This is a genomic window from Candidimonas nitroreducens (genome assembly GCF_002209565.1).
GTDB classification, from domain to species: Bacteria; Pseudomonadota; Gammaproteobacteria; order Burkholderiales; family Burkholderiaceae_B; genus Candidimonas; species Candidimonas nitroreducens.
Window position 1 is genome coordinate 169,904 of sequence record NZ_NJIH01000002.1, and the last position, 112,223, is coordinate 282,126.

General features: G+C 64.2%; 111 protein-coding genes (2 of these 111 running past the window's edge). 58 read left to right on the forward strand and 53 right to left on the reverse strand.

The genetic code is table 11. The features are described 5' to 3' along the window. Positions 1-904: the 3' portion of a protein-methionine-sulfoxide reductase catalytic subunit MsrP gene (msrP, locus tag CEY11_RS02225; RefSeq protein WP_088601732.1), read on the forward strand. The gene continues 59 nt to the left of window position 1, outside the view; the window shows 904 of its 963 coding nt (coding positions 60-963); its start codon lies beyond the left edge, outside the window; its stop codon occupies positions 902-904. Positions 905-917: 13 nt separating this feature from the next. Next, positions 918-1,592 (forward strand): protein-methionine-sulfoxide reductase heme-binding subunit MsrQ, encoded by a 675-nt coding sequence (locus CEY11_RS02230; RefSeq protein ID WP_158215164.1) that lies wholly within the window; start codon positions 918-920, stop codon positions 1,590-1,592. 68 nt (positions 1,593-1,660) lie between these two features. On the opposite strand, the gene CEY11_RS02235 is transcribed toward CEY11_RS02230, so the two are convergent. The 3 genes from CEY11_RS02235 to CEY11_RS25625 are packed head-to-tail and all read right to left on the reverse strand — an operon-like array spanning position 1,661 to position 2,541. Then, the gene (locus CEY11_RS02235) at positions 1,661-2,080 is read right to left on the reverse strand and encodes a hypothetical protein (RefSeq protein ID WP_088601734.1); all 420 of its coding nucleotides are present in this window, start codon (positions 2,078-2,080) and stop codon (positions 1,661-1,663) included. 39 nt (positions 2,081-2,119) lie between these two features. Next, complete coding sequence (locus CEY11_RS02240) at positions 2,120-2,431, reverse strand: hypothetical protein (protein WP_158215165.1); 312 nt, start codon at positions 2,429-2,431, stop codon at positions 2,120-2,122. Further along, a complete protein-coding gene (locus CEY11_RS25625) occupies positions 2,329-2,541 on the reverse strand; it encodes a GDCCVxC domain-containing (seleno)protein (protein ID WP_088601736.1) in 213 nt (70 codons plus the stop codon). Before CEY11_RS25625 ends, CEY11_RS02240 begins: the two co-directional genes overlap by 103 nt. Positions 2,542-2,565: 24 nt before the next feature. Between CEY11_RS25625 and CEY11_RS24985 the strand changes: the two genes are divergently transcribed. The 8 genes from CEY11_RS24985 to CEY11_RS02280 all read left to right on the forward strand — a co-directional run bounded on the left by CEY11_RS24985 (position 2,566) and on the right by CEY11_RS02280 (position 8,927). Beyond that, positions 2,566-2,814 (forward strand): hypothetical protein, encoded by a 249-nt coding sequence (locus CEY11_RS24985; RefSeq protein ID WP_143322661.1) that lies wholly within the window; start codon positions 2,566-2,568, stop codon positions 2,812-2,814. 28 nt (positions 2,815-2,842) lie between these two features. After that, a complete protein-coding gene (locus tag CEY11_RS02250; RefSeq protein WP_088601737.1) occupies positions 2,843-3,526 on the forward strand; it encodes a heavy metal response regulator transcription factor in 684 nt (227 codons plus the stop codon). 3 nt (positions 3,527-3,529) lie between these two features. After that, positions 3,530-4,945, forward strand: coding sequence for a Cu(+)/Ag(+) sensor histidine kinase (locus CEY11_RS02255; protein WP_088601738.1), 1,416 nt, complete (start codon positions 3,530-3,532; stop codon positions 4,943-4,945). A gap of 123 nt (positions 4,946-5,068) precedes the next feature. Further along, positions 5,069-5,398 (forward strand): ArsR/SmtB family transcription factor, encoded by a 330-nt coding sequence (locus CEY11_RS02260; protein ID WP_088601739.1) that lies wholly within the window; start codon positions 5,069-5,071, stop codon positions 5,396-5,398. Positions 5,399-5,412: 14 nt separating this feature from the next. Further along, a complete protein-coding gene (locus tag CEY11_RS02265; protein WP_088601740.1) occupies positions 5,413-5,829 on the forward strand; it encodes an ArsI/CadI family heavy metal resistance metalloenzyme in 417 nt (138 codons plus the stop codon). Between the two features lie 16 nt (positions 5,830-5,845). Beyond that, positions 5,846-6,895: an ACR3 family arsenite efflux transporter gene (gene arsB / locus CEY11_RS02270; protein WP_088601741.1), complete on the forward strand. Its 1,050-nt coding sequence runs from the start codon at positions 5,846-5,848 to the stop codon at positions 6,893-6,895. Continuing rightward, positions 6,856-7,719, forward strand: coding sequence for an arsenic resistance N-acetyltransferase ArsN2 (gene arsN2, locus CEY11_RS02275; RefSeq protein ID WP_332888353.1), 864 nt, complete (start codon positions 6,856-6,858; stop codon positions 7,717-7,719). Before arsB ends, arsN2 begins: the two co-directional genes overlap by 40 nt. Positions 7,720-7,727: 8 nt before the next feature. Then, a complete protein-coding gene (locus CEY11_RS02280) occupies positions 7,728-8,927 on the forward strand; it encodes an MFS transporter (protein ID WP_088601743.1) in 1,200 nt (399 codons plus the stop codon). A gap of 230 nt (positions 8,928-9,157) precedes the next feature. Here CEY11_RS02280 and CEY11_RS02285 read toward each other — a convergent pair whose 3' ends face one another. Continuing rightward, positions 9,158-9,421, reverse strand: a complete 264-nt coding sequence (locus CEY11_RS02285; protein WP_332888354.1) for a transcriptional regulator — start codon at positions 9,419-9,421, stop codon at positions 9,158-9,160. An 865-nt stretch (positions 9,422-10,286) separates the two neighbouring features. On the opposite strand from CEY11_RS02285, the gene CEY11_RS02290 reads away from it, so the two are divergent. From CEY11_RS02290 to CEY11_RS02320, 7 genes are all read left to right on the forward strand, one after another. Then, on the forward strand, positions 10,287-10,514 hold the full coding sequence (locus tag CEY11_RS02290; protein ID WP_088601745.1) for a helix-turn-helix transcriptional regulator: 228 nt from the start codon (positions 10,287-10,289) through the stop codon (positions 10,512-10,514). Between the two features lie 138 nt (positions 10,515-10,652). Then, positions 10,653-11,435 (forward strand): exodeoxyribonuclease III, encoded by a 783-nt coding sequence (gene xth, locus CEY11_RS02295; RefSeq protein WP_088601746.1) that lies wholly within the window; start codon positions 10,653-10,655, stop codon positions 11,433-11,435. A 176-nt stretch (positions 11,436-11,611) separates the two neighbouring features. Beyond that, on the forward strand, positions 11,612-12,235 hold the full coding sequence (locus CEY11_RS02300) for a class I SAM-dependent methyltransferase (protein WP_088601747.1): 624 nt from the start codon (positions 11,612-11,614) through the stop codon (positions 12,233-12,235). Then, positions 12,232-12,588 (forward strand): hypothetical protein, encoded by a 357-nt coding sequence (locus CEY11_RS02305; protein ID WP_233154679.1) that lies wholly within the window; start codon positions 12,232-12,234, stop codon positions 12,586-12,588. Before CEY11_RS02300 ends, CEY11_RS02305 begins: the two co-directional genes overlap by 4 nt. 56 nt (positions 12,589-12,644) lie before the next feature. Further along, positions 12,645-13,280, forward strand: a complete 636-nt coding sequence (gene gmk, locus CEY11_RS02310; protein WP_088601748.1) for a guanylate kinase — start codon at positions 12,645-12,647, stop codon at positions 13,278-13,280. Between the two features lie 39 nt (positions 13,281-13,319). After that, entirely contained in the window at positions 13,320-13,523 is a 204-nt protein-coding gene (gene rpoZ, locus CEY11_RS02315; RefSeq protein WP_088601749.1) for a DNA-directed RNA polymerase subunit omega, read from the forward strand. 21 nt (positions 13,524-13,544) lie between these two features. Then, positions 13,545-15,824 carry a RelA/SpoT family protein gene (locus tag CEY11_RS02320; protein WP_088601750.1) on the forward strand — a complete coding sequence of 760 codons (2,280 nt, stop codon included), beginning with the start codon at positions 13,545-13,547 and terminating at the stop codon, positions 15,822-15,824. Positions 15,825-15,942: 118 nt separating this feature from the next. Here CEY11_RS02320 and CEY11_RS02325 read toward each other — a convergent pair whose 3' ends face one another. After that, positions 15,943-17,913: a SurA N-terminal domain-containing protein gene (locus tag CEY11_RS02325; RefSeq protein WP_088601751.1), complete on the reverse strand. Its 1,971-nt coding sequence runs from the start codon at positions 17,911-17,913 to the stop codon at positions 15,943-15,945. A gap of 27 nt (positions 17,914-17,940) precedes the next feature. Next, the gene (locus CEY11_RS25505) at positions 17,941-18,261 is read right to left on the reverse strand and encodes a hypothetical protein (RefSeq protein ID WP_198958826.1); all 321 of its coding nucleotides are present in this window, start codon (positions 18,259-18,261) and stop codon (positions 17,941-17,943) included. Here CEY11_RS25505 and CEY11_RS02330 point away from each other — a divergent pair. Then, complete coding sequence (locus CEY11_RS02330; RefSeq protein WP_088601752.1) at positions 18,190-19,080, forward strand: 23S rRNA (adenine(2030)-N(6))-methyltransferase RlmJ; 891 nt, start codon at positions 18,190-18,192, stop codon at positions 19,078-19,080. The two genes, CEY11_RS25505 and CEY11_RS02330, sit on opposite strands and share 72 nt — an antisense overlap. A 134-nt stretch (positions 19,081-19,214) precedes the next feature. On the opposite strand, the gene CEY11_RS02335 is transcribed toward CEY11_RS02330, so the two are convergent. Then, on the reverse strand, positions 19,215-19,949 hold the full coding sequence (locus CEY11_RS02335; protein WP_088601753.1) for a pseudouridine synthase: 735 nt from the start codon (positions 19,947-19,949) through the stop codon (positions 19,215-19,217). A 36-nt stretch (positions 19,950-19,985) separates the two neighbouring features. Here CEY11_RS02335 and CEY11_RS02340 point away from each other — a divergent pair, with 36 nt between their 5' ends. Then, positions 19,986-20,609 (forward strand): chorismate--pyruvate lyase family protein, encoded by a 624-nt coding sequence (locus CEY11_RS02340; protein ID WP_088602013.1) that lies wholly within the window; start codon positions 19,986-19,988, stop codon positions 20,607-20,609. 58 nt (positions 20,610-20,667) lie between these two features. Then, positions 20,668-21,897: an MFS transporter gene (locus CEY11_RS02345; RefSeq protein ID WP_088601754.1), complete on the forward strand. Its 1,230-nt coding sequence runs from the start codon at positions 20,668-20,670 to the stop codon at positions 21,895-21,897. A gap of 55 nt (positions 21,898-21,952) precedes the next feature. On the opposite strand, the gene CEY11_RS02350 is transcribed toward CEY11_RS02345, so the two are convergent. From CEY11_RS02350 to CEY11_RS02375, 6 genes are all read right to left on the reverse strand, one after another. Then, complete coding sequence (locus CEY11_RS02350; RefSeq protein WP_088602014.1) at positions 21,953-22,687, reverse strand: amino acid ABC transporter ATP-binding protein; 735 nt, start codon at positions 22,685-22,687, stop codon at positions 21,953-21,955. Positions 22,688-22,703: 16 nt separating this feature from the next. Further along, positions 22,704-23,390, reverse strand: a complete 687-nt coding sequence (locus CEY11_RS02355; RefSeq protein WP_088601755.1) for an amino acid ABC transporter permease — start codon at positions 23,388-23,390, stop codon at positions 22,704-22,706. A gap of 9 nt (positions 23,391-23,399) precedes the next feature. Beyond that, on the reverse strand, positions 23,400-24,140 hold the full coding sequence (locus CEY11_RS02360; RefSeq protein ID WP_088601756.1) for an amino acid ABC transporter permease: 741 nt from the start codon (positions 24,138-24,140) through the stop codon (positions 23,400-23,402). Between the two features lie 111 nt (positions 24,141-24,251). Next, positions 24,252-25,148, reverse strand: a complete 897-nt coding sequence (locus CEY11_RS02365; protein WP_088601757.1) for an amino acid ABC transporter substrate-binding protein — start codon at positions 25,146-25,148, stop codon at positions 24,252-24,254. A 456-nt stretch (positions 25,149-25,604) separates the two neighbouring features. Further along, positions 25,605-25,943, reverse strand: coding sequence for a P-II family nitrogen regulator (locus CEY11_RS02370; RefSeq protein WP_088601758.1), 339 nt, complete (start codon positions 25,941-25,943; stop codon positions 25,605-25,607). Positions 25,944-26,051: 108 nt separating this feature from the next. Beyond that, positions 26,052-27,671, reverse strand: a complete 1,620-nt coding sequence (locus CEY11_RS02375; RefSeq protein ID WP_088601759.1) for an NAD+ synthase — start codon at positions 27,669-27,671, stop codon at positions 26,052-26,054. Between the two features lie 208 nt (positions 27,672-27,879). On the opposite strand from CEY11_RS02375, the gene argH reads away from it, so the two are divergent. After that, positions 27,880-29,304: an argininosuccinate lyase gene (gene argH / locus CEY11_RS02380; RefSeq protein ID WP_088601760.1), complete on the forward strand. Its 1,425-nt coding sequence runs from the start codon at positions 27,880-27,882 to the stop codon at positions 29,302-29,304. Between the two features lie 204 nt (positions 29,305-29,508). Here argH and rlmD read toward each other — a convergent pair whose 3' ends face one another. From rlmD to surE, 6 genes are all read right to left on the reverse strand, one after another. Beyond that, entirely contained in the window at positions 29,509-30,816 is a 1,308-nt protein-coding gene (gene rlmD / locus CEY11_RS02385; protein WP_088601761.1) for a 23S rRNA (uracil(1939)-C(5))-methyltransferase RlmD, read from the reverse strand. Positions 30,817-30,926: 110 nt separating this feature from the next. Beyond that, the gene (locus tag CEY11_RS02390; protein ID WP_088601762.1) at positions 30,927-31,592 is read right to left on the reverse strand and encodes a Spy/CpxP family protein refolding chaperone; all 666 of its coding nucleotides are present in this window, start codon (positions 31,590-31,592) and stop codon (positions 30,927-30,929) included. Between the two features lie 206 nt (positions 31,593-31,798). After that, a complete protein-coding gene (locus tag CEY11_RS02395; RefSeq protein ID WP_088601763.1) occupies positions 31,799-32,581 on the reverse strand; it encodes a 3'-5' exonuclease in 783 nt (260 codons plus the stop codon). Then, complete coding sequence (locus CEY11_RS02400; RefSeq protein ID WP_088601764.1) at positions 32,578-33,366, reverse strand: peptidoglycan DD-metalloendopeptidase family protein; 789 nt, start codon at positions 33,364-33,366, stop codon at positions 32,578-32,580. Before CEY11_RS02400 ends, CEY11_RS02395 begins: the two co-directional genes overlap by 4 nt. Positions 33,367-33,441: 75 nt before the next feature. Further along, positions 33,442-34,245, reverse strand: a complete 804-nt coding sequence (locus CEY11_RS02405; RefSeq protein WP_088601765.1) for a protein-L-isoaspartate(D-aspartate) O-methyltransferase — start codon at positions 34,243-34,245, stop codon at positions 33,442-33,444. Further along, complete coding sequence (surE, locus tag CEY11_RS02410; protein ID WP_088601766.1) at positions 34,230-34,988, reverse strand: 5'/3'-nucleotidase SurE; 759 nt, start codon at positions 34,986-34,988, stop codon at positions 34,230-34,232. The genes CEY11_RS02405 and surE overlap by 16 nt, the downstream gene beginning before the upstream one ends. 270 nt (positions 34,989-35,258) lie before the next feature. On the opposite strand from surE, the gene plsY reads away from it, so the two are divergent. Next, a complete protein-coding gene (gene plsY, locus CEY11_RS02415) occupies positions 35,259-35,897 on the forward strand; it encodes a glycerol-3-phosphate 1-O-acyltransferase PlsY (RefSeq protein ID WP_088601767.1) in 639 nt (212 codons plus the stop codon). A 39-nt stretch (positions 35,898-35,936) separates the two neighbouring features. On the opposite strand, the gene tsaD is transcribed toward plsY, so the two are convergent. Continuing rightward, positions 35,937-36,983: a tRNA (adenosine(37)-N6)-threonylcarbamoyltransferase complex transferase subunit TsaD gene (gene tsaD, locus CEY11_RS02420; RefSeq protein WP_088601768.1), complete on the reverse strand. Its 1,047-nt coding sequence runs from the start codon at positions 36,981-36,983 to the stop codon at positions 35,937-35,939. A 255-nt stretch (positions 36,984-37,238) separates the two neighbouring features. On the opposite strand from tsaD, the gene CEY11_RS02425 reads away from it, so the two are divergent. After that, on the forward strand, positions 37,239-38,531 hold the full coding sequence (locus tag CEY11_RS02425; protein WP_088601769.1) for an NCS2 family permease: 1,293 nt from the start codon (positions 37,239-37,241) through the stop codon (positions 38,529-38,531). Between the two features lie 220 nt (positions 38,532-38,751). Further along, positions 38,752-39,126, forward strand: coding sequence for a thioredoxin (trxA, locus tag CEY11_RS02430; RefSeq protein WP_088601770.1), 375 nt, complete (start codon positions 38,752-38,754; stop codon positions 39,124-39,126). Positions 39,127-39,232: 106 nt separating this feature from the next. Here trxA and CEY11_RS02435 read toward each other — a convergent pair whose 3' ends face one another. The 8 genes from CEY11_RS02435 to CEY11_RS02470 form a co-directional block, all read right to left on the reverse strand. Then, entirely contained in the window at positions 39,233-39,829 is a 597-nt protein-coding gene (locus tag CEY11_RS02435) for an IMPACT family protein (RefSeq protein ID WP_088601771.1), read from the reverse strand. Positions 39,830-39,956: 127 nt separating this feature from the next. After that, a complete protein-coding gene (locus tag CEY11_RS02440; protein WP_088601772.1) occupies positions 39,957-41,558 on the reverse strand; it encodes an ABC-F family ATPase in 1,602 nt (533 codons plus the stop codon). Between the two features lie 212 nt (positions 41,559-41,770). Then, the gene (locus CEY11_RS02445; protein ID WP_088601773.1) at positions 41,771-42,166 is read right to left on the reverse strand and encodes a type II toxin-antitoxin system VapC family toxin; all 396 of its coding nucleotides are present in this window, start codon (positions 42,164-42,166) and stop codon (positions 41,771-41,773) included. After that, positions 42,160-42,402 carry a type II toxin-antitoxin system Phd/YefM family antitoxin gene (locus CEY11_RS02450; protein WP_088601774.1) on the reverse strand — a complete coding sequence of 81 codons (243 nt, stop codon included), beginning with the start codon at positions 42,400-42,402 and terminating at the stop codon, positions 42,160-42,162. Before CEY11_RS02450 ends, CEY11_RS02445 begins: the two co-directional genes overlap by 7 nt. 118 nt (positions 42,403-42,520) lie before the next feature. Beyond that, positions 42,521-43,450: an LD-carboxypeptidase gene (locus tag CEY11_RS02455; protein ID WP_088601775.1), complete on the reverse strand. Its 930-nt coding sequence runs from the start codon at positions 43,448-43,450 to the stop codon at positions 42,521-42,523. A 215-nt stretch (positions 43,451-43,665) separates the two neighbouring features. Next, positions 43,666-44,217, reverse strand: coding sequence for a tRNA adenosine(34) deaminase TadA (tadA, locus tag CEY11_RS02460; RefSeq protein WP_408608097.1), 552 nt, complete (start codon positions 44,215-44,217; stop codon positions 43,666-43,668). 68 nt (positions 44,218-44,285) lie between these two features. Then, complete coding sequence (locus CEY11_RS02465; protein WP_088601776.1) at positions 44,286-45,134, reverse strand: HAD family hydrolase; 849 nt, start codon at positions 45,132-45,134, stop codon at positions 44,286-44,288. A 174-nt stretch (positions 45,135-45,308) separates the two neighbouring features. Then, entirely contained in the window at positions 45,309-46,802 is a 1,494-nt protein-coding gene (locus tag CEY11_RS02470; RefSeq protein ID WP_088601777.1) for an NAD(P)H-hydrate dehydratase, read from the reverse strand. Between the two features lie 276 nt (positions 46,803-47,078). On the opposite strand from CEY11_RS02470, the gene CEY11_RS02475 reads away from it, so the two are divergent. The 3 genes from CEY11_RS02475 to CEY11_RS02485 all read left to right on the forward strand — a co-directional run bounded on the left by CEY11_RS02475 (position 47,079) and on the right by CEY11_RS02485 (position 50,235). Further along, the gene (locus tag CEY11_RS02475) at positions 47,079-48,440 is read left to right on the forward strand and encodes an MFS transporter (RefSeq protein ID WP_088601778.1); all 1,362 of its coding nucleotides are present in this window, start codon (positions 47,079-47,081) and stop codon (positions 48,438-48,440) included. Positions 48,441-48,550: 110 nt separating this feature from the next. Next, positions 48,551-49,477 (forward strand): ABC transporter ATP-binding protein, encoded by a 927-nt coding sequence (locus CEY11_RS02480; protein ID WP_088601779.1) that lies wholly within the window; start codon positions 48,551-48,553, stop codon positions 49,475-49,477. Further along, positions 49,474-50,235 (forward strand): ABC transporter permease, encoded by a 762-nt coding sequence (locus CEY11_RS02485; protein ID WP_088601780.1) that lies wholly within the window; start codon positions 49,474-49,476, stop codon positions 50,233-50,235. Before CEY11_RS02480 ends, CEY11_RS02485 begins: the two co-directional genes overlap by 4 nt. Before the next feature lie 108 nt (positions 50,236-50,343). Here CEY11_RS02485 and CEY11_RS02490 read toward each other — a convergent pair whose 3' ends face one another. Further along, complete coding sequence (locus tag CEY11_RS02490) at positions 50,344-50,826, reverse strand: YajQ family cyclic di-GMP-binding protein (RefSeq protein ID WP_088601781.1); 483 nt, start codon at positions 50,824-50,826, stop codon at positions 50,344-50,346. Positions 50,827-50,927: 101 nt separating this feature from the next. Further along, complete coding sequence (locus CEY11_RS02495; protein ID WP_088601782.1) at positions 50,928-51,758, reverse strand: oxidoreductase; 831 nt, start codon at positions 51,756-51,758, stop codon at positions 50,928-50,930. A 77-nt stretch (positions 51,759-51,835) separates the two neighbouring features. Here CEY11_RS02495 and CEY11_RS02500 point away from each other — a divergent pair, with 77 nt between their 5' ends. The 4 genes from CEY11_RS02500 to CEY11_RS02515 all read left to right on the forward strand — a co-directional run bounded on the left by CEY11_RS02500 (position 51,836) and on the right by CEY11_RS02515 (position 55,019). Further along, positions 51,836-52,519 (forward strand): FadR/GntR family transcriptional regulator, encoded by a 684-nt coding sequence (locus CEY11_RS02500; RefSeq protein ID WP_088601783.1) that lies wholly within the window; start codon positions 51,836-51,838, stop codon positions 52,517-52,519. Between the two features lie 80 nt (positions 52,520-52,599). Next, positions 52,600-53,853, forward strand: a complete 1,254-nt coding sequence (locus CEY11_RS02505) for a CynX/NimT family MFS transporter (protein WP_088601784.1) — start codon at positions 52,600-52,602, stop codon at positions 53,851-53,853. Between the two features lie 24 nt (positions 53,854-53,877). Then, complete coding sequence (locus CEY11_RS02510) at positions 53,878-54,339, forward strand: VOC family protein (protein WP_088601785.1); 462 nt, start codon at positions 53,878-53,880, stop codon at positions 54,337-54,339. Continuing rightward, positions 54,336-55,019, forward strand: a complete 684-nt coding sequence (locus CEY11_RS02515) for a cytochrome b/b6 domain-containing protein (protein ID WP_088601786.1) — start codon at positions 54,336-54,338, stop codon at positions 55,017-55,019. The genes CEY11_RS02510 and CEY11_RS02515 overlap by 4 nt, the downstream gene beginning before the upstream one ends. A 35-nt stretch (positions 55,020-55,054) precedes the next feature. Here the strand turns inward: CEY11_RS02515 and CEY11_RS02520 are convergent, their stop codons facing one another. The 3 genes from CEY11_RS02520 to fabG all read right to left on the reverse strand — a co-directional run bounded on the left by CEY11_RS02520 (position 55,055) and on the right by fabG (position 57,366). After that, on the reverse strand, positions 55,055-55,516 hold the full coding sequence (locus CEY11_RS02520) for a CHRD domain-containing protein (RefSeq protein ID WP_088601787.1): 462 nt from the start codon (positions 55,514-55,516) through the stop codon (positions 55,055-55,057). A 307-nt stretch (positions 55,517-55,823) separates the two neighbouring features. Then, positions 55,824-56,603 carry an SDR family NAD(P)-dependent oxidoreductase gene (locus CEY11_RS02525; protein ID WP_088601788.1) on the reverse strand — a complete coding sequence of 260 codons (780 nt, stop codon included), beginning with the start codon at positions 56,601-56,603 and terminating at the stop codon, positions 55,824-55,826. A gap of 22 nt (positions 56,604-56,625) precedes the next feature. After that, positions 56,626-57,366, reverse strand: a complete 741-nt coding sequence (fabG, locus tag CEY11_RS02530) for a 3-oxoacyl-ACP reductase FabG (RefSeq protein ID WP_088602016.1) — start codon at positions 57,364-57,366, stop codon at positions 56,626-56,628. A 73-nt stretch (positions 57,367-57,439) separates the two neighbouring features. Here fabG and CEY11_RS02535 point away from each other — a divergent pair, with 73 nt between their 5' ends. After that, positions 57,440-57,679 carry a hypothetical protein gene (locus tag CEY11_RS02535; RefSeq protein WP_088601789.1) on the forward strand — a complete coding sequence of 80 codons (240 nt, stop codon included), beginning with the start codon at positions 57,440-57,442 and terminating at the stop codon, positions 57,677-57,679. A 37-nt stretch (positions 57,680-57,716) separates the two neighbouring features. Here CEY11_RS02535 and CEY11_RS02540 read toward each other — a convergent pair whose 3' ends face one another. The 4 genes from CEY11_RS02540 to CEY11_RS02555 all read right to left on the reverse strand — a co-directional run bounded on the left by CEY11_RS02540 (position 57,717) and on the right by CEY11_RS02555 (position 63,475). Further along, the gene (locus tag CEY11_RS02540; protein ID WP_088601790.1) at positions 57,717-59,081 is read right to left on the reverse strand and encodes an aspartate aminotransferase family protein; all 1,365 of its coding nucleotides are present in this window, start codon (positions 59,079-59,081) and stop codon (positions 57,717-57,719) included. Between the two features lie 48 nt (positions 59,082-59,129). Next, complete coding sequence (locus CEY11_RS02545) at positions 59,130-60,677, reverse strand: acetolactate synthase large subunit (RefSeq protein WP_088601791.1); 1,548 nt, start codon at positions 60,675-60,677, stop codon at positions 59,130-59,132. 141 nt (positions 60,678-60,818) lie between these two features. Further along, a complete protein-coding gene (locus CEY11_RS02550; RefSeq protein WP_088601792.1) occupies positions 60,819-62,429 on the reverse strand; it encodes a gamma-glutamyltransferase family protein in 1,611 nt (536 codons plus the stop codon). A gap of 77 nt (positions 62,430-62,506) precedes the next feature. Beyond that, positions 62,507-63,475: a Bug family tripartite tricarboxylate transporter substrate binding protein gene (locus tag CEY11_RS02555; protein WP_088601793.1), complete on the reverse strand. Its 969-nt coding sequence runs from the start codon at positions 63,473-63,475 to the stop codon at positions 62,507-62,509. Positions 63,476-63,580: 105 nt separating this feature from the next. Between CEY11_RS02555 and CEY11_RS02560 the strand changes: the two genes are divergently transcribed. After that, positions 63,581-64,420, forward strand: a complete 840-nt coding sequence (locus CEY11_RS02560; RefSeq protein ID WP_088601794.1) for an IclR family transcriptional regulator — start codon at positions 63,581-63,583, stop codon at positions 64,418-64,420. On the opposite strand, the gene CEY11_RS02565 is transcribed toward CEY11_RS02560, so the two are convergent. Both CEY11_RS02565 and CEY11_RS02570 read right to left on the reverse strand, forming a co-directional pair. Continuing rightward, positions 64,389-65,648 carry a diaminopropionate ammonia-lyase gene (locus CEY11_RS02565; protein ID WP_088602017.1) on the reverse strand — a complete coding sequence of 420 codons (1,260 nt, stop codon included), beginning with the start codon at positions 65,646-65,648 and terminating at the stop codon, positions 64,389-64,391. The two genes, CEY11_RS02560 and CEY11_RS02565, sit on opposite strands and share 32 nt — an antisense overlap. Continuing rightward, complete coding sequence (locus CEY11_RS02570) at positions 65,648-66,916, reverse strand: Zn-dependent hydrolase (RefSeq protein ID WP_088601795.1); 1,269 nt, start codon at positions 66,914-66,916, stop codon at positions 65,648-65,650. Before CEY11_RS02570 ends, CEY11_RS02565 begins: the two co-directional genes overlap by 1 nt. A gap of 289 nt (positions 66,917-67,205) precedes the next feature. Here CEY11_RS02570 and CEY11_RS02575 point away from each other — a divergent pair, with 289 nt between their 5' ends. Beyond that, positions 67,206-67,688 carry an Lrp/AsnC family transcriptional regulator gene (locus CEY11_RS02575; RefSeq protein ID WP_088601796.1) on the forward strand — a complete coding sequence of 161 codons (483 nt, stop codon included), beginning with the start codon at positions 67,206-67,208 and terminating at the stop codon, positions 67,686-67,688. Between the two features lie 13 nt (positions 67,689-67,701). Here the strand turns inward: CEY11_RS02575 and alkB are convergent, their stop codons facing one another. After that, complete coding sequence (gene alkB, locus CEY11_RS02580; protein WP_088601797.1) at positions 67,702-68,352, reverse strand: DNA oxidative demethylase AlkB; 651 nt, start codon at positions 68,350-68,352, stop codon at positions 67,702-67,704. Positions 68,353-68,472: 120 nt separating this feature from the next. Here alkB and CEY11_RS02585 point away from each other — a divergent pair, with 120 nt between their 5' ends. From CEY11_RS02585 to CEY11_RS02655, 15 genes are all read left to right on the forward strand, one after another. Continuing rightward, positions 68,473-69,534, forward strand: a complete 1,062-nt coding sequence (locus tag CEY11_RS02585; RefSeq protein ID WP_233154680.1) for a Bug family tripartite tricarboxylate transporter substrate binding protein — start codon at positions 68,473-68,475, stop codon at positions 69,532-69,534. A gap of 22 nt (positions 69,535-69,556) precedes the next feature. Further along, positions 69,557-70,705, forward strand: coding sequence for a mandelate racemase/muconate lactonizing enzyme family protein (locus CEY11_RS02590; protein WP_088601799.1), 1,149 nt, complete (start codon positions 69,557-69,559; stop codon positions 70,703-70,705). Further along, the gene (locus tag CEY11_RS02595; protein WP_088601800.1) at positions 70,705-71,715 is read left to right on the forward strand and encodes an NAD(P)-dependent oxidoreductase; all 1,011 of its coding nucleotides are present in this window, start codon (positions 70,705-70,707) and stop codon (positions 71,713-71,715) included. Before CEY11_RS02590 ends, CEY11_RS02595 begins: the two co-directional genes overlap by 1 nt. 111 nt (positions 71,716-71,826) lie before the next feature. Then, positions 71,827-72,519, forward strand: coding sequence for a FadR/GntR family transcriptional regulator (locus CEY11_RS02600; protein ID WP_088601801.1), 693 nt, complete (start codon positions 71,827-71,829; stop codon positions 72,517-72,519). 356 nt (positions 72,520-72,875) lie between these two features. Further along, positions 72,876-73,337, forward strand: a complete 462-nt coding sequence (locus tag CEY11_RS02605) for a curli production assembly/transport protein CsgE (protein WP_158215166.1) — start codon at positions 72,876-72,878, stop codon at positions 73,335-73,337. Then, positions 73,338-73,772, forward strand: coding sequence for a curli assembly protein CsgF (locus tag CEY11_RS02610; protein WP_233154681.1), 435 nt, complete (start codon positions 73,338-73,340; stop codon positions 73,770-73,772). Then, entirely contained in the window at positions 73,769-74,719 is a 951-nt protein-coding gene (locus tag CEY11_RS02615) for a CsgG/HfaB family protein (protein ID WP_233154682.1), read from the forward strand. Before CEY11_RS02610 ends, CEY11_RS02615 begins: the two co-directional genes overlap by 4 nt. Positions 74,720-74,758: 39 nt before the next feature. Next, positions 74,759-75,307 carry a hypothetical protein gene (locus tag CEY11_RS02620; RefSeq protein ID WP_088601804.1) on the forward strand — a complete coding sequence of 183 codons (549 nt, stop codon included), beginning with the start codon at positions 74,759-74,761 and terminating at the stop codon, positions 75,305-75,307. Between the two features lie 108 nt (positions 75,308-75,415). Next, entirely contained in the window at positions 75,416-76,027 is a 612-nt protein-coding gene (locus tag CEY11_RS02625; protein ID WP_088601805.1) for a hypothetical protein, read from the forward strand. Positions 76,028-76,112: 85 nt separating this feature from the next. Further along, positions 76,113-76,430 (forward strand): curli-like amyloid fiber formation chaperone CsgH, encoded by a 318-nt coding sequence (csgH, locus tag CEY11_RS02630; RefSeq protein ID WP_088601806.1) that lies wholly within the window; start codon positions 76,113-76,115, stop codon positions 76,428-76,430. A gap of 102 nt (positions 76,431-76,532) precedes the next feature. Next, on the forward strand, positions 76,533-78,932 hold the full coding sequence (gene pgaA / locus CEY11_RS02635) for a poly-beta-1,6 N-acetyl-D-glucosamine export porin PgaA (protein WP_088601807.1): 2,400 nt from the start codon (positions 76,533-76,535) through the stop codon (positions 78,930-78,932). Positions 78,933-78,943: 11 nt separating this feature from the next. Beyond that, positions 78,944-80,977 (forward strand): poly-beta-1,6-N-acetyl-D-glucosamine N-deacetylase PgaB, encoded by a 2,034-nt coding sequence (gene pgaB, locus CEY11_RS02640; protein ID WP_088601808.1) that lies wholly within the window; start codon positions 78,944-78,946, stop codon positions 80,975-80,977. An 11-nt stretch (positions 80,978-80,988) separates the two neighbouring features. Then, complete coding sequence (gene pgaC / locus CEY11_RS02645; RefSeq protein ID WP_088601809.1) at positions 80,989-82,329, forward strand: poly-beta-1,6-N-acetyl-D-glucosamine synthase; 1,341 nt, start codon at positions 80,989-80,991, stop codon at positions 82,327-82,329. Continuing rightward, positions 82,326-82,790 (forward strand): poly-beta-1,6-N-acetyl-D-glucosamine biosynthesis protein PgaD, encoded by a 465-nt coding sequence (gene pgaD / locus CEY11_RS02650; protein ID WP_158215167.1) that lies wholly within the window; start codon positions 82,326-82,328, stop codon positions 82,788-82,790. Before pgaC ends, pgaD begins: the two co-directional genes overlap by 4 nt. Before the next feature lie 147 nt (positions 82,791-82,937). Further along, the gene (locus CEY11_RS02655) at positions 82,938-83,822 is read left to right on the forward strand and encodes a response regulator transcription factor (RefSeq protein ID WP_233154684.1); all 885 of its coding nucleotides are present in this window, start codon (positions 82,938-82,940) and stop codon (positions 83,820-83,822) included. Positions 83,823-83,879: 57 nt separating this feature from the next. On the opposite strand, the gene CEY11_RS02660 is transcribed toward CEY11_RS02655, so the two are convergent. From CEY11_RS02660 to CEY11_RS02670, 3 genes are all read right to left on the reverse strand, one after another. Then, a complete protein-coding gene (locus CEY11_RS02660) occupies positions 83,880-85,052 on the reverse strand; it encodes an EAL domain-containing protein (RefSeq protein WP_158215168.1) in 1,173 nt (390 codons plus the stop codon). A gap of 58 nt (positions 85,053-85,110) precedes the next feature. Then, on the reverse strand, positions 85,111-86,517 hold the full coding sequence (locus CEY11_RS02665; RefSeq protein ID WP_158215169.1) for a GGDEF domain-containing protein: 1,407 nt from the start codon (positions 86,515-86,517) through the stop codon (positions 85,111-85,113). Positions 86,518-86,972: 455 nt separating this feature from the next. After that, the gene (locus CEY11_RS02670) at positions 86,973-88,847 is read right to left on the reverse strand and encodes an FUSC family protein (protein WP_088601813.1); all 1,875 of its coding nucleotides are present in this window, start codon (positions 88,845-88,847) and stop codon (positions 86,973-86,975) included. A 155-nt stretch (positions 88,848-89,002) separates the two neighbouring features. On the opposite strand from CEY11_RS02670, the gene CEY11_RS02675 reads away from it, so the two are divergent. After that, positions 89,003-89,914 (forward strand): ketopantoate reductase family protein, encoded by a 912-nt coding sequence (locus CEY11_RS02675; RefSeq protein ID WP_088601814.1) that lies wholly within the window; start codon positions 89,003-89,005, stop codon positions 89,912-89,914. 234 nt (positions 89,915-90,148) lie between these two features. Further along, a complete protein-coding gene (locus CEY11_RS02680; RefSeq protein WP_088601815.1) occupies positions 90,149-91,081 on the forward strand; it encodes a DMT family transporter in 933 nt (310 codons plus the stop codon). Positions 91,082-91,183: 102 nt separating this feature from the next. Here the strand turns inward: CEY11_RS02680 and CEY11_RS02685 are convergent, their stop codons facing one another. Then, positions 91,184-91,597 (reverse strand): OsmC family protein, encoded by a 414-nt coding sequence (locus tag CEY11_RS02685; protein WP_088601816.1) that lies wholly within the window; start codon positions 91,595-91,597, stop codon positions 91,184-91,186. A gap of 224 nt (positions 91,598-91,821) precedes the next feature. Further along, positions 91,822-92,538, reverse strand: a complete 717-nt coding sequence (locus CEY11_RS02690) for an SDR family oxidoreductase (RefSeq protein ID WP_088601817.1) — start codon at positions 92,536-92,538, stop codon at positions 91,822-91,824. A 129-nt stretch (positions 92,539-92,667) separates the two neighbouring features. Here CEY11_RS02690 and CEY11_RS02695 point away from each other — a divergent pair, with 129 nt between their 5' ends. Next, on the forward strand, positions 92,668-93,594 hold the full coding sequence (locus CEY11_RS02695; RefSeq protein WP_088601818.1) for a LysR family transcriptional regulator: 927 nt from the start codon (positions 92,668-92,670) through the stop codon (positions 93,592-93,594). 151 nt (positions 93,595-93,745) lie between these two features. Here CEY11_RS02695 and CEY11_RS02700 read toward each other — a convergent pair whose 3' ends face one another. After that, positions 93,746-94,768, reverse strand: a complete 1,023-nt coding sequence (locus CEY11_RS02700) for a LysR substrate-binding domain-containing protein (protein ID WP_088601819.1) — start codon at positions 94,766-94,768, stop codon at positions 93,746-93,748. 201 nt (positions 94,769-94,969) lie between these two features. On the opposite strand from CEY11_RS02700, the gene CEY11_RS02705 reads away from it, so the two are divergent. The 5 genes from CEY11_RS02705 (at position 94,970) to CEY11_RS02725 (ending at position 99,514) form a co-directional block, all read left to right on the forward strand. Next, positions 94,970-95,878, forward strand: coding sequence for an amino acid ABC transporter substrate-binding protein (locus tag CEY11_RS02705; RefSeq protein WP_088601820.1), 909 nt, complete (start codon positions 94,970-94,972; stop codon positions 95,876-95,878). A 134-nt stretch (positions 95,879-96,012) separates the two neighbouring features. Then, on the forward strand, positions 96,013-96,765 hold the full coding sequence (locus CEY11_RS02710) for an amino acid ABC transporter permease (protein WP_088601821.1): 753 nt from the start codon (positions 96,013-96,015) through the stop codon (positions 96,763-96,765). Between the two features lie 2 nt (positions 96,766-96,767). Further along, positions 96,768-97,457 carry an amino acid ABC transporter permease gene (locus CEY11_RS02715; RefSeq protein WP_088601822.1) on the forward strand — a complete coding sequence of 230 codons (690 nt, stop codon included), beginning with the start codon at positions 96,768-96,770 and terminating at the stop codon, positions 97,455-97,457. Between the two features lie 22 nt (positions 97,458-97,479). Next, positions 97,480-98,214 carry an amino acid ABC transporter ATP-binding protein gene (locus CEY11_RS02720; protein ID WP_088602020.1) on the forward strand — a complete coding sequence of 245 codons (735 nt, stop codon included), beginning with the start codon at positions 97,480-97,482 and terminating at the stop codon, positions 98,212-98,214. A 220-nt stretch (positions 98,215-98,434) separates the two neighbouring features. Beyond that, positions 98,435-99,514 (forward strand): threonine aldolase family protein, encoded by a 1,080-nt coding sequence (locus CEY11_RS02725; protein WP_233154685.1) that lies wholly within the window; start codon positions 98,435-98,437, stop codon positions 99,512-99,514. 445 nt (positions 99,515-99,959) lie between these two features. On the opposite strand, the gene guaA is transcribed toward CEY11_RS02725, so the two are convergent. Further along, entirely contained in the window at positions 99,960-101,546 is a 1,587-nt protein-coding gene (gene guaA / locus CEY11_RS02735; RefSeq protein WP_088601823.1) for a glutamine-hydrolyzing GMP synthase, read from the reverse strand. A 297-nt stretch (positions 101,547-101,843) separates the two neighbouring features. Between guaA and CEY11_RS02740 the strand changes: the two genes are divergently transcribed. Continuing rightward, positions 101,844-102,572 (forward strand): alpha/beta fold hydrolase, encoded by a 729-nt coding sequence (locus CEY11_RS02740; protein WP_088601824.1) that lies wholly within the window; start codon positions 101,844-101,846, stop codon positions 102,570-102,572. A 180-nt stretch (positions 102,573-102,752) separates the two neighbouring features. Here the strand turns inward: CEY11_RS02740 and guaB are convergent, their stop codons facing one another. The 6 genes from guaB to CEY11_RS02770 form a co-directional block, all read right to left on the reverse strand. Beyond that, complete coding sequence (gene guaB / locus CEY11_RS02745; protein WP_088601825.1) at positions 102,753-104,213, reverse strand: IMP dehydrogenase; 1,461 nt, start codon at positions 104,211-104,213, stop codon at positions 102,753-102,755. A 238-nt stretch (positions 104,214-104,451) separates the two neighbouring features. Further along, positions 104,452-108,516, reverse strand: a complete 4,065-nt coding sequence (gene purL, locus CEY11_RS02750) for a phosphoribosylformylglycinamidine synthase (protein ID WP_088602022.1) — start codon at positions 108,514-108,516, stop codon at positions 104,452-104,454. Positions 108,517-108,681: 165 nt separating this feature from the next. Further along, a complete protein-coding gene (gene greB, locus CEY11_RS02755) occupies positions 108,682-109,236 on the reverse strand; it encodes a transcription elongation factor GreB (protein WP_088601826.1) in 555 nt (184 codons plus the stop codon). Positions 109,237-109,390: 154 nt separating this feature from the next. Further along, positions 109,391-110,239, reverse strand: a complete 849-nt coding sequence (locus tag CEY11_RS02760) for a 3',5'-nucleoside bisphosphate phosphatase (RefSeq protein WP_088601827.1) — start codon at positions 110,237-110,239, stop codon at positions 109,391-109,393. A gap of 97 nt (positions 110,240-110,336) precedes the next feature. After that, positions 110,337-111,272, reverse strand: a complete 936-nt coding sequence (locus tag CEY11_RS02765; protein ID WP_233154686.1) for an alpha/beta fold hydrolase — start codon at positions 111,270-111,272, stop codon at positions 110,337-110,339. Between the two features lie 134 nt (positions 111,273-111,406). Next, on the reverse strand, positions 111,407-112,223 hold the 3' portion of the coding sequence (locus tag CEY11_RS02770) for a dihydrolipoamide acetyltransferase family protein (protein ID WP_088601828.1). 614 nt of this gene lie beyond the right edge of the window; the window shows 817 of its 1,431 coding nt (coding positions 615-1,431); its start codon lies off the right edge, out of view; it ends in the stop codon at positions 111,407-111,409.

Genomic DNA, 112,223 nt, shown 5'->3' on the forward strand with positions numbered 1-112,223 from the left:
GCGGGCTCGGCGACGATTCCTGCGCGGTGTCGCGCTCGCGCCGCTTGCCCTGGGCGCTTCTTCACCGGCGCGGGCGGCATCCGACGACCAGCCCTCGGGCCTGGCGCTTCCGGCTCCCAGGAATGCCCAGTGGTCCACGAATGAGCCAGTCAATAGCTGGCGTGACATCACCACCTACAACAACTTCTACGAATTCGGCACGGGCAAGGGCGACCCCGCCCGATACGCGGGCCAGATGCGCCTGGACCCTTGGACCGTGCGGATCGACGGGGCCGTGCGCCACCCCGTGACCCTGGACATCGACGACCTGCGCAAACTCGCACCGCTCGAAGAGCGCATCTATAGACTGCGCTGCGTCGAGGCCTGGTCCATGGTGATCCCCTGGACAGGCTATTCACTCTCGCATCTGCTCGCCCATGTTGAACCCACGGAAGACGCCAAATATGTGGTTTTCACGACAGCGGTCCAACCCAAGGCCATGCCGGGCGTGCAAGAAGGAATCCTGGACTGGCCCTATGTCGAGGGCCTGCGCATGGATGAGGCCATGCATCCGCTCACGCTCCTGACCTTCGGGCTCTATGGCCACGAGTTGCCTGCCCAGGACGGAGCCCCGATGCGCGTCATCGTCCCCTGGAAATACGGCTTCAAATCGGGAAAATCGCTGACCCGCATCCACTTGCAGGCCACACAACCCACCACCAGCTGGATGCGGGCGGCACCGCAGGAATATGGGTTTTACGCCAACGTGAACCCCGCCGTGCCGCACCCGCGCTGGAGCCAGGCGACCGAACGGCGCATAGGTTCCGGACTCTTTGCCGCACGCATCTCGACACAACTCTTCAACGGCTACGCCAAGTCTGTGGCCGGACTCTACCAGGGCATGGACCTGCGCCGTGATTTCTAGGAACTCATGCGTCGTGGAAAGCCGTGATCGAAAATCCGACAGTGGACGGCAAGGCCAGCCCCCGATCGGCGTGCCCCAGCGGCGAAGCAAGTCGGGTTATGCGCATTACGCCTTGAGTCTGTGTGTCCATCTGTTTGGATTGTTTCCTTTGGCGCGCTGGCTGGTGCTCGGATACCTGGGCGGCCTTACCGCCAATCCGCAGGAATTTCTCATCCGGTCCTCGGGCACCTGGGCACTGGCGCTGCTGTGGGCCACGCTGGCCGTGACGCCCATCCGCCGGCTGAGCGGCTGGGCCGGATTGGTGCGGCATCGTCGCAAACTGGGCCTGTATGCATTCTTCTACACGGTGCTGCATGTGATCGCCTGGGCGCTCTGGGACCGCGGCGGCGTGCCGGCATCCATGTGGGCCGACCTCTGGCTGCGTGACTTCATCGGCATCGGCGCGCTTGCCGTGCTCTGCCTGGTGCCCCTGGCCGTGACCTCCACCCATGGCTGGATGCGTCGGCTCGGCCGCTGGTGGACCTACCTGCACTGGCTGGTGTATCCGGCCGCCATTCTATCCGTGTGGCATTTCGACTGGATGCGTGCCGGGAAAAACGATTTTTTCGAGCCGCATCTTTATGCCTGGGCGCTGGCCGTGCTGCTGGGGGTGCGGATCGTGTGGTGGGCGCGCCAGCATCACAGATAAATCCGTCAAAAGCCCATTAGGCACATAGCAGTGGCCAGAGCCAAGGGGAAGTAATGGCGCCGCCCAGATCATTGCTTCGCTGCGGGCTCCATTTTGTCGGCATACTTGACAAGAATGTCTCCAATCGCTCGCATCATCTCGCCGTGCATCCGCATCGCGGTTTTGCGATCCAGGCCAGCGCCCATCATCATCGGACAGCCGCTCATCATCCCCATCATGCCGCCATCCATCATTCCCATCATGCCACCGCCCCGCATTCCATGATCATGTCCCATGCCACCACCGTGCATGCCCATCATTCCGCCCCCCATCATGTTTTCCAGTTCACCACTCCGTGTCATAGATCGGCCTTGGCCAGAGCCCTGGCTTTGTTGCATCATGCCGGCGCCATTGGACTGACCCTGAGAGGGTGTGGCCGCGACACTCGGCACGCCGGCACTCATGGCCAGCGCGGCAAAAGAAGCGATAAGGACTGTCCTGGTATTCATTGCTATCTCCTGAATGTCAAACAGAGTTTTGGCGGGTTGTCACTTCCTGAAGAGGTATTTAACGAGGGCGGCGATGGCGAGTACGAGCACCACGGCGATCAACAGCCAGAAGATGGCCATCAACCACATCATCCCTTCCATCATGCCGGCCCCGCCCATGGATGCGCCCATCATCCGCGCATAAACGTCGCCAGGCGTGAACGTCGAAGCGAAAGAAAGAAAAATCGCTGTGGCACTGATCCTGCTTTTCATCGGCAGCTCTTTTGCTGTTGCACGGGTGGACAGGGCATCGACCCATACGAGCAGAATACGCAGCAGTCCCCCGGTTTTGGACGAAGCAGCGTGTTGCACTTTGGGCACTCGTAGAAGAACTGGCAGGCGTCCGCAGGCATGATTTCCCGCTGCCTGTGTCCACAGTGGGGACAGGTGATGACGGATCCAAGAACAGTCGATTCGTTCATGGCAAAATGCGGACACGAGTGTCAATGACGCAAGCGGTGGCATCGAAACAGCAGTGGCGATGCACCTATGGTAAGCCTTACTATTGTTGGAATGTCAACCGGTATCTGGATCCGATCATGGCCAACCGTTCTTCCGCTCTGGCCGATATGGATGCCGCTGTTGTCTTCTCGGCCCAGCATTACAACTTTGTAATTATTCTGTCATGTCGACGTCAGCCCCATCCCATTAAAGTTCGAAGATGCCCGGGCGGATCGCCCTTCTTTTTGCAGTGACAATCCAAGAGTGTGAGGGAGCCACCTTATGAAATTGCTCTTGGTCGAAGACGAGGCCAAAACCGGTGATTATGTGCGCCAAGGGCTCATGGAGTCGGGCTTTGTCGTGGATCATGCGCGCACCGGCCTGGACGGCCATCATTTGGCGCTGACGGGTTCCTATGATCTGATCATCCTGGACGTCATGCTGCCCGACGTGGATGGCTGGCGCATCGTCCAGGCCTTGCGTGATGCGAAATCATCAACGCCGGTGCTCTTCCTGACCGCCCGGGATAGCGTGGAGGATCGGGTCAAGGGGCTGGAGCTGGGCGCCGACGATTACCTGGTAAAGCCGTTCGCGTTCTCGGAGCTTCTGGCCCGCGTGCGCACCTTGCTCAGGCGGGGCAACATTCCTGTCTCCCAGGATCAGCTACAGGTAGCCGACTTGGTACTCGATATTCCGCGGCGCCGGGCTCATCGGCAAAATACCCGCATCAACTTGACCAACAAAGAATTCGCCCTGCTGGAACTTTTGGTGCGTCGGCAAGGCGAAGTGTTGCCGCGTTCATTGATCGCTTCCCAGGTTTGGGACATGAATTTCGACAGCGACACCAATGTCATCGATGTGGCGATTCGCCGGCTGCGCGCCAAAATCGATGACGACTACGAGCCTAAGCTCATCCATACGGTGCGCGGCATGGGATACATGCTCGACGTGGCCAATCCGGAATGATTGATGAGAAGACGACCGGCGTCCTTGGCCATACGGCTTACCGTCTCCATCGGGGCGGCCATCGTCATCGTTCTGTTGACGTTCGGCTGGATCGTCGAACGGTCAATAAACAATCACTTTGTTCAGCAGGATGTGGACGAGCTCAACGCAGTCGTCCAGGCGCTGGAACAAACACTCGCGACTCTACCCCCCGAGACTGCGCCGACAGAATTGCGCCAGCGATTCGCCCATGCCGTGTCAGGGCACCACAACGCTCAGTTTCAAATTATCTCCAGCACTGGCAGCCTGATTTACGCTTCGCCGGGATCTAACTTGGGCAGGTTCTCTAGGCTGGCGCAGCCTGTCAAGAACATCACTGTCGACAACGTCGGCATATGGCAAGCCGATGGTGAGACTCTCCGAGGGGCGGTCGTGCGGACCGCCTCTGATATGACGCCAGGATCGGAGCCGCTGACCATCGCAGTGGCCACCGGCATCAATTTTCATTTGCACTACCTGGAAAGCTTCCGTACCTATCTTCAAATCGTCACGGCCACTGCCTGTTTGATTGCGATTCTGGCCACGTGGTTGGCGGTATATCAGGGACACGCGCCAATTCGACGTATCAGCCGAGAAATACGAAGGATCAGATCCGACCAGTTGCATATACGGTTGGAGCCCCATGCCGTGCCCGCCGAGCTGATGGAGCTTGCAGCCTCCTTTAACGGGATGATCGAGCGGCTCGAAGACGTCTTTCGCCGCTTGTCGGATTTTTCCGGCGATATCGCGCATGAACTACGCACCCCGATTACAAACCTGAAAACCCAAACAGAAGTGGTGCTTTCCCAGTCGCGCAGCGTTGAACAGTATCGCGAGATCTTGTATTCCAATCTCGAAGAGTACGAGCGCATGGCGAAAATGGTCGGTGACATGCTGTTTCTGGCCCAGGCGGACAACAACTTGCTCAAGCCCGAACAGGTCACAATTGACCTCGGTGCCGAAATTCGGATTCTCTTCGACTACTTCAGCGCCTGGGCCGAAGAACGAGAAGTGGGCTTGGAAGCCATCGGCGAACCAGTTTGCATACTCGGCGATAGATTGATGGTACGCCGGGCATTGAGCAACCTGTTGTCCAATGCCATCCGATATACGCCGGCCAAGCGCAGCGTCACGGTCAGCCTTTCAGCTATTGCCCGCAATGCATGTGTGCGGATACAAAATCCAGGTCCGATCATACCGGCCGAACATATCCCTTACATATTCGACCGGTTCTATCGACCGGACGCTTCACGGCGGCGCAGCGGAGAAGGCGCGGGTCTCGGACTGGCGATCGTAAAGTCGATTATTGAAGCCCATGGCGGCAGCATCAGCGCCAGCTCAACCGCTGAAGCAACAATATTTGAGATATCGGCGCCGTTGGCACAGTACAAGTCTCTTTAGTTGGTTGCAGGCTGGCCATGGAACAGCTCGGTAAATCGCATTTTCTCGATTCGCTTGAAGTATTGCGCCGGGTTCGATTCTCGGCTATGATTCAAACATCATTGAATAATTGAATTGATAGATATGACCGAAGATCAAACAGTCCTCGCATTGGCCGCCCTGGCCCACCCCCAGCGCCTGCGCGCCTTCCGCGCCTTGGTCGTCGCCGGCCCGGAAGGGCTCACGCCCAGCGTCCTGGCCGATCACCTGGGCGTGGCGCGCAACGCCCTGTCTTTTCATCTCAAGGAACTGGCCCATGCCGGCCTGGTGACGGTCGAGCAACAAGGCCGGAATTTGATCTACCGCGCTGATTTCCCACGCATGAATGGCCTCTTGGGCTACCTGACCGAACACTGCTGCCAGGGTGGCATTTGCGAGGTCAGCACCAACGAAGCCGGCTGTCAAACCTGTTGAACCGGGAGAACCTCATGAAACGCTTTCACGTGCATCTGTACGTCGACGACTTGAACCGTAATATTGCCTTCTATTCGAGTCTTTTTGCCGCACAACCCGCCCGGGTCGAAGCGGACTACGCCAAATGGATGTTGGATGACCCGCCCGTGAACTTCGCCATCTCCGCGCGCGACGGCGAGCCCGGGCTGGATCACTTCGGCATCCAGGTCGACAACGATGCGGATCTGGCTGTGCTCAAGGCGCAGGCCCGGGCGGCCGAGGCGCCGATTCTCGATGAAGGCCAGACCACCTGCTGCTACGCCCGCAGCGAAAAGCACTGGGCCACCGACCCCCAGGGCATCGCCTGGGAGCATTTCCACACTCTGGAGGGCATCCCGACCTTCAACGCGTCCGAGCAATCGGCCGCCACTGCCTGCTGTACGCCCAAGTAAGAGGCAAGAGGGAAACATGAGTGTGTTTGAACGCTACCTGACTGTCTGGGTTTTCCTGTGCATCGTCGCGGGTGTCCTGCTGGGGCAGGCGGCGCCCGCCGCTTTCCAGGCCATCGGGAGCCTGGAGATCGCCCAGGTCAACCTGCCGGTGGGCGTGCTCATCTGGCTGATGATCATCCCCATGCTGGTCAAGGTGGACTTCGGCGCGCTGAGCCAGGTGCGACGGCATTGGCGCGGCATCGGTGTCACGCTGTTCGTGAACTGGGCCGTCAAACCTTTTTCGATGGCCTTCCTGGGATGGTTGTTCATCCGGCAGGTGTTCGCGCCGTGGCTGCCCGCCGCCCAGCTCGACAGCTACATAGCGGGACTGATCCTGCTGGCCGCCGCACCATGCACGGCCATGGTGTTCGTATGGAGCCGGCTCAGCGGCGGCGATCCGCTTTTCACCTTGTCCCAGGTGGCGTTGAACGACACCATCATGGTGTTTGCCTTCGCACCTGTCGTGGGGCTGCTGCTGGGTTTGTCGTCCATTACCGTGCCGTGGGCGACGCTGCTGACCTCGGTGGTGCTCTACATTGTCATTCCAGTCATCCTCGCTCAACTCTGGCGCCGGATGTTGCTGCGCCGTGGCCAGGCCACCTTCGATGTTGCCCTGGCACGCGCTGGCTCGCTGTCCATTGCCGCGCTGTTGCTGACGCTGGTGCTGCTCTTTGCCTTTCAGGGCGAGGCCATCATCGGGCAGCCCCAGGTAATTGCCATGCTGGCAGTGCCCATCCTGGTCCAGGTGCTATTCAATTCCGGGCTGGCGTACTGGCTCAACCGGCGCCTGGGCGAACAACACAACGTTGCGTGCCCTTCGGCCCTGATTGGCGCCAGCAACTTCTTCGAGCTGGCCGTGGCCACCGCTATCAGCCTGTTCGGCTTCGAGTCCGGTGCGGCGCTGGCCACCGTGGTGGGGGTGTTGATCGAAGTACCCGTCATGTTGCTCGTGGTGCGGGTGGTTAACCGCACCCGCGGCTGGTACGCATGCAGCGCCAAGGCGTCCCCCCGGGAGCCGGCCCTATGAGCACCAGGATTTACCACAACCCGGATTGCGGCACGTCGCGCAACGTGCTGGCCCTTCTGCGCGCGGCCGGTTCTGAACCTGACATCATCGAGTATCTCGTCACGCCGCCGAGTCGCCAGACGCTTGAGTCGCTGATTGCCGACGCCGGCTTGACCGTCCGCGGCGCCCTGCGCATCAAGGGCACACCCTACAAGGAGCTGGGCCTGGGCGATATGGCGCTCACCGACGCGCAGCTCATCGAGCATATGCTGCGGCACCCCATCTTGATCAACCGGCCCTTTGTTGTCACCGAACGCGGCACAAGGCTGTGCCGCCCTTCGGACTTGGCGCTTGATCTCATGGCGCCTGATCTTGCCGTCAGCCTGGACAAGGAAGATGGCGCTCCTTTCCTGCGTGACGAACAGGCTACCGGCGATAATCCGGATTTCGTCGCCGCCTTGCTGGACGCCGGCCTGCCCACGGACGACTTGGCCGAAGCCGGTCGGGCCTTCTTCGCTTATCGCACGCTTTCCGGCCGCGTGATCGGCTATGGGGGCTTCGAACGTTATGGGCAAGACATATTGCTGAGATCCGTCGTCGTACCGTCTGCCGATAGGAACAAAGGCATGGGCCGCAATCTGTTGGCGCTGCTGCAGCGCCGCGCCTATGATCAGGGCGCGCGCCAAGCGTGGCTGTTGACGGAAACGGCTGTGCCGTTCTTCAAGCGGGCAGGCTTTAAAACTGTTGCCAAAGAGTCTGCGCCGCAAACTGTCCTGGCCACCCGGCAAGCCCGAAGCTTGTGCCCGGTCAGCGCCACGTTGATGACGCGGGCGATTGCGTTCTGAGGGGGAGCATGCGGCTGACACATCGCGGTGGAGTCGTCCTGGCGCTGGGCGCGACACAGACCGTGGCCTGGGCCTCTTCCTACTACTTGCCTGCCATCTTGGCGGCACCGATGGCCAAGGATCTGGGGGTTGCCATACCCACGATCTTCGCCGCCTTCTCGTTGGCCTTGCTGATCTCCGCGCTTTTGGGCCCTTACGCGGGGCGGGCGATAGACCGCCTGGGCGGGCGGCCCGTGCTCATTGTCACCAATGTCTTGTTCGCCTTGGGCCTGATCTGGCTGGGCTGCGTGCATGGCGTCGCGAGTCTCTTCGCCGCATGGGCACTGCTGGGCGTGGGGCTGGGCAGTGGCCTGTACGAAGCTGCCTTCGCCGCATTGGTCGCCCTCTACGGTAGGGACTCGCGCAACGCCATCTCGGGCATCACGCTGATTGCCGGGTTTGCCAGCACGGTCGGCTGGCCGCTGTCGAGCTACCTGGAACTGCATATTGGCTGGCGTGGCGCGTGCTTTGCGTGGGCCGGCCTGCACCTCTTTCTGGCTCTGCCCCTGAACAGCCTCCTGCCTTCGGCGGTGCCGATCAACGTCCGCTCGACACAACAACAGGAACCGCAAAGTGTCACGCCCCCCCGCGAAGCGATGCGCAACACGATTCTCCTGGCCGTCGTGTTCGCTATCGCCCAGTTCGTCAGCACGGCTTTGGCTGCCCACTTGCCGCGCCTGCTCATGGCTACCGGTGCCACGCTCGCCGCAGCCGTGGCGGCCGGCTCGCTGCTGGGACCGGCTCAGGTGGGAGCGCGTTTGCTGGAGCTCGGTTTTCAGCGCCGAATCCAACCGATGCTTTCGTCCCGTCTGGCGGCCCTGGCACACCCTGTGGGCGCTGTCATCCTCCTGACTCTGGGTGCGCCATTTGCCTCGGCGTTCGTGCTGTTGCACGGTGCCGGCAACGGCATCATGACCATCGCCAAGGGCACGCTGCCGTTGGTGTTCTTCGGGCCGCAGGGCTACGGGACGAAACAAGGTGTGCTGATGGTGCCTGCCCGCATCGCTCAGGCCTCGGCGCCGTGGCTCTTCGGACTATGCCTGGATCGCTGGCAGTCTGGGGCCCTGTGGGTGACCTCTGGACTATGGATGATCGGGTTCATGGCCTTGCTCGCGCTTCGGGTAGAAAAAGCTCAGCCTATTTCCGCGACGGCCTCCGCAACGCCATAATTTGGCGTCCGGCTCCGCAAAGTTCCAGCATAAATGGCGACAGCAGCGGGAACAATCGATCGGCTTGCTCTCCGGCGGATGCCTGAAAGCGACAGTTGGCGCAATCCACCGTAAGTCGGCGTCGCCCGGGCGCAGTCTGATCTCGAACTGCATAAGTTGCGTAGACGCATCACTTTGATTCCGTGGATAGTGACCACTGCAGGTGGTGATCTAGCTACTGAGCCGAACAGTCATTCCTCTCCCCTCAGTTCCGGCCAAATTTGCCACCAATCGTCTGGGCGCAACTGCTTTCGGGTGACTTCTCCGCCCGTCAGTTCCTCGATCTCCACACACCGGATAATCGGCACCGGACGCGCTCCAGCTGCCCAGCTACTTACCACTTGGACTGGCAAACCCAGCTTTTGAGCTAGCTTGGTCATACCGCCCATCACGGCACATGCATCACGAACAGGTTGAAAATCGGGCATATGTTTCCATAACCATGCTACCAACATGGATTTTATAAGGTAAAAACTGCTATATCGATACAACGAAAATCAGCTATTCGTGCCGATTCGTGGCCGTAAAGTTCAAGATCAGCCAATAAACTTGTAACGGTAAGTCAAATAACTGCACAGTGCACATGAAACAAGCTGAGCCAACCTGAACCAAGGCGCTTTGTTCAGCCTCTAGGGGATAGGCAGAATACAGGATCAGCGCGCTGCGCGGTGAGCGTCACAGGCACAAACAAATTGCCCATCTGCTGCATCCCCGCTCCGCCGAGGATCGGCTAACCTCATTTCTCCCCCAGTAAAGCCTTGAATCATTTATAAAAATAATCAGTTAATTGTCTATTGACATAACTAATCATATTGATGAGAATGCTTTAACTGCTTTATGCAAGCCAGCTCTTTAACAAACAACAAACGATGAACACTGCACCCCAGCCCGACTACGCGGCGCGCGATTGTGCAGCAACCTGTAAGGCATCGGGGTTGAAGTAAAACCGATGAAATCCGCCGCCAGCAGCCAGCCCCTCGCGTGGGGCATGAGTGGCTACGGGTGGCGGGGACTTCCCCAAACGGAAGCGCCCGGAGCATTCATCAGAATGCCCACTATCAGAAATGGCGACGTAATTCCATGACGGCAGCAGGAAAGACTGCAGCCCTCGGCACCTAGGTGACCCGCCCCGGCGGATCAGCACCTAGCGCTGCCGAAGGTGGTCAAAGCATCTGACCCTCATCGTGGCATCTTGGCGGGTCGGCCCCAGGGCTCCGGCGAGCCCGCTTTGGCAGGCGTCCATATGACCCTCTACCAAAGTACCCGTACACGCATTTTCAAATCTCTATTTTCACCAGCCATCCGCAAAAGGATCGACTTATGACAGTAGCAAGCACCTTCACCACTCATCCGCCTCACCGCCCTGCGACACGTGCCCTGCTCTACCGCATCAATGTGGCAGAAGCAAAGCTGGGGGTTTCACGCTCCACCATCTACCGACTGGTCCATGACGGCAAGCTAGAACTCGTCAAGATCGGCAAACGCTCCAGCGGAATCACCGCAGCCAGCCTTCATGCCATGATCGAGCGGAACAAGGCGCCGTGCTGATACCATAGTCGTATTCACGCAACACTAAGAAAAAACACCCACCAACCCAAAATTGGGTAGCTAGGTGGGTAGCTAGCCCGAAAAAACAGCCCGTGGTGGAGTTATAACCAATTGATTAATAACACAATTATTTCCACTATGAAACTCGCCACCTGGAACGTCAACTCCCTCAAGGTTCGCCTGCCGCAGGTTCTGGATTGGCTGCGCGCCAATCCCGTGGATGCGCTGTGCCTGCAAGAGCTGAAACTCGCCGATGATCAGTTCCCCCTGCAGGCTTTCGCCGATATGGGCTACCACGCGCAGTGGGCGGGGCAGAAGACGTACAACGGCGTGGCCGTGATCTCGCGCCAGCCCGGCACCGAGCCGCAGCGCAATCTGCCGGGCTTCGAAGACCCCCAGCAGCGCCTCATCGCCACCACGCTGCCCAGCCCCGCCGGGCCGCTGCGGGTGATCAGCGCCTACTGCCCCAACGGCCAGGCGGTGGGCAGCGACAAATACGCCTACAAGCTCGAATGGTTTGCGGCGCTGCGTACCTGGCTGGCCGACGAACTGCAGCGCCATCCGCGCCTGGCGATACTGGGCGACTACAACGTGGCGCCGGCCGACGCAGACGTGCACAATCCGGCCAAATGGGAGGGGCAGGTGCTGGTGTCGGAGCCCGAGCGCGCGGCGTTCCAGGCGCTGCTGGCGCTGGGGCTGAGCGACGCCTTCCGGCAGTTCGAGCAGCCGCCCAAGTCCTATACATGGTGGGACTACCGCCAGTTCGCATTCCGCCGCAACGCGGGCCTGCGTATCGATCACGTGCTGCTGTCGCAGGCCCTGGGCCCGCGCTGCACGGCCTGCGGCATCGACAAGCAAATGCGCGCCAACGAGCAGCCCTCGGATCACGCGCCGGTGGTCGCGACCCTGGCGCTGGAATAAGCCGGCAAGACCGATAAAAAGATCAGGCCGGCGGCCCGGCGCAAACGAATATATACTTGACTGACTGGGAGTGCCCCGAGCCGCCGCGGCTGCGTTGCGGTTTACAAATCGTTAAGGCAGGCGACAGCCGGGGCTGATAAGGTGGCAGGCCACAAAACCACAGGATGAGGCGGCAGATGCATCGAGTACTGCGTTTTCCACACGCACAGCGGATCACCGGATACATCAAAAACGTCGCCCCCGGACTCTTCATCCAGGAACTCCTTACCCAGCCAGGCGCGGTCGGCGCCATCTGCCCCAGCTCGCGCTACCTGGCGCGGCACATGGCGCGCCAGGTACCGACCGAATCGGACGGCCTGGTCATCGAACTGGGCGCCGGCACCGGCGCCATCACCCAGGCGCTACTGGATCACGGCGTAGCGCCTGCAGACCTGATGCTGGTGGAGTATTCCCGCCCGTTCGTGCAGCGCCTGCGCCTGCGCTTCGCCGGCCTGGACATCGTCCATGGCAACGCCGCCGAGCTCAGCCGCCTGGTGCCCGCCGGCCGCAAGATTCGCGCCATCGTATCGAGCCTGCCGCTGTGCTCGCTGCCCGAACACCAGACCCGCGCCATCTTGCAGCAGTGGCAGACGCTGCTGGGCCAGGACGGCGTGGCCATCCAGTTCAGCTATCACCTGCGCACGCCCAAGTGGCGCCAATACCTGGCGCCGCAGCAAACGCGTTCCAAGATCGTCTGGGCCAACCTGCCTCCGGCCAACATCACCACCTTCACCTTCGGCGCTACAATGCGCGCCGCATGAACACAAGCCGCATCAGCATGGACGCCATCAGCCGCATCGCCGGTACCCTGGACAACGGGGTGGTTCTCGAGGTCTCGATCGAAGACCTGCGCTTCACCGCCTACGCGGTCGTCAGCGAGCCCGACGTCAACGTCGTGGCCGATTTCGTTCCGCAGGAACAATTCGAGGCCGACGGCGACCTGCACGTCGCCGCAGTGGGCCGGGCCGAGGACGCCGACGAGCAGGTGGGCGATGTGGCCTTCAACATGAACCCCGGCGACGCCGCGGTGTTCCTGTGCGCCGACGCGGCGGCCTACCAGGCCACACTCGCGGCGCTGGGGCTGCGGCAAGACACGGACGACGCTGCGCACTGACAAGACCGACGGGGCGGCGCTTGCGTGCCCGGCCCGATTTTTACCGACGAAAGACAATGGCATCTTATAGCGGCAATATATTTATGGTGGTAGCCCCCAGCGGCGCGGGCAAATCCAGCCTGGTCAACGCCCTGCTCGCGCAAGAGCCCGACATGATGCTGTCGATTTCCTGCACCACGCGCGCTCCGCGCAGCGGCGAAAAAGAAAACCAGCACTACCGCTTCATCGAAAAAGAAGAATTCCTGCGCCTGCGCGAAGCCGGCGCCCTGCTGGAATGGGCCGAGGTGCACGGCAACTTCTACGGCACGCCGCGCGATCGCATCGACGAAGCCATACGCCAGGGGCGCGACGTGCTGCTCGAAATCGACTGGCAGGGCGCGCGCCAGATCGCCGCGCACTTTCCCGACGCGGTCGGCATATTCATCCTGCCGCCCTCGATCGAGGCCCTGGAGACGCGCCTGTACAAGCGCGGCCAGGACGCGCCGCACGTGATTTCACGCCGCCTGCTGGCCGCCGGCAGCGAAATGTCGCACGCGCACGAGTTTCAATATGTTATTATTAATCAAGAATTTAGCGTTGCACTAACGCAGCTTTCGCAAATCGTCGCGGCCACCCGCCTGCGCTATGCGACACAGGCCGCGCGCCATGCCGATCTGTTCTCGCAGCTCGGCATCAGCAATAGCGCCGCGTAACAAATCCCATTTTCGTCATTCACGTCATACAGGTTATCCATGGCTCGTATCACCGTCGAGGACTGTCTGGAACAGATCCCCAACCGCTTCAACCTCACTCTGGCCGCCACCTACCGCGCCCGCGAGCTGGCCCAGGGCCACGAACCGCGCATCGACAGCAAAGACAAACCCACGGTCACGGCGCTGCGCGAAATCGCCGCCGGTGTCACCGGCGTGGAAATGCTGCGCAAGGTTCCAACCTGATACACCTCTCCGGACTGGCTCATGGCGTTCTCAGGTCTCCGAGGTGCTTCGTCCGGGCTGCTGGCTGTACTGAAAAAGGGCTCGCGCCTGCGCCGGCGCAAGCCCTCGGCCAAGACGCAGACTGCGCCGGCCGCGCATGAGCAAGGGCCGGCGTCGGCGGCCATCGCCTCGCTTGCGCCCCTCACCCGCATCATCAGCCAGTACCTGGATTCGAAAGACGTCGAGCGCGTCAAAGAGGCTTATCGCTTTTCCGACCAGGCCCATCTGGGCCAGTTCCGCGCCAGCGGCGAGCCCTACATCTCGCACCCCATAGCGGTTACCGAAATTTGCGCCGGCTGGAAGCTGGACGCCGAATCGCTCATGGCCGCGCTGCTGCACGACGTCATGGAAGACCAGGGCGTCGCCAAACAGGAACTGGCCGAGCGCTTCGGCGCCGACGTGGCCGAGCTGGTCGACGGCCTGTCCAAGCTGGACAGGCTCGATTTCGCCACCAAGGCCGAGCAGCAGGCCGAAAGCTTTCGCAAGATGCTGCTGGCGATGGCGCGCGACGTGCGCGTCATACTCATCAAGCTGGCCGACCGCCTGCACAATATGCGCACGCTGGACGCGGTCGACCCGGAAAAACGCCGCCGCGTGGCCCGCGAAACCCTGGAAATCTACACGCCGATCGCCCACCGGCTGGGCCTGAACGCACTGTTCCGGGAAATGCAGGATCTATGCTTCCACGCCGTCTATCCCAACCGCTACGCCGTGCTGCACAAGGCCATGATGGCGGCGCGCGGCAACCGCCGCGAGGTGCTGGGCAAGATCACCGACGCGGTCAAGATGGCGCTGCCGGCCGCCGGCATCGAAGCCGAAGTCAGCGGCCGTGAAAAATCGCTCTACAGTATCTACACCAAGATGGTCGAGCAGAAGAAGTCCTTCTCGGACGTGCTCGACATCTACGGCTTCCGGGTCATCGTGCACACCCTGCCCGAATGCTATCTGGCCTTGGGCACGCTGCACCAGCTGTACCGGCCGGTGCCCGGCAAGTTCAAGGACTACATCGCCATCCCCAAGCTCAACGGCTACCAGTCGCTGCACACCACGCTGGTGGGGCCCTACGGCACGCCGGTGGAATTCCAGTTCCGCACGCGCGACATGGATCACGTGGCCGAAGAAGGCGTGGCTTCGCACTGGCTCTACAAAGAAGACGACGCGACGCTCAACGACCTGCAGAAGCGCACCCACCAGTGGCTGCAGTCGCTGCTCGACATCCAGAGCCAGACGGGCGACTCGGGCGAATTCCTCGAGCACGTCAAGGTCGACCTGTTTCCCGACGCGGTCTACGTGTTCACGCCGCAGGGCAAGATCATTTCGCTGCCGCGCGGCGCCACGCCGGTGGATTTCGCCTATACCATCCATACCGACATCGGCAACCAGGCGGTGGCCTCCAAGATCAACGGCGAATTCGCGCCGCTGCGCACCGAACTCAAAAGCGGCGACGCCGTCGAGATCGTCACCTCGCCGGCCTCGCGGCCCAGCGCGCAATGGCTCAACTATGTGCGCACCGGCCGGGCGCGCTCGGAAATCCGCCACTACCTGCGTACGGTCAAGTACGAGGAATCAGTAGCCTTCGGCCTGCGCCTGCTGAACCAGGCCTTCGACCAGCTGCACCTGCCCCACCCCGCCGACGACGACCCCGAATGGGAAAAGCTGGCCAAGAGTTCCGGCGCCAGCTCGCGCGAAGAGATCCTGGCCGACATCGGCCTGGGCAAGCGCCTGGCGGCCGTGGTGGCGCGCCGCTTCGCGCCCGAAAACGCCATGCTGGCCACTACCGCGGCGGCGGTCGACGAAATCACCTCTACCGCCAGCGCGCCCATACTCATCCAGGGCAACGAAGGCCAGGCGGTACAGCTGGCGCCGTGCTGCGGCCCGCTGCCGGGCGACGCCATCATAGGCGGCATACGGCTGGGCCACGGGCTGGTGGTGCACATGGCCGAATGCGCCGTGGCGCAGCGCCAGCGCGCCCGCGAACCGGAACGCTGGATACCGGTGGTGTGGGACACCACCACCGCGCGCCACCTCTCCACCCGGCTGGACGTCACTGTCATCAATGAACGCGGCGTGCTGGGCCGCATCGCGGCCGAGATCACCGAGGCCGACTCCAACATCATGCACCTGACCATGCAGGACGACGCGGCCGCCACCGCGCTGCTGCACCTGACGGTGCAGGTCGACAGCCGCAAGCACCTGGCGCAGGTCATCCGCGCCATACGGCACGTGCCGCAGGTGCAGAAGATCGTGCGCATCAAGGGCTGAGGCGCACGCCAAAAAGCGGGAATACGAACCGGCCGCGCAGGCGGGCCGGGCCACGCGCAGCGCGATTGCGCTCGGCGAGCCTGCCTCGCGCGGCCGCGAGGACGAGGCTGCCAGACGCTTAGCCGTTCTGGTCGTCGGCCTCGCCGGCCAGCACCTTCTGGGCTTGCGGCATGAGCTTGATCTTGGCCTGGGCCTTCAGAGCTTCGAGCACGGCGTGCTCTTCGGCCTGGCCCCAGGCCTGGGCCAGCTCTACGGGCAAGGACGCCTGCAGCGAGGGGTTGGGCTTGCCCGGCACGGCCTTCTGGATATACAGCACGGAATAGCCCTGGGGCGTCTTGACGCCCTTGAACTGAGGCAGGTCTTTGCCGGGCACGGCCAGGGCCGCGTCCAGCACCTGCTTGTCCAGGCCCTGGGCATCGATGCGGCTGACCGTCAGCGTGGCACCGAAGCCCGTGGGAGCCTGGGCCGGCGCCTGCTTGCCGTAGGAAGCCAGGGCCGCCTGGCCGGCCTGCTCGGCAGCGGCCTGTGCGCGCTCGGCGACGAGCCGGTGGCGGATGAGTTCCGACACCTTGCCCAGTTCCGGCACCTGGGCCGGAGTCAGCTTGGCAATCCGCACCACGACCATGGTGTCGGACGAGATTTCTATGACCCCGGAATTCTGCTTGTCGGTCAGCACCTGGCTGGAGAACAGCGCCCGCCGCACGCGCGCGTCATCCAGCAAGGAAGCGTCGGGGCTGGCCGAAGCCGCCGCTGGCCCCACTTCTACCGCGGGCAGCAGCCGGTCGCGGGCGATGCCGTCGGCCGTACGGATCTTCATGCCCAGCGCATCGGCGGCCGGCTGCAGGCTGGAGGCATTGTCGTAGACCAGGCTGGTGAGCTTGGTGGCCATGTCGGCGAAGCGATCCGCGCCGAGCTGGCGCCGCACTTCGCTCTCGACCTTGGCGCGCGCCTGTTCGAAGGTTTCGGTCTGCTGCGGCTGCACGTCTTCGGCCAGGAAGATGTGATAGCCGCCGGGGCCGTCGACCACGCCCGAGACCTCGCCCTTCTTGAGCGCGAATACGGCCTGCTCGAGCTTCGCCGGCCACGAGCCCTTGGTGATCCAGCCCAGGTCGCCGCCTTTGGAGGCGGTGCCGGCGTCTTGCGACTGCTTGCGGGCGATTTCCGCGAAGCGGCTCGTGTCGGCGTGCACTTCCTTGGAGATTTTCTCGGCCTGCCCGAGCGCGGTATGGCGCTGCGCTTCGGTGGCGCCTACCGGCACCTCGACCAGGATATGGCTGAGCCGAACCCGCGCCGGCGTGACGAAGCGCTTCTTGTTCTGCTCGTAGTATTTCTTCAAGTCGTCAGTGCTGACGGCCGGCAGCCCCTGCATGGCGGCGGCCTCGTTGAGCAGCAGGTACTGGGCGCTGACCTGTTCCGGCAGCTTCAGCTTCTGCTTGTTGTGCTCGTACCAGTCCTTGATGTCCTGGTCGCTGACTTTGACATCTTTGGCGTAGTCGGTGGCCGCGTAGGCATGCACGCTCAGCACGCGCTCGTCGGTCAGCGCCTGCTCGAGCGAGGTGGCCACGGGCTTGGGCACGCTGGCCGTCATGGCCACCGGGCCGAGCACGCGATCGATGGCCATCTCGGCGCGCCGGCCTTGTTCGAATTCCTTGCTGGTGGCGCCGATGGACTTCAGCACCTCGTTGTAGCGCTCGGCGGAAAACTGGCCGTTGACCTGCAACTGAGGGATGGAGGCGATGGCTTGCCTGAGCACGGCGTCGGAAACGCTGAAATGGTTCTGGCTGGCGGTTTCCACCAGCACACGGCGGTCGACCAGCGTATCGAGCAGCGCCTTGCGCGCGGCGGGATTGTCCAGCGAACTGGGATCGAAGCCCGACGGGTTGGCCTGCTGCAGCTGCTGCAGCTGATTGCGCCGCGCCTGGTCGAAGTCTTGCATGGTGACCGCCGAGCCATCGACCTTGACCAGGTCGTGGTTGCCCGATACATACGTGGTATAGCCGCTGATACCGATCAGGCCGAACGACGGCACAATCAGCACCAGCAGAATGAGCTGCATCAGGCGCTGATGCGTGCGGATGAATTCAAACATGAATGACTCGCTGTCTCGCCCCCCGGATCAGCCGGGGAGTGACGATTTATACCAAAAATACAGCGCCGGCGCGCAACGCCGGGCGCTGTATCTAAAATTTTCCTGAAGTTTACCATCCGTCCCCGCGCCGCCTGCCTGTATGCTATCGCTTTGCGCGTCCGCGCAGCGCAGCCCGCGCACGGACGTATTCCGCGCCCGGATCGAAGACGCACCGCCCTGCCCGCCATTGCGGCTGGCAGCGGCGCCGCGCCCGCCGGGCCGCTGCCGGAGCCCTTTTTGTTCAGCTATCGACACGCCTTTCACGCAGGCAATCACGCCGACGTGCTCAAGCACGCCGTCTTCGTCCATATCCTGCGCCACTTGAATCTCAAGCCCGCACCCTACTGGGTCGTGGACACTCACGCCGGCGCCGGAGTGTACGACCTGGCCAGCGACTGGGCGGTGAAGAACGGCGAATTCGCCGACGGCCTGGATCGCCTGCTCGACGGCGAGCCCGTGCCGCCCCTGATCGAAGACTATCTGGACGAAGTGCAGCGCTGCAATGCCGACGGCATCGCCAATTTCTACCCCGGCTCGCCGTGGCTGGCCCTGCACAGCCTGCGCGAGCGCGATCGCCTGCGGCTGTTCGAGCAGCATCCCTCGGAGGCGGACGTGCTCAGGCGCAACCTGCGCAGCCAGGGCCGCCCGGCGCAGCGCCAGGTCACGGTCTACGAGGCCGACGGGTTCGAGGGCCTGAAGGCCTTGCTGCCGCCGCCGACGCGGCGCGGCGTGGTGCTGATCGACCCCTCGTACGAAGACAAGACTGATTACCGCCGCACCCTGAACGCGCTGCGCGAGGGCCTGAAGCGCTTTGCCACGGGCTGTTATGCGGTCTGGTATCCGCTGGTGCCGCGCCGCGAGCCGCAGGAGCTGGCTCGCTCGCTGGAACACCTGGGCTGCGGCGACTGGCTGCATGCCACGCTCACGGTGCGCAAGCCGGCGGCCGACGGCCATGGCCTGCACGGCAGCGGCATGTTCGTGGTCAATCCGCCCTGGACGCTGCATGCGCAGCTGCAGCAGGCCCTGCCATGGCTGCGCGACAAGCTGGCGCTGGACGAACGCGCCGCCTGGACGCTGACCGGCAGCCAGGACGCCGCGGCGCAGGCCGGCATGACCGGCCGGCGTTAGCGCCCCGCCTGCGGTGAATCGCGGCGGCGCCATTCCATTTCTGAACCGACGCGGAACGCGAAAGCGAAGCGCAGGCAGCGCGACCCGTACGGCAAGCGAAGCTGCCTCAGTGCACGATTGATCCAGCAAGGGAATCAGGCGAAGCGTTCACCTTTCCTGAGATAGCGCCACTGCCCCTGCGGCAGGTCGCCCAGCGCCACTTTGCCCATCCGCACCCGCTTCAAGCCGACCACCTTCAAGCCCACCAGCTCGCACATGCGGCGGATCTGCCGCTTCTTGCCCTCATGCAGCACGAAGCGCAACTGGTCGCGATTGAGCCATTCCACCTGCGCCCGGCGCAGGGGCTTGCCGTCGAGCTCGAGACCGTGATTGAGCAGCGCCAGCCCGTCGGACGCGATGCGGCCCTGCACCCGCACCAGGTACTCTTTGTCGACCTCGGAATCGTCGCCGATCAACTGGCGCGCCACACGGCCGTCCTGGGTCAGCACCAGCAGGCCCTGGGAATCGATGTCGAGGCGGCCGGCCGGCGCCAGCCCGCGCAGATGCGACGGGTCGAAGCGCAGCGGCGCGCGGTCGCCGCGGTAGCGGCTGGCAGCCTGGATCAGCGACACTGCCGGCCGATAGCCTTTTTCCGCCTGGGCCGAGACATAGCCCACGGGCTTGTTCAGCAAAATGGTGACGCGCGCGGTCTGGCGCTGCAGGGCCGGGCGTTCGAGGGTGATCTGCTGGTCGGGGTAGGCCTTGCTGCCCAGCTCCGCAACCACCACGCCGTCGACCCGCACCCAGCCCCGTTCTATATAGCTGTCGGCCTCGCGCCGCGAACACAGGCCGCGCTCGGCCATCAGCTTCGAGATTCTGGTCTTTTCCATGAGCGCGATTGTAAGAGTTTGGCGATAATGGCGTTCATGAGCACTCCATCCGACCGCCGTGCGGGCTGGCTCGCCGGCACGGCCCCGGCGCTCGGCCGCGAGCACCAGTACTGGCTGACTCGCCCCGGCGCCCTCACCGCCGGCCTGCAGCGCCTCGGACGCGTGCGGCTACGCGTGCTGCGCGAGCGAGCCGAAGGCCTGTGCCGCAATGAAGCCTGGATGCTCGGCCTGGCGCCGCGTTCTCCGATCTGGGCGCGCGAAATCGTCATGAGCATAAACGGCGTGGACAGCGTACTGGCGCGCAGCGTGACGCCGCTGGCGGCCTCGCACGCGTGGTGGCAAGGCATGCGGCGCCTGCGCAGCCGGCCCTTGGCCGACATGCTGTATGCCGATCCCCGCATCAGCCGCTCGCCTTTCTATACCCGTCGCCTCGACCGCTGGCAGCCCCTGTACCGGGCGCTGCGCGCCGGGCTGCCCGAGGCCGCATGCGCAGCGCCGGCGCTGCTGGCGCGCTGCTCGGTGTTCCGGCGCGGCGGACAGCCCCTATCGGTCGCAGAATGCTTCCTGCCCGGTTTCTGGCGCCTGGCCGCGGCATACCAACCAGCCGGAGCAAACGAGCGCCGCCACGGCCCGCCATTCCCCGCAACGCACCAGGCATGAATCCCAGGCAAGACTGGCGCGCAGCTCATCGAGCTCCCTTACCCTTTCCCTACCAGACATGACCTCACCCGACAATGTCGCCTTCGCCGCCGCGCCCGCCCCCGCCTCGCGGCGCAACGCCATCACGCTGTCGTGCCTGCAGGCCCTGGGCGGCGCCAGCCCGGCCATCGTCATCGCCTTGGGCGGCCTGGCCGGGCAGCAGCTTGCCAGCCGTCCGGAACTGGCCACGGTGCCGATCACCGCCTACAGCCTGGGGCTGGCCTTCGGCACTATCCCGGCGGCCCTGGTCATGCGGCGGCTGGGCCGGCGCTACGGCTATGTCATCGGCGCGCTGCTGGGCATGGCCGCCGGGCTGATCTCGGCCGGCGGCATCTACCTGCAGGCCTTTGCACTGCTGTGCCTGGGCACCCTGTTCGCCGGGCTGTACTCGGCTTACGTCCAGAGCTACCGCTTCGCCGCGGCCGACGCCGCCGCGCCGCAATTCCGCACCCGCGCCATTGCCTGGGTGATGGTAGGCGGGCTGTTCGGCGCCATCATCGCCGCACAGACCATCATCCACACGCGCAACATTTGGCCCGCCGTGCCCTACGCTGCCGCATTCATCGCCCAGGCCTGTATCGCGCTACTGGCCCTGCCGCTGGTGCTGAGCCTGCGCATCGCGCCTCCCGCCGCGGCACAGCAGGCCCGCGGCGGCCGCAAGCTGGCGGAAATCGCGCGCACGCCGCGCTTCATCGTCGCAGTGCTTGCCGGCGTGATTTCCTACGCCCTTATGAACTTCCTCATGACGGCTACGCCGCTGGCCATGGTGGGCTGCGGCCACACGGTCAGCGACGCGACCCTGGGCATCCAGTGGCACATTCTGGCCATGTACGGGCCAAGTTTCTTCACCGGCCGGCTGATCGAGCGCTACGGTAAGATCGCCATCACCATCACCGGCGTGGCGCTGATAGGCGTGGCCTGCAGCGTGGCCTTGTCGGGGCTGGACATCGCGCACTTCTGGGGCACGCTGATCATATTGGGCCTGGGCTGGAATTTCGGCTTCATCGGCGCGACGTCCATGGTCACCGATTGCTATCGGCCCGAGGAAAAGAGCCGGGTGCAGGCGCTGAACGATTTCCTGGTGTTCGGCAGCGTGGCCATCGCCTCTTTTTCGTCCGGGCAGGTCATGGCGCGCGGCGGCTGGCAGACCGTGAACCTGATCGTCTACCCGTTCGTGGCCGTCGTGCTGCTGGCGCTGGCCTGGCTGTGGCTGCGCGAGCGACGCGGCGGCAGCGGCCTGCCGGCCTGAGCCAGGCCTGGGGAACAAGCCCCCCGACGCGCCGGCGCCACCCGGCGATACGGCTTCAGTGCGACAGGATCTTGGACAGGAACAGCTTGGCGCGGTCGGAGCGCGCCTCGGTGTTGCCGAAGAATTCTTCTTTGCTGCAGTCTTCGACAATGGCACCAGCATCCATGAAGATGACCCGGTCGGCCACCTTGCGCGCGAAACCCATTTCGTGGGTGACCACCATCATGGTCATGCCTTCCTTGGCCAGGTCGACCATGACGTCGAGCACTTCGTTGACCATTTCCGGATCCAGCGCCGAGGTCGGTTCGTCGAACAGCATGGCCACGGGATCCATGGCGAGCGCGCGGGCGATGGCCACGCGCTGCTGCTGGCCCCCCGAGAGCTGGCCGGGAAATTTCTCGGCGTGCGCCGAGAGGCCGACGCGCTCGAGCAGCTTGCGGCCGCGCTCGAGGGCGTCGGATTCTTTGCGGCCCAGCACCTTGATCTGCGCCAGCGACAGATTGCGCATGACCGACAGGTGCGGGAACAGCTCGAAATGCTGGAACACCATGCCGATGCGCGAGCGCAGCTTGGGCAGATTGGTGCCCGGAGCGCCGACCGATACGCCGTCTATCCAGATTTCCCCCTTCTGGAAGGGCTCGAGCGCATTGGCGGTCTTGATGAGCGTGGACTTGCCGGAGCCCGACGGGCCGCACACCACCACCACCTCGCCCTTAGACACCGAGGTGCTGCAATCCGTCAGCACCTGGAAGGAGCCGTACCATTTACTGACGTTCTTGAATTCGATCATGGGCATCCTGCTTTCCTCAACGTATGATCGTCATGCGGCGCTCCAGCGCCCTGACACTGAGCGATGCCACGTACGACATCACGAAATAAACCACGGCCGCGAAGATGAACATCTCGACCAGGCGGCCGTCGCGCTGGCCGACGTTGTTGGCCGCACCCAGGAAGTCGGTAAGCGACAGCACATAGACCAGCGAAGTGTCCTGGAACAGCACGATCATCTGCGTGAGCAGCACCGGCGTCATGTTGCGGAAGGCCTGCGGCAGCACCACATGGCCCATGACCTGCCAGTAGTTCAGGCCCAGGGCGTAGCCGGCGCCTATCTGGCCGATCGACACCGACTGGATGCCGGCGCGCATGATTTCGCAGAAATAAGCGGCCTCGAACAAGGTGAAGGTGATGAGCGCCGAGGTGAAGCCGCCCACCGCCACCGGCCCGCCGGCATCGGTGATCCAGCCGACGAAGTACGGCACCAGGAAATAGAACCAGAAGATGATCAGGATGAAGGGCAGCGAACGCAGGAAATTGACATAGCCCGCGGCCACCGTGGACAGCAGCCAGTTGGACGACAGCCGCATCATGGCCAGCAAGGTGCCCAGAGCCACGGCCAGGATAGTGGCCAGCACCGTCAGCTTGATGGTGAACACCATGCCTGTGCCTATGGTGTAGGGCAGCGTGCGCAGGACGATTTCGAAATTGAAATGCATGCTGTTCCCCTAGCGCTCGGCGCCGGCGAAGCCCGGCACGCTGAACCATTTCTCGATGGCCCGCATCAGGGTCACGACGACGGTATTGATGATGAAATACAGCAAGGTCGCCGCGGCGAAGGGTTCGAAGACCTGGAAGGAGAATTCCTGCATGGAGCGCGCCGCGCCGGTGATTTCCAGCAAGCCCACGGTGAAGGCCACCGAGGTGTTCTTGATGAGGTTGAGCGCTTCCGAGGTGAGCGGCGGCATGATGATGCGCGCGGTGATGGGCAGCAGTACGTAGCGGTACACCTGCGCGCGCCCCAGCCCCAGCGCCGTGGCGGCCATGGTCTGGCCGCGCGGGATCGAGCCTATGCCGGCGCGGATCTGCTCGGCCACGCGTATGGAAGTGAACAGGCCCAGGCAGATCACCGCCGTCCAGTAAGTGCTGATGGTGGGGTCGGCCGATTTGATCCAGTCGCCCATCGCCTTGGGCACGACCTCGGGAACGACGAAGTACCACAGGAACAGCTGCACCAGCAGCGGAATATTGCGGAAGAATTCGACATAGGCCGTGCCCAGTTTTCTGAGCCAGGCGATGTGCCCGGTGCGCAGCACGCCGATGATTACGCCCATGATCAGGGCGATGACCCACGCCACGGCGGAAACCGATAGCGTCCAGCCTACCCCGCGCACCATGGTGTGCAGGTAGGTGCCCGAGCCGTCGGGCGACATGTCCCAGAAGATGGACCAGTTCCAGTGGTAATTCATGCATCCGTCCTGAGAGGCGCCCTGCCTGCGCAACTTTGGCGGGCGAGCACCCGGGATTGGAATACGACACAGCCCCTGTGAGGGGCTGCACCGTACGTTGCGGGAAGACTGTTACTTATAGACGGCGGGGTCGGGCGAGTCGGTCGGATGGGCGATGACCTTCTTGACCTCGGGCGTCATGGCCCAGTTCAGGTTGACGTTCTTGGGCGGCACCGGCTTGGTGAACCACTTGGCATAAAGCGTGTCGATCGTGCCGTCCTTCATCATGGCCTTGACGGCGTTGTCCACCGCGGTCTTGAATTCAGGATCGTTCTTGGGCTCGATCATGCCGTAGGGCTCGATGGTGTAGCCGTCTTTGCTGATCATCCATTCGCTGGGCTGGTGCGAGGTGGCAACCAGGCCGGCCAGCAGGATGTCGTCCATGAAGAAGGCCGCCGCACGGCCGCTTTGCACCGTCAGGAAGGCCTCGGGGTGGTCTTTGGCGGTGATGATGCGCATGCCCAGCTTCTGGTCGGAGTTGGCCTGTACCAGCCAGCGCAAGTTGCTGGTGCCGGACACCGAAACCACCGTCTTGCCCTTGAAGTCGGACAGCTTGTTGACGTGCGAGGACTTGAGCGCGGTGAAGCGCGTGGCCGTGACGAAGGTGGTGGGAGCGAAGCTGACCTGCTTCTGGCGGTCGGCGTTGTTGGTGGCCGAGCCGCAGGAGATGTCGACCGTGCCGTTGGCCACCAGCGGAATGCGGGTGGACGAGGTGACGGGAACCAGCTTGATGGTAAGCGGCCGTTTCAGGTCTTTGGACAGCGCGTCGACGATGCCATGGCAGATGTCCATGGAATAGCCGATGGGCTTCTGGTGATCGTCCAGGTACGAAAAGGGAATGGATGCATCGCGATAGCCGAGGGTTACGACGCCGGTCGACTTGATTTTGTCCATGCGACTGGCCGCCTGGGCGGAGGCCATTCCGACAAAGCCGACTGCGGCAGCCAGTACTAGGGGCATCAACTTCATGAGATTTCTCCTTTTGGGGCGCTGAAAAGCATACATGCGGAGCGCCGGCCGCGTAATGGCCGATACCGGCCACGTATACACATTGTCTCCTGTTAAGCCGGCCGCGCAAAAGGGGAATTTACGCGGCTCGCCTGGTAATTCTAACTGTAACAGCACAGGAATTTTCTGCAACATCCACAATATGCACGATAACCCTGTCGTTTTCCTTAGTGAAATACCCTAATTGTCGATGGCGCCAATTTGCAATTCCCCCCTCTACCCGTAGGCGTGCACGGGCCGGGACGCCGGCCTCGGCCGGTGGCGGGATTGTCTTTGTGGGGCGCAAAAAAGTACGCCCCGTAAAAACGGGGCGCGGGGTGGCGGGCTGCGCGGGCGTCCAGGCGTCCTGAGCGAGCCTCGGACGCGTGCCGGCGCGCCGCCCCAATGGGGTGGCGCGGCCCGCAAAGGACACGGGCCTTACAGCGCGTCGGTGCCGCTTTCGCCGGTGCGGATGCGGATGGCCTGCTCGACCGGCATGACGAAGATCTTGCCGTCGCCGATCTTGCCGGTGTAGGCGGCCTTGACGATGGCGTCGATGGCGGCGTCGACCATCTCGTCGGGCAGCACGACCTCGACGCGGATCTTGGGCAGGAAGTCCACCACATATTCCGCGCCGCGATACAGCTCGGTGTGGCCCTTTTGCCGGCCGAAACCCTTGACCTCGGTGACGGTCAGCCCGCTGACCCCCATCTCGGCCAGAGCTTCACGCACTTCATCCAGCTTGAAAGGTTTGATGATCGCGGCTATCAGCTTCATTGCTTGCTCCATATTAGCCCTATTAGATGAGTGGCCCGCCCTGCGGCCCGGCGCCGGCCCGCGCCCCGCCCTGCGGCGTCGAGGCCCGCACATGCCGGGCCGAGCGATTCATTCGCGAAAACCATTGGTGATCGGGTAGCGCCAGTCGCGCCCGAAGGCGCGCGAAGTGATCTTGGGCCCGATGGCCCCCTGGCGGCGCTTGTATTCGCTGATGCGGATCAGGCGCACGACCTGGGCCACCGTGTCGGCGGCGAAGCCGGCCTTTTCTATGTCGGCGACGGCCTGATTGTCCTCCACATAGCGCTCGATGATGGCATCGAGCACATCGTACGGAGGCAGGCTGTCCTGATCCTTTTGGTCGGGCCGCAATTCGGCCGAGGGCGGGCGCTCGATGATGCGCCGGGGTATCACCTCGGCGGCGCGATTGCGCCAGCGCGCCAGCTCGTACACCAGAGTCTTGGGCACGTCCTTGATGACGGCGTAGCCGCCGGCCATGTCGCCATACAGGGTGCAGTAGCCGGTGGCCAGCTCCGACTTGTTGCCGGTGGTAAGCACCAGCGCCCCTGTTTTGTTGGACAGCGCCATCAGCAGGTTGCCGCGTATGCGCGCCTGGATGTTTTCTTCGGTCGTGTCGGCCGCCAGGCCGCAGAACTGTGGCGCCAGCGCCTGTTCGTAGGCCTGCGCCAGCGCGCCGATAGCGATCTCGTCGTAGTGCACGCCCAGGCCCTCGGCCATCTGGCGCGCATCGATCAGGGAGATGTCGGCGGTGTAGCGCGAGGGCATCATGACGGCGCGCACCTTGTCGGCCCCCAGGGCCTCGACGGCCAGCGCCAGCACCAGCGCCGAGTCTATTCCCCCGGACAGGCCCAGCAAGGCCTTGGAAAAACCGCTCTTGCCCAGATAGTCGCGCACCGCCAGCACCAGCGCTTTCCAGACCTGCTCGAGCGGCTGCGGCCATTCGGCCGGCGCAGCGGACGCGGCCACCGGGCGGCCGGCGGCATCCAGCTCCAGCACGGCGTGCGCCGGCTCGAACAGCGGCAGGCGCGCGGCCAGGGCGCCGTCCGGGCCGAGCACGAAAGAGCCGCCGTCGAACACCAGCTCGTCCTGGCCGCCGATCTTGTTCAGGTAGGCCAGCGTCATGCCGGCCGTATTGGGCGCGATGCGTTCGATGCGTTCGTGGTGCTTGCGGGTGCTGTAGGGCGAGGCGTTGGGCACCAGCAGAACCTGAGCGCCTTGCTGCCTGGCCAGCTGAGGCGCCGCGGCAAACCAGGCATCCTCGCAGATGTTCAGGCCGAACCTGACGCCCTTGACCTCGAACACCACCGGATCGCCGCCCGGGCGGAAGTAGCGCTTTTCGTCGAACACCCCGTAGTCGGGCAGCTCGCGCTTGAAATAAGTATGCAGGATGCGCCCCGCCGCGAGCACCGAAGCCGCGTTGTAGAGCAGCCTGCCCTGCCGGCAGGCATGGCCCACCACCACGTGCAGCCCGGCGAATTGCGCCAGCTCGGCACAGAGCCGCTGCAGCTCGCGGTCTTGCTGATCGACGAAGGCGGGCCGCAGCAGCAGGTCTTCGGCCGGGTAGCCGATCATCACCAGCTCGGGCGTGAGCAGCACGTCCACGCCCTGGCCATGCGCCCAGCGGGCAGCAGCGAGGATCTGCTCCGCATTGGCCTTCACATTGCCCACCGTGGTGTTGATCTGGGCTAGCCCCAGCTTGACCGCCGTCATTTCGCTTGACCTTGTCGTGCAGGAAAATCAAGGATGGAATTATCGCACGCCGCACCCGCCTGCCCACCGGCCCGGTTCCGGGGCCAAGGCACGCGCACCCCGAAACCCAAAAGGGTGCCGCATTGACGGGCCGGCGCCGGGCCCTGGCTGCGCCTGCCTCGCAGCGCCGGACGCTGCTTGCAGGGCGCTCCTTTATAATTTCGCCACTATGTCAAATCAAGCCCCCACCCCGCAGCAGGATCAGTTCGCCAACAAGGCCCAAGCCTGGTCCGCCCGGTTTTCCGAGCCGGTTTCCGATCTCGTCAAACGCTATACCGCCTCGGTAGGCTTCGACCAGCGCCTGGCGCACCAGGACATCCAGGGTTCGCTGGCCCACGCCGAGATGCTGGCCGCCGTCGGAGTCATCAGCAATGACGACTACGCCGCCATCCAGAAAGGCATGGCCAGCATCCAGGAAGAGATCGACGCCGGACGCTTCCAATGGTCGATCGACCTGGAAGACGTGCACCTGAACATCGAGAAGCGGCTGGTCGAATTGATCGGCGACGCCGGCAAGCGGCTGCATACCGGGCGTTCGCGCAACGACCAGGTCGCCACCGACATCCGCCTCTGGGTGCGCGCCGAGATCGATCACGCGCTCGAACTGCTGGGCCGGGTACGCCACGCCCTGGCCGGCCTGGCGCTGGAACATGCCGCCACCATCCTGCCGGGCTTCACGCATCTGCAGGTGGCCCAGCCTGTCACCTTCGGGCACCACCTGCTGGCCTATGCCGAAATGTTCGGCCGCGATGCCGAGCGGCTGGCCGACTGCCGCAAGCGCGTCAACCGCCTGCCGCTGGGCGCGGCCGCCCTGGCCGGCACCACCTTTCCCATAGACCGCGAACGCGTCGCCACCACCCTGGGCTTCGACGGGGTCTGCCGCAACTCGCTGGATGCGGTTTCCGATCGCGATTTCGCCATCGAATTCTGTGCCGCCGCCGCGCTGGTCATGATGCACATCTCGCGCTTGTCCGAAGAACTGGTGCTGTGGATGAGCCCGCGCGTGGGCTTCATCGACCTGGCCGACCGTTTCTGCACGGGCAGCTCGATCATGCCGCAAAAGAAGAACCCCGACGTGCCCGAGCTGGCGCGCGGCAAGACCGGCCGCGTCTATGGCAACCTGACGGCGCTGCTGACGCTCATGAAGGGCCAGCCGCTGGCCTACAACAAAGACAACCAGGAAGACAAGGAAGGCCTGTTCGACTCGGCCGATACGGTGCGCGACACCCTGACCATATTCGCCGACCTGATCGGTGGCATCAGGGTGCGCCCCGAGGCCATGCGCCAGGCGGCGTTGCAGGGCTACGCCACCGCCACCGACTTGGCCGACTATCTGGTCAGGAAGGGGGTGCCGTTCCGCGACGCCCACGAAACCGTGGCTCGCGCCGTGCGGGCCTGCGAGGAAAAGCGCTGCGACCTGGCCGACCTGGCGCTGGAGGAACTGCAGGGCTTCCACGGCGCCATCGAGCAGGACGTCTACGGTTTCCTCACCCTGGAAGGCTCGGTGGCGGCGCGCGACCACATAGGCGGCACCGCGCCCGCACGGGTGCGGGCCGAGGCCGAGCGCATACTGGCTCAGACTGCCGCCGCATAGGCGCCTGGCCGCGCACCGCCCCGGGCCCCGGAACCTTTTCCGGGGTTTTTTCCAGGTTTTTTTCGGGGCCTTTTCCGAGGCCCTTTTTCCGGGGCCCTTTTCTGGGCCGCACTTCGAGCCGTACCTCGAACCGCACTTGCAGGCAGCGAGCCCGCCCCGCCCGCGCCGGATTCAGGAACCGCGACCGGACTTATTCTTGCGGTCTTATTCGAAAACGGCGATCGACTCCACGTGGCCGGTGTGCGGAAACATATTGACCACTCCGGCGCTTTGCAGCGTATAGCCACCCTTGTGAACCAAAATGGCGGCATCGCGCGCCAGCGTGGCGGGGTTACAGGACACATACACGATGCGCCGCGGCCGCTCCTGCGGCTGCAGATCGGCCAAGGCCTGGGCCACCGCCTCGGCGCCCTCGCGCGGCGGATCGATCAGCATGCGGTCGAAATGCCCCTGGCCGCGCAGCCATGCGGCATCCACCTCGAACAGATTGCAGGTGGCGAATTCCGTGCGATCCGCCAGGCCGTGCTCGCGCGCCGCGGCGCGCGCCCTTTCGGTCAGGCTGGAGCTGCCTTCCACACCCACCACCGCCCGGGCCCGCGTGGCCAGGGGCAGCGTGAAATTGCCCAGCCCGCAGAACAGATCCAGCACACGATCCGCGGCCTGCACCTCCAGCAAACCCAAAGCGCGCGAAACCAGCACGCGGTTGACGGCGTCGTTGACCTGGGTGAAGTCGGCCGGCTGGTAGCCCATGCGCAAACCGAATTCCGGCAGCAGATAAGCCAGCCTGTGGAGGTCGGCGGCCTCCAGCGGATGGATGGTTTCGCGCCCCTTGGGCTGCAGCCACCAGCAAACGCCGTACTGGCGGGCGAATTCGCGCAGCTTTTCCAGATCGGTACTGGTCAGGGGCTCCAGATGGCGCAGCAGCAAGGCGGTGGCGTCGGCACCCACGGACACGTCGATCTGCGGAATACGATTCGGCGTGGACAGCGAGCCGATCAGCCGGCGCAGCGGCACCAGCATGTCGGACACATGGCGCGGCAGCACGTGGCATTCGGTCATGTCGGCCACGTAGCTGCTGTGGCGCTCGTGGAAGCCGACCAGGATGCCGCCCTTTTTCTCGACCAGCCGCACCGACAGCCGCGCCCGGTGGCGGTAGCCCCAGGTGGGCCCGTGCAGGGGCGGCAGGATGCGCGCCGGCCTGAGCTTGCCGATATGCCAGAAGGTGTCTTCCAGCACGCGCTGCTTGATGGCCACTTGGGCGGCGGGCTCGACGTGCTGCATGGCGCAGCCGCCGCAGACACCGAAATGCGGGCACCTTGGGGTCACCCGCAGCGGCGAGGACTTGAGCAGCCGTTCAATGCGCGCGGTTTCATAGGAAGGCTTGCGCTTGACGACAGCCACCTGAACCCGCTCGAAGGGCAGCGCGCCTTCCACAAAAACCACTTTACCGTCGCGGCGCGCGATACCGCGCGCCTCCAGATCCACCGACTCGATCGCGAGTGCTTCCGACATTTCCTGCGTTCCAAAACTTTCGAGCCTGGATTTTACAGGCCCCGGCCCCGGCGGGCCATGCTCGCCGGGGCCGGGGATGCTACGCTGGACGCAGGATCAGGAAGCCGGCATCAGGAAGCCGGTGGGGCCGGCGTTTGCGTAGCGGGCTCAGCCGCTGGGGCCGGCGGTGCCTTGGGCGCCTGGTTCCCGTGCCAGCCATGATGCGAAGCGTGCTCGAACTGCGGATGGCGATGCGCCTTGCGGCCATCGGCGCGGCCCTTCAGATAGGCAGCCACCTGCTTCTGCTGGGTGCCATCGAGCGAATCCCAGACCGCCAGCCATTTCTTGGTCACCTCCTGGCGCTCGGCCAGACTTTTTTGCATAGCCTCGTCCGCCTGCTGCGCGGCGGCGTGCGGATCGAGCTTGCCCGCCTTCATGCCATCGACATATTCTTTGCGCTGTTTTTTCATGAGCGCGAAGCGTTCTTTCATTGCCGACTTCTGCGCTGCCTGGGCATCGGTCACCAGCTTGCTTTGCGCATCGCTAAGCTTGAGCGATTTCAGCAGATCCCGCCCCACCGGGCCGTAGCCAGGCACCCACAAGGCGGCGGAAGGCCCGTGGTGGCGCATATGGCCGTGGTCGCCATGGTGGCCAGGGGCGCGGTGATGCTGGGCGGACATGGCCGGGCCTTGCGCCGGCGCCTCGGCCGCGGGAGCCGCCATGGCAGCCCCTTGCATGGCGAAGGCGGCCGCAACTGCGGCGATGGCGGCCTGCATGGGAGTCTTGAGATATTGCATGATGGTAGTCCCTGTGTTGAGGAGCTTCCATTGTGCGTTGGGGCAGGTTTCGGATCTGTTTCAGGCTGGGGCCAGCGGTTTCAAGCGGTTTCACTGCCTGGCGTTTTTCTTGCGGCCCCGCCGTCGGCGCGACGAGCCGGCGCGGCGCGCTGCGCCGCTATGCAGCCGCTACGCGAAACGGCGGGCGGCGCCCGCCGAACCCGGCGTCAAGCCGGGTCGTCCCAGGCCGCCATGTATTCCCGCCAGTGCGGCTTGTCGCTGGCCTGCAGCGTTTCGCGCACCAGTTTGATCTCTTTTTCGTAGGCTGTAGCGTCGAGCTCGCCCTTGAGGAAGCGGAAACGGCAATACACCAGCCAGGTATTGACCACGTCGGTTTCGCAATAGGCGCGCACTTCATCGGCGCGGCCTTCCGACCAGGCGCGCCACACCTGGCTGCCGTCCATGCCCAGCTTGCCGGGGAAGCCGCAAAGCTTGGCCAGTTCGTCCAGCGGCGCATTGGCGCGGCCGTTGTACTTGGCCAGCAGATCCATTAGATCGACATGGCGATTGTGATAGCGGCTGATGTAGTTGTTGTATTTGAAATCGCGGTCGTCTTCGCCGGTGTCCCAGTAGCGCGGCGCCTGCACGCCGTGGATCAGGCTGCGGTAGTGCAGCACCGGCAGGTCGAAGCCCGAGCCGTTCCAGCTGACGAGCCTGGGGGTGTAGCGTTCTATGGTCTTGAAAAAGCCGGCGATCAGCGTGGCCTCGGGGTCGTGGGCCTCACCCAGCGTCTTGACCCGGAAGCCGCTGTCGTCGCGGAACACGCAGCCCACCACCGCGACCCGCTGCAAGTGCAGCGGCAGGAAATCGTTGCCATGGGTTTCGCGGCGCTGTGCCAGCGCCGCTTCGATGACTTCGGCATCGCTCGTCTCGGGATCGTGGTGATTCAGGCGGCGCAGGCCGGCCGCATCGGGTATGGTTTCCAGATCGAAGACGAGGGTCGGGATCATCGCGGCGGCAGGTACGAGAGCGGATTGACGGGCGTGCCCTTGCGGCGGATTTCGAAGTGCAGGCGCGGCGAAGTGGTGTCGGTCTGGCCTATGGTGGCGATCTTGGCGCCGCGATGCACCTGCTGGCCGCTCTTGACCAGCAGCGTCTGGTTGTGCGCATACGCCGTGATGAAGCCGTTGCTGTGGCCCAGCAGTATCAGGTTGCCCAGGCCGCGCACGCCATTGCCGGCATACATGACCTTGCCGTCGGCCGCGGCATAGACGGGTTCGCCCGGCGCGCCCGAGATGTCTATGCCCTTGGTGTTGGCATTGAAGCCCTGGATGATGCGCCCCGAAGCGGGCCAGCCCCAGGTGATCAGGCCGGCATCGCTGGCCTTGGGCGGTGTCGGGGTTTCGGCCGAGGCCGTCGGAGTCACCGGCACGGGCGTGGCCACCGGTGCGCTGGAGGGCTCTGCCGCCGAGCCGCTGAGCCGGATGGTCTGCCCGACCCGCAGCTGCGAGGGGTCGCTGAGGTGGTTCAGGCGCACCAGCGTGGCCACGTCGGTATTGTTGGCCTGGGCGATCTTGTAGAGCGTATCGCCGGGCCGCACCACGTAAGTGCCGCTGCTGGAAGCCGCGGCCTCGCCGGGCCCGGTCAGGTCGCTGACCGGCGCATGGGTGCTACGGGACGCGCAGCCGGCCAGAATGGTCGATGCCAGGACGGCTGCGATCAGCAGGCAGCGCGAACCGCCTTTGCGATGTTCGACTGCCGGCGCGGCGTAAGGCTGGGACATCCCTGCATACATATGGCTCTCCTGATTGCTACGATCTGCTGCTACTGCTTCTGTTGCTGAATTGTGATTCATGGCTTGCACCGGCCGCTACGCCTGTATTCCCGCCCGCAGCGGCACGAAGCGTACCGCCTCGAGCTCTTCGCGCTGCCAGCTGGCCGGCCCGGTTCGCTCTACCAGCACCAGGCGCTGCGCCGCCGCCCCTTCGGGGGCGATCAGCCGGGCTCCGACGGCCAGCTGTTCGAGCAGGGCTTGCGGAATTTTAATGCCTGCCGCCGCAACGATGATGGCGTCGAAAGGCGCCACGCCAGGCAGGCCCAGTGTTCCGTCGCCGTACGACAGCCGCACCCGGGAAATCAGACGCAAGGCCCGCAGGTTCTGGCGCGCCAGCTCGTACAGCCCGCGTACGCGTTCGATGCAATGCACTTCCTTGATGAACTGGGCCAGCACCGCCGCCTGGTAGCCGCAGCCCGCCCCGACCTCCAGCACTTTGAGCGGCGCACGGTTCTCGGTTACCGCGGAGATCATGCGCGCCACCACCCAGGGCTGCGAAATGGTCTGGCCATGCCCGATGGGCAAGGCGGCGTCTTCGTAGGCACGGCTGGCCAAGCCCTGATCGACGAAACCATGGCGCGGCACCTGCAGCATCGCGCCGAGCACACGCTCGTCGCGGATGCCCTGCTCGCGCAGGCGCTGAATCATCATGCCACGCGAACGTTCCGAATTCAAACCCAGGTTTGCAATCGTTGACACCGCCGCCGCCTGCGGCGCGCGCGGCGCGGCCGCGCCCGAGGGTGAAATACGGGTATTGCTGTTGGCCGCGGAGAAGCCGCGCCGGCTGGTGCCGCGCCCGTAGCCGCCCGGAAGGGGCGCCGAGGTCAGAGGCTTGCGCATAGCGTACCTGCCCAGTCGCGCATGTCGTCGAGGCTGCCGTAGTCGGTCAGATCCAGGCGCAGCGGCGTGATCGAAACGATATTGTCGGCCACGGCGCCGAAATCCGTGCCCTCGGCCGAATCGGACACATGGCCCACCGGCCCGATCCAGTACACCGGATCGCCGTAGGGAGTGCTGGTCTTGACCACGGGTTCCGACGGGTGGCGCTTGCCCAGGCGCGTGACGCGCATGCCTTGCAGCGCCTGCAGCGGCACGGCGGGGATGTTGACATTCAGCAGCACCTTGCGCGCAAACGGCCGCCGGGCCTGCTGCCCAATGAGCTGGCGCGCCACTGCCACGGCGGTGTCGAGGTGCTCCCAGCCTTTTTCGGTAAGGGACAGGGCGATGGACGGCACGCCGAACAGAAAACCTTCGGTGGCCGCGGCGACGGTGCCCGAATAAAGCGTGTCTTCGCCCATATTGGCGCCGTTGTTGATGCCGGACACCACCAGGTCGGGACGGAAGTCGAGCAGGCCCGTCATGGCAATGTGCACGCAGTCGGAGGGGGTGCCGTTGACGTAGTAATAACCATTGGGCGCCTGGCGTACCGAGAGGGGCCGGTTCAGCGTCAGGGAATTCGAGGCGCCGCTGCAATTGGTTTCGGGCGCCACCACGGTGAGCTGCCCAAGACCGTCCAGCGCCCCGACCAGGGCCTCAAGCCCCGGGGCGTTGTAGCCGTCGTCGTTGGACACCAGAATACGCATCGCCTTCCCATTGAAAACCCTAGAATCCCAGCGATTGTACCCGGTCGTTTTGGCGTTTTGTGGACAGGCCAAGGTAGAATCTCGCACACGTTCCGCCCCGGAGTCTAAAATGAAACGACCCCCACGCTCACTACGTTCGCTGTCCACCTCGCGGCCTGCATGCCGCTCGGATTTGCCAGGCACGGCACAGTCCGCAGGGACTGTGCCGTGTCCGGGCTCATCCCCCATGGGGGCTTCAGCCTCCTTCGGGGCGGCCGTGCGGAGGCTGACATGCCACCCATAGGCATCTTCTTTTCGAGCTTGGCCCTGATCGTGCTTGCCTATCTGATCGGGTCGATATCCTTCGCCGTGCTGGTCAGCCGCTGCATGGGCCTGCAGGATCCGCGCAGCTTCGGCTCGCGCAACCCCGGCGCCACCAACGTGTTGCGCACCGGCAACAAAACGGCCGCGGCCCTGACGCTGCTGGGCGATGCCGCCAAGGGCTGGCTGGCAGTCTGGATCGCACTGCTGGCGGCACGCCACCTGCAGCTGCCGACGCTGGCCGTGGGCCTGTCGGCCATTGCCGCCTTTCTCGGGCACGTCTACCCGATATTCCTGCGCTTCAAGGGCGGCAAAGGGGTGGCCACCGCGCTGGGCGTGCTGCTGGCGCTGCAGCCCTGGCTGGCGCTGGCCACCGCCGCCACCTGGCTGATCGTCGCCTACGCCAGCCGCTATTCTTCCCTGGCCTCGATAGCCGCGGCCGTGTTCGCCCCGCTGTATTACCTGTTCGGCGGCAACGTCGCCTGGGACTTCGACACGGTGATCTGCCTGTGCATCGTGGTCATCAGCGTGCTGCTGATCTACCGGCACCACGCCAACATCGGCCGCCTGCTGGCGGGCAAGGAAAGCCGCATCGGCGGCAAGAAGTGAACGGGAAACAAAAACAAACGACGAACAGGCAGCGCAGGCTCAGGCGGCCCGCGCGCAAACGTCCTGCAGATCCCAGCGCGGATGCACCGTGAAGGCATGGCCGGTGCCGCTCAGGTCGGCCAGACCGGCCTGCACCCGCAGCGCGGCCGCAAAAGCAATCATGGCGCCGTTGTCGGTGCACAGTTCCAGCGGCGGGAAATACACTCGCCCGCCGCGTGCCTGCAGAGCCTGCTCGAGCCGGCGGCGCAGGTGGCGGTTGGCGCCCACGCCGCCGGCCACCACCAGGCGGTTCAGGCCGGTCTGTTTCAGCGCCGCCAGCGCCTTGCCGGCCAGCACATCCACGATGGCGGCTTCGGTGCCCGCCGCCAGGTCGGCCCGGGCCTGTTCGGACATGCCGCCCGGCTCGGCCTGCAGGCTCTTGCTGCGCGTCAACACCGCGGTCTTCAACCCGCTGAAGCTGAAATCCAGGTCGCCGCTGTGCAACATGGGGCGCGGCAGCTTGTAGCGCGCGGGGTCGCCCTGTTCGGCCAGGCGCGACAGGGCCGGGCCGCCCGGATAGCCCAGCCCCAGCAGCTTGGCGGTCTTGTCGAAGGCCTCGCCCGCGGCATCGTCCAGGGTCTCGCCCAGCAGCTCGTAGTCGCCCACGCCTCCCACGCGCATCAGCTGGGTATGGCCGCCCGACACCAGCAAGGCAATGAAGGGGAACTCGGGCCGCGGCTCGGACAGCAGCGGCGACAGCAGATGCCCTTCCAGGTGATGAATGGGAATGGCCGGCAGGCCGCGCGCCCAGGCAAAAGCCTGCGCCACGCTGGCCCCGACCAGCAGTGCCCCGGCCAGCCCGGGACCCGCCGTATAGGCCACCGCATCCAGATCCGCAAACGACAGCCCGGCCTTGCGCAGCACTTCCGCCGCCAGCGGCAGTACGCGCCGGATATGGTCGCGCGAGGCCAGCTCGGGCACCACCCCGCCGTACTCCTGGTGCATGGCGATCTGGCTGTGCAGCGCGTGGGCCAGCAGGCCCCGTTGCGTGGACACGGCCGCCACGCCGGTCTCATCGCAGGAACTTTCGAAACCGAGAATGATCATGGTGCGCAAGTTTACAACCGAACCCGCGTGGAGTTTCCAGCCCGAATAAACCCCTCCATACGAAACCAAACCGTCTTAGAATGGCGATCGGTCGTACCGGTTTGCGCCCAAAAGAATCAAAGAACCACGTATACGGGTATGCAAGCGTAGGGAAAGCAAGGAGCCCGGCCGCCCGCGACGAGTCCGCCACGGCCAGGCGCGGGCGCCGCTGCATTCCCCTGTTTGCATCGCATCAACCACTGTTTGGGGAAACACATGCTGCAAAGCTATTTCAAGCTCGACGCGCACGGGACTTCGGTACGCACCGAAATCCTTGCCGGCATCACAACGTTCCTGACCATGTCCTACATTATTTTCGTCAACCCGGAAATTCTGGGCGGCACCGGCATGGACAAGAGCGCGGTCTTCGTGGCCACCTGCCTGGCCGCCGCGCTGGGCACGCTGATTATGGCCTTCGTCGCCAACTGGCCGATAGGCATGGCGCCGGGCATGGGGCTGAACGCCTTCTTCGCCTTCACCGTGGTGGGCGCCATGGGCTACAGCTGGCAGCAGGCCCTGGGCGCAGTATTCATATCGGGCGCCATCTTCGTCATTCTTACCGTCACCGGCATACGAAAATGGCTGGTGGAGGGCATACCGCATTCGCTGCGATCGGCCATCGCCGCGGGCATAGGCCTGTTCCTGGCCATCATTGCGCTGGGCAGCGCCGGCATCGTGGTGGCCAATCCTGCCACCAAGGTGGGGCTGGGCAATCTGACCGCCGCACCCGCCCTGTTCGCCATCCTGGGCTTTTTCATCATCGCCGCGCTCGACACCCTGAAAGTGCGCGGCGCCATCCTCATCGGCATACTGGTCATCACCATATTGTCGATGCTGACCGGCTACAACCAGTTCCACGGCGTGTTCTCGGCCCCGCCCAGCCTGGCTCCGACCTTCCTGCAGCTGGACATCATGGGCGCCCTGCACACCGGCTTCGTGCACGTGATTCTGGTGTTCGTGCTGGTGGAAGTGTTCGACGCCACGGGCACCATGATAGGCGTGGCCAAGCGCGCCGGGCTGGTGCCGGAAGGCAAGCCCAACCGCCTGGGCCGCGCGCTGCTGTCGGACAGCGTCGCCATCGTGGCCGGCTCGTTCCTGGGCACCAGCAGTACCACCGCCTACATCGAAAGCGCCTCGGGCGTGCAGGCGGGCGGCCGTACCGGACTGACCGCACTCACCATAGGCATACTGTTCCTGCTGTCGCTGTTCCTGGCCCCGCTGGCCGGCTCGGTGCCGGCCTATGCCACCGCCCCCGCGCTACTGTACGTGGCCGGCCTGATGCTGCGCGAGCTGATAGACATCGAATGGAGCGACGTCACCGAAGCCGCGCCCGCGGCGCTGGCGGCCATCATCATGCCGTTCACCTACTCCATCGCCAACGGCCTGGCCTTCGGCTTCATCAGCTACGTGGTGCTCAAGGCAATCACAGGCAAGTTCAAGGACATCCACATGGCTACGCTGCTGGTCGCCGTGCTGTTCGTGATCAAGTATGGGTTCTTCCCAGGCTAGCTCTGTATCGGGGCCTGCGCCTGACCACGGCCGGGCCCCGGCGGGCGCGGCCGCAATGCGCCGCGCCGCACCCCTGTTGCAACCAGAAACAAGCAAATTCCCCATCTACGGGTAAACAATCAATCGAAAATAGTTGCTAAGGCTGTACACTCGGCTTTTCTTTTCTATTGGATGCCAATGCCCGGCGCACAGCCCGGCTCTTCATTGGCTCACCCCGCCCATGACCACCATCAATCTGGACAAACACACTTTCCAGGCCGCGATCGGCAGCAGCCAACCCCTGATCGTGGACTTCTGGGCACCATGGTGCGGGCCTTGCCGTAATTTCGCGCCGGTTTTCGAAGCGGCCGCCGAAAAGCATACCGACATCACCTTCGCCAAGGTCAATACCGAAGAGCAGCAGGAACTGGCAGCGGGCATGAACATACGTTCCATACCCACGCTCATGGTGTTCCGCGAACAGGTGCTGCTGTATTCCCAGCCCGGCGCCTTGTCCGGCAGCCAGCTCGAAGAACTGATCACGCAGGTCAAGGCCGTGGACATGCAGAAGGTGCATGCCGAACTGGCCGAACAGGAAAGCCAGCAGAACGCGTAAGCCGCCCCAGCCGCGCAACTCGACGGCCCGCCCTGATCGCCGCGGGCCGCGCGCCCCGCGTTTGCCGGCCAGACTTCTCGGGCCTCTGCCCTGTTCCTGGCGCCTCTTACTGCACCTCCAGCTCCTTCCATAAGCCTTGCCCGCGGGTCAGATCCGCATGCTGCGCCCGCAGCGTAGCCACGGCTGAGGCAGGTATCTCCAGCTTCCAGCGCACGCCTTGCGTGTCGAACTCCTCGGCTTCGATGCGGGCGCCGAATTGCGCCAGGCGTGGCCGCAGCGCCGCCATTTCCGCAAAAGGGCAATGGCATTCGATGTGCGCGAGCTGGATGATTTCCAGCCTGTCGGCCAGCCGCAGGCATTCGGCCGCCGTGCCTCCGTAGGCACGAACCAGACCGCCGGTGCCCAGCTTGATGCCGCCGAACCAGCGTGCCACCAGCACCGCTACACGGTCGCATTGCTGGGCATCGATGGCCTGCAGTATGGGACGGCCCGCAGTGCCGCCAGGCTCGCCATCGTCGCTGCTGCGATAGACGGGGCCCACCCGGTAGGCCCAGCAGTTGTGCGTGGCCGCGGCCTGCGCGCGCGCCTGGATGAACTGCAGGGCCTCGGCCGGTGTTTCGGCCGGCGCCGCGTACGCCCGGAAACGGCTTTTGCGGATTTCCTGTTCGTTGACCGCCTCCGCAGCCAGGGTATAGCGTTTCATCAGAGGCCCCGCCTCAGCGCCGCTTGCGGCAATCAGGCACCGCGGGAACGATAGAATGCCGCGCCAGCCACGCGCACAGTGCGGCCGGACACGGCACGGCTTTCATCTCTCGCGGGGCGTGGCCGGCTCAGGCGCCGGCTTCGCGGGAGCCCAGATAGTCTTCGTAGCCGCCCATGTAATCGACGATGCGCCCATCGGGCATGATCTCGATCACGCGCGTGGCGATGCCCGACACGAATTCGCGGTCGTGCGACACGAAGATCAGGGTGCCGGCATATTTTTCGAGCGCGAACTGCAGCGACTCTATCGATTCCATATCGAGGTGATTGGTGGGCTCGTCCAGCAGCATCACATTGTGCCGCCCCAGCATCAGGCGGCCGAAGCTCATGCGGTTCTTCTCGCCCCCGGACAGCACCCGCACCGCCTTGACGATGTCGTCGGCCGAGAACAGCAGCCGCCCCAGCACCGAGCGCAGCGCCTGGTCGTCGTCGCCCGGCTTGCGGTAGGCGCCCATCCAGTCGAACAGATTGTCGTCGGACTGAAACTGGTCGGAGACGTCTTGCGCCATGTAGCCGATGTCGGCGTTTTCCGACCACTTGACGCTGCCCGCGTCGGGCTGCAGGTCGCCGGCCAGCATGCGCAGCAAGGTGGTCTTGCCCACCCCGTTGGCGCCGACGATGGCAATCTTCTCGCCGGCCTCGATCATCGCCGAGAGCGGCCGTATCACCGGCCGGTCGTAGGACTTGGCCACGTCTTCCAGATTGACCGCCTGGCGGTGCATGACCTTGCTCTGTTCGAAGCGTATGTATGGGTTCTGCCGCGACGAGGGCTTGACCTCGATGGTGCCCGCCTTGATGCGGTCGATCTGCTTCAGGCGCGAGGTCGCCTGGCGCGACTTGGATTTGTTGGCAGCGAAGCGCCGCACGAAATCCTGCAGCTCGGCCACGCGTTCCTTGGCCTTGGCGTTGACCGCCGCGACACGCTCGCGCGCCTGGGTCGAGGCCAGCATGTAGTCGTCGTAATTGCCCGGGTAGATGCGCAGCTCGCCGTAATCGAGGTCAGCCATGTGGGTGCAGACCTGGTTCAGGAAATGGCGGTCGTGGCTGATGATGATCATGGTGCTCTGGTAGCCGTTGAGCACGTCCTCCAGCCAGCGGATGGTGTTGATGTCCAGATTGTTGGTGGGCTCGTCCAGCAGCAGCACGTCGGGGTTCGAGAACAGCGCCTGGGCCAGCAGCACGCGCAGCTTCCAGCCCGGGGCGATCTCGCTCATTTGCAGCTGGTGCTGCGCCACGCCTATTTCTAGCCCCAGCAGCAGCTCGCCGGCACGCGCCTCGGCCGTGTAGCCGCCGAACTCGGCGAACCTGGCTTCCAGGTCGGCGGCGTGCATATAGTCTTCCTCGGTGGCGTCGGGGTTGGCGTAGATGGCGTCGCGCTCGGTCATGGCCTGCCACATTTCCGCATGGCCCATCATCACCACGTCCAGCACCCGCAGGTCTTCGAAGGCGAACTGATCCTGGCGCAGCTTGCCCAGGCGCACGCCGGGTTCCAGCGCCACGTTGCCGCTGCTGGGCTCCAGGTCTCCGCCTATGATCTTCATGAAGGTGGTCTTGCCCGAACCGTTGGCGCCGATCAAGCCATAGCGGTTGCCCTCGCCGAACTTGGCGTTGACGTTCTCGAACAAAGGCTTGGGGCCGAACTGGATCGTAAGATTGGAGGTGGAAATCACTGAGAAATTCGCAAAAAGAAGAGAAAAGAAATAGGGGAAAACTTCTTAGTTTAACAAGCGGCCCCGCGCTAAGTACCGAGCCCGTTGGCCAAGGCCGCAATACGTGAGTGACTCGGCCAGACTATGGCCGTTCAGAGCATCTGGGCATCGGCGCGGCGAAAGCATAGAGCCGCCTGCAGGGCGGCTCTATGCCGCTTGCAAGCGGGCACGCTTCACCAAACCGTTTGGACGTGCTGATAAGAACGAATCTTCGAATCAGCGGTTACCAACGGCGCGCAATAGTGCCTGGCGGTAGCCACGATCAGGCGGTCGGCGGGATCTTTATGAAAGTCCCCAGGCAAGTCGACCGACTGCACCGCCAGGAGTATGTCCACAGGAACAAACCTCAGGCCGGAAATCTGCGCCACGATGTCCAGCCACTGGGCAGCATCCATGGTCAATGCCAGCCGCCCCGCTCGAACCAGCATGGCCACTTCCCATGCACTGATGGCCGACACCAGGACTTCCCCGCCCTGCCTCTCTGTTTCGATAGCATCCCGGGCTGCGCCGCTGAGTTGTGCGTCGCCCGATACCCACCACACCAGGGCATGCGTGTCCAGCACTACCATTGGCCGGCTTCCCAGGCGTCTTCGCCAACAGGAGACAGAGGCTCGCCGTAATGTACGACCGAGTCGCGCAGCACTGCCAGCGGATCACGCTGTACTGGGCGATATGGGCGGATTTCGAGTGCCGGCTTACCGCGATCCGTCACGATGATGGGTACACCGGTCGACTCGACCTGGCGGAAGAACTCCAAGGCCCGGGCCTTGAACTCGGTCTTGGACACCTGTTGTTGACCGCGCATGGCACACCTGGCAAGCAATCGTTCGATAGCGCCATTTTATCACACAAATGACTATTTAATATGGTCATTTTTATCCGCAGCACCCCCGGCCCCTTCTTCTTATAGGGCGGGCCGCCAATCAGTGTTCGTGCTCGTCCAGCACCAGGTACGCCATGCCGTCTTCAGTGGCGATGCCGACCTTGCGGCCCACCGGCAAGGTCGCCTTGACCTTGACGTGGCCGTATGGCAGGCCGGTAAGCACCGGCACTTTTACTGTGGCACGCAGCCAGCGCAGCACCGACGGCATGTCATAGCCATTGTCGTGCGGCGCCAGCCTGTAGTCGCTGAAGCCCCCCAGCACAATGGCCTTCTGGCGTCCGAGCACGCCTGCCTGCCACAACTGCGCCAGCATGCGCTCGACGCGGAACGGGTGTTCGCCCACGTCTTCCAGGAACAACACGCCGCCGCGGATGCGCGGCATGTAGGGGGTGCCCAGCAGCGACACGACCATGGCCAGATTGCCGCCCCACAATATGCCGCGGGCGTCGACCGCGTCGGCATCGGGCGACTCGAAGCTCAGGATCTCGAGCTCGCCGCGCATGGCCTCGGCAAACAGATCGGCGGTGAGGTCATCCATGGACTTGCCGCCGAAATCGAACACCGCCGTCGGCCCCGCATAGCTGCACGCACCGGTACGTGCCAGCAGCGCCAGGCTGAACGCCGTGAAGTCGCTCTGGCCGATGAAGACCTTGCCGCTGTCGGCCACCGCCTGCCAATCGATGGCCGGCAGCAGGCGGCTCAGGCCATAGCCGCCGCGCGTGGCCATGACGATGGGCTGCTTCTGCTTCAACGAGCGGGCGATTGCCGCCAGGCGCTGCTTGTCGGTACCGGCGAAACGCTCGTGCACCGCCAGCGCGGCGCGATCGATCACGGTCTTGAAACCCAGGGACGCCAGGCGGCCGGCGGCCCGTTCCAGGGAACTGGGATCGGCCACCGCGCCCGAGGGAGAGATCAGGTAGATACCGCTGGCTGCACGATGATGATGGTGATGATGTCCGGAATGGCTCATGGCGATGGCGTCTGGAATCCGTATAAAGGCTGAAGGAATAAGGCCGGGTGCAGGCCGTAGTATAAAAGCGCCGGGCGGGGCGACGCAGGCGGGCAGCCCAGGATCAGCCGGAATCGGCGCGCAGCTCTACATTGCCGCTGCCCGCGTATTCGCCGCAAGCCTTAAATACCGAATCTGCTGAATCGCAATAGCGTACTAGTTAGTGCGGCGGGATGTTAGCCACCGAAGGGTTCTCCCTCGGCGGGCTTGGGCCGTGCACGGCGCTCGCGGAAAAAAGCGCGCAGCAGCTCGCCGCACTCCTCCTGCAGCACGCCGCCCACCACCTGCGTCTGGTGATTGATGCGCGGATGCGTGTGGAAATCCAGTACGCTGCCGCAGGCGCCGGTCTTGGGATCGCTGGCGCCGTACACCACCCGCGCCAAGCGCGCATGCAACATTGCGCCCAGGCACATGGCGCAGGGTTCCAGGGTCACATACAGGCTCATGCCCGGCAGCCGGTAATTGCCCACGGCCGCCGCGGCCTGGCGCAAGGCCACGATCTCGGCGTGCGCGGTCGGGTCGCTGCCGGAGATGGTGCGGTTGAAACCGCTGCCCAGCACCTGGCCGGAAGCGTCCAGCACCACCGCGCCCACCGGCACCTCGCCCTGAGCGCGCGCCAGGCCGGCCTGCTGCAGCGCCAGCCGCATGGCGGCCGCATCGCTGGGCGCAGCCCCGGCCTGGCCCGTAGCAGGCCCGGCGCAACCGGGCGTGCCGGCATCATCGGACATGCCGGCATCCATCGGCGGCCCGGCGGCATCGGGCATATCGGCAGCCATAGGCGTCCCTGCCACGACGGTCAGCCACGGTAAATGCGGGCCTGCAGGGCGATGCGGCCCGCCAGGCTTTCCACCGCCTCTTCCAGCCACTGGTACAGCTCCGCGTCTTCGCCGTAGCGGGCCTGGTTCAGATTCGAGACGCGGCCCTCCTGGATGAAGCCCCAGGCCCGGCTGCGCTTTTCGCGGTGCTTGGGATCCCATACGCCGAAGGCCACGCCGCCCGACTTGCGTATCAGCGAGAAGCATGGAATATCGGTGTAGCCGTCGCCGACGAAGATCATCTGCTCGAACGGCACGCGCAGCTTGTCTTCGGGAACCTTGCGATTGACCTCGAAAGGCTTGTTGCGCGAGGCCTCGCCGACGATGCCCTTCTGTATATGGAACAAATAGCGGGTCTTGTCGGTGAAGCTGACGACGCGGCGCGGGAAATGGATGCCGCCCTGCTCGTCATAGATGAATTCGGATGCCCAGATGTCGGTGAACTCTTGCGCAATGGGGGTGTTGCGCACCACATCGCCGATGCCGCTGGTGATCAGGTAGAACTCCAGCTGCACCTGCGGATGTTTGGAGCGCACCAGCGCCCGCAGGCGCCCGAAGAACGATTGCACGCCCTCGTGCAGCGGCAGCCGCGCACCCCATTCGGCCAGGCGCTGGCGCGTGATCGGCCCGTGGCGCTCCGACTTGGACAGTTCGATCATGCAATACAGGTACGCCGGCACTGGATCCCAGTCGTGCTCGGACAAAAGCGGGCCGACACGCCGCGACCAGAAGTCGTCGGTATCGACGCCGATATCGCCCAGGAACCCCGAGGTGCTGTCCGGGGCCAGCGTATCGTCGAAATCAAAAACCAGTGCGATGACATCGGACATAGGCGACCTTGGTAATACTGCCGGTTCCCGCCGGGAACGAGGCTGCCAGTGTAACGCGGGCCAGCCCCGGCGCCTCCGGGTGCGCCAGTTCGTATTTGCGAGAACGGCGCGCGCAGCCAAAAAAAAGCGCAAGGACTGCGGCGGAGTTGTTATTGCCTCGAACCCCGAGCCGCGTCAGGCGCCCGTGCCGGCCGGGCCGCCCAGTATGCCGGCCTTGAGCGCGCGCAGTACCTGGGGCAGCGTGCGCACCAGGTCTTCGGCGATCAGCCCCGGGCCGAAGGCGCGCGCCGTCTCGCCGTGCAGCCAGGCCGCGGCGGCGGCGGCGAAAAACGCATCCATGCCCTGGGCCATGAGGCCGGCGATCAGGCCCGACAATACATCGCCGGTGCCGGCGGTAGCCAGGTCGGCAACGCCGTTGGTATTGATGACGGCGCGCCCGTCAGGCGCGGCGATGACCGTATCGGCCCCCTTGAGCAGCACCACGGCACCGCTTTCGCGGGCGGCATAGCGCGCCCGCACCAGCTTGCTGCCCTCGCAGGGGAAAATGCGCGAAAACTCGCCTTCGTGCGGCGTCAGCACACAAGGGCCGGTGATCGCCGAAAACAGCAGTTGCGGATCGCGCGCGAAGCAGGTGATTGCGTCCGCATCCAGCACCGTCTTGCGCTGCGTGGCCAGCACTTCGAGCACGTTCTTGCGAGTGGTGTCGGACACGCCGGCGCCAGGCCCGGCGACGATGGCGTTGCGGCGCGCGTCGGCCAGCAGTTGCACCAGGCTGTCGGGCCCCTGCAGCGGCTGCACCATGATGCTGGTCAGCGCCGCGGCATATACCGCCCAGACCGGCTGCGGCGCCGCCACCGTAACCAGTCCGGCGCCGACCCGTGCCGCGGCCATCGCGGCCAGGCGCGCCGCGCCGGTCAGTACGGCCCCGCCCAGCACCAGCGCGTGGCCGCGGTGATATTTATTGGCCTGCGCGCCGGGCCAGGGATATTGGGCCTGCCACAGGCCGGGCGCGTTCTCGTGGCAACGCGGCGGCGCCAGGCGCAGCACCTCGGCGGGTATGCCGATATCGGCCACGAGCACTGCGCCGCAGAGCCGCCGGCCCGGCATCAGGCAGTGCCCGGGCTTCTTGCGAAAGAAGGTGACGGTGAGCGCGGCGGGCATGGCCGTACCCAGCACTTCGCCGGTCTCGCCGTCCAGGCCGCTGGGCACGTCCACCGCGCAGACCGGCAGGCCGCTGCGCGCCACGGCCTCGAGCACGCCGTGCGCCTGTCCCTGGATCGGCCGCGACAATCCGGCGCCGAACAAGGCGTCCACCACCAGCCCGGCGCCTTCGAGCAGCTCGGGGCTCCAGGCTTCGACCGGGCCTTTCCACAAGGCCGCGTGATGCGCGGCGTCGCCCGCGGGGCCGCGCCCGCCCAGCAGCGCCAGCCGTACCGGCCATCCCGCTACGGCCAGGTGGCGCGCGGCGACGAAGCCGTCGCCGCCATTATTGCCGGGCCCGCACAGCACCAGCACCGGCATGCGCGACCAGCGCGCACGCACCGCGTCGGCCACGGCCTTGCCAGCCGCCTCCATCAGGGTTGTGCCGGGGATGCCGCCGCGAATGGCCGCGGCATCGGCCGCGGACATTTCCTTGGGTGTGAGTAGCGCGTTGTCGTCGGGATCCATACCTGTCGCCCAGTTTGCGATAGATGCGGCACCGGTGCGCCGTGTGCGCCCCGGCTGCCCACCACAAGCCGGCCATGGCCGGCTTGCGTCTCATGCTGTCTGCATCATAAAACAAACGCCCTAACGGTCATGGCGGGCGCCGCCTCCCCCCGAGAATGAAAGGGGCTTCTTTCACATTAAACACCGGCGCCGGCAGGCGGTCGGCAGGCCGGCGTATGCGCATCCAATAAAATTGAGCCGATAATCCACACTCCGAACCGGAACTCCCTCGCTCCCATGCTCGCTCAAGCCCTTGCGGACACCCTCAAACGACGCGGCATCCACTACGCCTGGTTCGTTGCCTTCATCTGCTTCCTGACCATGCTCACGTCCTCGGCGGCGCTGGGGCTGCCGGGCGTATTGCTGCGGCCCCTGGGCAAGGAATACGGCTGGGACGTCGAACAGATTTCCTCGGCCCTGGCGCTGCGCTTCGCGCTGTACGGGCTGATGGGGCCTTTCGCCGCCCTGTTCATCGACCGCTACGGCCTGCGCAAGGTCATATCCACGGCGCTGGTGCTGGTCTGTACCGGCATGCTGCTGGCCCTGCCCATGACCTCGCTGTGGCAACTGGTGGTGCTGTGGGGCCTGGTGCTAGGGCTGGGTTCGGGCCTGACGGCGCTGGTGCTGGGCGCCATCGTGGCCAGCCGCTGGTTCGAGGCGCGCCGCGGGCTGGTGATCGGCATGCTGACGGCCAGCACCGCCACCGGCCAGCTGGTGTTCCTGCCGGGCGCCGCCTGGCTGGTGGAACACTACGGCTGGCGCGCGTCGATTGCCCCTGTCTGCCTGTTTGCCGCCTTGGTCATTACCCTGGCCTTGCTGTTCATGCGCGACCGGCCCGAAGACTTGGGCCTGATCGCCTACGGGGCCGATCCCGGCAGCGTCGCCGCCGCACCCGCCGCACCCGCCGCGGCCCCGGCCGACTCGGCAGCGCGGCGCCACGCGCCGCTGACGGCGCCCCTGCAGGCCCTGCGCGAGCTGCGCGGCAACCGCACGTTCTGGATACTGTTCGCCACTTTCTTCATCTGCGGCCTGAGCACCAACGGGCTGATACAGACCCACTTCATCACGCTTTGCGGCGACTTCGGCTTGTCGCCTGTGCCGGCCGCCTCGGTGCTGGCCATGATGGGGGCCTTCGATCTGTGCGGCACGATATTTTCGGGCTGGCTGTCCGACCGCTACGACAGCCGCAAGCTGCTGTTCTGGTATTACGGGCTGCGCGGGCTGTCGCTGTTCTGGCTGCCCCACTCCCAATTCACCTTCTACGGCCTGTCGATCTTCGCCTTGTTCTACGGACTGGACTGGGTGGCCACCGTGCCGCCCACGGTGCGGCTGGCTGGCGCCGCCTTCGGCAAAGAGCGCGCCGGCATGGCCTTCGGCTGGATCTTCGCCGGCCATCAACTGGGAGCCGCCACGGCGGCGTACGGCGCGGGCGCCACGCGCAGCCTGCTGCTGACCTACGTTCCGGCCCTGTACGCGGCGGGCACGGCCTGCCTGATCGCCGCCCTGATCGCCCTGGCGATACGCCGGCCCGGAGCAGGCGCGCCGGTGGCGGGCGCCGCCCCGGGGCCTGCCGGCGCCGCCGCGGCCCAGCATCCATGACGCAAAGCACCTCGACGCCGCAGGTACGAGGCCAGCGGGTACACTACCAAGCTGCCCCATACAGCGCCACCCAACCAGCCGATCACGGCGGCCGCGATCCGATGCCACCCATGCCCCCCATTCTTTCCATTTCTTCGATTTCCAAGACCTATGCCGGCGGCTTCCAGGCACTGAAGAATGTCAACCTCGAGATCAGCAAGGGCGAGATCTTCGCGTTGCTCGGCCCCAACGGCGCGGGCAAGACCACGCTGATCAGCATCGTCTGCGGCCTGGTCAACCCCAGTACCGGCACCGTCCTGGCCGGCGGCCACGACATCCTGCGCGACTACCGCAAGGCGCGCGCACTGATCGGCCTGGTGCCCCAGGAACTGACCAGCGAGGCCTTCGAATCGGTGTGGAACACGGTCAGCTTCAGCCGCGGCCTGTTCGGCAAGCCGGCCGATCCGGCCTACATCGAAAAAGTGCTGCGCTCACTGTCGCTCTGGAACAAGAAGGACAACCGGCTCATGACCCTGTCCGGGGGCATGAAGCGCCGCGTGCTGATCGCCAAGGCCCTGGCCCACGAGCCGCAGATCCTGTTCCTGGACGAACCCACCGCCGGCGTGGACGTGGCGCTGCGCAAAGACATGTGGGAACTGGTGAGTTCGCTGCGCGCCACCGGCGTGACCGTCATCCTCACCACCCACTACATCGAGGAAGCCGAAGAGATGGCCGACCGCGTCGGCGTCATCAACAGGGGCGAGATCATCTTGGTGGAAGAAAAAACCGAGCTGATGCGCAAGCTGGGCCGCAAGCGCCTGATCCTGGATCTGCAGGCGCCGCTGCCGGGCATCCCGCCGCAGCTGGCCGGCCAGCCCCTGACCCTGAGCCCGCAGGGTACGGAGCTGATCTACACCTACGATGCGCGGCGCGAACACAGCGGCATCGCGACGCTGCTCAACAGCCTGCGCGAGGCCGGCATAGCCTTCAAAGACCTGCGCACCGAGCAAAGCTCGCTGGAGGACATATTCGTGGGCCTGCTCAAGGAGCCATCATGAACTGGCGTGCCATGTATGCCATATACCGGTTCGAAATGGCGCGCGCCTGGCGCACCATGATGCAAAGCATTGTGGCGCCGGTCATTTCCACTTCGCTGTATTTCATCGTGTTCGGCACCGCCATAGGCGGGCGCATCAACCAGATCGACGGCGTCAGCTACGGCGCCTTCATCGTGCCGGGCCTGGTGATGCTGTCGCTGCTGACGCAAAGCATCGCCAACGCATCCTTCGGCATTTATTTCCCGAAATTCACCGGCACCATCTACGAGGTGCTCTCGGCGCCCGTGTCGTACTTCGAGATCGTGCTGAGCTACGTGGGCGCGGCGGCCACCAAGTCGATCATCCTGGGCACCATCATGCTGATCACCGCGGCCTTCTTCGTGCCGCTGCGCATCGATCATCCCGCGTGGATGCTGCTGTTCCTGATGCTGACCGCCTTCACCTTCAGCCTGTTCGGCTTCATCATCGGCCTGTGGGCCGACAACTTCGAGAAGCTGCAGTTCGTGCCCATGCTGATCATCACGCCCCTGGCCTTCCTGGGCGGCAGCTTCTATTCCGTGAACATGCTGCCGCCCTTCTGGCAGACGGTGACCCTGTTCAACCCGGTGGTCTACCTGATCAGCGGCTTCCGCTGGAGCTTCTACGGCATCGCCGACGTCAACGTCGGCGTCAGCCTGGGCATGACCCTGCTCTTCCTGGCGCTGTGCCTGGGTGTAGTGGGCTGGATCTTCCGCACGGGCTACCGGCTCAAGCCCTAGGCTTCAGGCCTCCGCTTTATTCGCAGCGCCGCATCGAGCACGCGCTGCGAAAATTCAATCCACACGCACGCCGAGCTTGCTCGTGCACCCTATGGCAAGCCGCCGCGCTTAATCGCGGAAGTTGTTGAACTGCAGCGGCAGGTCGACCTCGGTCTTGCGCAGCAGTGCGATGGCCGCCTGCAGGTCATCGCGTTTCTTGCCGGTGACGCGCAGCTTGTCGCCGTTGATCTGCGCCTCGACCTTGAGCTTGGCGCCCTTGATCGCGGCGATCAGCTTCTTGGACACGGCCTGCTCTATGCCCTGCTTGATGGTAACGCGGCGCCGCGCGCCGGCCACATTTTCCAGGGGTTCGGCCACGTCCAGGCAGCGCACGTCGATGCTGCGTGCCGCCAGGCGGCCGCGCAGAATGTCGAGCATCTGGTTGAGCTGAAAAACGCTGGGCGCGGACTGCGTCACGACATAGCCCTCGAGCTCGAAGCGGGCATCCGTGCCCTTGAAATCGAAACGCGTCGCCAGCTCGCGGCTGGCCTGATCCACCGCGTTGGCGAGTTCATGCTTGTCTACTTCGGAGACAACGTCGAAAGAAGGCATAAGGCTGTTCCTGTGCAAGTGAAAAGTGTACTGCGGCGCATCGGCAGCCGCCCAAGGCGCAGACGGCGCCGCGCCCGCATTTACGCCGGGCCGCGGGTGGCCTACTCGTCGAAATCGGTGCTTTGCGTAAGCGATACCCAGCGCTCGAATTCGGTGCCCAGTTCCTCGAGCCTGGCGCGCCCGCGCCTGAGCGCATCCGACCCCAGCAGCAGGTGCGCGGGCGGGTCGTCGCTGGCGACGATCTGCAGGATCGCAGCGGCCGCTTTGGCGGGGTCGCCGCGCTGATGGCCCGAGCGCTTGCTGCGCGCCTCGCTGATCGGCTCGCACACAGCGGCATATTCCGCAATGCTGCGGGCGCTGCGCTTGAGCGAGCGCCCGGCCCAGTCGGTGCGGAAAGCCCCCGGCTCCACCGCGGTGGACTTGACGCCGAAACCGGCGGCCTCCTTGCCCAGCGACTCGCTGATCGCCTCCAGGGCGAACTTGCTGGCACAGTAGATGCCCATGCCCGGCCCCGTGGTCATCCCGCCTATGGACGTGATGTTGATGATGCGACCGCTGCGGCGCCCACGCATGTGCGGCAGCACCGCCTTGATGAGGCCGAGCGCTCCGAATACGTTCACCTCGAACTGGTGGCGGATGTCGGCCATGTCGGCCTCTTCGATGGTGCTTTCGAAACCATAGCCGGCATTGTTCACCAGCACATCGATGGGGCCCACCTTGGCCTCCACCTCGTCGACTACACGGCGTATATCCGCCTCGCGCGTTACGTCGAGCAGCACGCCGCGCGACCTGCCCGGCGCCAGTGCATCGAATTCGGCGCGCTGAGCCTCGTTGCGCAAGGTGCCCACCACTGTGTCGCCCTGTTTCAGCGCCGCCAATGCCAGCGCGCGGCCCAGGCCGGTGCTGGTTCCCGTGATCAGCCAGGTCTTCATTGCTTGCTCTCCTTGATACGCTTGATTTTCCCTGTATTTTGCCTCACAATTAAGTCATCAGATGACTTAATCATTCAATGATTTTACTCGCTTCCAAGACCAGCCTGGCGGACGCCGCGGCCCAAGGCATCCAGCGCGAAATCCTCGACGGACGCTGGGCGGTCGGTACGCGCATCCCCAACGAGCCCACGCTGGCGGCACTGCTTGGTGTAAGTCGCGGCACGGTGCGCGAAGCCGTCAAAATGCTGGCCTCGCAAGGGCTGCTGCAAGCCCGGCAGGGTTCCGGCACCTACGTGCGCGCCTGCTACGACCCGGGCCGCACGCTGCAACAGATGCGCCGCGCCACCCTGCGCGACCAGGTGGAAACCCGTTGCGCGCTGGAAACGGCGGCGGCCAGGCTGGCCGCTGTGCGCCATACACCCGACGATCTGCAACGCCTCGAAGAACTGGTACAGGCTCGCGGCCAGTATTACGACGGCGAGACAGAGCCGGGCTTCGCCGCGCGCGATTTCGCCTTCCACAGCGAATTCGTGCGGGCCTCGCACAACCAGGCATTGATCGAAACCTATCTGTTCTTCGCCACCTCGGTGCAGGAAATCATCCAGGCCACGGTCGAGCAATGCATACCGGAGCCCGGCCAGCAGGCCCACGAAGATCTGGTGCGCGGTATTGCCAGCGGCGACCCGGATCAGGCCGAAGCGGCGGTGCGGCGCTTCATGGCGCCCATACTCGATGCGCTGCAAGAGGCCGCTCCTGCCTGATCCGCTACGGACTCCACTCTTTTTGCGCCATAGCGGCGCCCGCGCCATTTCGGCACACCACACTCGACACGCAATCATTCATGTCTTCGGCCACAGATAAACCCACCGCCCCGCCCCGCGCTCCTGCAGTCCATGTGCCCCGCGGCGCGGCTCTGACCCTGCTCGGCATCAGCCTGGTGCTGATCGCCTTCAACCTGCGGCCGGTGTTTGCCAGCCTGTCGGTGCTGCTGCCCGAAATCATCCGCCAGACGGGGCTGTCCTCGGCCAACGCAGGCTACCTGACCACGCTGCCGGTGCTGTGCCTGGGTGTGTTTGCACCCCTGGCTCCCGGGCTCGCGCAGCGCTACGGCATGGAGCGCACGCTGCTGGGCATGCTGGTGCTGCTGGCCGCGGGCACCGCACTGCGCGGCCACGGCAGCATCGCGGGGCTGTTCATCGGCTCGGCGCTGGCCGGCGCCGGCATCGCGGTGGGCAATGTGCTGCTGCCGGCCCTGGTCAAGCGCGATTTCGCCGGACACACCGCATCCATGATGGGGCTCTACACCATGGCGCTGTGCGGCGGGGCCGCCGCGGCGGCGGCCTTCACGCTGCCGCTGGCTCAGGCCATGGGCCATTCCTGGACGGCGGCGCTGGCCTTCTGGGCGCTGCCCGCGGCCGTAGTGGCCGTAATCTGGGCGCCGCAGTCGCTGGGCAGCCGCGGTACGCGGCCGCGCGCGCCGGCCCGCAAGGTGCGCGGGCTGATGCGCGACTCGCTCGCCTGGCAGGTGACGCTGTTCATGGGCTTGCAATCCGCCCTCGCCTATTGCACCATGGGGTGGCTTGCACCGATTCTGCGCGATCGCGGCCTAAGCGGCGTCACCGCCGGGCTGGTCGTTTCCGCATCGATCCTGCTGCAGGTGGCCGTGAGCCTGCTGGTGCCGCCGCTGGCCGTACGCTGCAAAAACCAGCGGCTGCTCAATGCCGGGCTGTGCGTCATCACAGGGGTCGCATTGCTGGGTCTGCTGTTCGCGCCCCTGTCCATGGTCTGGCTGTGGGCCGTGGTACTGGGGGTCGGCCAGGGCGGGCAGTTCTCCGCGGCGCTTACCATGATCGTGCTGCGCTCGCCCGACTCGCACGTCGCCGCCCACCTTTCGGGCATGGCGCAAAGTGTGGGCTACGTGCTGGCAGCGATCGGCCCCTTGCTGGTGGGCCTGCTGCACGGCTGGACGGGCGGCTACAGCGCCACCGCATGGCTGTTCGTCGCGCTTAGCATAGGTGCGGGCATCAATGGCTGGTTTGCCGGCCGTAACCAGCACGTCCGAGTCGACGACTGGGGCTCCAAGCCAGCCGCCTAGCTTACGACACGAAGGAGTCGCAATATGCAGAATTCTTCCCTACGCCCCAACCTGATCCCGGCTGTTCACTACAAAGACCCCGTGGCGGCCATCGAATGGCTGGAACACGCCTTCGGCTTCGAACGCTGCATGCTCATCTACGATAAAGGCGGGCGGCTGGTGCATTCCGAGCTGAAGTTCGGCAGCGGCCGCATCATGGTCGGCGCCGAATGGGCCGACTATACCGCCAGCCCGGCGTCGGCCGGCGGCAAGAATACCCAGTCCATCCACATCCAGCTCGAACATGGGCTGGACGAGCATTGCGCGCACGCCCGCGCCGCAGGCGCCGCAGTGCTGCGCGAGCCCGAAGACCAGTTCTACGGCGACCGCGTCTATTCCGCCCGCGACCCAGAGGGACACGTGTGGAGCTTCGGCCAGACACTGCGCCAGGTATCCCGGGAAGAAGCCGAGCAGGCTTCGGGCCTGCGGATCGAAGGCTGGGTATGAAAGACGCCGGCCCGCCCGGCCGGCCCGGGCTGCGCCCGGTGCGCGTCTGGGATCTCCCGACGCGGCTGTTCCATTGGCTGGCGGTGATCCTGGTGGCCGCCGCCTACGCCAGCGTAGAGCTCGACCGGATGGACTGGCACGTCCGCATCGGCGAGGCCCTGCTGGCCTTGGTGATCTTCCGGCTGCTGTGGGGGTGTTTCGGCAGCGCAAGCTCGCGCTTCCGCAACTTCGTGGCCACGCCCGGCGCCGCGCTGCGCCATTTGCGCCATCTGCTGCGGCGCGAGCCCGATCTGCAAGTGGGGCACAACCCGGCCGGCGGCTGGATGGTGCTGTTGCTGCTTGCGCTGCTGCTGGGCGAGACGCTAAGCGGCCTTTACATAAACAACGACGTCGCCGACGACGGGCCGTTCACCAGCTGGGTTCCCGCATGGGCGGCCAACGCGATTACGGCTTTGCACTCGATACTCTGGTATGCCCTGCTGGCCGCGGTGCTGCTGCATGTGCTGGCCATTGCGGTATACGCCGTGGCCAAGGGGCATGACCTGCTGCGCCCCATGCTTACGGGACGCAAGCAGCTGCCGCCAGAGGTCGCGGCGCCGCGCATGGCGCCAGCGATACTGACCTGGCTGGCGCTGCTGGCCGGCGCCGCCGCCGCGATACTGCTGGCGGCTTACCTCTGAGCCCGGGGGCTTGCGCCCTGGCTAGCGGTTCGCGCTCAGTTGCCCTTGGGGGGCACTACCTGGCCGCGGATCTCGCCGGACGGGTGATCCTTGGTATGCACATTGACGTAGAACTGGCCAGCGGCGAATTCCTGCGCGTCCTGGGTCGACAGGGTGGCCTCGCCCTTGATCGGGCTGGTGACCGCCGAACCCTTGTGCGACAGCCAGATCTTCACTCCGGCGTTCTTGCCCTGCGCGGCGGGGCCATGGAAATGCGCCATGGTCGCAGGACTGGACAGGCCGCTGAAGCTTATCGTCCACGTGACGACGCGGGTGGAAGGATCGTAGGTAAGATCGGCCTTGCCACTGCCCTGGGTTTGCACCGGGGGAACCTGTTGCGCACCGGTCAACGGTACGGAAAAGGAAACTGGAGCGGCCTGGGCCGAGACCATGAAGCCGGCCAGCACGGCACCGGCAAATGCCAGCGCGGGCCGCCGCAATATCGGAGAAACGCTCATTTGATCATCTCCTGTGGTACGCCACGCCCGCAAGGCAGCCACTTGCGCCCCATGCGGACGAACGTGCCCGACCGGCCCGCATCCAGGATGGATGCAGGTAGCAGATCAGGCATGACTGCTCGTCAATTCTAGCACCGGGCGCCAACCGATCGCCGGCGCGGCGCGGCCCGCAGTGCGGCTTGCCGGGCAGTATGCGTAGCGGTTCCAAAGTCTTGCTGGCGCAAGACACGGACGGCGCCGGGAGGCCTCACGAACACGCATGGCAATGCCCTGCCCAGCTTCGCCGGCGGCGCCCCCGCAGGGTGCCTCAGGTGAGATTCAAGCCGCCGTCCATGAGCAGGATCTCGCCGGTCAGGTAATCGGATGCGGCGATCATCGATACGGCCTGGGCGATGTCGTCTGGGCTGGCTGCACGGCGCATGGGCGCACGCTCTTTCCAGAGTTGCTGGGCGTGGATCCAATCGGCCGTAAGCGGCGTGTCCACCAGCCCCGGCGCCACGGCATTGACACGGATTTCCGGCGCCAGCGACAGCGCCAGCAAGCGTGTCATGTGGTTCAGCGCCGCCTTGCTTGCGGCATAAGGTATCGAAGCCCCTTTGGCACGCACGCCCGCGTGCGAACTGATATTGACCACGCAGCCCGGCCTGCCCCGGGCCGCGGCCTGCAGCAGCGCTGGCCGAGCCTCGGCAATCAAGCGAAACGGGGCGATCACATTCACCTCATGCAGTTCGCGCCAGACCTCGGGCGTGGCCGCGGCCAAATCGCCATGGGCAATGACGCGGCTGATGCCGGCGTTGTTGACCAGCAGGTCGAGCCGGCCCCAAGCGGCCACGGCCTCGCGCACCAGCCGCTGCCTGTGCTCGTCATCGGCCAGATCGGCCTGGATGTACACGGCGCGGCCCAGCTCCTGGGCAAGCGCCGCCCCGGCTGCCGCCGAACTGCGCGAATGCAGCACGACGCAATAGCCTTCGCGCGACAGCCGCCGGGCAATGGCAAGGCCGATTCCGGAAGTGGAGCCGGTGACCAGCGCCACGGGCGCGGAAATCGGCGCAGCAGCGCCGGCATCGGGCGCGACGGTCGGTTCCATGGAGATAGCCGGCCGGCGCGGCTTACAGCGAAATGCCGCCCGACACTTCGATCGCCGCGCCATTGATATAGCTTGCGTCGTCCGAGGCCAGGAAGGCATAGACATTGGCGATCTCGGCCGGCGTGCCCAGGCGCCGCTGCCAGCAGGCGTCGCGCAGCTCGTCCAGCACTTTGGGCGGCATGGACTTGAGGATGTCGGTCTCGATGAAACCCGGGCAGACCGCGTTGACCCGGATGCCTTTGGGCCCCAGTTCGCGCGCCCAGGTCTTGGTGAAGCCGATGACGCCGAACTTGCTGGCCGCGTAATTCGTCTGCCCGAAATTGCCGTAGATTCCCACGACGCTGGAGGCGTTCAGTATCACGCCGCGCTGCTGTTCGAGCATGGTGTTGGCCACGGCCTGGGTACAGTGAAAGACGCCCTTCAGGTTGACGTCGATGACCGCATCGAACTGCTCTTCCGTCATGCGCGCCAGCCTTGCGTCCTGCGTGATGCCGGCATTGTTGACGAGGATGTCTATGCTGCCGAAGCGGCCCTTGACATCCTGCATCACGGCGTCGATGCCCGCCCGATCCGTGACGTCGAGCGTGTAGGCCGCCGCGCGATGGCCGGCGGCCGCCAGCGACTGCGCCTCGCGCTGCACCGCGTCGGCGGCGCGATCGCATAGAACCAGCGTGGCGCCTTCACTGGCGAATTTCCTGGCAGTGGCCTGGCCTATGCCCGCCGCGGCCCCCGTAATCAAAGCAACCCGTTGCTTGAGTCTCACTGGCATCAACCTTGTAAAAGCGACATTGCCTGCCGCACCTGGGGCCATACGTGCCCGGAGCTAAACTTAAGGCATGAATGATACAGCCTCTGCAGACTCGCCCGCCCCGCCGTGGACGGATGCCCCCGAGGGATGGAACTGGCTGGCGCAGGATCAAGACGGCCGCTGGTTCTGGTATGCCGTGGCACCCCAGCTGGGCTTTGCGGGCGGCGTCTGGCGTTCGCCGCGCCGCGCCCAGCAGTTTGCCGCGCAGGGCGAGCCGAATCCGCAATGGCACGAGACATGCCGCCATCGGCCCGGCGCGCCGCCCTGATCATTCCGGCGCGGGCGCCCGCGCCTTTTGTCGCCGCTCAGGCCGCCTGACTCCGCACCTCTTCGAGCGTATCCACGAAGCGGCCCACCATGTCGCGAACCTGCTCTTCGTTGATGATGAGCGGCGGGCAAAATGCGATGCTGTCCTGGATGCCGCGCACGATCAGCCCATGCTCATGCGCCCGCTCGAAAATCGCCGCCCCCATCTTCCCCAGGGGATCGAAAGGCCTGCGGGTTGGCTTGTCGGCCACCAGCTCGACGGCGGCGATCAGGCCCGTGCCGCGCACCTCGCCCACCAGCGGATGATCGCCCAAGGCGCGCAGCGACGACTGCAATACCTCGCCCATGCGGGCGGCATTCTCGATCAGCCCGTTTTCCTCGATGATGCGGATGTTTTCCAGCGCCACCGCCGTAGCAACCGGATGGCCGCTGGCGGTGTAGCCGTGCCCGAAGGTGCCCAGCTCGCCGGAATACCTGGCGATGACGGAATGTACTTTGTCGCCCAGCAGCACCGCGGCCAGCGGCAGATAAGAGGAGGTGATCTGCTTGGACAGCACCATGATGTCCGGCTCGATGCCGAACTTCTGCGAACCGAACATGGTGCCCAGCCGGCCGAAGCCGGTAATGACTTCGTCGGCGACGACCAGCACGTCGTACTTGCGGCACACCGCCTGGATCTTGTCCCAATAAGTGGCCGGCGGCACGATGACGCCGCCCGCGCCCATGACGGGCTCGCCGATGAAGGCCGCCACCGTCTCGGGGCCTTCTTCCAGGATCAGGGCTTCCAGCTCCGCGGCCATGCGGGTGGCAAAAGCCTCTTCGGTTTCACCCGGCTGGCCCTGGCGGTACCAGTGCGGGCAGCTGACGTGCTTCATCTGCGGCAGCGGCAGATCGAAGCCGCGATGGTTGGGCGCCAGGCCGGTGAGGCTGGCCGAGGCCACGGTGACGCCGTGGTAGCCCTTGTTGCGCGCGATGATTTTCTTTTTCTGGCTGCGGCCCAGAGCATTGTTGTAGTACCACACCATCTTGATGACAGTGTCGTTCGCCTCTGAACCCGAATTGGTGAAGAATGCGCTGTGCATGCGGCCTTCGGTCAGCTGCACCAGCTTTTCGGCCAGCTCGACCGAAGGCGTGTGCGTTTTGTGGCTGAAGGTGTGATAGAACGGCAGCTTGCCCATCTGGGCAGCCGCCGCCTGCACGAGCCTGGGCTCGTTGAAGCCCACCGCGACGCTCCATAGCCCCGACATGCCCTCGATATATTCGCGCCCCTGATCGTCGTACACGTAGATGCCCTGGCCGCGCTCGATGACGCGCGGGCCGATCTGCTCGTGCTTGACGGCGTTGGTGTAGGGGTGCAGATGATAGGTGATGTCACGATTCTGGATGGGACTCAGTGCGCTCATGCTATGACTCGATGTGTAAGGATAAGAATCGCCGGTTGGCGGAGCCGCCTAGATGACGGCCTCGATGAGAAATGGGCCTTTGCGTGCCAGCGCCGCGCGCAGCAAGTCGACGAAGGCGGCGCAGTCGGAAGCGCGGGCGGCCTCGACGCCGGCGGCCTGCGCCATGTGCACCCAATCGATTGCGGGCTCGTCCAGGTTCAACATGCGGCTGGCGTTGCGCCCGGGCTCGCCCGCGCCCACCATCTTCAGTTCGTTGTGCAAGATGGCGTAGCGCCGGTTGGCGAAGATGACGGTGACCACGTCCAGCTGCTCGCGCGCCTGCGTCCACAGGCCCTGCACGGTATACATGGCGCTGCCATCGGCCTGCATCAGTATGACCTTGCGGTCGGGGCAAGCCACCGCCGCGCCGGTCGCCAGGGGGATGCCGATGCCGATGGCGCCGCCCGTGATCTGCAGGAAGTCGTGCGGCGCCGCGTTCCAGGTCCATTTGAAGGAATCGCGGCCCGAGCTGACGGACTCATCGCAGATGACGGCATTTTCCGGGCTGAGAGCGCCTATGGCCTGGATGACGGCGCTGGCGGTAAGCGCACCGGCGGGCAGATCCGGCTGGCCGCGCTCGGCCAACGGCACCGCGATGTCGCGCGTCGCACCCACGGCATCGGCAAGCTGTTCCAGCGCTTGCGGCAGATCGTCAGCCGGGCTGGCCAGGGTAATGACGTCGCACCCCTCGGGGATCAGCACGCTGGGCTTGCCCGGATACGCGAAAAAGGCCACGGGCGTGCGGGCGCCGATCAAGATCAATTGCTCGGTTCCTTCCAGCGCCTTGACGGCCGCATCAACCGGATACGGCACGCGCTCGATCGGCACCCGGCCCGCACCGCGTTCCATGCGGCCATTGGACTGCTGCGCCATCAGCCGCGCGCCGGTTCGCGCCGCGATGCGGGCCGCGGTTTCCAGCGGGCCGGCGCGCAGGGCCTTGCCCGACAGCAGAATGAGGGTCTTGCGCCCGTTGCGCAGCGCCTCGCGCGCCTGCAGCAAGGCCGCCTCTTCGATGCGGCCCGGCGCGGGCGGATGCGCCTGGGACACGGGCGCCGCGGTCTGCCCCCACGCGGCGTCTGCCGGCAGGATCAGGGTTGCGATGCCGCCCGGTTCGGTGCGGGCCGCAGCTACGGCGGCCGCGGCGGCACCGGAGACATCATCGGACGACTGTATGCGGCGCACCCAGTTGGACATGGGGCGCGCCAGGCTTTCGATGTCGGTGGTCAGCGGCGCGTCGTACTGGATGTGATAGCTGGCATGTTCGCCCACGATATTGACCATGGGCGTATGGGCGCGGCGCGCATTATGCAGATTGGCCAGGCCGTTGCCCAGGCCCGGCCCCAGGTGCAGCAGCGTTGCGGCAGGCTTTTCCGCCATGCGGCCGTAGCCGTCGGCCGCGCCGGTGACCACGCCCTCGAACAAGCCCAGGACGCAACGCATGCGCGGCTTGCGATCGAGCGCCGCGACGAAATGCATCTCGGACGTGCCCGGGTTGGCGAAGCACACGTCCACATCATTGGCCAAAAGCGTATCGCAAAGACTATCTGCACCATTCATTGTTCAAACCTCGGTCATCGGTGTGCCTGGCCCGCAGGCACGGAAAATAAAAAGCCGGAGCACGGCCCGGCCCATGCGCGCGTCCATTTCGGGAAGACTGGGCGGCAAGCCGGCCGCGGGCCCTGCGGCGGCAAGAGCGCCTCAGTATCCCACAGCCTGGCCGTCGCGCCTGGGATCCGATGCGGCAATATAGCCACCGTGCGGCTGGCGCAGAATTACCTGCGCCGCACCGAAATCCAGGCTTTGCGGCGCCTGCACATCGACATTGTGCCCTTGCTGGCGCAAGGCCTCGACCACTTGCGCGGGCACATGCGCTTCGAGCATCACGCGCGGCCCCGCCTCGACCCGGAAACGCGGCGCGTCGACGGCCGCCTGCGGATTATGGCCCAGATCGACCAGCTGCTGCATCATCTGCACATGGCCTTGCGCCTGCATATTGCCACCCATCACGCCAAAGCTGGCGTAGGGCTCCCCGTCGCGCGTGACAAAGGCCGGAATAATGGTATGCATGGGCCGCTTGCCGGGCGCCACCTGGTTGCGGTGGCCGGGCTGCAGCGTGAAGCTGCGGCCCCGGTTATGCAGCGCGATACCGGTGCCGGGCACCACCACCCCTGAGCCGAAGCCCTGGTAATTGGACTGTATGAACGAAACCATCATGCCATCGGCATCGGCGGCGGTCAGATAGACCGTGCCCCCGTGGCCGGGCAGCCCCGCCGCAGGGACGGCCGCCCGGCCGGGGTCGATCTGCGCCGCACGCCGGCGCAGATAGTCGCGGCTCAGCAATTGCCCGGTCAGCTCGCCCATGGCCGCCGCGTCGCCCACATGCGCGTGCAGGTCGGCGAACGCCAGCTTCATGGCTTCGATGGGTAGGCTGAACAAGTCCAGCGGCCTGTCGGCGCGCGGCGGCTCGAAGGCATCGAGCATGCCCAGCGCCATCAGCGCGGCTATCCCCTGGCCATTGGGAGGCAGCTCGTGCAACATGTACCGCCCGCGGTAGCTCATGGACAGCGGCTGCACCCAATCGCAGCGGTGCGCGGCCAGGTCGGCTTGCGTAAGCGCCCCGCCGCTATGGGCGGCGAAATCGGCGATGCGCTGCGCCAGCTCGCCTTCGTAGAAATCGCGCCCCATGCTGGAAGCAATGCGCCTGAGCGTAGCGGCCTGTTCGGGGAAGCGCCACAGGTCGCCGGCACGCGGCGCCGCGCCGTCGCGCAGGAAAGCCTGGGCGAAGCCGGGCTGATCCTTGAACAGCAAGGCTTGCGCCGCCCATTGGCGCGCAATGGTGGGAGATACGGCGTAGCCGTGCTCGGCATAGGCGATGGCGGGTTCGAACAAGGCAGCGAAAGGCAGACGGCCGTGGCGCCGCGACAGCTCGGCCCAGCCCGCAACCTGGCCCGGCACGGTCACCGTGCCCCAGCCGAACTCGGGCATGGCGGCCCGTCCCTGAAAGAATTCCGGTGTCCAGGCGGCAGGCGCACGCCCCGAGGCGTTGAGCCCGTGCAGGCTGCCTTTGTCCCAGATCAGCGCGAAAGCGTCTCCGCCGATGCCATTCATGACCGGCTCGACGACGGTCAGCGCAATGGCCGCCGCCAGGGCCGCGTCGACCGCATTGCCGCCCGACAGCAACATGCGCAGGCCCGCCTGCGCGGCCAGTGGCTGGCTGGTGCTGACGACGTTGGCCGCCAGCAGCGGGATGCGCCGGCTCAGATAGGGAAACTCCCAGAAGGGATCGGGGGATATGGAATCGGCTGACATGATGGCTGCTTGGCTTTTCTATATTTGCGTACTGTCGTACAGCGTTGGCACGGATACTCGCACCGCGATGCACGGCCCTATTGAACCGGAATATTCGCGCGCTGCACCAGCGATTGAATGACTGGAATTTCCTGCTTGATCTGCTTGAGCAAGGTCTGCGCCGTTCCGTCCGAAGGTTCGATGCCCATGGCGAGCATGCGCTTGCGCACGGTCTCGTCGGCCAAAGCCACCTTCAGCGCATTGTCCAGCACCCGGGTGCGCGCCTCGGGAGTGCCCGGCGGAGCCACCAGCGTGAACCAGGCCAGAATCTCGAAGCCGGGGTAGCCCGACTCGCTCATGGTCGGCAGCTTGGGCAGAGAGGACATGCGCTGCTTGCTGGTGATCGCCAGCACCCCCACCTTGCCGGAATCGACCTGCGGCATGCCCGTGGACACCATGTCGAAGAACAAGTCCACTTCGCCGCTGATCAGCTGCGGCATGGCCTGGGCCGAGCCCTTATAGGGCACGTGCAGCAGCTTGATCCCGGCTGCTTTCTGGAAATATTCCGCCGCCAGATGCGAAGACGTGCCGGTTCCGAACGAAGCGATGGTCAGGGCGCCGGGCTTGGCCTTGGCGGCCTGCACCACATCGGCCAGAGTCTTGAAGTGGTCTTTTTTCGCGGTCAGCAGCACCATGGGCCCGATGCCTATCATTCCGATCGGCGCGAAGGCATCGGGATCGTAGGGCAGTTTCTTGAAGAGGAAGCGATTGGTGACCAGCGTCGAATTGGTCGCCAACAGGATCGTATAGCCATCGGGCGTGGCACGGGCTACGTGCGAAGCGCCTATGGTCGTCGCGGCGCCGGCGCGATTTTCCACCACGATCGACTGCCGCAGCGCGCGGCCCATGCGCTCTGCCAATATGCGGGCCAGCCCGTCGGTAGCGCCGCCGGCGGGAAACGGCGTAATCATGGTGATGGGGCGATCGGGGTAGCCCGCCGCTGCAGCGATGCTCGTCGCGGCGCCAAGAACGGCGGCGGCAAAAAATCGGATTCCGGCTCGAAACATTCTTATCTCCTGGTCTTGTCGAAATAAAGTGCTTTTTTATTTTGAATTCCGTACAATGGGATTCAATTCCTATTTTTAGATTAATATAAAACGCCCGGAAGCCAAATGCAAACCTTTTCCCCGCCCCCCGCCAATACGGCCGAATCGCTTCCGGCCGCCCGGCGTCCGGCGCGCCGCAAACGGGCGCCGGGCCAGGGCGACGCATCGTCGCCCGATTTCGTCGACGCGCTGGCGCGCGGCCTGAGCGTCCTGCGCTGCTTCACGCCCGGCATCAAGTCGCTGGGCAATCTGGAACTGGCCGAGCGCACGGGGCTGGCCAAGTCCACAGTCAGCCGCATCGTATATACACTGACGACACTCGGTTATCTGCGCTACAACCCGGAAACGGGGCGCTACGCGCCTGGCTACGGCACCCTGGCACTGGGCTTCGGCTGCCTCGCCAGCCTCGAGGTGCGCGAAGTGGCACGCCCGCTCATGGAAGCGCTAGCCCAGACAACGGGCGGCGCTGTGGCCCTGGGCGCCTTCGACGGCCAGTCCATGGCCTACATAGACGCCGTGCACGGATCTTCGGCGCTTTATCTACGTCTGCCCGTCGGCTACCGGGCCAGCATGGACAGCACCATGGGGCGCACCTATCTCGCCAGCCTCGCGCAAGCCGAACGCGAGGCCCTGCTGCCGAAGCTGGAACTGCCCCGCGGCATGCCGGCGATCATGCGCAAGGCCTGCGCCGACTTCGCCGCGGGCGGCTGCTGCTATGGCATCGGCGACTGGCAGCCCGGCATCAACGCAGCGGCGGCCGCCTTCACCGCCATCACGGGCGAAGGCACCTTCGTACTGAGCTGCGGCGGCCCCGACACTATTCTGTCCGAATCCCGCCTGCGCGGCGAGGTCGCCGCCGGGCTGGCCGACATGGTCAGCAAGCTGTCTTTGCCCGGCAGCCGCTGATTCCGGCAGTGTCAACGGAGGCGCGCCACTTCTGTTGGCGCGACAATACCGACGCGGCCGGCACGCCCACGCACTGCTCGTACACCAGCGGCGCCGTCGCGCCTTCCGTACTGATGAGCAGCGCCCGCGAGGCCGCATTCAAGCCCGCAGCGCCCGCCAGCGCGCGATCCCGCAGCAGCACAAGCAAGCCGGCCAGCCCGGCCGCCCCGGATTCTCCCGAAACAATGGGCACATCGCCGCAGTCGCCGGCGGCCAGCGTACGCATGGCCTCGATGGCCGCGTCGTCCGTGATGGTCATGAAATCGTCGACGCTGTCTTGCAGAAAACGCCAGGCCAGCGGCGAGGCCTCTCCGCAGGCAAGCCCGGCCATGATGGAATCCACAGTTCCCGTGGCGCCGGCGGGGCGGCCCGCCAAGGCGCTCTGATAGAGGCAATCGGCCTGTACCGGCTCGACTACGATGAAGCGCGGCCGCCGCGCGCCGTATTTTTCCCACAGATAGCTGACGATGCCGGCCGCCAGCCCCCCTACTCCGCCTTGCAGGAATACATGTGTATAGGGGGGATCGCCCGCGGCGCCATCCGCCTGTTCGACGAGCTCGGAAGCGATCACGCCATAGCCCTGCATCACGTCCCGCGGTATGTCTTCATAGCCTTCGTAGGACGTGTCGGATACCACTTGCCAGCCGTGCGCCGCGGCCAGCCGCGCCGCCTCAGCGACCGATGCATCGTAGTTGCCCGCGATACGCACGATGCGCGCTCCGCAGTCGGCAATGGCGCGTTCGCGCTCGACACTGACCTGGGCATGCAGCACGATCACGCAGCGGCAGCCGGCGTCGCGCGCCGCCGCGGCCAGCGCACGGCCGTGGTTGCCGTCGGTGGCGCTGATGACGGTGTAGTCCTTCAGCGTGCCGGCATAGCGTCCCGCCAGCACTGCCTCCGGCTCGAAGCCGGGATGCAGCCGCAGCACCTGGCGCAGCAGCGCGACGGGCGCACCCAAGGCCTTGAAGCTGCCCAGCGGCGAGCGCTGCGACTCGTCCTTGACGCCGAGCCAGGCGATTCCCAGCCTTGCGGCCAAGCCGGGCAAGGCACGCAAGGGCGTTGCCCCGTGCGCGATGCCGCGCCACTGCGACAGCCACTGCCGGCTCTGCTCTGCGCACCGGATACTCATGATCGAGCGCAAGGATTCGGGATACGGCACGCGCGCAGCGTGCTTGTTGGCACTTAGCATCATTGGCTCTCTTTGTGGGTTTGCTGCAGGCGGCGCAGCACGACTTCCAGCAATACCCGTGCGCCCTGCACGAGCTGAGCATCGTCGGTATGCTCGCGCGGATTGTGGCTGATGCCCGAGCGGCTGGGCACGAAGATCATGGCCGCTGGGGCGATGCGTGCGATCATCTGCGCATCGTGGCCGGCGCCGGAAGTCATGCGCCGCGACGTGAGGCCCAGGTGCCGGGCCGAGGACTCTATTTCTGCGGCCAATCCCGCATCGAACACTACCGGCTCGAAGCGCGCCAGGCGCTCGGCTTGGATTTCCACTCCCTCGCGCCGTGCGAGCTCCACAAGAAACTCGGCCAGGCGCCGTTCCGCCGCTTGCAGGCGCGGCTCGTCGGGGTCGCGCAGATCGACGGTGAAGATGGCCTTGCGTGCGATGACGTTGACGACGTCGGGCTCCAGGCGCAGCGAGCCCACCGTCGCGAGCGTGGTTCCACCGGAGCATGCCGCCACCTGCTCGCGCAGGAAGGCCACCACGGCTGCGGCCGCGTAGCCGGCGTCATGGCGCAGCCGCATCGGCGTAGTGCCGGCGTGATTGGCCGTGCCATGCACGGTAAGCTTCTGCCACGAAATGCCCTGCAGATTCTCGACAACGCCTATGGACTGCCCTTCGGCCTCGAGAATCGGGCCCTGTTCGATATGCAGTTCCAGATATTCGTGCGGCCTGATCGCGCCCGGCTCCAGCTCGCCCGCATAGCCGATGCGTGCCAGTTCGTCGCCCAGGCGGGTGCCGTCGGTGCCGACGGCATCGAGCGCCTCGCGCAGCGCCAAACCGCCCGCATGCACCAGCGAGCCCATCATGTCCGGCTGGAAGCGCACGCCCTCTTCGTTGGTGAACGCCGCCACCACGATAGCCCGCGGCGGCGCCACACCCGCGGCGCGCCAGGCGCGCGCCACGGCCAAGCCGGACAGCACCCCGTAGCAGCCATCCAGGGCGCCGGCATTGCGCACAGTGTCGATGTGCGAACCGATCATCAGCGGCCGGGCGTCACCTTCGGTCGTGGCGGCACGCAAGATGCCGAAAATATTGCCGATACGGTCGATGCGCACGTCCAGCTCCAGCTCGCGCATCCAGCGCACGAGCAGATCGCGCCCGGCCCGGTCGGCATCGGTCAGCGCAATGCGGGTTCGCCCTTCACCTGGAGCATCGCTGCCGATCTCGCCCAAGGCGCGGATCTGCGCCAGCAGAAGTTGCGCATCCAGGCTGGGTATTGAAGAAGACATGAAACCATCCTATGGAAATGGGCCGGCGGCTCGGCCGGCCCGCCGGCCAGGCTTGCAGCAGCCGGCATCGCGGCATGGGGCCGGTACCAGTGTCGTTGCTAGTGCTATTGGCAGCGCTGTTGCCAGAGCCAGAGCCAGAGCCAGTGCCAGTGCCAGTGCCAGTGCCGACCTCGGCGTCGCGCCTCGATATGAAATAATATTCCCCATATATATGCTTTTCATACGAATCTTCGCCTATTTAATTGAATTATTTATCGATAAATAGGCAGAATTTGCGAAGGAATCCTTCATGGCGCCCAAGCTCGACAAGCACGACCACGTGCTGCTCGCCGCGATCCAGGAAAACGCGCGCGTGGCCCAAAGCGAATTAGGCGAGCGCGCGAACCTTTCCACCGCCGCGGTGAACCGCAGGCTGCGGCTGCTGGCGGACGCCGGCGTCATCGAAAAATACACGGCCCGCCTCAACCCGAAAGCCCTGGGCTACGGCCTGACCATCATCGTCGAAGTCAAGGTCGAGAGCGAGCGCGCCGATCTGCTGCAGGAAATGCAGCGTGGATTCACGGCCTGCCCCGAAATCCAGCAGTGCTACTACGTGGCCGGGGAATGCGATTTCGTGCTGATCTTCCTGGTGCGCGACATGGAGCAGTACGTCAGCCTGACGCGCAGGCTCTTCCACGAGAACGGCAACGTCAAGGCGTTCAAGACGCTGGTGGCCATGGACAGGGTCAAGACCGGAATGGACGTGCCCATAACCGGCAGCGAGAGCGGCTGACGCCGCGGGCATCTCAACCCGCCTTGCGCAAGGTGAGATTGATCCTGCAGTCTCCCAGCAGCGGATGCGGCGCGCCCTCCGGCGCCAGCACGCCGTGATAGCGCAACCTGTCCGCCCCGCCCCAGACCACGACATCGCCATGATGCAGCAGCAGCCTCATCGCCTTGGCGGATCTATCCAGGCCGCCAAACAGGAAAGTCGCGGACATGCCCAGCGACACCGACACAATGGGCGCGTCAAAGTCCTGCTCGTTCTTGTCCTGATGCAGAGACATGCGGGCGCCGAGCGCATAGCGATTCATCAAACAGGCATCCGGCTCGAAATCCGCAAACCCCGCGGCCGCCGCGGCGGCGCGCGCCAGCCGCGCGAACACGGCCGGCATGGCCGGCCAGGGCTGGCCGCCTTGCGGATCGACGGCAGTGTAGCGGTAGCCGCGCCGGTCGGTCGTCCAGCCCAGCGCGCCGCAATTCGTCAGCGCCGCCGACATGGCATAACCGCCAGGCGTCACCATGTGGCGAAACGGCGCGCGAGCCTCGATGGCGGCAACCGCCGACAGCAGCGCCTGCTCGCAGGACAAAGCGCAGCCACGCAGAACATAGGCGCACGGCCCGATACGCTCGGGCCCGGCAGGCGCAGCGCTTTGGAACAGATCAAGCGTACTCATTGCAGATGCGCCATACGGCGCGGCTCGGGAAAGACTCAGCCTAGAGCGTAGCATCCCGAGCAAGCGCCCGGCCGCGGCGGCTTAACCGACACTTGACCTGAGTCACCTTTATGGATATATTTGGCAATACCAATTTTGTATTACCAATTTGGTAATGCCAATTTAAGCCAACGTAAAAACTCTGGAGACAGCATGAGAAGATTGCCCTTTGCCGCTCGCATTGCGGGCGCCGTCCTTGGTGTTACTGCTCTAATGGGGTTTGGAGACGCAGCAGCAGCGTCGCAAAGCTACCCAAGCCGGCCCGTGACAGTGGTTGTGCCGTTCGGCACGGGTGGAACGACCACGATTTTGGCTCGATTGATGGCCGACCGACTATCTCACGAGCTCGGGCAAACGTTTATTGTCGAAAATCGCCCGGGCGCAGGGGGCAATATCGCATTCGACTACGTAGCGCGTTCGCGTCCTGATGGCTATACCCTTCTGATGGGGCCTATCGGACTCGCGATCAACCCCGCAATCTACCACTCGCTGAATTTCGACCCCATCAAAGATTTCGCGCCCATCAGCCTGTATGGCGGCGTGGCGAACATTCTGGCGGTCAGCCCCAAACTGCCGATCCACAATCTTCAGGAACTGATCGACTACGCCAAGCACAACCCCGGCAAGCTTACGCAAGGATCCAGCGGCAACGGCAGCTCCAGCCATCTGGCCGGGGAAATGCTGCGAGCACAAGCCGGCATCAATTTCATACATGTTCCCTACAAAGGCGGCGCCCAGGCAATGCAAGACCTGTTGGCCAACCAAATATCCATGTTGTTCGATCAGGTTCCGGCCGTACTGCCGCAAGTGCAGGCGGGAAAAGTTCGTGCAATCGGAGTCACCACCCAAAAACGCTCATCCGGCGCGCCGAATATTCCGACTCTTGCCGAGCAGGGTCTACCCAATTTCGACGTCAATGTCTGGTTTGGCTTTCTTGCCCCTAAAGGAACTCCCAAACCCGTCATAGACAGGCTCAACGCCTCCATGAACCGGATTCTCAAGAACCCCGAATTCGTAGCCCGCCTGACCAGCATGGGGGTAGACGCGATGCCGAGCACCCCCGAACAATTCCAACAGTATCTTGAAGCCGAGACCACGAGGTGGAAAAAAGTTGTCGAAGAGTCAGGAGCCAAAATCGAGTAGCACCTATTACAGGATCCATCAGATGAAAATCGACTGCATTACCGCCATACCCCTATCTTTTCGCTTTCCGGAAGGCAAGGCCGTGGCAATGGGCATCGGCACGGCCCGCAAGAGAGATGTGATTATTGTCAAGATCCAAACCTCCGACGGGATTGTCGGATACGGAGAGGCCCATCCAGGGCGCAGCCCGGGGGCCGTGGCCAGTTTGGTGAATAACACCTTGGCGCCGCTGCTTCACGGCAGGCCCGCCACGGACGTTATCGGCGCCTGGGAATTGGCGCACCGCATGCAGCTGGCCAGCCACGGATTGGGCGCTGGCGCCGCCCTGGCTTTAAGCGGCATCGACATGGCATTATGGGACATTCGTGCCAAAGCCGCGCACATGCCGCTCTATCGAATGCTGGGTGGATCGGCGCGGCGCGTTCCCGCCTACGCCGGCGGCGTGGCGCTCGGCTATCAGCCCCCGCCAAGCCTGGCTGATGAAGCCGTCAGTCACATCGAAAAGGGCTATCGAGCCATCAAATTACGAATGGGAGACACAAGCGCCAACGACATAGCACGGCTCACGGCAGTGCGCAAAAAGGTCGGCGACCACATAGATATTCTGGTTGACGCCAACACTGCATACACTTTGGCCGACGTTCGGCAAGTGATGCCGGCATTCGCAGAATTACACGTCAAATGGCTCGAAGAGCCTTTTCCCTGCAACGACTTCGCCTCTTATCGTCTGGCTGCCCAACTCAACCCTCTAGTTCCGTTGGCCGCAGGAGAAAACCATTACACACGCTACGAATTCGCCCGACTGGTAGAAGACCGCGCCGTTACCATCTTTCAACCTGATCTCTCGAAAACAGGCGGCATTACCGAAGCACTGCGCATTGCCGCGCTGGCCTCAGCGTGGCGTATCCCCGTGAATCCCCATAGCTCGGCGGGAGGCCTAAATATGGCTTCCAGCATTCATTTTCTTTCTTCGATCGACAATGGCGGCTATTTTGAAGCTTGTGTGTCGCAGGTAAACCCTCTTAGGGACATGTTCGGCCCACCTTTCGAAATCGGCCAGGACGGCTGTGTGCAAGCCCTAGATAAACCGGGAATAGGCCTCGATGTCGACGAGACTGCTTTCTCCTCTTACCCTCTGATCGACGGCCTGGGATACGACACGAAACTCTGATGACAGCTTGCTCGCACTCACAAAGTCGCCTGGTTCTATTGACCGATCCGATAGACTGCGCCTCCCACCAGGCCTTGTCGCGAGCCGCCCGCTTGGTCACGCATCCGGTAAGTGGCAAGAATTGGCCGGCTCTCGCATCCGAAGCGCACGTGATAATCGTCCGATCGCCCATCCCCCGATCGCTCCCGTCACAAACATGCAAGCTGCTGGGCCTGGTGCGCTACGGGGCGGGTGTAGACATGATTCCGGTCGCCGAGGCCTCCAAACATGGAATAGCGGTGACCAATGCCCCGAACGCCAACGCCAATTCCGTCGCCGAATATGCCATCGGCCAAATGCTCAACCTGGCCCGCAAGCTTCCCGAGGCGAACCAGATGTTGCGCAGCGCCGGATGGCCGGCTGCCCGAGCGCTTGCGCCGCATGGTGTCGACCTTCGGGGCAAGACGGTCGCCGTTATCGGCATGGGCAATATCGGAAGCCTGATAGCGCACAAATGCCACGCGGGTTTCGATATGACTGTTCTGGCCGTGCGCCGATCCCCTCCCTCCGGCCGCAATGCCTTCAGCCACACCACTCTCGATGACGCTCTTGCCCGCGCCGATGTCGTAATCCTTTCATGCTCGTTGTCCGAAGAAACCCGCGGCCTCATCGATTCACGCCGGCTAAGCCTGATGAAACCTGCGGCCTGGCTGATCAATGTGTCCCGCGGGCCCATTGTCGACGAGAACGCATTGGCCGAGGCGCTAAGAGCAGGCAGGCTGGGCGGTGCGGCTCTGGATGTATTTGCGGAAGAACCTTTGCCCGGCGATTCCGCCTTGCGTGCGCTACCCAATGTCATTTTGTCGCCGCATATGGCAGGCATAACCCGGGAAAGCCTAGACCGCATCGGCGAACAGGCTACGAAGCAAACGATCGATCTACTGACCGGAAAAATACCGGAGCACCTGGTCAATCCAGAAGCGAGGCCGTCAATACAGGAACGCCTCGACCGTTATCTGGCGGGTGCTTAGCGGCCGCCCACATAGAAATAAAAGGCCCCCTATAATTTGGCAATCCCTTCAGCGTAGCGGCTGAAGCACCAGCAGGAATTTCGCAAGAGCAGCCGGAGCGCAGCACCCAGCATGACTAAAGAACAGGAACAGACCACCGCGCGCACTATGGCTGCCCTGGTTCGGCTGATCGAAGAAAGAAAGTACGCGCCCGGAGAAAGGCTGCCCTCGGAAAGAGAGCTTGCCGAACGATTCGACGTCGGGCGCGGCGTGGTACGCGAAGTCCTGTCAGTACTCGAAGGCTTGCGCTATCTCGAGCGCAAGCCCAATTCAGGAATCTACCTGAATGAAGCCCCCGAGCGCATCAGCCTCGAGACGCTCGCATTGTTCTCGAACCTGAATCTCGACCTGTCGAAAGAGCGCCTGGCGGAAGCCATGGAAGCGCGCCGAATTCTCGAAGTACAGGCAATTGTGCTCGCGGCACAACGGCGGACAGAGGAAGACTTGCTCGACATCAAGAACATCGTGCAGCGCTTCGACGATGCTATAGAACATGCGCTTGAAGACGTACCGGAACTGGATTACCAGTTTCATATGTCTATTTTCCGTGCCACGCACAACCTCGTTCTCATGCAGCTCGTCACCCCGTTTTATCTGATGTCGGAAAATCGACGCCTCCCCTTCTTCAGCGACAAAAAACGCAGCCGCGCTTCCAACGAGCAACATAAACTGATACTCGAGGCGATAGAAGAACAGAACATCGACAAGGCACATCAAGTCATGTCCGAACACATAGGGCGAGTGGAAAAACATTACGGGCTTTAGCCCTCGACCCCGTGACCCTGGCAAAAGGCTAAAACGAAATAGCGGTTTTCCGCGCGATGCGGACGCCATAAAGCCACGCCTGCGGATCGGGACATCTGTACCGAGAACCGGCATACCATGGCCATCGACGCCAAGGATTCATATCTTCGAGGCGGACACGCCTGCCCTCGGGCGGCTCGAGCGTACTCGCCAGGTATTAAACCGTTTGGCTGACATCCTCATCCTCATCCCGGACAAACGGTCTAGATTCTCCATCCTATGGGTAAGGCATCCTCCAACCCATAACATTCCTCGTATACGTCACAGCTTGATACCTTGAATAAACGCTGTAATGGGTTATGGGAAGGAGGATCTCCGTGTCGCCATCCGGCTTGCCGTCCGGCTTTCGCTTTGGCCTCGTCGCGGCGGCTCTGCTGAGCGCGGCGGCCGCCGCGCAAGGGCCCGAGCCCGGCCAGGCGCAGAAGAGCCTGGATCAGGGGCGGATAGACAGCGACCCGTTGAGGGGCCTGATCATCAACCGAACCATCACCGTCCTGGGCTGGGACTTCTACCAAAGTTTTTCGGAAATCTGGCGCGCGCTGTACCCCAATTCACAAGACACGATGACCGTGATCGAGCGGCCCACGGCGCAATTCGGCAGCGAAATCTGGATCAGCTATTTGAATCAGACGGTCTTTCACACCTTCCTGTCGCCCGCCCGTTCGCGGGCCAGGGAAGAAAGCAAGAACGCGGTGCAAGTCGTTCACGACAGCATCGCAAACATCAACGTCCAACGCAAGTACACGCAGGACGCCGATCTGGGTCCCGAGGAGATGTAAATGAGCTTACACAGGGTCAAAGTGCGCCTGCAAAACAGCCGGCTTCAGGCGACGCTGGCGGCCGCCGCGGCATGGCCGCTGCTATCGATGCCCGCGATGGCGGGCCAGCTGATCTATACCCCGGTGAACCCGTCTTTCGGGGGCAATCCGCTGAACGGCTCATACATGCTGCAAAGCGCCCAGGCGCAGAAGCGCTACCCCTACCCGCTGGACGATCTGGACACCCCCGACAGCAGCGACCTGAAAATCCTCAACGCGGGCGACTATCCCATCATCCAGGTAGGCAGCAAAGTCTATATTTACGATCCGGGCAAGAGCCGCTGGATGCCTTTCGACACCGGTAGCGTCGAGGCTACCAGCGGCACATCCACCAGCGCGAGCACGAGCACGGCGACCCAGAGTTCGCCGGCCATCGACAGCGGGGTGTTGCAATGAACACGCTCGCGATGCCTACGCCCCCTGCATGCTTACGCCCCGCCCGCCTCTGCGTCGTCGGACTGGCAGCGCTGGCGCTGTCCGCCTGCGCCCTGCAGCAGCCGGCGAACGTGTCGAACCAGGCGCAACTGGCGCCGGCCACGCCGTCGACGGTCGACCTGATGCGGCTGCCGCCGCCGCGGAAGAAGATCGTAGCGGCCGTCTACGGCTTCCGCGACGAAACCGGGCAATACAAGCCGTCGCCGGACAGCTCGTTTTCCACAGCGGTAACGCAAGGGGCCGCCTCCATGCTGATGAAGGCGCTGAAGGATTCGGGCTGGTATATCCCGGTAGAGCGTGAAGGCCTGCAGTCGCTGCTGACCGAGCGCCGGGTGCTGCGCGCGGTCGACGAGCACCCGGAAAACGGCGCGCAGCGCGGCCAGGTACCCAACCTCTTGCCCGCGACCATCATCCTGGAAGGCGGCATTATCGCCTACGACAGCAATGCCCGCACCGGCGGCCTGGGGGCGCAGTTCCTGGGCATAGGCTTGTCGACCAAGTACAGCGTCGATCAGGTCACCGTCAATCTGCGCGCGGTCGACGTTTCCACCGGCGCCATCCTGAACAGCGTCTCCACCACCAAAACCATTTATTCGTACGAGCTGCACCCCAGCTATTTCCGCTTCGTCAATTACTACGACCTGCTGGAAATCGAAGGGGGCTACACCCACAACGAGCCGGCGCAGATCGCGGTCAAGGAAGCCATCGATGCCGCCGTCATGCACCTGACGGTGCAGGGCCTCAAGGACAGGCAATGGAGCCTGAAAAACCCCAGCGACTGGAATAACCCATTGATCCAGCGCTATCTGCAAGCCGAGAAGGAATACACCGTAACCGTCACGCCGCGCCAGTCTGCCCAGGCCGGCACGGCATCCACCGCGACCAACAGCCAGACGAGCGTGCAGTAAGGCCGCAAGCGCCACCGCCCGGTAAATCAGGAGTCTGCCATGAAGCAACCGTTACTCACCGCGATGCATCTGCCCACCAGGCGCAGCCTGGCTCTGGGGATCTTCGCCCTACTGGCCGCCGCCCCTTTCGCCGGCCAGGCCGCCAACCTCGATCTGGCGGCCCCGCCGGAACTGCCGCCGGCCGAACTCGGTTCGACCTCGCTGCGTGCGGCATCGGTGCAACAGGGCGGCTTCAACACCAGCCGCATCGCCCAGCAGGGTTCGAGCGAATCCGCCTTCGTCAACCAGCAAGGCGGCAACAACAGTGCCTCGATATCGCAAACGGGCGCGCAGAACCTGGCGATCGCCGCCCAATACGGCACCGGGAACCAGGCCCTGATCACGCAAGTCGGCAATAACGACACGGCCATCGCCAACCAGGTCGGCGCGAACAATCTGGCGGTGATCGGGCAATACACCAGCAACGCCAGTTCGACGGTGAACCAATTCGGCAACATGAACCAGGCCACGGTACGGCAGACGACGCCGGGCTCCACGGCCCCGGTCTTCCAATTCGGCGACCACCTGAAGCTGACGGTCGTTAGATAGCACCGGCTCCGGCAGGGCCGCCGACTCTTCTGCAAAACCCGGTCCGAGACCGCCGGGCGGCGCATTTCTTTATCAGGTCTTGTCGACTTTCACAGAAGGAGCATCACCATGAAAACCCAACTTTGCGCATTGGCATCCGGTCTTGCCCTGGCTTTTGCCGGGGCCGCGGCATACGCCGGCAGTACGGCGGACACCTATCAAAGCGGCTTCAACAACGACGCGTCCATTACCCAGGCGTACAACACGGCGGCGACTGCCAGCATCGTGCAGGAAGGCAACCAGAACGTCGCCAGCGCGGATCAGACCAATGTACATGGGAAGGCTGACATCTATCAGGCCGGCTTCAACAACTCGGCCAAGGTAGAACAACAAAGCACCGGCGCCAACTCCAAGATCGTCCAGCAAGGCGATCAGAACGTCGCCAGCACGGATCAACGGTACGGCTACGCACAGTACGCCGACATCTACCAGTCCGGCTTCAACAACAGCGCCAAGGCCACTCAGTCGAGTGTCGCCTATGCCGAATCCCAGATCATCCAGCAAGGCAACCAAAACGTCGCCAACACGAGCCAGAAGAATGGCTGGGATCAAGAAGCCAAGATCTACCAGGCCGGCTTCAACAACTCGGCGGCCATCACCCAGACGGGAGCGTTCCTGACCGCCTCGACGGTGCAACAAGGCAACCAGAACGTCAGCACCATCACCCAGAAGGGTTGGTAAACCCCTGGCCCTGCGGGGCCGCAGTCCCGCGGAAGGCCGCTACCGGCCTACCGCGGGACACCGAAGCATAAAAACGGGAGGCTCCATGATCACCGCCGATGTCAATCTGCAGGTATGGCTGGATACCGTGCCCGGCACTCGACCCAGCGTCGTCGTGCCCTACGTGCAAAGCCGCGCGGACGATACCGTGCAGTACCGGCTGAGCGCCACCCGGCAGGGGAGCAGCGGCTCTTCCACCGTCCGGCAAAGCGGCGATCTGAGGCTGCGGGCCAATACTCCCACGGCGCTGACGCGATTCTCCCTTTCCGTGGGGCAACGCGACCAATGCCGGATCGAACTGATTCTGTACGCCAACGGCAAGCCGGCCGGCACCTATCGGTTCGACTGTCCACGCAATCCATAGTGAACGTGCAACACCCCGAATCCGGCAATCCCATGACCGACCCCGAGGCCAGCCGTGTCCATACGCCCGTTACCCCTCGTATTAGCAGTTTGTGCCGCATTGATGCTGCCGGGCATGGCCGCGTGCGCACAGCCGCAAGACTACGACAGCTTGATACGGCGTGCGCGCAACGGCGATTATCAGCCCGCCCTGTCCATGTTGGTGCAGCGCCTGCAGCATACGCCGGGCGACCGCCGGGCACTTGCCGACTACCTGCTCATCTCGGACTGGGCCGGCCACAGCCAGGCCATTGTCCAGGCCTACGAACAGGCCGGTTCTCCCAATAATCTCCCGCCTCAGGCCCTGGGCGCGGTGGCGCGAGCCTACCGCGACACGCATCGCTGGGGCGAAGCCCTTGCCCTGTACAGCAGCGCGGAACGCCGCTATCCGGGACAGGCCGCTTTCGCATACGGGTACGTCATGACTCTGGCCGACGCGGGGCGCACCGCAGCCGCCGTCCAGCAAGGCACTCGGCTGGTTGCCGCGCACGCCGATAGCGCCGACAGCCATCTTGCATTGAGCTACGCATACCAGCGCGCGGGGCAGCCCTATGCGGCGCTGGCGCAGGCCTCGTGGGCCTACGACCTGGCGCCGCACAAGCCCTATGTGATACGGGCGTATATCCTGGCCCAGCAAGAAGCACAGCTGCCGCGGGCGGCGCTGGGCATGGCGCAGGCCCACCCTGGCATATTGCAAGCGGCCCAGACCCGTTCCCTGCAGGCCGATGCGGCCGCTCAACTTACCCGGGCGGCCGCAACCGAATCCCGCGGCGGCGCCAACCGCTATGCGCTGGCGGATCAGGCCCTGGCCACGTACGACCGCCTCATCCCCGAGTGGAAAGCCCTGGGGCCGGCCGCGCGGGCCGATGTCGAACGCATCGAAGCCGACCGGCTGCAGGCCCTCGCCGCCCGCCACCGCATGGCGGAACTCGTCGCCAGCTACGAAGCCATGCAGGCGGCCGGCCAGAAGGTTCCGAGCTATGTGCTGAGCGACGTCGCGACAGCCTATCTGTCCATGCACCGCCCTGAAATCGCCACCCGCCTGTTCCGCCAGGCCACGGAACCGGGCAAGGGCCGCGATGCCATGCCCAGCATGGAAGAACGCACGGGCCTGTTCTATGCCCTGACCGAGTCCGGCCAGACCGAGGCCGCCAACACCGAACTGGATCAGGCGCTGCGCCAACAACCCACCTGGGTCTATCACAAGGGCGACCCGCTGCGCAACGCCAACTCCGCCAAACTGGACGCCGCGCTGACCCGGGCCCTGGGCACGCTGTATGAAGGCCAAACCCTGCAGGCGCAGGCCGAACTGGACAATATGGTAAGCCTGGCGCCGGGCAATACCGGCCTGCGCACGGCCCGTTCCCAGGCCTATCGCGCCCGCGCCCTGCCCCGCCTGGCCGAGCGCGACTTGAAGATCGCCGAAACCCAGGCGCCTCGCTCCATCGACGTAGAAGTCAACCAGGCCGAAACGGCACTGGCCCTGCAGGAGTGGCGCCAGGCGAAGCTGCTGCGCGACGACCTGGTGGCCCGTGCGCCGGAAAACTCATCCGTGCAGCGTCTGGCGCGGGAATGGCAGGTGCACGATATGGCCGAATTGCGCGTCACCGCCAGCCGCGGCGTGTCCACCAACAACCCGGCGTTGGGCAGCCGCGACTGGAATCTCGACAGCGTGCTGTATACGCCGCCCATAGCCGAAAACTGGCGCGCCTTCGCCGGAGCGGGCTATTCCGAAGGCGAATTCGAGGAAGGCAAGGGCTATTACGGCTGGACGCGCGCGGGCGTGGAATGGCGCGGCCGCGACCTCACCGCGCAGGCCGAAATATCGGGCAACCGCTACGGCTATGGCACCCGCACCGGCGCCGCGATCACAGCGGCCGTAGATCTGGACGACCACTGGCAGATCGGCGCCGGCGCCGCCCTGCTGTCGCGCGACACGCCGTTGCGGGCGCTCAAGCACGACATCACTTCCAACAGCCTGAACGCGTCGCTGCGCTGGCGCGGCGACGAACGCCGCGAGTGGACGCTGAGAGTGGCGCCGTCCTTTTTCTCGGACGGCAATAATCGCCTGGAGCTCGGCTTGAACGGCCGCCAGCGCCTGTACACCAGCCCCAAGGTTCAGGTCGATGCGCTGCTGGATCTGTCCGCCTCCCACAACACGGCCGACGATGCCGTGTACTTCAACCCCAAATCCGACCTGACCATTCTGCCCGCCCTGCAAATCACGCACACCTTGTACCAGCGCTACGAGCAGCGCTGGGATCAGCAGTTTCTGGCGGCGGCCGGCACCTATACGCAGCAGCATCACGGCACCGGCGGCATCTACACCCTGGGCTACGGCCAGCGCTACCAGTTCAATGATGTTCTGGATGTCGGCTTCATGGTCTCGGCTACGTCGCGACCCTATGACGGGCAGCGCGAGCGGGACTTCAACTTCACCGTCAACATGACGTACCGGTTCTGAGGCAGGACGCCATGAGCTTGTTCACCCTACGCCGAGCCCTGAATCTGATCCCAGCCGTGCTGTGCTGCTGCCTGGCGCTGCTGGCCGGCTGCGCCCGCGACATCCCGGCTTTCGTGCCCCCCGCGGAACGGCCTGTATCGCGCACTGACCAGGCATGGCCGCACAATCGCATACTGGCTCTGGCCTACCACGATGTCGAAGACAGCGATCCCGACCAGCGCTATCTGGCGGTGCGTACCGACCTGCTGGCCGCACAACTGAAATGGCTGCGCGACAACGGCTACCAGGCCGTGTCCGTCGACCAGATCCTGGCGGCCCACCGGGGCGGCAAGCCTTTGCCGCCCAAGGCGGTGCTGCTCAGCTTCGACGACGGCTACAGCAGTTTCTACACCCGGGTGCTGCCGATTCTGAAAGCCATGAACTGGCCCGCCATCTGGGCGCCGGTGGGCCGCTGGATCGACACCCCCGCCGATCAGCCCGTGATGTTCGGCAACGTAGCCACCCCGCGCCAGCGCTTCGCCACCTGGGACGACGTACGGCGGGCCGCCCGATCGGGGCTGGTGGAGATCGCCTCGCATACCGACGACCTGCATTTCGGCATCCCCGCCAACCCCCAAGGCAATCAAGAACCGGCGGCGACCAGCCACCGCTACGACGCCCGGACGCATTCCTATGAAACAGATGCCCAGTACCGGCGGCGCATCGACAATGACGTGCAGCGCATCACCCGGAAAATCCGCCAGGTCACCGGCAAGGCACCGCGGGTGTGGGTCTGGCCCTACGGGGCGGCCAACGGCATAGCGCTGCAGATCATTCGCCGCCACGGATACCAGATGGCTCTGACGCTGGATGGCGGCCTGGGCGACACGGACAGGCTGATGTCCATGCCGCGCATGCTGGTGGCGGACTCGCCCAATATGGCCGAATTCGCGCGCTCGGTGCTGGCCACCGAGTCGCAGGGGAATTTCCGCGTGGCACAGGTGGATCTGGACTATGTCTACGACCCCGATCCCGCGCAAATGGATGAGAATCTGGGTGCCCTGGTGCAGCGCATCGCCGATATGCAGATCAGCGCCGTCTTTCTGCAGGCCTATGCCGACCCCAAGGGCGACGGCCTGGCGCGCGAGGTCTATTTCCCCAACCACTGGCTGCCGATGCGTGCCGATCTGTTCAACCGCACGGTCTGGCAGTTGCAGACGCGCGCCCACGTGCAGGTGTATGCCTGGATGCCGGTGCTGAGTTTCAATCTGCCGTCCGGCATCGCCCGCGTGCAGCGCTGGAGCCCCGAGCACCCCGACGCCTCGCCCGCCCCTGACCCCACGCAATATGCACGTCTGTCGCCATTCGACCCCAAGGCCAGGGCCGCCATCATCGGCCTGTACGAAGATATGGCGCGCAACGCCCCGATCGACGGCATTCTGTTTCATGACGACGCCGTGTTGAGCGACTTCGAAGACGCCAGCCCGGCGGCACTGGCCGCCTACAGGCAGGCGGGCCTGCCCGGCTCGATCCGGGCGCTGCGAGCCGATCCCGCCGCACGCCAGCGCTGGATCCGCTACAAGAGCCAGGCCTTGATCGACTTCACCCGCACCCTGGCCCGGCACGTGAAGGACATCCGCGGGCCACAGGTGAAAACGGCGCGCAATATCTACGCCGAACCGATATTGAACCCTGCCAGCGAAGCCTGGTATGCGCAGAACCTGGACGATTTCCTGCAGGCCTATGACTGGGCCGTGCCCATGGCCATGCCGCTGATGGAGCGCGTGCCGCCGGCGCAATCGGGTGCGTGGCTGGATCGGCTGGTCGCCGCGGTCAAACGGCACCCGGGCGGCCTCGAACACACCGTCTTCGAACTGCAGGCACGCAACTGGAACCTGCCCGGCCAGCCTTTCGTCGACAGCCATACGCTGGCCGGCTGGATGCAGCGCCTGCAGCGCGAAGGAGTGCAGCATTTCGGCTATTACCCCGATGATTTCGTGCGCAGGCAGCCCGCGCTGCAACTCATCCGGCCCGCCATCTCGAACGCCTGGTATCCGTACCAATAAGGAGCAGCGAGATGGCCGAACGCATACTTGCCTTTTTGATTTTGTGCCTGGTGCTGGGCGCGCCTTTCGGGGCCGCCATGCTGTGGACCGGCGACCTGCTTCTGAATTTCGTATTTTTTTATCCCCTGTTCATGTCCAGCCTGTGGATGTTCGGCGGCCTGTATTACTGGCTGCACTGGGAACGGCACTGGCCCTGGGGGCCCGGCACCCTGCCGCCCGAACTCAAGGGCAACCCGCTGGTGTCCATCCTGGTGCCCTGCTACAACGAGGCCGAAAATGGGGCCGACACCATACTGGCGGCATTGAATCAGCGCTACCCGCATATTGAAGTCATCGCCATCAACGACGGCTCGAAAGACGGCACGGCCGCGATGCTGGATGAACTGGCCGCCACGCACGATCGCCTGCGTGTCATACACCTGGCCCAGAATCAGGGCAAGGCGATGGCGCTGCGCATGGGCGCGCTGGCGGCCCGCAGCGACTATCTGGTGTGCATAGACGGAGATGCCCTGCTGGATCGCAATACGGCTTCTTACCTGGTGGCCCCGCTGATCGACCATCCTCGGGTCGGCGCCGTCACGGGCAACCCGCGCATACGCACTCGTTCGACCTTGATCGGCCGTATCCAGGTGGGCGAATTTTCTTCCATCGTCGGCTTGATCAAGCGTACCCAGCGCGTCTATGGCCAGGTTTTCACCGTGTCCGGCGTCGTGGCGGCATTCCGGCGCAGCGCCCTGGATCGTGTCGGCTACTGGAGTCTGGACATGATCACCGAAGACATCGACATCAGCTGGAAGCTGCAGCGCGACCACTGGTCGATTTTCTTCGAGCCGCGCGCCTTGTGCTGGATCCTGATGCCCGAAACCCTGCGCGGGCTGTGGCGGCAGCGCCTGCGCTGGGCCCAGGGCGGTGCCGAAGTCTTCCTGAAAAATGCACCCAACATCTGGTCCTGGCGCCATCGCCGCATGTGGCCCATGGTGCTCGAATACTGCATTTCGGCGATCTGGGCCTTCGCGCTGCTGCTATCGCTGGCATTGTGGGCGATCAGCCTTTTCATCTCACCCTCCAACCCCATCCACGTCGAGGTCGAAACCTTGATGCCTCCCGCCTTCACCGGCATGGTGCTGGCCGCCGCCTGCCTCCTGCAATGCGCCATCAGCATCATGATCGAGCGCCGCTATGAACCCGGCCTGCCGCGCTCGCTGTACTGGGTGATCTGGTACCCACTGGCCTATTGGATGGTCAATTTGCTTACCACCGTATGCAGCTTTCCCAAAGTCATGCTGAAACTCCACCGCCGCCGGGCTCGTTGGGAAAGCCCCGACCGCGGCATCAAGGCGCCTCCATCATGAATCTCGTCAAAACTCCTCTTTCCCTGGGCTATACCCTGGTCGACCTGCTGCTTACGGCGCTGGCCTGGTTCGTGTTCTGCTACCTGCTGGCTACCGGCATGCACTCCATTCTGCAGGGCGCGGCACTGGGTCACGCAAGCAGCCTGGTGTCCCGCCTGCTGCCCGACCTCCATACGCTGCTGGCGTACGCGTGCGTGGCCGTAGGCATAGACCTGTTGCTGCTCGTGTGGGCCCGTTACAACACGCTGCGTTTCGGCGGCCTGGATCGCCGCAAGCCCAGGCCGCCGCTGTCGGCTGCTGCGCTGGCGGCCAGCTTCGAGATCAGCCCCGATTTGCTGGAAGCCCTGCACGCCAGCCAGGGCCTGCGCATCCATCATACGGATGCCGGGCAGATCAGCAAAATAGACTTTACGCCGCAGCGCCAGATCGCCGCGGGCAATGTCCTGCGAATACTGCGATGAGCCATCGAATACACAATGTGAAAACATTGATTTCAAACGTTACTTATAGTAAGTCGGCAGGGGCGTATCTTGCTTTCGGCTGGGCTTTCAGACAAGCTAAGCGCCGAATAGACAGGACATGCGAAGCCCTTATAAGTGGAGGGTACGATGGTGACCGTTACTGTAGTAGAACCCAACACCTTGCTGCGGCTCGGCATACTGAAGCTGCTGCAGAACCTCGACTGCACGTTCGTCTGCACCGGCATCAATTACGCCCAGCTGTTTCATGGCAATCCCCGCCAGGCGGGCTGCGACCTGATGCTGCTGTCCGTGCCCGACGTATACGAGCGCATGATCGAACTCGTGACGGCGGCCCAGCAAGGCTATGCGCCGAAACGCACCCTGCTGCTGTCGGATACCCAGACGCTTCCTTATTCACTGCTGAATCTGCCTTCGGCCATGGCCGGCTATATCTCGAAGCATTCGTCGCAAGATGTGCTGAAGTCGTCGATCATGCTGGTGCTGGCCGGCGGGAAATGCTTTCCCCACCCCGAAATGATACGTCGCGACAATATGGAAGCGAGTTCGTCGGCGCCCGACTGCGCCCAGCCGAAACGCCGCTGGTACGACAAGCACCAGACGCCGCCCGCCAGCGACTACGACGAGTCCCAGGACGACAACCTTCTGCACACTCCGGAAGCCAGGCCTGGGCGGGCCGCAGCGGGCAATGGCGTGCCATCGGGCGCCGCGGGTATTTTCGTACAGGAAAAAACCCAGATCCTGACATCGGAACTCATAGGGCGCGAAGCCGATCTGCTCGGCCTGACCCCACGCCAGTATGAGGTGCTGGCGCTGCTGGCCAAAGGCTATCCGCTGAAAAAAATCAGCCGCGAATTGAATATTTCGGTGGCCACGGCCAAAACCCACGCCGAAGCGCTGTACCAGCGCCTGGCGGTCAACAATCGCAATGCCGCCGTCTATGCCGCGGTATCGCGCGGGGCGACACTGGGCTGGCCCTCTTCTGTCGCTGCCGCCCCGGCCGGCGCGATCTGATCCGCACCGATCCGATCTGCGCCAGCCCGCGCCACGGCGCGCATGCGAGGCATCGGCTCAGACCCGCTTGCGCTCGGGCCAGCCGGGGATCGCAGTCCTCGAATACGGGCCGTAACGCGCCTTGCGTTCTTTGTAGAAAGCCACGAACCCTTCCGAGGTCAGCGGCTTGGAAAAGAGCCAGCCTTGGCCGAAAGCCACATTGCGCTCAACCAGATAATCGACCTGCTCCTGGGTCTGCACGCCCTCTGCGACACAGAAGAGCTGCAGCGCGGCGGCAATGTCCAGGATGTACGGCATGACTTTGCTGCCCGCCGTATCGTGGCCGATCATGTCGATGAAAGACTTGTCGATCTTCAGCGCATCCAGGGGCAGGCTGTGCAGATGATGCAGGCTGGCATAGCCCGTTCCGAAATCGTCGATGGAAACCAGGTGGCCGAGGTCGCGCATGCGCATCATGGTCGCGCGCGCCGCATCGATTTCTACGGATCCGCTTTCGGTCATCTCGAACCAGATCTGGTCGCTGCGTATGCCCGCCCTGCCGATCTGCGTCTGCATGTAGTCCAGCCCGCGGCCAGTCTGGATGTCTTGCGCAGAGAGATTCATGGAAATATGCAAGTTGCGATCGGCCACCAGAACGTCGTGCAGTTCGGCAACCAGAAGGTCTATGACCTGGTCGGTAATCGGAATGATGAGCCCGCTTGCTTCCGCCAGGCTGATGAACTCCTCGGGCGGAACGATCGAGCCGTCGTATCTGCGCCACCGCACCAGGGCCTCGGCGCCGACACACCTGCCCGTCTGCAGCTCTATGATGGGCTGATACCGCACTACGAACTCCCGGCGCTGCACGGCCGATCTCAGGGCGCCCAGCGCGGACGAGCGGCTGCGCACCGCCGAGATAATAGCGCCGCCGATCAAGAGCGCGATGAAGCCTATGATGGGCAGGGAATACAGCTTCTGCCTCCGTGACAACACGGGCCGGGCGAACTGCAATTTCCGCGGCCTGAACGCTACCGGCGTGAGGCCGGCGCTCTGCACGGAAGAAATGAGCAAGCCCTCGCTCACATCGGATTGCGGCGCCTGATCCAGCAATTGCCGGAGCATCGAGCCAAGCCTGCTTGGGTCTTCATGCGCGGCCATCGACGCCGACTGTGCCCGCAACCCGCCCATCAGCAATAAAGCTGCGGCCGCGGCGACCACACAGGCCAAGCATGTCAGTAATCTTCGAGCCACTAAAGACTCCTCTCGTTGCTCGCCCGTAACTGCGGGAACTCGTTCATCGCCACATCCGCTACAGCGGTGCCTGCCAGGCGTGCACACGGTTGCGGCCGTCGCGCTTGGCTTGGTAAAGAGCCCGATCCGAGGCATGCAAGAGGGGAAACAACTCGGCGGCCGCCGGATCCGCACATGCCACCCCGAAACTGACGGTGAGCCGGATCGGATCTTTCTCTTCCACCGGAATGGGGCATGCCTCTATTGAAACCCGAATCCGTTCGGCAATGTCGCTCGCTTCGCCCATTGAAACTTCGGCAAGAATCGCGGCAAATTCTTCACCTCCCAGGCGGCCGCAGGCATCGCCCTCGCGCAGCCCCTGGCGCAACAGCGCCGCGGTGACGGCCAATGCCCTGTCGCCGGCGATGTGGCCGTAGGTGTCGTTGATCTGCTTGAAAAAATCTATATCCATCATCAATACCGCCGCGCGCTTGCGATCTCTGCTCAAGGCTCGCAGCAACGCCTCGGCTTCCCGATAGAAGCCGCGCGGGTTGAGCACACCTGTCAGGCTGTCGGAATCGGCCATGGAGCGCCACTGCGCCAATGTCCTGGACTGGGCGATCATAGTACTGGCGATGATCAGCGGCGCCAAGTCGATGGAGGCGATCGCCAGGCGCAGGGACATCAGGCCGTGCGTGTCGTCTGGCCCGATCAATGCGGGAAGCATGCCCGTCACCGCCATATGAGTCGTCCAGACCGTGAAGAGCGCCACCAGCAGCGAGGTCACGAAGACGCTGTAGCGCAGCGCGCAATACGACAGCGCGATAACCGGAAAAGCCACCGCTCCGCCGCCGCCCACCAGCACGGATACCAGCAGGCTGGCGATCAACAGGGCCAAAGGCACGCTGGCCGTGGCCGCGTCACGCCAGGTTATCTTCAAGCGCCGGCCCCACAGGCCCCAGTAGCGCTGACAGAACTCGGGCGCGCTCAGCACGATGGGCAGCAGCGTCACACACGACAGGAACTCCACTGCAAACCATTCGAGGGGTTCGACGGTCACCGGCCGGCCCAGAATAACCGGCGCGAACACACCGACCAGCACACCCTCGCAGGCCGCCGCCGCAACCGCCACGAGACACAACTGCAGCATAGAAAGCGGCTGGCCGAAATCGATTCTCATGCCGAACACCTGTCGGAACACCAGGTATCCGACGAACATGCTGGCGACGTCGATGGCATTGAATGCCAAAGCCGACAAGGCCGGCACTTGCGCGATGAAATAATCGGTCGCCGCCAGCACCAGCAGGACAACCGCCCAGCTCAAGGGCCTGGACAGACGAGGGTACAGAATGAAGCCCCCAAGCAGCACGGGGCAATCGGGCCACAACGTAGCCAGCCCTTGCGGCAGCCGTGTGGCGAAACCCAGCAAGGCAAGCAGGAACGTGGCGCTAGCGATCAACAATATATCCAGGATGAGCCATCCCATCGCCCCACCCCTGTAGCGATGAAGCTGAGGGGCTGGGGCAATCTTGGTTGCCTTGGTACCGAGATCCGGTCGCTTCGTATGATTCTTCATGCCCGTTGCTCTACACGCCCACATTAAGCGCAAGAGCCCGCAGTCTGCGACCATGACAGATTATGGGATCGTCAAAAATTCCAAAGAACTTTCAGAGTCTGACAGTTACAGGGCGAAACAGCCGAAAGAGTACGAATGTCCTTACGGCGGCAGGTGCGGATCCGCCCAAGCCTCATGCCGACAGCTCGCCGATGGCGTGTCTAGGCGGCGCCCACGCGTCGGCCACCGCCGGCAGAGCTACATTTTGTAGCGAAGAGCTTGCGATTTATCGGGATCGAGCACCGGGCAGCGGGCTTGAGGCCGACGGCAGATAACGGCGGCGCCGATCAGGGCATGGCGCCCGCCCTTTTGACTGAAGCGCCGGATCACCGCCTCCGACGGCCCGAGCCATTGCTTCCGACGTATACCAGAGAGTCGCGCAGGTTCCGCAATTCGGTAGCGAGGAATTCCGGCAACTGGGAAAACGGCGCGGGCCTGCCGCCTTGATGAACTGCGTTGGCCAGGGCCAACAGCGCCTGGCCGACTTCTTTTGCGCCGTCCGGGCCGAACAGTGCATGGGCTCTTTCGGCGGCGCGCCCGCCCGCCTCTTCCAGCGACCAGCAGGCCGAAAGCGTGCGATAGGCCAGGCGTTGGGCGGCCATGACCGCGGGCCACGCGCGCACCGCGGCATCCCGGTACCGCGACCTGGCGCCGACGCTGGAATCATAGGCCTCCAGCAACACTATCGTGCGATGCTGCAGATCCCGGCGCGCCTGCCGGGCCGGGCCGCTGGTGGCATCTCCGCTGGCCACGTGCCCCAGCACATTTTTGAGCGCCACCAAGGTCTTCACGAGCTCTTGCGGGATGCGCACCGCCAGCGAGCGCGGTGTCGTCAGCGTCAGGATCGCCAGGCCGGTCACGCACCCGATAAAGGTATCGACGCCGCGCACCCAAAGCAGATGCTCTATGTGCGCCACCGGATGTCCGCCCGAAGCGATGGTCAGTGCCGCGGCCGTAATGAAGACTACGGCCAACGCATAGTTGCGGATCACGGTCATCTCGATGACGAACTGCAGCAGCATCAGCGTGGCCACCAGCCACAAGCCCTCGGGGTGCGCCATCAGGACGATGCCCGCCAGGATCAAGCCGACGAGAGTGCCGCTCATTCTTTCTATGCCGCGCTGCAGGCTGCGCACCCAGTCCAGCCCCTGGTGCAGAATCAGCACCGCAGCCGCCATGGTCCAATAAGCACGCTCCAGTCCGAGCAGCGCACCGATCGTCCCGGCGATGGCGGTCGCGACACCGACACGGGCGGCCGCCAATAGAGCCGGCGACCAGGGACGGAAGCTTTCCCGCAGCGAATCCCACAAGCCGTAATGGCCCAGCGGAATATGATCGGGGACGGTGCGCTCCGCCTGGTCGGCGGGATGCGCGGCTTGCGCCCCGATCTGGCGCGCCTTTGCGGCGGCATCCTCGAGCCCCGCGCCACCCGGCCCGGAGGCGTTCATGACGCCGGCAAACAGCAGATGCAGTTCCCTATTGAGCGCGCGCAGGTAGCTCAGGGCGCCATTGGGCCTGGGCTTGGCAGGCTGGCGCGTGACCAGCGTCGCCCAGGAATGATGCATGGCCAGCGCCGCGGCATGGCGGGCGCCGTCTTCGTCCGGCGTACCGACAGCCTGGGCATAGCGTGCCACGGCCTGTGCGGCCGCCACGACGGCCGCCCTTTCCGGGCCGCGCGGCCGGATCAGTGCGCCCGCCATGTGCACCAGCCACGCGAACGCGCCTCCGGCCAGGATGAGCAGCCCGACCTGAGCAACGGACAAATGGCTGATGGGCATGCCCGTACCCGCGGCACAGCCCAGCGCGAACATGTAGGCGCCCGGCGGCCCGACCCGCAGCGCATTGCACAAGAATGTGGCGGCCATCGCGATCAGCACGACCACGGGTACCACCAGCAGAGGCATTTCGGCCGCCCAGACGCCCAGCATGACCGCCAAGGCAAAGGACACGGCAACCGCAGCGAGATGGATCGCGCGGTTCAAATACGGCCTGCCGCTGCCATAAAGCGTGGTGAAGGCCCCGATCGTGGCCATCAGCCCTGCGGCCACATCGCCCGCAAGCCACCCGGCCAGCACCGGCACCCCCATGCAGAAGGCTGCGCGTATCGCAAACGGCCAGCGCCGGCCGGCCGGGCGCAATTTGAACAGCGAGGACAGCCGGACGGAAGGCGGCGGCGGAACGGAGGGAGGGCTTGAGCTCATTGAGGCCGGTCGTTTCCGGATGGTTGATGCGGCAGGCATAAATAATAAACGGCCCGGCCGGACAACGCGAGCCGGCCCCCGCCCGCCTGCTGCGGTATATTGATACGCTCTATAAATGAGTACGCCGGCGCCAAGGCCGGCGAGAGGGTTCCGACATGAAGATCGCCGTCATGGGTGCGGGCGCGGTGGGCTGCTATTACGGCGCCATGCTGGCGCGCGCGGGGCACGAGGTCGTGCTTATAGGCCGCCCGCAGCACGTCGAAGCCATCGAACGCGACGGCCTGCGCCTGCAAGCGCAGCAATTCGACGAGCGCATCGATCCGTCGCAGCTGACGGCCAGTGTCGATCCGGCCGCCGCAAGCGGCGCGCAGCTCGTGCTGTTCTGCGTGAAATCGCCCGATACCGAAAGCGCCGGCGCCGCCATCGGGCCGCATCTGGCCGCCGACACGCTCGTACTCACTTTGCAAAACGGCGTAGACAACGCCGAGCGCCTGCGCGGCGTGATTGCCCAAGAGGTCGCCGCCGCAGTGGTTTATGTCGCCACCGAAATGGCGGGGCCGGGCCACGTGCTGCACCACGGCCGGGGCGAGCTCGTCATCGAGCCCTCTACTCGCAGCGACGCCCTGGCCCGCACGTTCGCCGCGGCGGCCATTCCCACCGAGGTATCGGCCAATGTACGCGGCGCGCTCTGGGCCAAGTTGATCCTGAACTGCGCCTACAACGTGCTGTCGGCCATATCGCAGCTACCCTATGGCCGCCTCGTCGCCAGCGCCGGCGTACGTGCCTCGATACGCGACATCGTGGCCGAATGCACCGCCGTCGCCCAGGCCGATGGCGTGAGCCTGCCGCCGGATCTCGAACTGGCCGTGCGCCGCATCGCCGAGACCATGCCAGGCCAATATTCTTCCACCGCCCAAGACGTGGCGCGCGGCAAGCCCAGCGAAATCGATCATCTCAACGGCTTTGTCGTGAAGCGCGGCGAGGCGCTCGGCGTGGCCACGCCGGCCAACCGGCTGCTGCATACGCTGGTAAAGCTCATCGAGGACAAGGCCAGCGGCGCGATCTGATACGAATTCGCGCCTTGTTCCCCCAACGTGCTTGCCGTTTCGATCGCGAACCCGGATGAACGGCCGCACAGCGACCCCGCTTTCTTCGTCCGGCCATCTTGAATTGGAATATGCGCGGGTTCGACCGTTACGCACAAGCATGCTGATAACTATCTTGAAACAGAGCAAAGCGCATACCGAACCTGCCGGCAGCCGGCCCGGCACAAGCGACCTGGCAGGCACACCGGAGACCAAGTGACAACGTCGTCGAAAGAACATTTGCTGGGTGTCGCCGGCGTACTGGCGGCTTCCATACTCTGGGGAACGACCGGCGTCTCCGCCACCTTCGCTCCGGAAGTCGGCGCGGCGGCGATCGGCGCGGCGGCCATGGGCGTCGGCGGCTTGCTCCAGGCCGCCACGGCAATCCGCGCCATTGCCCGCAACGCCGCTGCGCTGCGGCTGCAATGGCTCTGGCTGCTGCTGGGCGCCCTGGCCGTCGCAGTCTACCCCTTGGCCTTCTACGCATCGATGCGCATGGCCGGAGTAACCGTAGGTACGGTGGTTTCGATCGGCTCCGCGCCCCTGCTGTCCGCAGCCATCGAGATGCTCATGGACGGCCTGCGCGCCACCACCCGATGGGCCTTCGGCGCCTCCCTGGGCCTGGCGGGCATAGTCCTGCTCTGCATCGCCGAAAGCGGCCATGGCGCGGCCACCACGGCGCCTTCGGTCATCGGCGGCGTGGCGCTGGGCCTGCTCGCCGGCCTGACCTACGCCCTGTATTCCTGGGCGGCTCGGCGCCTGATGCAGCGCCGTATTCCATCGCGGGCGGCCATGGGCGCAATCTTCGGCCTGGGCGGCCTGTTGCTGATGCCCGTGCTGTACGCCACGGGCGCGCCGTTCCTGGCATCGTGGAACAATGCGGCCGTGGGCATCTATATGGCTCTGGTGCCGATGTTCCTGGGCTACGCCTGCTTCGGCTACGGCCTAGCGCGCGTCCGGGCCAGCACGGCTACCACCCTTTCCCTGCTGGAACCGGTCGTCGCCGCGGCTCTTGCCGCCGCCATCGTCGGCGAACGGCTCCCCGGCTTAGGCTGGACGGGCGTCGCGCTCATCTTCGCATGCCTGGTGTGCATTACGCTTCCAGCAAGGCGGCGCAATACGCCGCGCCGCCGGCCCATGCCGACCTGAATCGGGCAGAAAGCTGTCTGGCGGGCATTGCCGCCCAGCCTCTTCAAGACACTGGACCATTGCCGCGGCGCCATGCCGCAGCCCCGGCCGCAGAGGGCGGAATCACGCCACCGTTTCGATTTCAACGGTGACTTGAGTCATCAACTTGTGAATAGGACATTTGGCGGCCACCTGCCGCAGCGTTTCGCGCTGCGCGTCGGTCAGGGGCCCCTGGAAGTCCAGATGGACACGCAAACGGTATTTGCCCAGGCGCTCTTCGTGGCTGTCTCGCTCTACGCGGGTCGCGACCCGCTCCAGCGGGATATTGTGGCGCTTCGCGTACCAGGTTGCGGTGAGCGCCTTGCAGGAAGCCAGGGCGGCGTCGAAATAATCGTGCGGACTGGGCGCGGAGTCGACGCTTCCGGCTTCGGCGTCCACATCCGCGTGGAGCGTGTGCTCGCGCACATGCAGAGTCTGTGGATAGTCGCCCGGCTTGGTTGTGGCGCAATCAACTTCGTTGGTGTAAGTCTCGGTCATGATGGTCGGATTCCTCGCAGCCATGGCGTTGTTCGATCCGCGCACCACACCCTTACCCAGTCACAGGGTCAACGGCTCATCTTTACTGCTTGATGCCATCGAGCCCCACGGCGACGCCCGGGATGAGCCCCGGCATCGCAGGCGGACAGGCAAAATCGATCAACTCAATACAGGACTTGCCATATTACTGCACAGACGCGTAGAGCCTGCGGGCCGAACAAGGCTTACCACGCAACAGCACGGCCCTTGCGGTCAAGATACTCCAGGCCCGGCCTGTCCCACTTCGAGAGCAGCGTGTCCACGATGTCCGGAACGGCTTCATCCAGGCCGAACGGCGCATCCGGCCCACCCAAGGCAGTGCGGATCCACCCCGGAGCCAGCAACAACAGGGCGCGGGGCTCTCCCGTATGGCGCGCGGCATAGCTGCGCATGGTCTGATTCAGAGCCGACTTGCTGCTGCGATAAACCTCATGCCCGCCCTTCTCGTTTCCGGCAATGCTGCCCTGCCCCGAAGACATGACGCCGATCAGGCCATCGGTTTGCACCAGCTCTTGCAAGGCTTCGACGACGCGCATCGGGCCGAGTGCATTTGTGACCATCACGCGCACGAACTCTTCCGTGGAAACCTCTGCGATGGTTTCGTTCTGATTGCTGTTCGCGGTGCCTGAATTTACGAACAGCATATCGAAGCGCCGCCCCTCCAGCCGAGCGCGCAGCGCCGCGATCTGATCCGGCTCCGTAATGTCGAGATGCTCTATCCGGACGCGGCCCGCATATTCATCCGCCAGCACGTGTAAGCCAGTGTGCGCGCTTTGACGCACCGTACCGACGACGTTCCATCCTCTTTTCAGGAATTCCTCTGCCATAGCGCATCCGAGGCCGCGCGAGGCGCCAATGAGCAGAACGGTGGGACGAGCTTCATGGCTGCTTGAATGTGTCATGGCCGCAAACCTGATCGAGATTGGACGAACAATAATTCTGCTGCAAGGCCATCACTTGCACCAGACGCACGCGATGCAATAATAGTATGCATGAAACACAATCCATGATCCTTTCAAAAGCGACCCGCCATGCAAGCCGTGGACTTGAATCTGCTTACCGCACTGGACGTATTGCTCTCCGAGCAAAGCGTGACCAAAGCCGCGCACCGGCTCGGGTTGAGCCCCTCCGCCATGAGCAGGACACTGTCCAGGCTGCGAGCAGCCACGGGAGATCAACTGCTCGTACAGGCGGGCCGAACGCTTGTTCCGACTCCGCACGCCGAGCGGCTCGGCCTACACGTCCACGAGCTCGCCCGCAACGCCCGGGCCGTACTTCAGCCTGTCAGCACAGCCCCGGACATCGCCCGGCTCGAGCGAACCTTCACTATCCGGGCCAACGACGGCTTCGTCGACCTGCTCGGCGCCCCACTCGCAACGGCGATCGGCCGCGCCGCTCCGCACGTCCGCATCCGCTACATCGCCAAGCACGACAAGGACGCACAAGCGCTGCGGGAGGGCATGATCGACCTGGAGATCGGAGTGATCGGCACTGCTGCGCCGGAACTGAAGACACGACTGCTCTTTCACGACAGGTTCGTCGGCATTTGCCGAGCCGGCCACCCGCTTTTGCAAAAACCCGGAGTAACCCCGAAGCACTACGCCGGCTACCGGCACGTGGTCGTATCGCGCAAGCGCCAATTCGCTGGCCCAGTAGACGACGCCTTGGGCCAACTGGGCTTGCGCAGAACCATCGTCATGGTGGTTCCCACCTATGCCAACGCCATGCAGATCGTGCGCCACTCCGATCTGCTAGGGCTTATTCCGCACTCGAGCCTCGGCAGCGCCGCAGGCAGCCATGCAGCCAATGAAGGCCTGCAGTACTTCGAGCTGCCCGTGCGCACCCCGCGAATCAAAATATCCGCCATCTGGCACCCGCGCCTGCACGCGGATCCGGCCCACCGCTGGCTGCGCGATACGATTCTGGAGGTTTGCAGAAGCACAGGGGTCGCCGGTTGAAGGAGAAATTTCTCAACCGCCCGCTCAGGGCGCGCCGCTACCCAGCAGGGCAGCTTGATCTTTGGTGATTACTCTGGCTACAAGGCTTGCTTTACACAAAGAGTAACCGAGACCGGTCGTATGGCTCATGCTCGGGCGCAAATTCTTCGAACTACATACACCCCTGCGAATTTGCCAAATCCGCACGAATATAAGCCCCGAAGCGTTTGAGCAATAAGCCGTGACGCAGCCGGTGGGCATACATTAAAGCCAGCGTTGCAGTAAACGCCGCGCGCAGTGGACGAACCACGAGATCCACCTTTTGGGACTCTTCCAGGGCGGCGATGGGGTTCATCAAACTAACACCTATGCCAGCCGCGACCAGCGCACAGGCAGAGGCGCCCAGCTCCGTCTCTGCAACGATCCTGGGTTGGACACCGGACTGGGCAAAATACCCGTCTATGGCAGCCGCCAGAGAGCTGCCGCGCACAAAGGTAATCAAGTCTTCGGCGGCTAAATCCGCAGCACTGATTTGGGCGCTTCGGCTTAAGCTGTGCCCCGGCGGCAGCACACATACACAAGGCAGGGTGGCGATGGGAATGGTGTCAACCTCGCTGCTCAATTGTCCATAGCTCATGACCAAGCCAATGTCGTCTATCCCGGCCTTGATGCGTTCTTGTAACGCGTTAGCTCCGGCGACATGTATGGAGACTCGAGTTTCGGGGTGGTCATGTTTCAGGCAAGCCACCGCACGCGACAAAAGACCGCCCGCCAGACGCGGCATGGCGACAAACCGTATGTGTTCAGTGGTGAACGACCTTATATCGGCCGCCGCGGCTTCCACGCTGGCGATGCCGATATAGTGCTTTTCGATTTCCGCATACAGCCGCGCGCCTTCGGGAGACAGGCTGATGCGCGTGCCCTTGCGCGCGAATACGGCAAACCCGACGATGTCTTCGAGCTGGCCCACCAAGCGGCTGATCTGCGGCTGGGATGTGTGACGTTCCCGCGCCGCCTTGGTCATAGACCCGGTGGCGACAATGGCTTGGAAGGCATCCAAATGCTGTGAACCAAGACGACGTGCCATGGCAAGACCTTTATAAACCAATTTTATTGAGTTGCCATGCGTTCCGCGCAATGGAAGTGTGTTTGCCCGCCGTCCGGAAAAGCTGGCCTCGATTGATCCTGCAATCATGACTAGCTTATATCATATTTGCATAATATAGATCTCTATTCGCATTTCCATACGCAAAACCTCCGTGACACAATGCCTATGGAACTGTGAATCGCGCAACGCAATTGCCTAACTTGCGCCATGCAGCAATCGCCGCGCTCCACCCCACTGTCGGTATTTGATCCAGGGCATTTTCACGACCCATGGACGCACGGAGGAAATATGCACAACCTTTCACGCTTGGCCATTCTGAGCGCTTTAATATCGGTGACGACGGTCTCGTTCGGCGCCAGCCGGATCGACCGGATCAAGGAAACCAAAACGCTACAAATCGGTGCGCCCGAATCGGCCCTGCCTTTTTCGTACCTGGATGCAAATCAAAAGCCTGTCGGATATACGGTCGAGGTGTGTCAGGCCGCCGCCGGCTTGATCGCGAAGAAACTGGGCATTGACGACCTGCGCGTGAACTATGTGCCTACGACCTCATCCACACGACTGGTGTTGATTCAGAATGGAACCATCGACTTGGAGTGTGGTAACACCACGAACAAAGCCGACCGTAAAAAGCAAGTGGATTTTTCTCCCACCACGTTTATCGCCCAAGTGGTGCTGGTGGCGAAAAAAAGCTCCGGCGTGAATGTCAATGACTTAAGTACGTTTCGCGGTAAAACCATTGCCGCGACTTCGGGTGGCCAAACCTATAAGGTTGCCGCCGACCTCAATGCAGAACACCACTACGGGATCACCATGGCGGGCGCTCCGGATACCACGCGGGCGTTCATAATGATGGCGACCGACCGGGCCGATGCCGCAGTCAGCGACGATGCGCTGCTATATGCCGCCGTTGCCAAGACCAAAAATCCGAAAGACTACGTGGTCGGGACACACGGGCTGGACTTCGCTCCCTATGGAATCGTTGAGCCCAAGGGCGACCCCGAATTTAAGGCTTTAGTCGACGAAGCCGTGATCCAGTTGATGAAAAATGGCGAGATCGCACGCTTATATCAAAAGTATTTTGATTCGCCGATTACTGCACGCAAAATCAATTTGAACTACCCCATGAGCGACATCCTGAAAAACGCAATAGCCAACCCGACCGACTCCAGCGACCCCGCCGACTATAAACATTAATTTAACGCCCAAGCCTACGTCCATGATCCAGGACATTTAGGCTGCTCAACAGCACAGAGGCCTCGCCCAGCTCAGTCATGAAGGGGCGAGGCCTCTATGCTCAGAAATACACGCGGTGAAAGTCGGAGAGCGCAATGAATTACAACTGGGACTGGTCGGTCATCTATTCAATGTCGCCAGACGGGGTGCATAACTATTTACAGCAATTTGCGATCGGCATGGGCTGGACTGTTGCCTTGACCTTTTGCGCGATTCTTACGGCTTTGGTTTTGGGTTCGCTGCTAGCGTTCTTGCGCATGCTGAAAATCCCCGTCGTGAATTATGTGGCAGTCACGTATGTGGAATACATGCGCAATATCCCCCTGATCGTTCACATGTTCCTCTGGTTTTTCGTACTGCCCGAGCTCGTTCCCGTGGATCTTGGAATGGCCATTAAAAAAATGCCCCAGCCCTGGGCATCAGTGGTGCCTGCATTCTTTTGTCTGAGCACCTATGCCGCTGCGCGCATCAGCGAGGTTCTGCGCGCAGGCGTCGAATCCCTACCACGAGGCCAGTTTCAGGCGGGTGCGGCCATCGGACTGAACGAATTCCAAACATTCCGCTATGTGGTGTTCCCCCAAGCGATCCGAATCGTGGTTCCCGCGCTGACATCAGAAATGGTAAGCGCGGTCAAATATTCGGCGATCGCTTACACCATCGGGGTCTCGGAGATCACGGCCCAGTCCAAATCCATGCAGGAATATACCTTCCATGTCTTCGAAGCGTTCGCAATCGCCGCTGTCCTATACATAACCATTAATTGGGCGATCATCTTTGCCATGCGGCATGTCGAAAAAGTGATAGCCCTCCCTGGGATGGTCAGCAGCAAGCAAGAACTAGGCGCATAAAAATGGCCAATCTTGATTTCTCGTCTATTCCTCCTGCCTTGGGGTACCTGTTTGGCCAAGGCATGGTGGTCACCTTAATGATTACTCTGGTCGCCGCCAGCTGGGGTATTTTATTGGGCTTAATTTTGGCGGCCATGCGGCTTTCGCATCGCCGCTGGATCTCCGTGCCCGCCGTCCTGTATATCAATTTTTTCCGATCTCTCCCCCTCATACTAATCATCTTTACGTTTTATTTTCTTATACCGTATGTTTTGGGCTGGGTGTTGCAATCTCCTTTTCCGGTCAAGGTCGGCGCATTGAACGCAGCTTTTATCAGCTTCACCTTGTTTGAAGCTGCGTACTTTGCAGAGATCATTCGCTCTGGCATACAAGCCGTGCCCAAGGGGCAAATCTTCGCCAGTCAGGCGATTGGCCTCACTCACTGGCAAATGCTCCGTTACGTAATTTATCCGCAGGCTTTACGCAACATGATTCCCCCCTTGCTGATGCGCTCACTGATCTTGTTTCAGGACACCTCCTTGGTTTACGTCGTGTCCTTGACGGACTTTCTCGGGGCTGCCAGCAATATCGGCCAAAGAGACGGCACATTGACCGAGCTCTATCTATTTGTGGCCGCCAGCTATTTCGTCATTTGCTTTGTGATCTCGAAACTAGTGAACAGGCTCGATCAACGCATGAAGACGGTGCGTTAAACGGAACAGAGACATGGAATCCATGATACAGCTGTGCAATGTGAGCAAGTGGTATGGGGGCTTCCAAGTCCTGAAGGACTGCTCCTTAAAGATCAATCAGGGCGAGGTTGTCGTGATCTGCGGCCCCTCGGGATCCGGGAAATCGACTCTGATTAAAACGATCAATGGCATGGAGCCTGTTCAAGCGGGCGAAATTCGTCTAAATGATCACCGCGTCAACGATAAAGAGGCAAAATTGCCTGAAATTCGTGCGATTGCGGGCATGGTTTTCCAACACTTCGAGCTATTCCCCCATTTGAATGTCCTGGAAAACTTATGCTTGGGCCAAGTCAAAGTGCTTGGGCGCACACACGCGGCGGCGCAAGCGCGCGGCCTATCGCTACTGCGCCGAGTCGGCCTGCACGACCAGAAGGACAAGTATCCTGCAGCCTTGTCCGGCGGCCAGCAACAACGCGTCGCAATTGCACGCGCCCTGTCCATGGATCCGTTGGTCATGCTGTTTGACGAACCAACCTCCGCGCTAGACCCCGAGATGGTCAACGAAGTGCTGGATGTCATGACAGATCTGGCTACAGAAGGCATGACCATGGTAGTCGTCACCCACGAAATGGGCTTTGCTCGCAAAGTAGCTGATCGCATCATATTCATGGACGAAGGAAAAATTCAGGAAGATTGCGCCGTGGCCGCCTTCTTTGATGATATCGAAGGGCGCAGTCCGAGAGCGCAACACTTCCTGTCCAAAATTCTGCGGTATTGACCCGCATTTCGTCAAACACGGCTGGCCCAATGGACAGCTCGATCCATTCAACAATATTAACTTTGACGCCCGGCTCGCCATGCTGCGCAGCAAATCCTCACGATCGCGATGTTATCGCCGTGGATTGTGTTGCCCCGTATCACGTTTTACCGTGGCGGAGACCGGCGCCCATGCATACTTTTCTCCCCTGGTTAATGGCCAGTGTCCCCGGAGTACATAAATGATTGATACAGATTCTGGCTCAAGCTTGATTACCGGCAAGAGCATGTTTGGCCGCTCGGATTTTATCGATCTGCGCAGCGATACTGTTACACGACCCACAGCGCGTATGTACGAACGCATGCAGGACGCGCCGCTGGGTGACGATGGCCTGGAAGGCGACCCGAGCGCCGTACGGCTGGAAGCCGCCGTGGCCGATTTGCTGGGTAAAGAAGCCGGGCTTTTCGTACCTTCTTGCACCATGGCCAACATGCTGGCCATCCTGACTTTGACACAGCGATTCGAACAAGTCGCGCTCGAACAGGATTCACATATCTACACTATGGAATGCGGTGCGACCTTTCTGGGCGGTGCGCTGTTTCGACCGGTATCGGGATCGCGCGGTCAAATGGATCTTGACCACCTGGCCGATACCGTCGCTTACGGAAAGCGCCGACACATACCCACCCGTCTCATTTGCCTCGAAACCTCGCATAACAACTCAGGCGGCACGGTATTGCCGCTCGAGCACATCGATCAGGTTGCCACCTTCGCCCGCCGTGTCGGGGCTAGCATGCACCTGGACGGTGCGCGGATATTTAACGCCTGTGCTTTTCTCAATGTCGCGCCATCAACCATTGCCGCCCCTTTCGACACTGCGTCGATTTGTTTATCTAAAGGCCTGAGTGCGCCCGCAGGAGCCCTACTGGTCGGTACGACTAAAACCATTCATAAAGCTCGACAACTACGCAAATTCCTGGGCGGCACCCAACGGCAAATCGGCATACTCGCAGCTGCCGGACTGGAAGCCATCACCACCATGCGCGGGCGGTTGCATGAAGACCATCAGCACGCCAAGTTGCTCAGTCAACTAATCAAGGCGTCCTGCCCCAACCTCCAGGTCAGTGATCCCGAGACCAATATCGTGCAGCTGGATTGCAGCGCCACAGGCAAAAGCAGTGACCATTGGGTCGACGCCCTGGACAGAGCCGGCGTCAAAGTCCGAGCAATCGGGAGCCATAGAATTCGCTGCGTTACCCATAGGCATATCGATGCCCATGCAATCCGGCAGGCAGCAGAGGCGTTTCGCATGATAGGGTAAGAAAAATCATCAATCTCGACCCCGCCAACCCTTCGAGACACTGCAAAGCGAAATGGCGCGTTGCACGTTGCACGTTGCACGTTGCACGTTGCACAGCCATTATTTTCGCGCAGAGATCTTCCTGAGGCATAGATCGTAGAAACGCGCACGATGGCCCACCCAGCCACCCGGCTAGGCGGACAAGCAGGCTTTCACGAATATCCAGCAAAGTTTCGATTTCGACCGGCTCGGCCCTCATGTCCTTGAAATGCGCCTCGAAAGTCGTGATGAAATCCGCAGGCACGCCAGGAGCCAGCATTTCTCAGACAGGCTTGGGGCTACAGGCCAGATAGACGAGGAAAGCCCGCCATAGCATCTGATCAGCTCGTTCGTCTTCCGGCAACAAGCCTACTCATAATGCAAATTGATCTGTTAAGTGATTGATTTTTAATAATTTTTAAACTGATCATTCCCACTCGATCGTCGCCGGTGGTTTACTCGAGACATCATATGTAACCCGGTTTATACCTCTTACTTCATTAATGACCCTGCCCGACACTTTCTTCAGCAGCGAATAAGGCAGTTCTGCCCAATCGGCGGTCATGAAGTCGGAGGTCTGCACGGCGCGCAGGGCTACGACGTAGTCGTAGGTGCGGCCGTCGCCCATGACGCCTACGGACTTGACGGGCAGGAATACGGCGAAGGCTTGGGAAGTCAGGTCGTACCAGTTCTTGCCGCTGGTTTCGTCGGTGGCCTTGCGCAATTCTTCGATGAAAATGGCGTCGGCGCGGCGCAGCAGGTCGGCGTATTCTTTCTTGACTTCGCCCAGTATGCGCACGCCCAGGCCGGGGCCCGGGAAGGGGTGGCGGTAGACCATGGCGGGCGGCAGGCCCAGGGCGATGCCGAGTTTGCGCACTTCGTCCTTGAACAGTTCACGCAAGGGTTCGAGCAGCTTGAGCTTGAGGGTATCGGGCAGGCCGCCGACGTTGTGGTGCGATTTGATGGCAACGGCCTTGCCGGTCTTGGCGCCGGCGGACTCGATGACGTCGGGGTAGATGGTGCCCTGTGCCAGCCAGCGCGCGCGGGTCAGCTTGGCGGCTTCGGCTTCGAAGACTTCGACGAATTCGCGGCCGATGATCTTGCGCTTGGCTTCGGGGTCGGCGACGCCGGCGAGCTTGGCCAGCAGGCTGTCCCCGACGTTGCAGTGGATGACCTTGATGCCGAAGTGGTCGGCGAAGGTGGCCATGACTTGCTCGGCCTCGTTCAGGCGCAGCAGGCCGTGGTCGACGAACACGCAAGTAAGCTGGTCGCCGATGGCCTTGTGGATCAGGGCCGCGGCGACCGATGAGTCGACGCCGCCGGACAGGCCGAGTATGACTTCTTCGTCGCCGACCTGGGCACGGATGCGTTCGACGGCTTCGGTGACGTAGTCGGGCATGTTCCAGTCGCCGCTGCAGCCGCAGATGTCGCGCACGAAGCGCGCCAGCATGGCCTCGCCCTGCACGGTGTGGGTGACTTCGGGGTGGAACTGCACGGCGTAGAAGCCGCGCTCTTCGTCGGCCATGCCGGCGATGGGGCAGGATTCGGTGGAGGCCATGAGTTTGAAGCCGGGCGGCAGCGCGGTGACTTTGTCGCCGTGGCTCATCCACACCTTGAGCATGCCGTGGCCTTCGGTGGTGGTGAAGTCTTCCAGGCCTTCGAGCAGGCGGGTGTGGCCGCGGGCGCGCACTTCGGCGTAGCCGAATTCGCGGTGGTCGGACCACTCTACTTTGCCGCCGAGCTGCTGGGCCATGGACTGCATGCCGTAGCAGATGCCGAGCACGGGCACGCTGGCCTGGAACACCTGGGGCGGCACTTTGAGGGACTCTTCCTGGTAGGCCGAGGCGTGGCTGCCGGAAAGAATGATGCCCTTCAGGCCTTCTTGCGTGCGGATGAAGTCGTCGCCGACGTCGCCGGGATGGATTTCACAGTAGACGCCGGCTTCGCGCACGCGGCGCGCGATGAGCTGGGTGACTTGTGAGCCGTAGTCTAGGATGAGGATACGCTGGTGCATGGCTGGAAGAGCAGTAAAGGAAGTTGGGGAAGCGCTGGCGCAATCGCTTGAGGCTTGAGGGATTGATTCCAAGGCCTAGCAAGCCGCAGGCGCCGAAAGCCTATGACGTCGAAAGCCCAAGAATTTAATGGTAAAAACAAAAATAGCTAATGCGTGCTTCTATATAAAATCCGTGGCGTCGAAAGCCCAAGACGTTAATGTACCGTATCGGGGCGGCAAGGGATCCGGCGGGTGATGCCTGCGGGTATAGTTGCCCTTACGCGGCAGAGCCCGCCCCCGTCTTTGCAAGGAGCCATCATGACTACCAGCCAGGATTCCCAGACTTTCGTACTCGTGCACGGCGCCTGGCATGGCGGCTGGTGCTGGGCGCGCGTGGCGCAGGCGCTGCGGGCGCTGGGCCACACCGTCTATACACCGACCCAGACGGGCTTGGGCGAGCGCAGCCATCTGCTGGGCAAGCTGCCCATAGATCTGGGCACTTTCGTGCGTGACATCGAGAACGTGCTTGGCTGGGAAGACCTGCACGACGTGGTGCTGGTGGGCCACAGCTTCGGCGGCCTGGCGATCACGGGGGTAGCCGAAAGCATGCCGCAGCGGTTGCGGCGCCTGGTTTATCTGGACGCGTTCATACTGGGCAACGGCGTCAGCACTTTCGACACGCTGCCGCCGGCGCTGGTGGAAAAGCTGCGCGCGGCGGCGCAGAACTCCTGCCAGGGCCTGGGGGTGCCGCCGCCGCGGCCGGCTTCTCTGGGCCTGGAGCGCGAGGCCGATGCGCAGTTTGTCGCCGCCCGGCTCACGCCACAGCCCCTGGGAGTGTACGAATCTGCGCTGCGGCTGGACAAGCCCATCGGCAATGGCCTGCCCTGCGCCTACTGGCACTGCACGGCCCCGTCTTTCCCGGCGCTGGAAGGTGCCCGGCAATGGGCGCGCGCGCAGGCCGATTGGGAATGGCGCGAGCTGGCCACCGGCCACGACGCGATGGTCAGCGCCCCCGAACTGGTGGTCAAGCACCTGCTGGACATGTAGGCGCAGTGCAAGACGCGGGACAGAAACATAGCCCATCAAGAATTCCACAATGCGGGCCGGGAAAGCTTGGCCGCGGCTCCGCAATAACGATCGGCCCGCATGGGCCGGCCATTGCCGCAAGCTGCTACGAGGCGGCGGCACGTGGCGGCCGCCCCGATCAGCGCAGAAGCCGCAAGGGCTTCAATCGGCGCGGTAATTGGGCGCTTCCTTGGTGATCTGCACGTCATGCACGTGCGACTCGCGTACGCCGGCCGAGGTGATCTCGACGAATTCGGCGCGAGTGCGCATGTCTTCGATGGAAGCGCAGCCGCAATAGCCCATGGAAGCGCGTATGCCGCCGACCAGTTGGTAGATGATGGCGATGACGCTGCCCTTGTAGGGCACGCGGCCTTCGATGCCCTCGGGCACCAGCTTGTCGGCGTTGTTGGCGGGATCCTGGAAGTAGCGGTCGGCCGAACCGTCGCTCATGGCGCCCACGCTGCCCATGCCGCGATACGATTTGTACGAGCGGCCCTGGAACAGCACGACCTCGCCGGGGGCTTCTTCAGTGCCGGCGAACATGCCGCCCATCATGGCGGTGAAGGCGCCGGCGGCCAGCGCCTTGGCCACGTCGCCCGAGTAGCGGATGCCACCGTCGGCGATCAGCGGCACGCCGGTGTCTTTCAGGGCCTGCGCCACGTCGGAGATGGCGGTGATCTGCGGCACGCCCACGCCGGCGACGATGCGGGTGGTGCAGATGGAGCCCGGGCCTATGCCGACCTTGACGGCGTCGGCGCCGGCCTCGACCAGCGCAAGCGCCGCCGCGGCCGTGGCGATGTTGCCGCCGATGACTTGAACCTTGGGGTAGTTTTTCTTGACCCAGCGCACGCGCTCGAGCACGCCGGCCGAATGGCCGTGCGCGGTGTCGACCACGATGACGTCGACACCGGCGCTGGCCAGCTTGTCGACGCGCTCTTCGGTGCCCTCGCCCACGCCCACGGCGGCGCCCACGCGCAGCTGGCCTTGCGCATCTTTGCAGGCGCTGGGGTGCTCGGTGTTCTTGATGATGTCTTTGACGGTGGCCAGCCCGCGCAGCTGGAACTTGTCGTTGACAATCAGCACGCGCTCGAGGCGATGGCGATGCATCAGCGCCTGGGCCTCGTCCAGCGTGGAACCTTCATTCATGGTGACCAGGCGTTCTTGCGGGGTCATGATGTCGCGCAGAGGAACATCGAGCCGGTCTTCGAAGCGCAGATCGCGGTTGGTGACGATGCCCACCAGCTTGCCCGCCTCGACCACCGGCAACCCGGAGATGCCATGCTGGCGTTGCAGCGCGATGGCGTCGCGCACCTTCATGGTGGGCGTCACGGTGACGGGGTCGATGACGATGCCGAATTCGTGCCGCTTGACGCGCGCCACCTCGCGCGCCTGCTCGTCGGCGCTGAGGTTCTTGTGGACGATGCCGATGCCGCCTTCCTGCGCCATGGCGATGGCCAGGCGCGATTCGGTCACCGTGTCCATGGCGGCCGAAACCAGGGGGATGTTCAGGGTGATGTTGCGGGTGAGCTGCGTGGCAAGCTGGGTATCGCGCGGCAGAACCTCGGAATAGGCGGGCACCAACAACACATCGTCGAAGGTGAGCGCTTTCTTGATAAGACGCATGGAATAGCTCCGAGCAAAGCAAGATTATACGATCTCACCCGCCTGGATGAAAAACGCCGCGCCGGGCCGTCGCGCAACCCGAGTCACGGCGCGACGGTGGCCGCGGCTGCACGCGGTAGGTACCGGCCCGGTAGATTCGCCCGGCCAGCGATACCGGGCAGCCGCCCGGCTAGCGCCACCCAGCCGATACCACGGCAAGCATGCTGGGCCCGACGGGCCCCGCCGCCAGCCGGCCCGATCAGCCCAGCCACACCCGTGCGTTGCGGAACATGCGCATCCAGGGGCTGTAGCCGCCGCCCGGGGTATCGGCGCGGATGCCGTCGCGCTCGCCCCAGCGCGCCGGCGCCCAGGACATCATCACATTGCGCGTGACGCGCTCGGGGTGCGGCATCAGCACCGTGTAGCGGCCGTCGGGCGTGGTGACGCCAGTCAGGCCCTGCGCGCTGCCGTTGGGGTTGTAGGGATAGGCCTCGGTGCGCGCGCCCTGGTTGTCGATGAAGTTCAGGGCATTGAGCACCTGGGCGGCATCGCCCTGCTGCGAGAAATCGGCATAGCCTTCGCCGTGGGCCACAGCCACCGGCACGCGCGTGCCCGCCATGCCCTGCATGAAGATGGAGGGCGAGTCGGCGATCTCGACCATGGAAAGGCGCGCCTCGTATTTTTCCGACAGGTTGCGCGTGAAGCGCGGCCAGTGCTGGGCGCCCGGGATCATGGGCGCCAGCGCCGCCATCATCTGGCAGCCGTTGCACACGCCCAGGCCGAAGGTGTCGGCGCGCCCGAAATAGGCGGCGAACTGGTCGGCCAGCTGCGCGTTATAGCGAATGGTGCGCGCCCAGCCCTCGCCCGCGCCCAGCACGTCGCCGTAGCTGAAGCCGCCCACGGCCACCAGGCCCTGTACGTCGTCCAGGCGCACGCGCCCGGCCAGCAGGTCGGTCATATGCACGTCCCAGGCCTCGAAGCCCGCCTTGTCGAAGGCCCAGGCCATTTCGACCTGGCTGTTGCAGCCCTGCTCGCGCAGGATGGCCACGCGCGGCCGCGCACCGGTCGCGATATAGGGCGCGGCCACGTCTTCCTGCGGATCGAAGGCCACGCGCGGCGTGAAGCCCGGGTCGGCCGCATTCTGCCAGGTCTCGAATTCGGCCCTGGCGCATTCGGGGTTGTCGCGCCGCGCCATGATCTGGCGGCTGACCTCGCTCCATTGCTGGCCGAGGTCGTAGCGGCTGTGCTGGTAGATGCACTTGCCGTCGCGGTAGAACTGGATCTCGTCCTGCTGGTTCAGGCCGCCCAGCACGTGAGAGCAGGCCGACAGGCCGGCCTCGCGCAGCTGCTGCAAGACCAGGTCGCGCTGCGCCAGCGGCACCTGGACAACCGCGCCAGCCTCTTCCGAGAACAGGGCCTTGAGCGTGAGTTCGTCGCGCTGCACGGAAAGCTGCTCGGCGCGGATCTTGTAGTCGCCCCAGTCGGAGGCATAGGGGTCTATGGTCAGCATGTCGAGATTGATCGACACCCCCACCCGGCCCGCAAACGACATTTCACAAACCGTGGCCAGCAGACCGCCGTCGGATCGGTCGTGATAGGCCAGGATGTGCCCTTCGCGGTACAGCTGGCGTATGACGCGGAAGAACGCCAGCAGCGATTCGGGCTCGTCCAGATCGGGCACCGCCTTGCCGACCTGGCAGAATGCCTGCGCCAGAATGGAGCCGCCCAGCCGGTTGCGGCCGCGCCCCAGGTCTATCAGGATGAGCACGGTTTCGCCGGCATCGGTGCGCAGCTGCGGGGTCAGCGTGGCGCGCACGTCGGCCACCGGCGCGAAGGCGCTGACGATCAGCGAGACCGGCGCCACGACTTCGCGCGCCTGCCCTTCCTCTTCCCACTTGGTGCGCATCGACAGCGAATCTTTGCCGACGGGTATCGACAGGCCCAATTGCCGGCACCAGGCACTGACCGCGAACACCGTGTCGTACAGCGCCGCATCCTGGCCCTCGACGCCGCAGGCCGCCATCCAGTTGGCCGACAGCTTGATGTCTTCGATGGCACGCACATCGGCGGCCACCAGATTGGTCAGCGCCTCGGCCACCGCCATGCGCCCCGAGGCCGCGGCGTCGATCACCGCCAGCGGGCTGCGTTCGCCCATGGCCATGGCCTCGCCGCGCACGCCCTCGAAATCGGCCAGGGTAACGGCGCAATCGGCCACCGGCACCTGCCAGGGCCCGACCATCTGGTCGCGGCTGCTAAGGCCACCCACCGTGCGGTCGCCGATGGTGATGAGGAAGCTCTTGTTGGCCACCGTGGGGTGGCGCAGCACGCGCTGTATGGCCTCGTCCAGCGTGATTACGGTAAGATCCAGCGGCGCGAAGGCGCCCGGGGCGCGGCGCACGTTGCGCGTCATGCGCGGCGGCTTGCCCAGGATCACGTCGATGGGCACGTCCACCGGACGGAATTCCGGGCGTTCTTCTTCGGGTTCGGGCTGCGAAAACCCGGGCAGGCCCTCGCCGCAAGTCACGCGCAACTGGCGCTCGTCGGTGGCCACGCCGACCACGGCGTAGGGACAGCGTTCGCGGCGCGCAATGGCGTCCAGGCGCGGCAGGTCTTGTTCCAGCACGGCCAGCACATAGCGTTCCTGGGCCTCGTTGCTCCAGATCTCGGCCGGCGACAGGCCGGATTCTTCCACATGCACCTGACGCAACTCGAACACGGCGCCGCGGCCGGCGTCGTTGACCAGCTCGGGGAAGGCATTGGACAGGCCGCCCGCGCCGACGTCGTGGATGGCCAGTATGGGGTTGTTTTCGCCCTGCTGCCAGCAGCGGTCTATGACTTCCTGGGCACGGCGCTGGATCTCGGGGTTGCCGCGCTGCACGGAATCGAAATCCAGGTCGGCGCTGTTGGCGCCCGCGCTCATGCTGGAAGCCGCGCCGCCGCCCATACCGATGCGCATGCCGGGCCCGCCCAGCTGGATCAGCAGCGCGCCGGGGGGAATCGGGTCTTTATGCGTGAGCCGCGCGTCTATGGCGCCCAGGCCGCCGGCGATCATGATGGGCTTGTGATAGCCCCAGTGCCGCTCGCCCGCGGTCTGCTCGTAGCTGCGGAAATAGCCCAGCAGGTTCGGGCGCCCGAATTCATTGTTGAAAGCGGCCCCGCCTATGGGGCCTTCGATCATGATGTCGAGCGCGCTGGCAATGCGGCCGGGCGCACCGTAGTTCTCGTCTTCCCAGGGCTCGATGCCATCGTCGAAGCGCAGATTGGACACGGTGAAGCCGGTCAGGCCGGCCTTGGGCTTGGAGCCGCGCCCGGTCGCGCCTTCGTCACGGATCTCGCCGCCGGCGCCGGTGGCGGCCCCGGGAAACGGCGCGATGGCGGTGGGATGGTTGTGGGTTTCCACCTTCATCAGCGTGTGCACCGTGGCCGCGCGCCCCTGGTAGCGTGCCGCCTTGCCGCCCTCGCCCGGCAAGGCCGCGCAGAACTGCTGCGCCACGCCGCCTTCCATGACGGCCGCATTGTCGGAATACGCCACCACCGTGCCGCGCGGCTGCTCCGCGTGCGTGGCACGGATCATGCCGAACAGGGTATGCGGCTGCTGCATGCCGTCTATGACCCACTGCGCGTTGAAGATCTTGTGGCGGCAATGTTCGCTGTTGGCCTGGGCGAACATCATCAGTTCTACGTCAGTGGCATTGCGCCCCAGGCCGGTGAAGGCCTCGAGCAGGTAGTCGATTTCGTCATCGGACAAGGCCAGGCCCAATTGGCGGTCGGCCTGCACCAGTGCGTCGCGCCCGCCCCCCAGTATGTCGATCGCCTGCATGGGCTTGCCCGGCAGCGAGGCGAACAGCGCCGCGCCGTCGAAATCGGCATCGACCACGGTTTCGGTCATGCGGTCGTGCAGGCAGGCGGCGATCTGCGCCAGCTGCGGCTCGTCGATATTGCGCGCCCCCAGCAGGCGGCGGGCCGGCTGCAGGGTGTAGCGTATGCCGCGCTCGACGCGGCGCACGGCGGCCAGGCCGCAATTGCGGGCAATGTCGGTGGCCTTGCTGGCCCAGGGCGACACCGTGCCCAGGCGCGGCACCACGCGCAGCACCAGCGTGTGCTTGTCCACCTGCGCCTGCGGCGCCTGGCGGCCGTCGTCCAGCAAGGCGTGCAGCCTCTGCGCTTCGGCTTCGCCCAGCGCCGGCTCGCACCATGCGTAGTGCTCGTACTGCCCCTGGATATCGGCTACCGGCAGGCCCAGTTGCGTAAAACGTTTGAGCAGTCGTTCGCGACGGAAATCGGACAGGGCCGAAGATCCGGGAAAATACAGAATGGAATTCACGATGGGGATACAGGCAGGAGGGTTGGCCAAAACCGCATTTTAACGGCTTATGCCTTTTCCGACCGGCTTGCCCTGCCTCCCGGAAGGTATATACGCGGGCCGCCCGCGCACCCCTGGCCCACGCCGCTGCGCGGGCGATTGCGCAGGCACCGCCAAGCCTGCCATTCAGGCCGCGGGATAGTCGACTTCGAGGATCTCGAGCTCGTCCACGCCGGCCGGCGTGCGCAAGGTGACGGTATCGCCCTCGCGGGCCTTGATCAGCGCCCGCGCCACGGGCGATATCCAGCTGATGCGGCCCTGCAGGGGCTCGGCCTCGTCGACGCCGACGATGGTAACGCGGTGCTCTTCGCCGGCTTTGTCCAGGTACAGCACCTTGGCGCCGAAAAAAATCTGGTCTTTGTTGGGCTGGGCCGCGGGGTCGACTACTTCGGCGATCTCCAGGCGCTTGGTCAGGAAGCGCATGCGCCGGTCGATTTCGCGCAGGCGCTTCTTGCCGTAGAGATAGTCGCCGTTCTCGGAACGGTCGCCGTTGGACGCCGCCCAGGACACCACCTGCACCACCGCCGGCCGCTCTTCATTCATGAGATGCTCGAGTTCCGCGCGCAGCCGCTGATAGCCCTGCACCGTCATGTAGTTCTTGACGCCCGCCGGCAGGCTCTGCGCCTCGGGCCCGGCGTCGTCGTCGTTGTCTTCGGATTCCTTGACAAATGCCTTGTTCATGAGCTGCCACCGTTATACAGGACGTACTCTAACATCCTCTCATTCCATTTCTAAATCGATCGCGATCAATCGCGAACACGAAAGCTAGGCGCAGGCAACATACCTGGCTCGGCAAGCGAAGCTGCCAAGACACAGGCCTGACACAGAAAGGGGATCAGGCCCAGTCGTGCCACACCGGCGTAAGGCCCGGCGGCAACGGCGGCAATGAGCCCAGATCCCGGCGGCTTTCAGCGAGGCTGTGGAAGTCTGAGCCGCAAGAGGCCAGGAAGCCATAGCGGCGCGCCACCTCGGCATACTGCCCGTACTGGTCGGGGCGATGGCTACCCGTGACGACCTCGATCGCCTCGCCGCCCAGTTGCTTGAACTCGTCGAACAAGGCGTCGAACTGCAGCCGGTCGTAGCGATAGCGGCCGGGGTGGGCGATGACCGCACGGCCGCCCGCCGCCAGGATCCAGCCCACCGCGTTGGCCAGGCTGGCCCAGTCGCCCGGCGCGTAGGCCGGCTTGCCCTCGCCCAGGTAGCGGTCGAAGGCGGCCTGCAGGTGCGTGCAGCGGCCCTGCTCGACCAGATAGCGGGCGAAATGAGTGCGGCTTACCAGCCGCGGGTTGCCGGCATAGGCCAGCGCCCCTTCGTAGGCGCCGGGTACGCCTAGCGCCTGCAGCGCATCGGCCATGCGCCGCGCACGTTGCAGGCGGCCGGTGCGTATGCCTTCCAGGCCGGCGTTCAGCGCGGCGTTGTGCGGGTCGATATGCAGGCCGACGATGTGCACCGTCTGCCTGGCCCAGGTAACCGATATCTCGATGCCGTCTATGAATGGCAGGCCCAGCTCTTGCGCCTTTGTGCGCGCTTCGGCCAGCCCGGAAACCTCGTCATGGTCGGTCAGCGCCCAAAGCCCGACGCCGTGGGCATGCGCACGCGCCGCCAGCTCGCTTGGGCGCAGCACGCCGTCCGAGCATACGGAATGGCAATGCAGATCGGCGTTCAGGGGCGGGGAATGGCTCATTTGCGGCTCCACCGCCACGATAGCACGCCTGCGCCCGGCCGGCGTGCCGCCCGCTAGAGCGGCGCAGCCGGATAGGGCCTGTTCACACTAACAGGTTCTAGGGCGCCAGCAGGAAATCGGCCACGGGCTCGATCTGCTCGGGCGTGAGCAAGGTCGGCGCGTGGCCCACGCCCGGCACCTCTATCAGGCGTGCCTGCGAGTTGCGCGCCAGCATTTCAGTGGCGGTTTCGCGCAGCAGCAGGTCGGACTGCGCACCGCGCACGATCAATACCGGCTCGGGCAAGCTGGCGTAGGCGGCCCACAGCAGCGCCTCGGCCTGCTGCATGGCCTGCGGCGTCTGCAGCTCGAAGGCTTTGGCAATCGCCAGGTCGTAATGCTTCACCCAGTGCTTGTCTTTGTAATTGAAGACGTGCCGGGTCAGTTGTTCCCATTGCTCGCGGCTGTGCGGGCCGAAGCCGGCGGAGACGGACTGGACATAGGCCACGGCCTCGTCGTGGGAATCGAACACTCCGGGCCGGCCCACGTACTCGCCGATGCGGGCCAGGCCGGCCATGTCCAGCTTCGGGCCTATGTCGTTCAGTACCATGCGGCCCATGCGCAGCGTGCGCTGCGGCGGCAGCCCGAATTCCGCCCGCGCGGCGCGGGCCGGCGCGGACATGGCCAACGCGCCGGCCAAGCCCAGGCCTATCAGGCCGCCCATCGAGGTGCCCAGCCAATCGACACGCTCGGCGCCCAGGCGTGCGATCAGGGTAAGCATGTCGGCCACGTATTGCGGCACCACATAGCCGGCGGGATTGGCCAGCCAGTCGGAGCGCCCGCGGCCCACGACGTCGGGGCAGACCACGCGGTGATGCGGGCTGAGCCGGGCGGCAAGCGTATCGAAGTCGCGGCCGGTGCGGGTCAGGCCGTGCACGCACACCAGCACCCTGTCGTTGTCAGGGTCTCCCCATTCCCAATAGGCCATGCGATGCAGGCCCGATTGGCTTGCGCAAGTGACGTATTTGAGGCGAGGTTCGTTCAGGGGAGAGGCCATAAGAGATCACCATGAAAGAAGCAGTGATCTTATTCCATTTCTAAATCAACCGTGCACTTTGTCAGCTTCGCTTGCCGTACCAGGTGTACTGTCTGCGCTTCGCTTTCGCGTTCACGATCGATTTAGAAATGGAATTACTCCACGAACATGGTGGCGGGCGACTCCAGATAGGCGCGTATGGCCTGGACGAATTGGGCGGCGTGCAGGCCGTCGACCACGCGGTGGTCGAACGAGGACGACAGGTTCATCATCTTGCGCGCCACCACTGCGCCGCCCAGGATGACCGGGCGCTCGACGATGCGGTTGACGCCGACGATGGCCACCTCGGGGTAATTGATCACCGGCGTGGACACAATGCCGCCCAGCGGGCCCAGGCTGGTCAGGGTGATGGTCGAGCCGGAAAGCTCTTCGCGCACCGCCTGGCCGCGGCGCGCGGCCTGTGCCAGGCGCGCGATCTCGGCCGCATTGGCCCATAGTCCGCGCGACTCGGCGTGGCGCAGCACCGGCACCATCAGACCGTGTTCCGTCTGCGTGGCCACGCCCAGGTGTACGGCCTCGTAGCGCGTGACCACCCCAGCTTCATCGTCGTAGCGCGCGTTCATTTGCGGGAACTCGGCCACCGCCAGCACCATGGCCCGCGCCAGGAACGGCAGCAGCGTCAACCGCGGGCGCTGCTCGCCCCACTTGGCGTTGAGCCGGGCGCGCAAGGCCTCGATTTCGGTGACGTCGACTTCTTCCACATACGAGAAATGCGGAATATGCCGCTTGGACTCCTGCATTTTCTGCGCGATCTTGCGCCGCAGGCCCACCACCGGCACTTCGACGCTGCCGTCGCGCGCGGCGTAGGCCGATGCCGCGGCACTTGGCACCGGCGCATCGTGATGGGCCTGCACGTCTTCGTGGCGGATGCGGCCGCCCGGGCCGCTGCCGCGCACGTCGCGCAGCTCCACG

What these genes read in the sequence shown, in the direction of transcription:
- CEY11_RS02725 (WP_233154685.1), top strand. Translation starts at nt 98,435, where the DNA reads ATGATTGATACAGATTCTGGCTCAAGCTTGATTACCGGCAAGAGCATG.
- CEY11_RS02345 (WP_088601754.1), top strand. Translation starts at nt 20,668, where the DNA reads ATGACCTCACCCGACAATGTCGCCTTCGCCGCCGCGCCCGCCCCCGCC.
- CEY11_RS02480 (WP_088601779.1), top strand. Translation starts at nt 48,551, where the DNA reads ATGCCCCCCATTCTTTCCATTTCTTCGATTTCCAAGACCTATGCCGGC.
- CEY11_RS02255 (WP_088601738.1), top strand. Translation starts at nt 3,530, where the DNA reads ATGAGAAGACGACCGGCGTCCTTGGCCATACGGCTTACCGTCTCCATC.
- trxA (WP_088601770.1), top strand. Translation starts at nt 38,752, where the DNA reads ATGACCACCATCAATCTGGACAAACACACTTTCCAGGCCGCGATCGGC.
- CEY11_RS02700 (WP_088601819.1), bottom strand. Translation starts at nt 94,768, where the DNA reads ATGATTGCAGGATCAATCGAGGCCAGCTTTTCCGGACGGCGGGCAAAC.
- CEY11_RS02720 (WP_088602020.1), top strand. Translation starts at nt 97,480, where the DNA reads ATGATACAGCTGTGCAATGTGAGCAAGTGGTATGGGGGCTTCCAAGTC.
- argH (WP_088601760.1), top strand. Translation starts at nt 27,880, where the DNA reads ATGTCAAATCAAGCCCCCACCCCGCAGCAGGATCAGTTCGCCAACAAG.
- CEY11_RS02425 (WP_088601769.1), top strand. Translation starts at nt 37,239, where the DNA reads ATGCTGCAAAGCTATTTCAAGCTCGACGCGCACGGGACTTCGGTACGC.
- CEY11_RS02445 (WP_088601773.1), bottom strand. Translation starts at nt 42,166, where the DNA reads ATGGTAGTGCTGGACACGCATGCCCTGGTGTGGTGGGTATCGGGCGAC.
- CEY11_RS02355 (WP_088601755.1), bottom strand. Translation starts at nt 23,390, where the DNA reads ATGCATTTCAATTTCGAAATCGTCCTGCGCACGCTGCCCTACACCATA.
- CEY11_RS02435 (WP_088601771.1), bottom strand. Translation starts at nt 39,829, where the DNA reads ATGAAACGCTATACCCTGGCTGCGGAGGCGGTCAACGAACAGGAAATC.
- arsB (WP_088601741.1), top strand. Translation starts at nt 5,846, where the DNA reads ATGAGTGTGTTTGAACGCTACCTGACTGTCTGGGTTTTCCTGTGCATC.
- rlmD (WP_088601761.1), bottom strand. Translation starts at nt 30,816, where the DNA reads ATGTCGGAAGCACTCGCGATCGAGTCGGTGGATCTGGAGGCGCGCGGT.
- CEY11_RS02280 (WP_088601743.1), top strand. Translation starts at nt 7,728, where the DNA reads ATGCGGCTGACACATCGCGGTGGAGTCGTCCTGGCGCTGGGCGCGACA.
- CEY11_RS02475 (WP_088601778.1), top strand. Translation starts at nt 47,079, where the DNA reads ATGCTCGCTCAAGCCCTTGCGGACACCCTCAAACGACGCGGCATCCAC.
- CEY11_RS02675 (WP_088601814.1), top strand. Translation starts at nt 89,003, where the DNA reads ATGAAGATCGCCGTCATGGGTGCGGGCGCGGTGGGCTGCTATTACGGC.
- CEY11_RS02235 (WP_088601734.1), bottom strand. Translation starts at nt 2,080, where the DNA reads ATGAATACCAGGACAGTCCTTATCGCTTCTTTTGCCGCGCTGGCCATG.
- CEY11_RS02325 (WP_088601751.1), bottom strand. Translation starts at nt 17,913, where the DNA reads ATGTTTGAATTCATCCGCACGCATCAGCGCCTGATGCAGCTCATTCTG.
- CEY11_RS02520 (WP_088601787.1), bottom strand. Translation starts at nt 55,516, where the DNA reads ATGAGCGTTTCTCCGATATTGCGGCGGCCCGCGCTGGCATTTGCCGGT.
- CEY11_RS02360 (WP_088601756.1), bottom strand. Translation starts at nt 24,140, where the DNA reads ATGAATTACCACTGGAACTGGTCCATCTTCTGGGACATGTCGCCCGAC.
- alkB (WP_088601797.1), bottom strand. Translation starts at nt 68,352, where the DNA reads ATGAGTACGCTTGATCTGTTCCAAAGCGCTGCGCCTGCCGGGCCCGAG.
- CEY11_RS02540 (WP_088601790.1), bottom strand. Translation starts at nt 59,081, where the DNA reads ATGAGCGCACTGAGTCCCATCCAGAATCGTGACATCACCTATCATCTG.
- tadA (WP_408608097.1), bottom strand. Translation starts at nt 44,217, where the DNA reads ATGTCCGATGATGCCGGCACGCCCGGTTGCGCCGGGCCTGCTACGGGC.
- CEY11_RS02495 (WP_088601782.1), bottom strand. Translation starts at nt 51,758, where the DNA reads ATGAAGACCTGGCTGATCACGGGAACCAGCACCGGCCTGGGCCGCGCG.
- CEY11_RS02665 (WP_158215169.1), bottom strand. Translation starts at nt 86,517, where the DNA reads ATGGGATGGCTCATCCTGGATATATTGTTGATCGCTAGCGCCACGTTC.
- CEY11_RS02615 (WP_233154682.1), top strand. Translation starts at nt 73,769, where the DNA reads ATGAACACGCTCGCGATGCCTACGCCCCCTGCATGCTTACGCCCCGCC.
- CEY11_RS02265 (WP_088601740.1), top strand. Translation starts at nt 5,413, where the DNA reads ATGAAACGCTTTCACGTGCATCTGTACGTCGACGACTTGAACCGTAAT.
- surE (WP_088601766.1), bottom strand. Translation starts at nt 34,988, where the DNA reads ATGCGTATTCTGGTGTCCAACGACGACGGCTACAACGCCCCGGGGCTT.
- CEY11_RS02705 (WP_088601820.1), top strand. Translation starts at nt 94,970, where the DNA reads ATGCACAACCTTTCACGCTTGGCCATTCTGAGCGCTTTAATATCGGTG.
- CEY11_RS02555 (WP_088601793.1), bottom strand. Translation starts at nt 63,475, where the DNA reads ATGTTTCGAGCCGGAATCCGATTTTTTGCCGCCGCCGTTCTTGGCGCC.
- CEY11_RS02715 (WP_088601822.1), top strand. Translation starts at nt 96,768, where the DNA reads ATGGCCAATCTTGATTTCTCGTCTATTCCTCCTGCCTTGGGGTACCTG.
- CEY11_RS02490 (WP_088601781.1), bottom strand. Translation starts at nt 50,826, where the DNA reads ATGCCTTCTTTCGACGTTGTCTCCGAAGTAGACAAGCATGAACTCGCC.
- CEY11_RS02710 (WP_088601821.1), top strand. Translation starts at nt 96,013, where the DNA reads ATGAATTACAACTGGGACTGGTCGGTCATCTATTCAATGTCGCCAGAC.
- CEY11_RS02545 (WP_088601791.1), bottom strand. Translation starts at nt 60,677, where the DNA reads ATGAATGGTGCAGATAGTCTTTGCGATACGCTTTTGGCCAATGATGTG.
- CEY11_RS02405 (WP_088601765.1), bottom strand. Translation starts at nt 34,245, where the DNA reads ATGCGCAAGCCTCTGACCTCGGCGCCCCTTCCGGGCGGCTACGGGCGC.
- CEY11_RS02575 (WP_088601796.1), top strand. Translation starts at nt 67,206, where the DNA reads ATGGCGCCCAAGCTCGACAAGCACGACCACGTGCTGCTCGCCGCGATC.
- CEY11_RS02340 (WP_088602013.1), top strand. Translation starts at nt 19,986, where the DNA reads ATGAGCACTCCATCCGACCGCCGTGCGGGCTGGCTCGCCGGCACGGCC.
- CEY11_RS02595 (WP_088601800.1), top strand. Translation starts at nt 70,705, where the DNA reads ATGACAGCTTGCTCGCACTCACAAAGTCGCCTGGTTCTATTGACCGAT.
- CEY11_RS02320 (WP_088601750.1), top strand. Translation starts at nt 13,545, where the DNA reads ATGGCGTTCTCAGGTCTCCGAGGTGCTTCGTCCGGGCTGCTGGCTGTA.
- CEY11_RS02400 (WP_088601764.1), bottom strand. Translation starts at nt 33,366, where the DNA reads ATGTATGCAGGGATGTCCCAGCCTTACGCCGCGCCGGCAGTCGAACAT.
- CEY11_RS02695 (WP_088601818.1), top strand. Translation starts at nt 92,668, where the DNA reads ATGCAAGCCGTGGACTTGAATCTGCTTACCGCACTGGACGTATTGCTC.
- CEY11_RS02515 (WP_088601786.1), top strand. Translation starts at nt 54,336, where the DNA reads ATGAAAGACGCCGGCCCGCCCGGCCGGCCCGGGCTGCGCCCGGTGCGC.
- CEY11_RS02610 (WP_233154681.1), top strand. Translation starts at nt 73,338, where the DNA reads ATGAGCTTACACAGGGTCAAAGTGCGCCTGCAAAACAGCCGGCTTCAG.
- CEY11_RS24985 (WP_143322661.1), top strand. Translation starts at nt 2,566, where the DNA reads ATGACGCAAGCGGTGGCATCGAAACAGCAGTGGCGATGCACCTATGGT.
- CEY11_RS02510 (WP_088601785.1), top strand. Translation starts at nt 53,878, where the DNA reads ATGCAGAATTCTTCCCTACGCCCCAACCTGATCCCGGCTGTTCACTAC.
- arsN2 (WP_332888353.1), top strand. Translation starts at nt 6,856, where the DNA reads ATGCAGCGCCAAGGCGTCCCCCCGGGAGCCGGCCCTATGAGCACCAGG.
- CEY11_RS02765 (WP_233154686.1), bottom strand. Translation starts at nt 111,272, where the DNA reads ATGGCCTCTCCCCTGAACGAACCTCGCCTCAAATACGTCACTTGCGCA.
- CEY11_RS02465 (WP_088601776.1), bottom strand. Translation starts at nt 45,134, where the DNA reads ATGTCCGATGTCATCGCACTGGTTTTTGATTTCGACGATACGCTGGCC.
- CEY11_RS02505 (WP_088601784.1), top strand. Translation starts at nt 52,600, where the DNA reads ATGTCTTCGGCCACAGATAAACCCACCGCCCCGCCCCGCGCTCCTGCA.
- CEY11_RS02370 (WP_088601758.1), bottom strand. Translation starts at nt 25,943, where the DNA reads ATGAAGCTGATAGCCGCGATCATCAAACCTTTCAAGCTGGATGAAGTG.
- CEY11_RS02690 (WP_088601817.1), bottom strand. Translation starts at nt 92,538, where the DNA reads ATGACACATTCAAGCAGCCATGAAGCTCGTCCCACCGTTCTGCTCATT.
- CEY11_RS02250 (WP_088601737.1), top strand. Translation starts at nt 2,843, where the DNA reads ATGAAATTGCTCTTGGTCGAAGACGAGGCCAAAACCGGTGATTATGTG.
- CEY11_RS02670 (WP_088601813.1), bottom strand. Translation starts at nt 88,847, where the DNA reads ATGAGCTCAAGCCCTCCCTCCGTTCCGCCGCCGCCTTCCGTCCGGCTG.
- CEY11_RS02600 (WP_088601801.1), top strand. Translation starts at nt 71,827, where the DNA reads ATGACTAAAGAACAGGAACAGACCACCGCGCGCACTATGGCTGCCCTG.
- CEY11_RS02335 (WP_088601753.1), bottom strand. Translation starts at nt 19,949, where the DNA reads ATGGAAAAGACCAGAATCTCGAAGCTGATGGCCGAGCGCGGCCTGTGT.
- CEY11_RS02455 (WP_088601775.1), bottom strand. Translation starts at nt 43,450, where the DNA reads ATGAGCCATTCCGGACATCATCACCATCATCATCGTGCAGCCAGCGGT.
- CEY11_RS02305 (WP_233154679.1), top strand. Translation starts at nt 12,232, where the DNA reads ATGAACACAAGCCGCATCAGCATGGACGCCATCAGCCGCATCGCCGGT.
- plsY (WP_088601767.1), top strand. Translation starts at nt 35,259, where the DNA reads ATGCCACCCATAGGCATCTTCTTTTCGAGCTTGGCCCTGATCGTGCTT.
- CEY11_RS02365 (WP_088601757.1), bottom strand. Translation starts at nt 25,148, where the DNA reads ATGAAGTTGATGCCCCTAGTACTGGCTGCCGCAGTCGGCTTTGTCGGA.
- CEY11_RS02260 (WP_088601739.1), top strand. Translation starts at nt 5,069, where the DNA reads ATGACCGAAGATCAAACAGTCCTCGCATTGGCCGCCCTGGCCCACCCC.
- CEY11_RS02285 (WP_332888354.1), bottom strand. Translation starts at nt 9,421, where the DNA reads ATGTTGGTAGCATGGTTATGGAAACATATGCCCGATTTTCAACCTGTT.
- CEY11_RS02560 (WP_088601794.1), top strand. Translation starts at nt 63,581, where the DNA reads ATGCAAACCTTTTCCCCGCCCCCCGCCAATACGGCCGAATCGCTTCCG.
- greB (WP_088601826.1), bottom strand. Translation starts at nt 109,236, where the DNA reads ATGAACAAGGCATTTGTCAAGGAATCCGAAGACAACGACGACGACGCC.
- CEY11_RS25505 (WP_198958826.1), bottom strand. Translation starts at nt 18,261, where the DNA reads ATGGACGAAGACGGCGTGCTTGAGCACGTCGGCGTGATTGCCTGCGTG.
- CEY11_RS02450 (WP_088601774.1), bottom strand. Translation starts at nt 42,402, where the DNA reads ATGCGCGGTCAACAACAGGTGTCCAAGACCGAGTTCAAGGCCCGGGCC.
- CEY11_RS02535 (WP_088601789.1), top strand. Translation starts at nt 57,440, where the DNA reads ATGAATGATACAGCCTCTGCAGACTCGCCCGCCCCGCCGTGGACGGAT.
- xth (WP_088601746.1), top strand. Translation starts at nt 10,653, where the DNA reads ATGAAACTCGCCACCTGGAACGTCAACTCCCTCAAGGTTCGCCTGCCG.
- CEY11_RS02395 (WP_088601763.1), bottom strand. Translation starts at nt 32,581, where the DNA reads ATGATCCCGACCCTCGTCTTCGATCTGGAAACCATACCCGATGCGGCC.
- CEY11_RS02390 (WP_088601762.1), bottom strand. Translation starts at nt 31,592, where the DNA reads ATGCAATATCTCAAGACTCCCATGCAGGCCGCCATCGCCGCAGTTGCG.
- CEY11_RS02470 (WP_088601777.1), bottom strand. Translation starts at nt 46,802, where the DNA reads ATGGATCCCGACGACAACGCGCTACTCACACCCAAGGAAATGTCCGCG.
- pgaD (WP_158215167.1), top strand. Translation starts at nt 82,326, where the DNA reads ATGAATCTCGTCAAAACTCCTCTTTCCCTGGGCTATACCCTGGTCGAC.
- pgaC (WP_088601809.1), top strand. Translation starts at nt 80,989, where the DNA reads ATGGCCGAACGCATACTTGCCTTTTTGATTTTGTGCCTGGTGCTGGGC.
- csgH (WP_088601806.1), top strand. Translation starts at nt 76,113, where the DNA reads ATGATCACCGCCGATGTCAATCTGCAGGTATGGCTGGATACCGTGCCC.
- CEY11_RS02290 (WP_088601745.1), top strand. Translation starts at nt 10,287, where the DNA reads ATGACAGTAGCAAGCACCTTCACCACTCATCCGCCTCACCGCCCTGCG.
- CEY11_RS02620 (WP_088601804.1), top strand. Translation starts at nt 74,759, where the DNA reads ATGAAGCAACCGTTACTCACCGCGATGCATCTGCCCACCAGGCGCAGC.
- gmk (WP_088601748.1), top strand. Translation starts at nt 12,645, where the DNA reads ATGGCATCTTATAGCGGCAATATATTTATGGTGGTAGCCCCCAGCGGC.
- CEY11_RS02300 (WP_088601747.1), top strand. Translation starts at nt 11,612, where the DNA reads ATGCATCGAGTACTGCGTTTTCCACACGCACAGCGGATCACCGGATAC.
- CEY11_RS02625 (WP_088601805.1), top strand. Translation starts at nt 75,416, where the DNA reads ATGAAAACCCAACTTTGCGCATTGGCATCCGGTCTTGCCCTGGCTTTT.
- CEY11_RS02760 (WP_088601827.1), bottom strand. Translation starts at nt 110,239, where the DNA reads ATGAGCCATTCCCCGCCCCTGAACGCCGATCTGCATTGCCATTCCGTA.
- rpoZ (WP_088601749.1), top strand. Translation starts at nt 13,320, where the DNA reads ATGGCTCGTATCACCGTCGAGGACTGTCTGGAACAGATCCCCAACCGC.
- CEY11_RS02485 (WP_088601780.1), top strand. Translation starts at nt 49,474, where the DNA reads ATGAACTGGCGTGCCATGTATGCCATATACCGGTTCGAAATGGCGCGC.
- pgaA (WP_088601807.1), top strand. Translation starts at nt 76,533, where the DNA reads ATGCTGCCGGGCATGGCCGCGTGCGCACAGCCGCAAGACTACGACAGC.
- CEY11_RS02740 (WP_088601824.1), top strand. Translation starts at nt 101,844, where the DNA reads ATGACTACCAGCCAGGATTCCCAGACTTTCGTACTCGTGCACGGCGCC.
- CEY11_RS02375 (WP_088601759.1), bottom strand. Translation starts at nt 27,671, where the DNA reads ATGACGGCGGTCAAGCTGGGGCTAGCCCAGATCAACACCACGGTGGGC.
- guaB (WP_088601825.1), bottom strand. Translation starts at nt 104,213, where the DNA reads ATGCGTCTTATCAAGAAAGCGCTCACCTTCGACGATGTGTTGTTGGTG.
- CEY11_RS02525 (WP_088601788.1), bottom strand. Translation starts at nt 56,603, where the DNA reads ATGGAACCGACCGTCGCGCCCGATGCCGGCGCTGCTGCGCCGATTTCC.
- CEY11_RS02350 (WP_088602014.1), bottom strand. Translation starts at nt 22,687, where the DNA reads ATGATCGAATTCAAGAACGTCAGTAAATGGTACGGCTCCTTCCAGGTG.
- CEY11_RS02500 (WP_088601783.1), top strand. Translation starts at nt 51,836, where the DNA reads ATGATTTTACTCGCTTCCAAGACCAGCCTGGCGGACGCCGCGGCCCAA.
- pgaB (WP_088601808.1), top strand. Translation starts at nt 78,944, where the DNA reads ATGAGCTTGTTCACCCTACGCCGAGCCCTGAATCTGATCCCAGCCGTG.
- CEY11_RS02550 (WP_088601792.1), bottom strand. Translation starts at nt 62,429, where the DNA reads ATGTCAGCCGATTCCATATCCCCCGATCCCTTCTGGGAGTTTCCCTAT.
- guaA (WP_088601823.1), bottom strand. Translation starts at nt 101,546, where the DNA reads ATGCACCAGCGTATCCTCATCCTAGACTACGGCTCACAAGTCACCCAG.
- CEY11_RS02565 (WP_088602017.1), bottom strand. Translation starts at nt 65,648, where the DNA reads ATGCTAAGTGCCAACAAGCACGCTGCGCGCGTGCCGTATCCCGAATCC.
- tsaD (WP_088601768.1), bottom strand. Translation starts at nt 36,983, where the DNA reads ATGATCATTCTCGGTTTCGAAAGTTCCTGCGATGAGACCGGCGTGGCG.
- CEY11_RS02590 (WP_088601799.1), top strand. Translation starts at nt 69,557, where the DNA reads ATGAAAATCGACTGCATTACCGCCATACCCCTATCTTTTCGCTTTCCG.
- CEY11_RS02655 (WP_233154684.1), top strand. Translation starts at nt 82,938, where the DNA reads ATGGTGACCGTTACTGTAGTAGAACCCAACACCTTGCTGCGGCTCGGC.
- CEY11_RS02685 (WP_088601816.1), bottom strand. Translation starts at nt 91,597, where the DNA reads ATGACCGAGACTTACACCAACGAAGTTGATTGCGCCACAACCAAGCCG.
- CEY11_RS25625 (WP_088601736.1), bottom strand. Translation starts at nt 2,541, where the DNA reads ATGAACGAATCGACTGTTCTTGGATCCGTCATCACCTGTCCCCACTGT.
- CEY11_RS02570 (WP_088601795.1), bottom strand. Translation starts at nt 66,916, where the DNA reads ATGTCTTCTTCAATACCCAGCCTGGATGCGCAACTTCTGCTGGCGCAG.